Origin of the sequence: Acinetobacter pittii ANC 4050, from assembly GCF_000399685.1 — a bacterium.
Lineage (GTDB): Bacteria > Pseudomonadota > Gammaproteobacteria > Pseudomonadales > Moraxellaceae > Acinetobacter > Acinetobacter pittii_E.
On sequence record NZ_KB976987.1, the window covers coordinates 3139614 to 3254956 of the forward strand.

General features: G+C 39.6%; 102 protein-coding genes, 1 pseudogene and 1 riboswitch (1 of these 104 only partly in view). Of the genes and pseudogenes, 63 read left to right on the forward strand and 40 right to left on the reverse strand.

Annotated features, from left to right (window positions below; all coding sequences use genetic code 11):
- The 3 genes from F931_RS18490 to zigA all read left to right on the forward strand — a co-directional run.
- Positions 1–2: a 2-nt sliver of an amino acid permease gene (locus F931_RS18490; protein WP_016142689.1), read on the forward strand. It extends 1387 nt beyond the left edge of the window; just 2 of its 1389 coding nucleotides fall inside the window; its start codon lies beyond the left edge, outside the window; the stop codon is cut by the window's left edge — 2 of its three bases fall inside, at positions 1–2.
- A gap of 165 nt (positions 3–167) precedes the next feature.
- Positions 168–848, forward strand: coding sequence for a D-Ala-D-Ala carboxypeptidase ZrlA (locus F931_RS18495; protein WP_016142690.1), 681 nt, complete (start codon positions 168–170; stop codon positions 846–848).
- A gap of 148 nt (positions 849–996) precedes the next feature.
- Complete coding sequence (zigA, locus tag F931_RS18500) at positions 997–2262, forward strand: zinc metallochaperone GTPase ZigA (protein ID WP_025470414.1); 1266 nt, start codon at positions 997–999, stop codon at positions 2260–2262.
- Positions 2263–2297: 35 nt separating this feature from the next.
- Here zigA and F931_RS18505 read toward each other — a convergent pair whose 3' ends face one another.
- Positions 2298–3410, reverse strand: coding sequence for an acyltransferase family protein (locus F931_RS18505; protein ID WP_016142692.1), 1113 nt, complete (start codon positions 3408–3410; stop codon positions 2298–2300).
- 353 nt (positions 3411–3763) lie between these two features.
- Between F931_RS18505 and hutC the strand changes: the two genes are divergently transcribed.
- From hutC to F931_RS18555, 10 genes and pseudogenes are all read left to right on the forward strand, one after another.
- Complete coding sequence (hutC, locus tag F931_RS18510; protein WP_016142693.1) at positions 3764–4516, forward strand: histidine utilization repressor; 753 nt, start codon at positions 3764–3766, stop codon at positions 4514–4516.
- Positions 4513–5088, forward strand: a complete 576-nt coding sequence (locus tag F931_RS18515; RefSeq protein ID WP_016142694.1) for a HutD/Ves family protein — start codon at positions 4513–4515, stop codon at positions 5086–5088. The genes hutC and F931_RS18515 overlap by 4 nt, the downstream gene beginning before the upstream one ends.
- 261 nt (positions 5089–5349) lie before the next feature.
- Positions 5350–7017 (forward strand): urocanate hydratase, encoded by a 1668-nt coding sequence (gene hutU, locus F931_RS18520; protein WP_080648612.1) that lies wholly within the window; start codon positions 5350–5352, stop codon positions 7015–7017.
- Between the two features lie 87 nt (positions 7018–7104).
- The gene (gene hutH, locus F931_RS18525) at positions 7105–8643 is read left to right on the forward strand and encodes a histidine ammonia-lyase (RefSeq protein ID WP_000421598.1); all 1539 of its coding nucleotides are present in this window, start codon (positions 7105–7107) and stop codon (positions 8641–8643) included.
- A gap of 64 nt (positions 8644–8707) precedes the next feature.
- Positions 8708–10120 (forward strand): amino acid permease, encoded by a 1413-nt coding sequence (gene proY, locus F931_RS18530; protein ID WP_016142696.1) that lies wholly within the window; start codon positions 8708–8710, stop codon positions 10118–10120.
- 51 nt (positions 10121–10171) lie between these two features.
- Positions 10172–11377, forward strand: coding sequence for an imidazolonepropionase (gene hutI / locus F931_RS18535; RefSeq protein WP_016142697.1), 1206 nt, complete (start codon positions 10172–10174; stop codon positions 11375–11377).
- A 10-nt stretch (positions 11378–11387) separates the two neighbouring features.
- A complete protein-coding gene (hutG, locus tag F931_RS18540) occupies positions 11388–12308 on the forward strand; it encodes a formimidoylglutamase (protein WP_025470415.1) in 921 nt (306 codons plus the stop codon).
- 252 nt (positions 12309–12560) lie between these two features.
- On the forward strand, positions 12561–14387 hold the full coding sequence (locus F931_RS18545; protein ID WP_016142699.1) for a DUF885 domain-containing protein: 1827 nt from the start codon (positions 12561–12563) through the stop codon (positions 14385–14387).
- Positions 14388–14502: 115 nt separating this feature from the next.
- Positions 14503–15303 (forward strand): glutamate racemase, encoded by an 801-nt coding sequence (gene murI, locus F931_RS18550; protein ID WP_016142700.1) that lies wholly within the window; start codon positions 14503–14505, stop codon positions 15301–15303.
- Positions 15304–16020: 717 nt separating this feature from the next.
- Positions 16021–16315: pseudogene (locus F931_RS18555) on the forward strand (hypothetical protein).
- A 236-nt stretch (positions 16316–16551) separates the two neighbouring features.
- Here the strand turns inward: F931_RS18555 and glmS are convergent.
- The 8 genes from glmS to F931_RS18595 form a co-directional block, all read right to left on the reverse strand.
- Entirely contained in the window at positions 16552–18390 is a 1839-nt protein-coding gene (gene glmS, locus F931_RS18560) for a glutamine--fructose-6-phosphate transaminase (isomerizing) (RefSeq protein WP_016142702.1), read from the reverse strand.
- A 12-nt stretch (positions 18391–18402) separates the two neighbouring features.
- A complete protein-coding gene (gene glmU, locus F931_RS18565) occupies positions 18403–19767 on the reverse strand; it encodes a bifunctional UDP-N-acetylglucosamine diphosphorylase/glucosamine-1-phosphate N-acetyltransferase GlmU (protein ID WP_016142703.1) in 1365 nt (454 codons plus the stop codon).
- A 16-nt stretch (positions 19768–19783) separates the two neighbouring features.
- A complete protein-coding gene (gene pgpA / locus F931_RS18570; protein WP_016142704.1) occupies positions 19784–20299 on the reverse strand; it encodes a phosphatidylglycerophosphatase A family protein in 516 nt (171 codons plus the stop codon).
- A complete protein-coding gene (gene thiL, locus F931_RS18575) occupies positions 20277–21194 on the reverse strand; it encodes a thiamine-phosphate kinase (RefSeq protein ID WP_016142705.1) in 918 nt (305 codons plus the stop codon). The genes pgpA and thiL overlap by 23 nt, the downstream gene beginning before the upstream one ends.
- 16 nt (positions 21195–21210) lie before the next feature.
- A complete protein-coding gene (gene nusB, locus F931_RS18580; RefSeq protein ID WP_016142706.1) occupies positions 21211–21660 on the reverse strand; it encodes a transcription antitermination factor NusB in 450 nt (149 codons plus the stop codon).
- Between the two features lie 3 nt (positions 21661–21663).
- Positions 21664–22134 carry a 6,7-dimethyl-8-ribityllumazine synthase gene (gene ribE / locus F931_RS18585; protein WP_002119264.1) on the reverse strand — a complete coding sequence of 157 codons (471 nt, stop codon included), beginning with the start codon at positions 22132–22134 and terminating at the stop codon, positions 21664–21666.
- A gap of 11 nt (positions 22135–22145) precedes the next feature.
- Positions 22146–23267, reverse strand: a complete 1122-nt coding sequence (ribBA, locus tag F931_RS18590; protein ID WP_016142707.1) for a bifunctional 3,4-dihydroxy-2-butanone-4-phosphate synthase/GTP cyclohydrolase II — start codon at positions 23265–23267, stop codon at positions 22146–22148.
- A gap of 241 nt (positions 23268–23508) precedes the next feature.
- Complete coding sequence (locus F931_RS18595) at positions 23509–24816, reverse strand: hypothetical protein (protein ID WP_080649539.1); 1308 nt, start codon at positions 24814–24816, stop codon at positions 23509–23511.
- 59 nt (positions 24817–24875) lie between these two features.
- On the opposite strand from F931_RS18595, the gene serB reads away from it, so the two are divergent.
- From serB to F931_RS18610, 3 genes are all read left to right on the forward strand, one after another.
- Entirely contained in the window at positions 24876–26099 is a 1224-nt protein-coding gene (serB, locus tag F931_RS18600) for a phosphoserine phosphatase SerB (RefSeq protein WP_016142709.1), read from the forward strand.
- Between the two features lie 409 nt (positions 26100–26508).
- A complete protein-coding gene (aciT, locus tag F931_RS18605) occupies positions 26509–26844 on the forward strand; it encodes a ciprofloxacin tolerance protein AciT (RefSeq protein WP_002119105.1) in 336 nt (111 codons plus the stop codon).
- A 252-nt stretch (positions 26845–27096) separates the two neighbouring features.
- Positions 27097–27576: an SCP-2 sterol transfer family protein gene (locus F931_RS18610; RefSeq protein WP_025470417.1), complete on the forward strand. Its 480-nt coding sequence runs from the start codon at positions 27097–27099 to the stop codon at positions 27574–27576.
- 45 nt (positions 27577–27621) lie between these two features.
- On the opposite strand, the gene dtd is transcribed toward F931_RS18610, so the two are convergent.
- A complete protein-coding gene (gene dtd / locus F931_RS18615) occupies positions 27622–28065 on the reverse strand; it encodes a D-aminoacyl-tRNA deacylase (protein WP_016142711.1) in 444 nt (147 codons plus the stop codon).
- Positions 28066–28233: 168 nt separating this feature from the next.
- Between dtd and pncB the strand changes: the two genes are divergently transcribed.
- From pncB to F931_RS18635, 4 genes are all read left to right on the forward strand, one after another.
- Positions 28234–29448 carry a nicotinate phosphoribosyltransferase gene (pncB, locus tag F931_RS18620; protein WP_016142712.1) on the forward strand — a complete coding sequence of 405 codons (1215 nt, stop codon included), beginning with the start codon at positions 28234–28236 and terminating at the stop codon, positions 29446–29448.
- A 147-nt stretch (positions 29449–29595) separates the two neighbouring features.
- Entirely contained in the window at positions 29596–30444 is an 849-nt protein-coding gene (gene rhdA, locus F931_RS18625; RefSeq protein ID WP_025470418.1) for a sulfurtransferase, read from the forward strand.
- Positions 30441–31292, forward strand: coding sequence for an archaetidylserine decarboxylase (gene asd / locus F931_RS18630; RefSeq protein WP_016142714.1), 852 nt, complete (start codon positions 30441–30443; stop codon positions 31290–31292). Before rhdA ends, asd begins: the two co-directional genes overlap by 4 nt.
- Positions 31293–31679: 387 nt before the next feature.
- A complete protein-coding gene (locus F931_RS18635) occupies positions 31680–32900 on the forward strand; it encodes an acetamidase/formamidase family protein (RefSeq protein ID WP_025470419.1) in 1221 nt (406 codons plus the stop codon).
- A 30-nt stretch (positions 32901–32930) separates the two neighbouring features.
- Here F931_RS18635 and F931_RS18640 read toward each other — a convergent pair whose 3' ends face one another.
- Positions 32931–33692, reverse strand: coding sequence for an AcfC family putative adhesin (locus tag F931_RS18640; RefSeq protein ID WP_016142716.1), 762 nt, complete (start codon positions 33690–33692; stop codon positions 32931–32933).
- Between the two features lie 237 nt (positions 33693–33929).
- On the opposite strand from F931_RS18640, the gene F931_RS18645 reads away from it, so the two are divergent.
- Positions 33930–35126 (forward strand): alpha/beta fold hydrolase, encoded by a 1197-nt coding sequence (locus tag F931_RS18645; RefSeq protein WP_025470420.1) that lies wholly within the window; start codon positions 33930–33932, stop codon positions 35124–35126.
- Between the two features lie 67 nt (positions 35127–35193).
- On the opposite strand, the gene phoR is transcribed toward F931_RS18645, so the two are convergent.
- The 3 genes from phoR to F931_RS18660 all read right to left on the reverse strand — a co-directional run bounded on the left by phoR (position 35194) and on the right by F931_RS18660 (position 38198).
- Entirely contained in the window at positions 35194–36552 is a 1359-nt protein-coding gene (gene phoR, locus F931_RS18650) for a phosphate regulon sensor histidine kinase PhoR (protein ID WP_005300516.1), read from the reverse strand.
- A gap of 9 nt (positions 36553–36561) precedes the next feature.
- Positions 36562–37272, reverse strand: a complete 711-nt coding sequence (phoB, locus tag F931_RS18655) for a phosphate regulon transcriptional regulator PhoB (protein WP_000650776.1) — start codon at positions 37270–37272, stop codon at positions 36562–36564.
- Positions 37273–37526: 254 nt separating this feature from the next.
- On the reverse strand, positions 37527–38198 hold the full coding sequence (locus F931_RS18660; RefSeq protein WP_016142718.1) for a TetR/AcrR family transcriptional regulator: 672 nt from the start codon (positions 38196–38198) through the stop codon (positions 37527–37529).
- A gap of 197 nt (positions 38199–38395) precedes the next feature.
- On the opposite strand from F931_RS18660, the gene F931_RS18665 reads away from it, so the two are divergent.
- Positions 38396–39229: an SDR family NAD(P)-dependent oxidoreductase gene (locus F931_RS18665; RefSeq protein ID WP_016142719.1), complete on the forward strand. Its 834-nt coding sequence runs from the start codon at positions 38396–38398 to the stop codon at positions 39227–39229.
- A gap of 55 nt (positions 39230–39284) precedes the next feature.
- On the opposite strand, the gene ypnP is transcribed toward F931_RS18665, so the two are convergent.
- The 5 genes from ypnP to F931_RS18690 all read right to left on the reverse strand — a co-directional run bounded on the left by ypnP (position 39285) and on the right by F931_RS18690 (position 44427).
- Positions 39285–40652 carry an MATE family efflux transporter gene (ypnP, locus tag F931_RS18670; RefSeq protein ID WP_016142720.1) on the reverse strand — a complete coding sequence of 456 codons (1368 nt, stop codon included), beginning with the start codon at positions 40650–40652 and terminating at the stop codon, positions 39285–39287.
- A gap of 106 nt (positions 40653–40758) precedes the next feature.
- Positions 40759–41913 carry a pyridoxal phosphate-dependent aminotransferase gene (ybdL, locus tag F931_RS18675; RefSeq protein WP_016142721.1) on the reverse strand — a complete coding sequence of 385 codons (1155 nt, stop codon included), beginning with the start codon at positions 41911–41913 and terminating at the stop codon, positions 40759–40761.
- Between the two features lie 28 nt (positions 41914–41941).
- On the reverse strand, positions 41942–43252 hold the full coding sequence (locus tag F931_RS18680; RefSeq protein WP_016142722.1) for a DUF445 domain-containing protein: 1311 nt from the start codon (positions 43250–43252) through the stop codon (positions 41942–41944).
- Between the two features lie 13 nt (positions 43253–43265).
- Positions 43266–43829 (reverse strand): CC0125/CC1285 family lipoprotein, encoded by a 564-nt coding sequence (locus F931_RS18685; protein WP_016142723.1) that lies wholly within the window; start codon positions 43827–43829, stop codon positions 43266–43268.
- A 58-nt stretch (positions 43830–43887) separates the two neighbouring features.
- Positions 43888–44427 (reverse strand): DUF924 family protein, encoded by a 540-nt coding sequence (locus tag F931_RS18690; RefSeq protein ID WP_002121850.1) that lies wholly within the window; start codon positions 44425–44427, stop codon positions 43888–43890.
- 168 nt (positions 44428–44595) lie between these two features.
- Between F931_RS18690 and gshA the strand changes: the two genes are divergently transcribed.
- From gshA to F931_RS18720, 6 genes are all read left to right on the forward strand, one after another.
- A complete protein-coding gene (gene gshA / locus F931_RS18695) occupies positions 44596–46173 on the forward strand; it encodes a glutamate--cysteine ligase (RefSeq protein WP_016142724.1) in 1578 nt (525 codons plus the stop codon).
- A 16-nt stretch (positions 46174–46189) separates the two neighbouring features.
- Positions 46190–46705, forward strand: coding sequence for a disulfide bond formation protein B (locus tag F931_RS18700; RefSeq protein WP_016142725.1), 516 nt, complete (start codon positions 46190–46192; stop codon positions 46703–46705).
- A gap of 152 nt (positions 46706–46857) precedes the next feature.
- A complete protein-coding gene (locus F931_RS18705) occupies positions 46858–50172 on the forward strand; it encodes a type VI secretion system Vgr family protein (protein ID WP_016142726.1) in 3315 nt (1104 codons plus the stop codon).
- Positions 50165–50728, forward strand: coding sequence for a hypothetical protein (locus tag F931_RS18710; protein WP_016142727.1), 564 nt, complete (start codon positions 50165–50167; stop codon positions 50726–50728). The genes F931_RS18705 and F931_RS18710 overlap by 8 nt, the downstream gene beginning before the upstream one ends.
- Positions 50728–52674 (forward strand): LysM peptidoglycan-binding domain-containing protein, encoded by a 1947-nt coding sequence (locus F931_RS18715; RefSeq protein ID WP_016142728.1) that lies wholly within the window; start codon positions 50728–50730, stop codon positions 52672–52674. Before F931_RS18710 ends, F931_RS18715 begins: the two co-directional genes overlap by 1 nt.
- A complete protein-coding gene (locus tag F931_RS18720) occupies positions 52671–53393 on the forward strand; it encodes an SH3 domain-containing protein (RefSeq protein ID WP_016142729.1) in 723 nt (240 codons plus the stop codon). The genes F931_RS18715 and F931_RS18720 overlap by 4 nt, the downstream gene beginning before the upstream one ends.
- A gap of 64 nt (positions 53394–53457) precedes the next feature.
- Here the strand turns inward: F931_RS18720 and F931_RS18725 are convergent, their stop codons facing one another.
- Positions 53458–54801 (reverse strand): PGAP1-like alpha/beta domain-containing protein, encoded by a 1344-nt coding sequence (locus F931_RS18725; protein ID WP_016142730.1) that lies wholly within the window; start codon positions 54799–54801, stop codon positions 53458–53460.
- A 210-nt stretch (positions 54802–55011) separates the two neighbouring features.
- Between F931_RS18725 and F931_RS18730 the strand changes: the two genes are divergently transcribed.
- The 3 genes from F931_RS18730 to F931_RS18740 all read left to right on the forward strand — a co-directional run bounded on the left by F931_RS18730 (position 55012) and on the right by F931_RS18740 (position 58745).
- Positions 55012–55593 (forward strand): YqiA/YcfP family alpha/beta fold hydrolase, encoded by a 582-nt coding sequence (locus F931_RS18730; RefSeq protein WP_016142731.1) that lies wholly within the window; start codon positions 55012–55014, stop codon positions 55591–55593.
- Between the two features lie 14 nt (positions 55594–55607).
- Positions 55608–57491, forward strand: a complete 1884-nt coding sequence (parE, locus tag F931_RS18735) for a DNA topoisomerase IV subunit B (protein WP_016142732.1) — start codon at positions 55608–55610, stop codon at positions 57489–57491.
- 459 nt (positions 57492–57950) lie between these two features.
- Entirely contained in the window at positions 57951–58745 is a 795-nt protein-coding gene (locus tag F931_RS18740) for an SDR family NAD(P)-dependent oxidoreductase (RefSeq protein WP_016142733.1), read from the forward strand.
- A 103-nt stretch (positions 58746–58848) separates the two neighbouring features.
- On the opposite strand, the gene allA is transcribed toward F931_RS18740, so the two are convergent.
- Positions 58849–59370, reverse strand: a complete 522-nt coding sequence (allA, locus tag F931_RS18745) for an ureidoglycolate lyase (protein WP_025470421.1) — start codon at positions 59368–59370, stop codon at positions 58849–58851.
- Positions 59346–60356: an allantoicase gene (alc, locus tag F931_RS18750; protein WP_016142735.1), complete on the reverse strand. Its 1011-nt coding sequence runs from the start codon at positions 60354–60356 to the stop codon at positions 59346–59348. The genes allA and alc overlap by 25 nt, the downstream gene beginning before the upstream one ends.
- Positions 60357–60555: 199 nt before the next feature.
- On the opposite strand from alc, the gene hpxO reads away from it, so the two are divergent.
- Positions 60556–61713 carry an FAD-dependent urate hydroxylase HpxO gene (gene hpxO / locus F931_RS18755; protein WP_016142736.1) on the forward strand — a complete coding sequence of 386 codons (1158 nt, stop codon included), beginning with the start codon at positions 60556–60558 and terminating at the stop codon, positions 61711–61713.
- A 55-nt stretch (positions 61714–61768) separates the two neighbouring features.
- On the opposite strand, the gene tsx is transcribed toward hpxO, so the two are convergent.
- The 5 genes from tsx to puuE form a co-directional block, all read right to left on the reverse strand.
- Positions 61769–62494: an outer membrane protein OmpK gene (gene tsx, locus F931_RS18760; protein WP_016142737.1), complete on the reverse strand. Its 726-nt coding sequence runs from the start codon at positions 62492–62494 to the stop codon at positions 61769–61771.
- A gap of 121 nt (positions 62495–62615) precedes the next feature.
- A complete protein-coding gene (locus F931_RS18765) occupies positions 62616–63983 on the reverse strand; it encodes a nucleobase:cation symporter-2 family protein (RefSeq protein ID WP_016142738.1) in 1368 nt (455 codons plus the stop codon).
- Positions 63984–64007: 24 nt separating this feature from the next.
- Complete coding sequence (gene uraH, locus F931_RS18770; protein ID WP_016142739.1) at positions 64008–64331, reverse strand: hydroxyisourate hydrolase; 324 nt, start codon at positions 64329–64331, stop codon at positions 64008–64010.
- Entirely contained in the window at positions 64328–64831 is a 504-nt protein-coding gene (gene uraD / locus F931_RS18775; RefSeq protein ID WP_016142740.1) for a 2-oxo-4-hydroxy-4-carboxy-5-ureidoimidazoline decarboxylase, read from the reverse strand. The genes uraH and uraD overlap by 4 nt, the downstream gene beginning before the upstream one ends.
- A gap of 99 nt (positions 64832–64930) precedes the next feature.
- Positions 64931–65896 (reverse strand): allantoinase PuuE, encoded by a 966-nt coding sequence (gene puuE, locus F931_RS18780; RefSeq protein WP_016142741.1) that lies wholly within the window; start codon positions 65894–65896, stop codon positions 64931–64933.
- Positions 65897–66148: 252 nt separating this feature from the next.
- Between puuE and F931_RS18785 the strand changes: the two genes are divergently transcribed.
- The 4 genes from F931_RS18785 to dsbD all read left to right on the forward strand — a co-directional run bounded on the left by F931_RS18785 (position 66149) and on the right by dsbD (position 69823).
- Positions 66149–66499, forward strand: coding sequence for an HPF/RaiA family ribosome-associated protein (locus tag F931_RS18785; RefSeq protein WP_001019316.1), 351 nt, complete (start codon positions 66149–66151; stop codon positions 66497–66499).
- Positions 66500–66652: 153 nt separating this feature from the next.
- On the forward strand, positions 66653–67198 hold the full coding sequence (locus F931_RS18790; RefSeq protein ID WP_016142742.1) for an ankyrin repeat domain-containing protein: 546 nt from the start codon (positions 66653–66655) through the stop codon (positions 67196–67198).
- A 12-nt stretch (positions 67199–67210) separates the two neighbouring features.
- Positions 67211–67978 carry a transporter gene (locus F931_RS18795; protein WP_016142743.1) on the forward strand — a complete coding sequence of 256 codons (768 nt, stop codon included), beginning with the start codon at positions 67211–67213 and terminating at the stop codon, positions 67976–67978.
- An 18-nt stretch (positions 67979–67996) separates the two neighbouring features.
- Positions 67997–69823 (forward strand): protein-disulfide reductase DsbD, encoded by a 1827-nt coding sequence (dsbD, locus tag F931_RS18800; protein ID WP_016142744.1) that lies wholly within the window; start codon positions 67997–67999, stop codon positions 69821–69823.
- Here dsbD and F931_RS18805 read toward each other — a convergent pair.
- Together F931_RS18805 and est are read right to left on the reverse strand one after the other, a co-directional pair.
- Positions 69818–71011, reverse strand: coding sequence for a GGDEF domain-containing protein (locus tag F931_RS18805; protein ID WP_016142745.1), 1194 nt, complete (start codon positions 71009–71011; stop codon positions 69818–69820). The two genes, dsbD and F931_RS18805, sit on opposite strands and share 6 nt — an antisense overlap.
- A 174-nt stretch (positions 71012–71185) precedes the next feature.
- A complete protein-coding gene (gene est / locus F931_RS18810; RefSeq protein ID WP_016142746.1) occupies positions 71186–72097 on the reverse strand; it encodes an alpha/beta hydrolase in 912 nt (303 codons plus the stop codon).
- Between the two features lie 152 nt (positions 72098–72249).
- Here est and F931_RS18815 point away from each other — a divergent pair, with 152 nt between their 5' ends.
- Positions 72250–72687, forward strand: a complete 438-nt coding sequence (locus tag F931_RS18815) for a DUF2147 domain-containing protein (protein WP_002121971.1) — start codon at positions 72250–72252, stop codon at positions 72685–72687.
- Positions 72688–72724: 37 nt separating this feature from the next.
- Here F931_RS18815 and yffB read toward each other — a convergent pair whose 3' ends face one another.
- Together yffB and crc are read right to left on the reverse strand one after the other, a co-directional pair.
- On the reverse strand, positions 72725–73075 hold the full coding sequence (yffB, locus tag F931_RS18820) for an arsenate reductase (RefSeq protein WP_016142747.1): 351 nt from the start codon (positions 73073–73075) through the stop codon (positions 72725–72727).
- Between the two features lie 454 nt (positions 73076–73529).
- The gene (gene crc / locus F931_RS18825; protein ID WP_016142748.1) at positions 73530–74354 is read right to left on the reverse strand and encodes an exodeoxyribonuclease III; all 825 of its coding nucleotides are present in this window, start codon (positions 74352–74354) and stop codon (positions 73530–73532) included.
- 38 nt (positions 74355–74392) lie between these two features.
- Between crc and pyrE the strand changes: the two genes are divergently transcribed.
- The gene (gene pyrE / locus F931_RS18830) at positions 74393–75043 is read left to right on the forward strand and encodes an orotate phosphoribosyltransferase (protein WP_005300604.1); all 651 of its coding nucleotides are present in this window, start codon (positions 74393–74395) and stop codon (positions 75041–75043) included.
- A gap of 50 nt (positions 75044–75093) precedes the next feature.
- Here the strand turns inward: pyrE and F931_RS18835 are convergent, their stop codons facing one another.
- Together F931_RS18835 and F931_RS18840 are read right to left on the reverse strand one after the other, a co-directional pair.
- Complete coding sequence (locus F931_RS18835; RefSeq protein WP_016142749.1) at positions 75094–77280, reverse strand: TonB-dependent receptor; 2187 nt, start codon at positions 77278–77280, stop codon at positions 75094–75096.
- Positions 77281–77510: 230 nt separating this feature from the next.
- On the reverse strand, positions 77511–77723 hold the full coding sequence (locus F931_RS18840) for a DUF1737 domain-containing protein (protein WP_002122004.1): 213 nt from the start codon (positions 77721–77723) through the stop codon (positions 77511–77513).
- Between the two features lie 160 nt (positions 77724–77883).
- On the opposite strand from F931_RS18840, the gene gshB reads away from it, so the two are divergent.
- The 8 genes from gshB (at position 77884) to lpxC (ending at position 87120) form a co-directional block, all read left to right on the forward strand.
- Positions 77884–78828, forward strand: a complete 945-nt coding sequence (gshB, locus tag F931_RS18845) for a glutathione synthase (RefSeq protein ID WP_016142750.1) — start codon at positions 77884–77886, stop codon at positions 78826–78828.
- 237 nt (positions 78829–79065) lie between these two features.
- A complete protein-coding gene (gene murG, locus F931_RS18850) occupies positions 79066–80163 on the forward strand; it encodes an undecaprenyldiphospho-muramoylpentapeptide beta-N-acetylglucosaminyltransferase (protein WP_016142751.1) in 1098 nt (365 codons plus the stop codon).
- Between the two features lie 11 nt (positions 80164–80174).
- Complete coding sequence (murC, locus tag F931_RS18855; protein WP_016142752.1) at positions 80175–81623, forward strand: UDP-N-acetylmuramate--L-alanine ligase; 1449 nt, start codon at positions 80175–80177, stop codon at positions 81621–81623.
- Between the two features lie 37 nt (positions 81624–81660).
- On the forward strand, positions 81661–82587 hold the full coding sequence (gene ddlB / locus F931_RS18860; RefSeq protein WP_002121862.1) for a D-alanine--D-alanine ligase: 927 nt from the start codon (positions 81661–81663) through the stop codon (positions 82585–82587).
- Between the two features lie 2 nt (positions 82588–82589).
- Complete coding sequence (ftsQ, locus tag F931_RS18865) at positions 82590–83444, forward strand: cell division protein FtsQ/DivIB (protein ID WP_016142753.1); 855 nt, start codon at positions 82590–82592, stop codon at positions 83442–83444.
- A gap of 60 nt (positions 83445–83504) precedes the next feature.
- A complete protein-coding gene (gene ftsA / locus F931_RS18870) occupies positions 83505–84767 on the forward strand; it encodes a cell division protein FtsA (RefSeq protein ID WP_002122057.1) in 1263 nt (420 codons plus the stop codon).
- Positions 84768–84931: 164 nt separating this feature from the next.
- A complete protein-coding gene (gene ftsZ / locus F931_RS18875; RefSeq protein WP_016142754.1) occupies positions 84932–86107 on the forward strand; it encodes a cell division protein FtsZ in 1176 nt (391 codons plus the stop codon).
- Between the two features lie 110 nt (positions 86108–86217).
- Positions 86218–87120, forward strand: coding sequence for a UDP-3-O-acyl-N-acetylglucosamine deacetylase (lpxC, locus tag F931_RS18880; RefSeq protein WP_016142755.1), 903 nt, complete (start codon positions 86218–86220; stop codon positions 87118–87120).
- Positions 87121–87217: 97 nt separating this feature from the next.
- Here the strand turns inward: lpxC and F931_RS18885 are convergent, their stop codons facing one another.
- A complete protein-coding gene (locus F931_RS18885) occupies positions 87218–87664 on the reverse strand; it encodes a DciA family protein (protein ID WP_079284272.1) in 447 nt (148 codons plus the stop codon).
- Between the two features lie 100 nt (positions 87665–87764).
- On the opposite strand from F931_RS18885, the gene F931_RS18890 reads away from it, so the two are divergent.
- The 5 genes from F931_RS18890 (at position 87765) to F931_RS18910 (ending at position 94644) form a co-directional block, all read left to right on the forward strand.
- On the forward strand, positions 87765–88457 hold the full coding sequence (locus F931_RS18890; protein WP_016142757.1) for a M23 family metallopeptidase: 693 nt from the start codon (positions 87765–87767) through the stop codon (positions 88455–88457).
- A gap of 249 nt (positions 88458–88706) precedes the next feature.
- The gene (gene aceE / locus F931_RS18895) at positions 88707–91424 is read left to right on the forward strand and encodes a pyruvate dehydrogenase (acetyl-transferring), homodimeric type (RefSeq protein ID WP_016142758.1); all 2718 of its coding nucleotides are present in this window, start codon (positions 88707–88709) and stop codon (positions 91422–91424) included.
- Positions 91425–91426: 2 nt separating this feature from the next.
- Positions 91427–93412 carry a 2-oxo acid dehydrogenase subunit E2 gene (gene aceF, locus F931_RS18900; RefSeq protein ID WP_016142759.1) on the forward strand — a complete coding sequence of 662 codons (1986 nt, stop codon included), beginning with the start codon at positions 91427–91429 and terminating at the stop codon, positions 93410–93412.
- A gap of 148 nt (positions 93413–93560) precedes the next feature.
- Positions 93561–93839 carry a hypothetical protein gene (locus F931_RS18905; protein WP_016142760.1) on the forward strand — a complete coding sequence of 93 codons (279 nt, stop codon included), beginning with the start codon at positions 93561–93563 and terminating at the stop codon, positions 93837–93839.
- Between the two features lie 28 nt (positions 93840–93867).
- Positions 93868–94053: riboswitch (yybP-ykoY riboswitch) on the forward strand.
- Between the two features lie 15 nt (positions 94054–94068).
- Positions 94069–94644: a TMEM165/GDT1 family protein gene (locus F931_RS18910; RefSeq protein WP_025470424.1), complete on the forward strand. Its 576-nt coding sequence runs from the start codon at positions 94069–94071 to the stop codon at positions 94642–94644.
- A gap of 59 nt (positions 94645–94703) precedes the next feature.
- On the opposite strand, the gene F931_RS18915 is transcribed toward F931_RS18910, so the two are convergent.
- Positions 94704–96836 carry a TonB-dependent siderophore receptor gene (locus F931_RS18915; RefSeq protein ID WP_016142762.1) on the reverse strand — a complete coding sequence of 711 codons (2133 nt, stop codon included), beginning with the start codon at positions 96834–96836 and terminating at the stop codon, positions 94704–94706.
- A 227-nt stretch (positions 96837–97063) separates the two neighbouring features.
- Between F931_RS18915 and F931_RS18920 the strand changes: the two genes are divergently transcribed.
- The 6 genes from F931_RS18920 to recJ all read left to right on the forward strand — a co-directional run bounded on the left by F931_RS18920 (position 97064) and on the right by recJ (position 103773).
- Positions 97064–97861 (forward strand): oxygen-binding di-iron domain-containing protein, encoded by a 798-nt coding sequence (locus F931_RS18920; RefSeq protein ID WP_016142763.1) that lies wholly within the window; start codon positions 97064–97066, stop codon positions 97859–97861.
- 90 nt (positions 97862–97951) lie between these two features.
- A complete protein-coding gene (locus F931_RS0103985) occupies positions 97952–98317 on the forward strand; it encodes a YkgJ family cysteine cluster protein (RefSeq protein ID WP_025470425.1) in 366 nt (121 codons plus the stop codon).
- A 135-nt stretch (positions 98318–98452) separates the two neighbouring features.
- Positions 98453–99919, forward strand: a complete 1467-nt coding sequence (gene guaB / locus F931_RS18925; RefSeq protein WP_016142765.1) for an IMP dehydrogenase — start codon at positions 98453–98455, stop codon at positions 99917–99919.
- A gap of 149 nt (positions 99920–100068) precedes the next feature.
- A complete protein-coding gene (glmM, locus tag F931_RS18930) occupies positions 100069–101406 on the forward strand; it encodes a phosphoglucosamine mutase (RefSeq protein ID WP_016142766.1) in 1338 nt (445 codons plus the stop codon).
- Between the two features lie 9 nt (positions 101407–101415).
- Entirely contained in the window at positions 101416–102072 is a 657-nt protein-coding gene (pdxH, locus tag F931_RS18935) for a pyridoxamine 5'-phosphate oxidase (protein ID WP_016142767.1), read from the forward strand.
- Positions 102073–103773, forward strand: a complete 1701-nt coding sequence (gene recJ, locus F931_RS18940; RefSeq protein ID WP_016142768.1) for a single-stranded-DNA-specific exonuclease RecJ — start codon at positions 102073–102075, stop codon at positions 103771–103773.
- A 45-nt stretch (positions 103774–103818) separates the two neighbouring features.
- Here recJ and F931_RS18945 read toward each other — a convergent pair whose 3' ends face one another.
- Together F931_RS18945 and F931_RS18950 are read right to left on the reverse strand one after the other, a co-directional pair.
- Positions 103819–104586 (reverse strand): putative porin, encoded by a 768-nt coding sequence (locus tag F931_RS18945; RefSeq protein WP_016142769.1) that lies wholly within the window; start codon positions 104584–104586, stop codon positions 103819–103821.
- A gap of 334 nt (positions 104587–104920) precedes the next feature.
- Positions 104921–105778, reverse strand: a complete 858-nt coding sequence (locus F931_RS18950; protein ID WP_016142770.1) for a putative porin — start codon at positions 105776–105778, stop codon at positions 104921–104923.
- A 208-nt stretch (positions 105779–105986) separates the two neighbouring features.
- On the opposite strand from F931_RS18950, the gene prfB reads away from it, so the two are divergent.
- The 5 genes from prfB (at position 105987) to F931_RS18975 (ending at position 110848) form a co-directional block, all read left to right on the forward strand.
- Positions 105987–107082 (forward strand): peptide chain release factor 2 gene (prfB, locus tag F931_RS18955; RefSeq protein WP_155237660.1). Its coding sequence is split into 2 segments (ribosomal slippage): positions 105987–106058 and positions 106060–107082, totalling 1095 coding nucleotides; the frame shifts between segments, so codons are not numbered across the junction.
- Positions 107083–107303: 221 nt separating this feature from the next.
- On the forward strand, positions 107304–107606 hold the full coding sequence (locus tag F931_RS18960; RefSeq protein ID WP_016142772.1) for an ArsR/SmtB family transcription factor: 303 nt from the start codon (positions 107304–107306) through the stop codon (positions 107604–107606).
- Between the two features lie 28 nt (positions 107607–107634).
- Positions 107635–108693, forward strand: coding sequence for an alkene reductase (gene nemA / locus F931_RS18965; protein WP_016142773.1), 1059 nt, complete (start codon positions 107635–107637; stop codon positions 108691–108693).
- 158 nt (positions 108694–108851) lie between these two features.
- On the forward strand, positions 108852–110144 hold the full coding sequence (gene kdtA, locus F931_RS18970; protein WP_016142774.1) for a 3-deoxy-D-manno-octulosonic acid transferase: 1293 nt from the start codon (positions 108852–108854) through the stop codon (positions 110142–110144).
- Positions 110141–110848: a 16S rRNA (uracil(1498)-N(3))-methyltransferase gene (locus F931_RS18975; protein WP_016142775.1), complete on the forward strand. Its 708-nt coding sequence runs from the start codon at positions 110141–110143 to the stop codon at positions 110846–110848. Before kdtA ends, F931_RS18975 begins: the two co-directional genes overlap by 4 nt.
- Here the strand turns inward: F931_RS18975 and F931_RS18980 are convergent.
- Complete coding sequence (locus F931_RS18980) at positions 110837–111808, reverse strand: mechanosensitive ion channel family protein (protein ID WP_016142776.1); 972 nt, start codon at positions 111806–111808, stop codon at positions 110837–110839. The two genes, F931_RS18975 and F931_RS18980, sit on opposite strands and share 12 nt — an antisense overlap.
- Before the next feature lie 113 nt (positions 111809–111921).
- Complete coding sequence (locus tag F931_RS18985) at positions 111922–112497, reverse strand: DUF805 domain-containing protein (protein ID WP_016142777.1); 576 nt, start codon at positions 112495–112497, stop codon at positions 111922–111924.
- 294 nt (positions 112498–112791) lie between these two features.
- Here F931_RS18985 and acs point away from each other — a divergent pair, with 294 nt between their 5' ends.
- Entirely contained in the window at positions 112792–114741 is a 1950-nt protein-coding gene (gene acs / locus F931_RS18990) for an acetate--CoA ligase (RefSeq protein ID WP_016142778.1), read from the forward strand.
- A 47-nt stretch (positions 114742–114788) separates the two neighbouring features.
- Here acs and ywoC read toward each other — a convergent pair whose 3' ends face one another.
- Positions 114789–115331 (reverse strand): cysteine hydrolase family protein, encoded by a 543-nt coding sequence (gene ywoC, locus F931_RS18995; RefSeq protein ID WP_016142779.1) that lies wholly within the window; start codon positions 115329–115331, stop codon positions 114789–114791.
- Positions 115332–115343: the final 12 nt, after the last annotated feature.

Genomic DNA, 115343 nt, shown 5'->3' on the forward strand with positions numbered 1-115343 from the left:
AATAAATTATTGAGTTGTATTTAAAAAAAGGACGTTCGAGAGACGTCCTTTTTTATTTTTAAAATTTAGCAACAGAAATTAAAGGATTTTATTATTGTTATAATATAACATTTCGTTAATTTAATGTTGAGCAATTTTCCCATTTTTGGTGAAGATAGAGCATATTTATGAAGCGTTATTTAGGTTTACTTTTTTTATCTCTCACAGCGTGTAGTACTCAAACTCCCAAGCCAACAATTCCTCTGCACACCCAGACCTCTTTACCTCAACCTACAAAACCAGTGATCAGAATAAAGCCTCAACCCGAAGATTATGTTGCTTGGATCGCAACTGCAGATCATGGACAGTCTGTACAAGCTTATAAGCAATTTCTTAAGCAAAAGGGTCTTGCCGATTTAGTTCCAGATCATGAGTTATTACGTTCAGCTCGAGACTGGCAAAAATGTGGAGTTGAACCGTATGCGGTGCCGCCACGCGAGATTTGGTCCAATATTGTTCCGACACTTAGCATTTTAAAAGCATTGGTTGATGATGGCGTGATTAATGATTTTGAAGTAACTTCGGTCTACCGTGCTTTATCTTTAAACCGCTGTGCAGGTGGTGCGGATGCTTCCCGACATGTCTTTAATGCAGCACTTGATTTTAGAATTGGCCCAGAACAGCCGAGTGATTTAGACCAGTTTAATATTCAACAAACCAAAACCAAACTGTGTCAGTTCTGGGAAACAAAGGGCCAAGCTTTTAATATGGGTCTGGGTGTTTATGCTTCAGGACAAATTCATATTGATAGCCAAGGGTTCCGTTCATGGGGACCTGACCATCACTATAGAACCTCAATTTGTCAGTAACTATAAAAGCAATTTTTTCAAATACTAAGAGTGTTAGCTTAAATAAAATTGGAATAAAAACTTGATCAATAGTTATGTTATAACATAACATTAATGTGGTTTAGAAATAGATTACGCCTGTGATCTGGTCATACTTAAATGGCCAGCCATGATCAGTTTAAAGATTATTCAAAGAGATCAAGCCATGCACACTGCAATCGCCAACTCATTTGCCAAGCTTCCAGTCACTGTTTTGTCAGGCTTTTTGGGTGCAGGAAAGACCACATTACTCAACCATATTTTAAATAATCGCGAAGGCCGCCGTATTGCCGTGATTGTCAATGATATGTCTGAGGTAAATATTGATGCGGCATTAGTACGCGAAGGTGGAGCAGAGCTTTCAAGAACAGATGAAAAACTGGTTGAAATGAGTAATGGCTGTATCTGTTGTACGTTACGCGAAGATTTATTGGTTGAGGTTAAACGCTTAGCCGATGAAGGACGCTTTGACCAATTAGTAATTGAGTCTACTGGCATTTCTGAACCTTTACCTGTGGCAGAAACCTTTACCTTTGAAGATGAAGACGGAAACTCTCTAAATGAATTCGCTCGACTCGACACCATGGTCACGGTAGTCGATGCTTTTAACTTTCTTAAAGATTACAGTTCAATCGACTCCCTGCAACAACGTGGTGAATCATTAGGCGAGCAAGATGAGCGAACTGTGGTCGACTTGCTTATTGATCAGATTGAGTTTTGTGATGTAATTGTGCTGAATAAAATTGACCTGATTGACCAAGCTCAGCAAGACCAACTCATCGCAATTTTAAAAACTCTCAATCCGCGTGCCCGAATTGAAATTGCTCAATTTGGAAAGATTGCCTTAAATAAAATTTTAAATACACAGCTATTTGATTTTGATGAAGCCGCACAAGCAGCGGGCTGGCTAAAAGAGTTACGCGGCGAGCATACGCCAGAGACTGAAGAGTATGGAATCAGTAGCTTTGTTTACCGTGCCCGCCGACCTTTTCACCCAGAACGTTTTTATGATTTAGTACAGTCTGAATGGCCGGGTGTCGTCCGTTCTAAAGGCTTTTTCTGGTTGGCTGCTGAACCGACATTAGCTTATTCATGGTCACAAGCGGGAGCAATGGCTCGCCACGGCTTAGCAGGTTACTGGTGGGCGGCCGTTGCAGAAGAAGACTGGCCGAGTGACCTAGCCAGTATTGAAGAAATTAAGAAAAACTGGGATGCCCGCACAGGTGATGCACGTCAGGAACTGGTTTTAATTGGTATGCAAATGGATGAGCAAGCCTTAATACAACGTTTAGATCGTTGCTTGTTAAATGATGAAGAAATGGCTTTAGGACCACAAGCTTGGCAGAGCTGGTCTAATCCTTTTAAGCAAGATGATGAAACGATGTTGATCGCTTAATAAAATAAAGCCCCTATTTTAAAGGGGCTTTATTTTTATGATTTATCTTTAATAAAAACCTTTCGAATATAGCTGTTAAGTGGGGTGGAATAGTATTTTTCAATTGCTGCGCTAATGATAAAAGTCAGAACTAAATAGCCAATTAAAAGCATAATTTTAATGCTAGAGTCGGTTTGGGCTGGAATAAAAGCAACCTTCATAAGGCCCAGCACAACCAGATGAAACAAATAAGTTTCATAACTCCTTTGCCCCAACCAGACCATGACTTTGGTAAATAGACTATGTGCTTGTGTTTCGGAAGGATATTGGAAACACAGAATGAGTAAACCTGTGGCAAGAGCAAATAAGCTAATACCCCATGTACTGACTTCTTTAATGGGCGCATATAAATATAGAGCGGTCATACTCAAAATAATTAGCCATGAAAGAGGTTTTTTATAGGTCCAGTTTGGCTGATATTTATGAGAAAAAATCGCCGTTAAACAGCCCACCGCTATACCATCAAAACTTGAAAAATAATGATATAAATAAGCGCCGCTTTCTTCTCCAAAATGGAGAGACCTAAAATAAGGCCCATATAAAATTACACCAACAAGTACAGCAACAAAGACCTTATTACTACGCGTAAGTAGACATAATAATGGAAAAACAAAGTAAAAAACTTCTTCTACAGAGAGCGACCACAACACGCCTAAAGCATAGTTTACCCAACCAAATTTAATAATCAGGATATTCATCCAGAAGGTTAAAGCTGCAAAAATTGTTAATGGATAAGAGACCTCAATACCATTCGGGGCTTGGTTCATAAAGGGTTTTAAATCAAATGACCCAAGTAGACTTACCCCTAAAATGAGTAATACCAGACACGGTAAAATACGTGCTGCCCGCCGGATATAAAAATGCTTGAGGTTAATTGCGGAAAATTGTTTATCTCTTTTTAAAGTGTGATGGGTAATTAAAAAACCCGAAATCACAAAAAACATGGTGACGCCATAATTTCCATTTCTTGCGATGACTGTGCTAAATGCTTCACCTAAGAAATCAAAACCTAACCATGTGTCTTTAAGTTTATAGGGAATATTAAAATGATGTAAAAGAACCAAAAGGATAGAAATTCCTCGGAGAATATCTATTTTATAATTACGCATTCGATGTGCTTCCAGTTTTATTAATATACTGTGTGGCAGAAGAATACTATCGATCAGTTATTTTAAATAAAAATTTTAAGCAGCGTTTCGTAAATTAGAAAAGATGATACTTTTTACATCCTTGAATTGAGCATAGTCTTAGCAGAAATAACTATTAAATAAATATTGATAAAAGCCTAATATATTTGAATTTCTCTACATAAAACTTTAAATTAGCTCTTATTGAGCTATGTTTATTTTTTAAACTTTTTAAAAGCTATTTAATTCATCAATTAACATGTTGTATGTAGTTGTATATACATAGCATGTCAACTAAAATACTTTTTTGCCTGCCGCCTTTTTGAGTATTTGTTATGCCCAGAACATCAAAACAAGAACATGCTGAGCTTTCGATTGAAGCTGATAGTCCAGTTCCTTTATATCAACGCGTCAAACAGCTAATTTCACAAAAAATTTATGAAGGCTCGTGGGCTGTAAATAAAAAAATTCCTTCGGAAAGTGAACTCGTTAATCAACTCGGCTGTAGCCGTATGACGGTAAACCGTGCGCTACGTGAGTTAACCACTGAGGGCTTGCTTGTGCGAATTCAGGGCGTTGGTTCTTTCGTAGCCGAAGGACAGGGCCGTACTGCACTTTTTCAGATTAATAATATCGCCGATGAGATTATTGCACGAAACCATAAGCACCACGCTGAAGTTTTAGTCTTAGAACAAATTTATGCAAATGCAGAGCAAAGCGTGTTAATGCAGACTCGCGAAGGGCAAAGATTATTTCACTCGATTATTGTGCATTATGAAAATGATGTACCTGTTCAGGTCGAAGATCGTTTAGTTGATGCAGCACTGATTCCAGATTATTTAGAACAAGATTTTAAAACGATTACGCCTAATGCTTACCTCATGGCAAAAGCGCCTGTGACAGAAGGCGAGCATATTGTCGAGGCCGTTTTAGCATCTGCTCAAGAGTGCAAGTGGTTGAAGATCACCAAAGCTGAACCATGTTTACTCATCCGTCGCCGTACATGGTCAAATAAACAACTCATTTCAAGTGCACGTTTGATCTATCCGGGCAGCCGCTATTATCTCGAAGGGAAATTTAATCCATGATTGAATTGATCAGGGCCGATCAATATACAAAAATGCTTTGGAAAAATGGTGCGGGTTTCACTTTAGAAATTGCCAGAAGCCAAGGTGAGGCTGACTTCGATTGGCGCATTTCAATGGCAGATGTAACTACTTCCGGGCCATTTTCGCTATTTCCAAATAAGCAGCGCATTATTAGCGTACTCGATGGACAGGGTATGATTTTGCATGTCGATGATTTACCTGCCAAAAAGCTGAACCAAGGTGATACTTTTGCTTTTCATGGTGAGAGTCAGATCCAAAGTGAACTGGTAGACGGTGCAATTCGAGATTTAAATTTAATTTATGATCCAGCAAAGTTTTATGCTCGTTTTCAGTGGTTGAATGAGGCAGCGGAGCAGACATTTATTAGCTCGGCAGATCTAATTTTTATCTTTAATCAGGGTGGTGAGACACAAGTGAACGTTGATGAGCATTCCTTTGAAATTGCTGCCCATGAGACTTTAAAAATTGAAAAAAATACTGGGGTAACATCGGTTCATTTTACTCAAATTCAGGCAAAAAGTTGTTATGTTATTGAGCTAATTCAACGTTAAAACTTAAATAATTTGCTTATTCAAAAGCACATGTCTAGTGAAAAGGCATGTGCTTTTTTTATGCCAGTTATAAAAATAAATTAATTTAATTCATAAGTTTATTCAATTTTTTTAAAAAAATATGAGTAACCCTCTTCACGCCGAAAAATATTTGTGTAGTATATGGATGTATATACAAGTTAATACATTACTATACAAATGCAGAAACAAGTGATGTTCTGCTGATGTAAGCTCAAAGGAAGGAGTCCGCCTGTGACAACAATGACAACAAAATTTCGTGATGTAGAAATTCGTGCGCCACGCGGCACTGAATTGACGGCTAAAAGTTGGTTAACTGAAGCTCCATTACGTATGTTGATGAATAACCTTGATCCGGACGTTGCAGAAAACCCGAAAGAGTTGGTTGTATACGGTGGTATTGGCCGTGCAGCACGAAACTGGGAATGTTTCGACAAAATTGTAGATACTTTAAAAAATCTTGAAACTGATGAAACTTTATTAGTTCAATCAGGCAAACCAGTAGGTGTATTTAAAACTCATAAAGATGCACCTCGTGTTTTAATTGCAAACTCAAACCTTGTACCGCACTGGGCAAACTGGGAACACTTCAACGAGTTAGACGCAAAAGCACTTGCAATGTACGGTCAAATGACAGCAGGTTCATGGATCTACATCGGTAGCCAAGGCATTGTACAAGGTACTTATGAAACTTTCGTTGAAGCAGGCCGCCAACACTACAACGGTGACTTAAAAGGCCGTTGGGTACTTACTGCCGGTTTAGGTGGTATGGGTGGTGCTCAGCCTTTAGCTGCAACACTTGCAGGTGCATGTTCTTTAAACATTGAATGCCAACAAGCAAGTATCGATTTCCGTTTACGTACCCGTTATGTAGACGAACAAGCAACTGATTTAGATGACGCTTTAGCGCGTATTGACCGCTATACAAAAGAAGGCAAAGCAATTTCAATTGCGCTTCATGGTAACGCTGCTGAAATTTTACCTGAGCTTGTTCGCCGTGGTGTACGTCCAGACATGGTGACTGACCAAACAAGTGCACACGATCCACTCAATGGCTATTTACCAGTAGGTTGGACTTGGGATGAATACCGTGAACGTGCAAAAACTGAACCAGAAGCTGTTGTAAAAGCTGCAAAACAGTCGATGGCGAAGCACGTACAAGCGATGCTCGATTTCCAAAAAATGGGTGTTCCAACATTTGACTACGGCAACAACATCCGCCAAATGGCAAAAGATGAAGGTGTAGCAAACGCTTTTGATTTCCCTGGTTTCGTACCTGCATACATCCGTCCATTGTTCTGTCGCGGTATTGGTCCATTCCGCTGGGCAGCGTTGTCTGGTGACCCAGAAGATATTTATAAAACAGATGCCAAAGTTAAAGAATTAATTCCTGATGATGAACATTTACATCACTGGTTAGACATGGCTCGTGAACGCATTAGCTTCCAAGGCTTACCAGCGCGTATTTGTTGGGTTGGTCTAGGCTTACGTGCAAAACTTGGTTTGGCATTTAACGAAATGGTTCGTAGCGGTGAATTATCAGCTCCAGTTGTGATTGGTCGTGACCATTTAGACTCAGGTTCGGTTGCAAGTCCAAACCGTGAAACTGAAGCAATGCAAGACGGATCTGATGCAGTATCAGACTGGCCTTTATTAAACGCATTGTTAAATACAGCGGGCGGCGCAACTTGGGTGTCTTTACATCACGGTGGCGGTGTAGGTATGGGCTTCTCTCAACACTCAGGCGTTGTGATTGTGTGTGATGGTACAGATGAAGCTGCTGCACGTATTGCGCGCGTACTGACCAATGACCCTGCAACAGGTGTTATGCGTCATGCCGATGCAGGTTATGAAATTGCGATTAACTGTGCGAAAGAGCAAGGCCTACACTTGCCAATGATCACGCAATAAAAATACACGGAAGAACTGGCGGTGCTTTTTGCAATTGTGAAAAGCACCGTCTCAGCAGAATATAGTGCAAAAAATTAGGAAGCCAACATGGAATTATTGATCCAACCGGGAAAACTGACCTTAGCCGATTTACGTCAAGCGTACCTCAATCCGATCAAAGTTAAATTAGATGAAAGTGCTTCATCTGCAATTAATGCAAGCGTGGCTTGCGTTGAGAAAATTGTAAATGAAGGACGTACAGCTTACGGTATTAACACGGGCTTTGGCTTACTTGCTTCAACCAAAATTGCTCCTGAAGATTTAGAAAAGTTACAACGTTCATTGGTTCTTTCGCATGCCGCAGGTGTTGGTGAAGCACTTGATGATGCAATGGTTCGTCTAATTATTCTATTAAAAGCAAATAGTTTGGCGCGTGGTTTCTCTGGTATTCGTCGTAAAGTGATTGATGCTTTGTTGGCTTTAATTAATGCCGAAGTTTACCCACACATTCCACTAAAAGGTTCAGTAGGGGCTTCAGGTGACTTGGCACCACTTGCACACATGTCTTTAGTGTTACTTGGTGAAGGTAAAGCGCGTTATAAGGGTGAATGGTTACCAGCAGTTGAAGCTTTAAAAGTTGCAGGTTTAGAACCGATTTCTTTAGCAGCTAAAGAAGGTTTAGCACTTTTAAACGGTACACAAGTTTCAACCGCTTATGCTTTACGTGGTTTATTTGAAGCTGAAGATTTATTTGCAGCTGCAACGGTTTGTGGTGGCTTAAGCGTTGAAGCAATGCTAGGTTCACGTGCACCATTCGATGCGCGCATTCACGAAGTACGTGGTCAACGTGGTCAAATTGATGTGGCTGCGGCTTATCGTGATCTATTGACTGATTCGAGTGAAATTGCACATTCACACGAAGACTGTAGCAAAGTTCAAGACCCATACTCTTTACGTTGCCAACCACAGGTAATGGGCGCTTGTTTAACCCAAATCCGTCAGGCTGCTGAAGTTTTAGAAATTGAAGCGAATGCTGTATCGGATAACCCGCTTGTTTTTGCTGAACAAGGTGATGTGATTTCTGGTGGTAACTTCCATGCAGAACCTGTAGCAATGGCAGCAGATAATTTAGCATTGGCCATTGCAGAAATTGGTTCACTGTCTGAACGTCGTATTTCAATGATGATGGACCGCCACATGTCACAGCTTCCACCGTTCTTGGTGGCAAATGGTGGTGTGAACTCAGGCTTTATGATTGCTCAAGTGACCGCTGCTGCGCTTGCGAGTGACAACAAGGCACTTGCACATCCTGCAAGTGTTGATAGCTTGCCAACTTCAGCGAATCAGGAAGACCATGTATCAATGGCTCCGAATGCGGGTAAACGTCTTTGGTATATGGCTGACAACGTCCGTGGCATTTTAGCTGTTGAATGGTTAGGCGCTTGTCAGGGTCTAGACTTCCGTGAAGGCTTAAAAAGCTCGCCTAAACTTGAACAAGCTCGTAAAATCTTGCGCGCTCAAGTGCCTTACTACAGTGAAGACCGTTTCTTTGCTCCTGATATTGAGCAAGCAAGTGAATTACTCTCAAGCGGCTGCCTAAACGAGTTAATTATTCCAAAACTACTCCCTAGTTTATCTGAAGTGTGATTGATAAAACGGTCACATGGAGTGGCCGAATCTAACTAAATATCCTCAAGGATTGGAGATTATAATGTCACAAAACTCCACACTACAGCGGGGTTTAAACACCCGCCATATTCGTTTCTTGGCATTGGGCTCAGCAATTGGAACTGGGCTTTTCTATGGTTCGGCAACTGCCATTAAAATGGCAGGGCCTTCAGTTTTACTTGCGTATATCGTTGCAGGGATTGCAATTTATATCGTTATGCGCGCATTGGGTGAAATGGCTGTCCATAATCCCGTCTCTGGCTCATTCAGCCACTATGCATCACAGTACATTGGTCCTTTGGCTGGCTTTACGACAGGCTGGACTTATGTCTTTGAAATGGTGATTGTTGCAATTGCCGATGTGACTGCTTTTGGTATTTATATGGGGTTTTGGTATCCCGATGTACCACGGTGGATCTGGATTTTATCCCTGATTATGTTCTTGGGTGCAATTAACCTGATTCACGTTAAAGTCTTTGGTGAACTCGAGTTTTGGCTTTCTATTGTCAAGGTGAGTGCGATTGTTGCCATGATTTTAGGTGGAATAGGCTTAATGTTCTACGGCTTCCATGCTGACCATAGCAGTGTAGTTCCGGGGATTCAAAACTTGTGGATTTATGATGGCTTTATGCCGCATGGGATTGCAGGTTTGGTTGCATGTTTATCTGTGGTGGTATTTGCTTTCGGTGGTATCGAAATTATTGGTATTACAGCAGGTGAATCACAAGACCCGAAAACAACTTTGCCAAAAGCGATTAATGCTGTTCCAGTACGTATTTTACTTTTCTATGTATTGACCATTTTTGTTTTGATGTCGATTTTCCCATGGAATCAAATTGGTAGCCAAGGTAGTCCATTTGTACAAATTTTTGAAAATCTAGGAATTCCATCTGCTGCGCATATTTTAAATATGGTGGTGGTAACAGCTGCGATCTCTGCAATTAATAGTGATGTGTTTGGTGCTGGCCGTATGCTTTATGGCATGGCAAACCGTGGTCAAGCGCCTCGAGTTTTTCAGAAATTATCACGTAATGGCGTGCCATGGATGACCGTAGTGGTTATGGCAGGTGTGCTATTAATTGGTGTCGTACTGAATTACCTGATTCCTGAAAATGTATTTATGATCATTGCGTCGATTGCAACTTTCGCAACCGTTTGGGTGTGGCTCATGATTTTACTTTCGCAAGTCGCAATGCGCCGTAAGTTGTCTACTGCTGAAATTAAGGCACTGGATTTCCCTGTATGGGGTTGGCCATATGCACCTGCATTTGCGATTGGTTTTATGGCGTTCATTTTAGTCATGATGGGGTATTTCCCAGATTCACGTCCTGCAATTTATGTAGGAATCACTTGGCTTGCTCTGTTAACAATTGCTTATCGCATTTGGGTAAAGCCAGAGCAAAGCTTGGGAAAGGAAAGTAATCCTATCCAGCAAAATGTTGAGATAGAAAGCTAACAAATGAACTGCCCAATGGTTGAACTATTGGGCAGTTTTGAGGAAGGGCTAATGAAAAAACTTTGGCAAAATTGCCACATTGCGACCATGCAAAATGGGCAATATTCATACATTGAAGATGCTGCAATTGTCACAGAAGGGCATCTCATTCACTGGATTGGAAAACAACAACAACTTCCTACCGACACATATTCCGAAACAGTTGATTTAAAAGGTGCTTGGGTAACCCCAGGGTTTATCGACTGCCATACGCATAGTGTATTTGGTGGCAACCGTAGTGTTGAGTTTGAAAAGCGCTTACAAGGCGTGAGCTATGCTGAAATTGCAGCAAGCGGTGGCGGTATTGCCAGTACTGTTCGTGCAACGCGTGAAGCAAGCGAAGAACAACTATTAAAATCAGCACTTAAACGTATTCGCTGTATGCAGCAAGATGGTGTAACCACCATTGAGATTAAGTCTGGTTACGGACTCAACTACGAAAACGAGCGCAAAATGTTGAGTGTGATCCGTCAAATTGGTGAAAAATTACCAATGACGGTGAAAAGCACGTGTTTAGCTGCTCATGCTCTGCCCCCAGAATACAAAGATCAAAGCGATGCTTATATCGAGCATATTTGTACAGAAATGCTGCCTAAACTGCATGCTGAAGGTTTAGTCGATGCAGTTGATGCATTCTGCGAGCATTTAGCCTTTTCACCAGCTCAGGTTGAACGTGTTTTTAAAACGGCACAATCATTGGGTCTACCCGTTAAGCTTCATGCTGAGCAGCTCTCATCGCTAGGTGGCTCAAGCTTGGCAGCACGTTATCATGCTTTGTCGGCTGACCATTTAGAGTACATGACCGAAGATGATGTCAAAGCGATGGCAGAGTCGGGTACGGTTGCTGTGTTATTGCCGGGTGCCTTCTATTTATTACGTGAAACACAATATCCACCGATTGAAAGCCTCATTAAACATGGCGTGCGTATTGCGCTGTCGAGTGATTTAAATCCGGGCACATCTCCAGCACTTTCTGTACGTTTAATGCTCAATATGGGAAGTACGCTATTCCGTTTAACGCCAGAGCAAGCATTAGCAGGTGTCACCATTCATGCCGCACAAGCACTCGGTTTAGAGCAAACGCACGGCAGTCTGGAGCAGGGTAAAGTCGCTGACTTTGTGGCTTGGGACATTGAGCATCCATCTGAAATTGTTTACTGGCTTGGCGGAGATTTGCCGAAGCGAGTCGTTCAGCATGGACAAGAAGTTATTTTTTAAACGGTGTCACATGAATCACACATTTAAATGGCAAGGTCGCCATGATGGCGAGGGTGAAGCACACCAACGTATTCACCATATTATGAATAAAACTCAACATGCCGAATTTGCTCTGATTGGTTTTAGCTCTGATGAAGGCGTGAAACGTAACAAAGGCCGAGTCGGTGCTGCCGATGCACCAGATGCAATTCGCACACAACTTGCCAATTTACCTATTCATCGTCCAGTCAGTATGGTCGATTTGGGTACAGTGACCTGTGAATATGGCAATTTAGAGCAAGCCCAAACAGAGTTGGCTGAGCAAGTCGCAAATAGCTTAAAAAATGGTTTAAAACCGATTGTATTAGGCGGTGGACATGAGGTTGCATTTGGCAGCTTTAGCGGCCTGTTCCAATATGTACAAGCTCACGCGCCAGATAAAAAAATAGGTATTATTAATTTCGATGCCCATTTTGATTTGCGTGAAGCAGAGCATGCCACCTCTGGGACACCTTTTTTACAAGCAGCTCGACTTTCAGAACAGCATCAAAAACAATTTAATTATTTATGTATTGGGGTTGCTAACCATGCCAATACTAAAGTTTTGTTTAATACAGCCGATGCACTAAATTGCTCATATTTAAGAGATCATGAGGTTAATATTTTTAACTTGCCAAAAGTGCTTGCGGCAGTTGATGCTTTTATTGAAAAAGTTGACTGTTTATATATCACGATCGACCTTGATGTATTTACTGCCGCGGTTGCACCCGGAGTAAGTGCACCTGCTGTAAAAGGAATTGATTTAGCTACTTTTGAAGCAATTTTTAAGCATATTCAGGAGACTGGAAAAATCAAACTTCTAGATATTGCCGAGTGCAATCCAAAATTTGATTTAGACAACCGAACAGCAAAACTGGCTGCGTATATTGTTTATCAATATTTGTTTTCTTGAGAAACAATTTTTAATGTAGAAATAAAAAAGTGCACTGAGATCGCTCATGTGCTCTTTTTTTGACTTTCTGATAAATTAAAGTCAGATTCGGAATAAAGATAGCAACTATAAATAATTTAATTAAAAAGAAAATTAATTTATAAAATCATTGAGTTAAAAAATACTCGATTTTTACACCATTTTATATGCTGCTTGGCACGTAATTTGTTTTGTCTTTATTTTAAACTTCGTTAAATATTTCTGGATAATTAAATGAAAAACAGAACCTTACATTTTGCTTGTATCAGTGTTTTATTTTGGATGTCTCATTCTTCTGGTGCTGCAACCCCCGAAATAAATACAAATACCATCGAAAAATCACAATCTAAACAAAACAGTGATGTCTCTGTTCGGGTGAACGCTTTAAACCAGCTTTTACAAGAGCAGTGGGAATATACTTTGAAAAATAATCCTGAAACTGCAACGACTTTAGGAGATTTACGCTACAACAATCGATGGACCGAATTTTCAAAAAATCAGATTGAGAAAGATAAAAAAACTACTCAAAATTTTTTAAAACGTGTTGAAGCAATTGATAGCACAGGATTTTCAGCAACTGATCAATTAAATAAAGATTTAATGATTTATCAGTTGAAAGAGACTCTTAAAAATTATGATTTGAAATTGTATGAGATGCCTTTTAATCAAATGTGGGGGCTACATTTACAGTTTCCGGGATTTATTAGTTCGATTCCATTTAATAATGCGAAGCAATATCAAGACTATATTGCTCGTTTAAAACAAATTCCTCTTATTCTTGATCAAGGGATTCAGTTAGCGAAGCAAGGACAAAAAGATGGCTTGATACCACCGAAATATTTAATTGAAAAAGTGGCAAAGCAGATTGATAGCATTGCAGCTCCCGCAGGGAAAGACAGTGTTTTTGCCTCACCATTAAAGCAATTTCCAAACAACATTTCGAAGGCAGAACAAGAGCGTTTAAGTCGTGAAATTCTACAGGCCATAGACCAGAATGTTCGGCCTGCTTATCAAAAACTCGGCGCGTTTATTCAGAAAGATTACTTACCCTATGGACGACAACACGAGGGTATATGGAGCTTGCCAAACGGTGACGAGCTCTATCGTTTTTATGTAGAAAACAATACGACAACCTCGGAAAGCCCTGAAACTATTCATCAATTGGGATTAAAAGAAGTTGCTCGTATTGAAGCGGAAATGCTGAAAATTGCCAAAGCACAAGGTTTCAATGACTTAAAAAGTTTCCAACAATCTTTAAAAACAAATCCAGCCGTTTTCCCAAAATCTCGTGAAGAAATTTTAGAGATTTATCGCGGGTATATTGCCCAAATGCAACCAGAGTTGCCGAAGCTGTTTGGTTTATTACCCAAAAATAAAGTCGAAGTTTTACCTGTAGAGCAATATCGAGAAAAAGAAGCGGCAGGAGCGGAGTATCACCAAGGCACACCTGATGGTTCACGTCCCGGACAGGTGTATGTAAATACTGGTGACTTCTCTGAACGTTCCAAAATATCAATGGAAGCGACTGCTTACCATGAAGCAATTCCCGGCCACCATATGCAGATTGATATTGCCCAAAACTTACCAAATTTGCCGATGTTCCGAAAGCAACCCAACCACACCGCCTACATTGAAGGATGGGCACTTTACGCAGAGCAATTGGGTAAGGATGTGGGTTTTTATAAAGACCCGCTTTCAGATTATGGAAGGCTCTCGAGTGAGTTGTTCCGTGCTTGTCGCTTAGTGGTGGACACTGGTGTGCATTATAAAAAATGGACCCGTCAGCAAATGATTGATTTCATGAGAGAACACTCAGCTTTAGATGAGCCTGATATTCAGGCAGAGACAGACCGCTATATTGCTATTCCTGCACAAGCATTAGCTTACAAGATGGGCCAATTAAAAATCTTAGAGCTACGCGAGCTAGCCAAACAGGAGCTTGGAGACCGTTTTGATATCAAAGCGTTCCATGACATGGTTTTAAATGCAGGCACATTACCTTTAAATATATTGGATGCACGTATTAAAAATTGGATTAAGGAACAAAAAGCGGCAGCTTAAAGCAAAATTTGAAATTTAGGTCAGGTCCTCGTTGGGCCTGATTTAAAAACGGATAGAAAACATAATATAATAATGAAAAATATAGTTTCTTTTAGAATTTTAAATTGGAAAAATAATGAACCAGAAGAATAACCCGATTGGAATGATTGATTCTGGTTTAGGTGGGCTGTCTCTGTTTAAGCATATTCGGCAGGCCCTTCCGAATGAAGATATTATCTATTTCGCAGACTCAAAATATGTCCCTTATGGAGATAAGGATAGCGACTGGATTGTTTCACGAACCACGCATTTAATTTCAAACCTCGTTAATCAAGGCAAATGCAAAGCGATCGTGATTGCTTGTAACACCATGACGGCTGTAGCGATTGAAACCATTAGAGCGCAAATTAATGTGCCACTGATTGCGATAGAACCAGCGGTAAAACCAGCAGTGGCAATCACACAAAGTAAGCACATTGCTGTTTTGGCAACAGCCACTACGGTGAAGGGTAAAAACTTAAAAAGTTTAATTGAAACGTATGCGCAAGATATTAAAGTCTCTTTAGTGCCGTGCATTGGCTTAGCCGAAAAAATTGAAACGGGTAAAGCGCATACAGCGGAAGTTAAAGATTATTTAAAAAATATTTTAGCGCCGTTGGTCGAGCAAAAAGTCGATACGATTATTTTAGGATGCACACATTATCCGTTTGTTTCAGATACGATTCAGGAAATTGTTGGTCGTGATATCCAAATTATTGAGCCTTCGGAAGCAGTTACCGCACATTTAATGCGCCAATTAAATAGATTTGATTTAAGTTCTGAAAGTCCAAATGAGGGAAATCATATTATTTGGACCAGTTCAGACCCGTTGGAAGTTGCAGACGTTACTTTTTCACTGTTAGGTAAGCATTTACCCGTAAAAGCTATAGAAAAGTAAATTCTAGAAAAGATGATAAGAGGTATATGCTTATCATCTTATGTTTTTATATAAACTATTAAATTATAATTAACGATTAATCTATTTTGTTAACTAAATATATATAACCCAATTTTATATTTTAAATTTAATTAAAAACTGTAAATATAAAAATAAGGATAATATTATTTAAACATTAATTAAATTATTATATTTAAACTTTTTCATTAAAATAAATTGACGTTCTTTATTATACCGATTAATATTTCGTTGCTGGCCTACATTGCCAGTCGGTTTTAGCAGACCGTATCCTAGCGAATGGGTTATACTTTCTGAGTATTTCCCATGTGGAACCTTTGTGCCCCCTTTTTCTCTATGGTAGGGCGGAAGGGGGACGCGTTCGCGCGTGCTGGTCGCTAGGTCAGTCTGCTAACCCTCTTTCGTTCTACCACCATAAATTATTTCGCGGTAATTTGGTGGTAGGACTCCATTTTTAAGGAGTTGGCCATGCCATTATTCAAACTCATTTTCTCTCTCATTTAACTATTTTATTTATTTAAAATTTGGGTTTTTACTACCTGATTTTTTAAATTTATAAATTATCTTTATTTTAAAATCTTAATTATTTTATTTTCCTGTTTGTATGGGAGGATTAATTATTATTTAAAAAATTATTTTAATATTTATTTGAATAATATTTTTGTTTTATTTAAAGATATAAATAATCATGAGAATAATATGAAACTTCATAAATTTATATTGTTTTTAAACCTTGTGGTCGGTGCTTACGGTATTACAAATGATGACACCAATGCTCAGCAGGAATTTAAAAGAATTTGTTTGTCAGGTGAACACATGCAAGCCAGTTGCGATTGTATTTGCCAACAGCTAGAACAGGTGTATTCACCTCAAACCGTACAACGTTTAAAACACACCAGTTTGCAAAGTCCTGATCTCCCACAGGACTTTGCCACTAACATGCTCAGCATCATTCGACGCTGTGACAAAAATGAAATGGGCTAAGTTCGCTTAGCTCCTTTATCTCTGTGTCGCAATCATCTCTCAAACTTTAAATCAGCGCAAAAGTAAAAGTCCATTGTGACATAGGGTCCTAGAGGGGCTTTGCTATCAAACTGGTTTTTCTTTCGTGGGAAAGCTTCTGTGTAGCGGTATGAAGGCAATAAAAAAGCCCGATATGCAGTTATACATATCGGGCTTAATCAATCAGTTATTAAAGCAAAAGATGCCTTAATAATGATCTTTTTTGAATTACTCTACAGTTACTGACTTCGCCAAGTTACGTGGCTGGTCAACGTCTGTACCACGTAAAACAGCAACGTGATAAGACAACAACTGAACTGGTACGCTATAAACGATTGGTGCAAGCCATTCGTTTACTGCTGGAATATGCACAACGTGTTGACGGTCTTTTCCACTGATTCCGCTATTTTCGTCAGCGAAAACAAATAACTCACCACCACGTGCCTGAACTTCTTCCATATTTGATTTTAGCTTATCAAGCATTTCATCATTTGGAGCAAGAATTACGATCGGCATTTCATTATCAACAAGTGCTAATGGGCCGTGTTTTAACTCACCAGCTGCATAGCCTTCTGCATGAATATATGAAATTTCTTTTAGCTTTAATGCGCCTTCCAATGCGATTGGATAATTCGTACCACGGCCTAAGAATAAGCAGTGATTTTTTTCAACGAATAATTCAGACAAACGCAAAATTTCTGGATCATGTTTAAGCGTATCAAGAATAACTTTCGGGCTGTGCCATAACTCACGTGTAATTTCTTCAAGCAGAGCAGGGCTAATACGTTGTTTCACTTGACCAATTTTCAAGATTAACAACATAAGCGCAGCGAGCTGAGTCGTGAACGCTTTAGTTGAAGCAACACCAATTTCAGGACCAGCAAGAGTCAATAAGTGATGATCAGTTTCACGAACCATTGAAGACGTTGCAACGTTACAGATAGTCAAAGTCTGAATATCGATATTGTTTGCTTTCGCACGCTTTTGAGTTTCACGTAGTGCCGCTAAAGTATCGGCAGTTTCACCTGACTGTGAAATACAAATATAAAGTGTATTTTCAACAATTACAGGGGTGCGATAGCGGAATTCACTCGCAATTTCAACTTGGCAAGGCACGCCAATGAGTTGTTCAAACCAATATTTCGCAATCATTCCTGAATGGTAACTTGTACCACATGCAATAATTTGTACGCTTTGAATTTTATTGAAATCTGCATCAGCATTTTTCAAGAAATCATCACGTAAGCTATTGCCATCAAGCGCTTGAGAAATCGTTTGCTTGATTGCTTCTGGTTGCTCATAAATTTCTTTGAGCATGTAGTGTTTGTATTCACCTTTTGATGCACTACTTACGGTTGCATCAAGCTCTCGCACTGGACGTTCAACGCGCTCGCCATTTGCAAATACTTCAATTGAAGTACGAGTAAGACGTGCAATATCACCTTCTTCTAGGTACATAAAGCGGTTAGTCACTGGTAAAAGGGCTAATTGGTCTGAACTAATAAAGTTTTCACCAATACCTACACCAATCACTAAAGGTGAACCTTCACGTACAGTAATCAGTTCATCTGGATAGTCGCTATGGATAATACCTAACGCATAGGCACCTTTAAGCTGCGGTACAACAGTTTCGACAGCTTCTAAAAGGCTATCTGTGCTTTTTAGTGCTTCAGCAACTAAGTGGGCAACAACTTCAGTATCTGTTTGAGAAGTAAAAACATAACCTAAAGCTTGAAGGTCATCTTTTAATTCTTGATAGTTTTCAATAATACCGTTATGTACAACAGCAACCTTACCAGACATATGCGGGTGAGCATTATTTTCAGTTGGTTTACCGTGCGTTGCCCAACGTGTATGTGCAATCCCGATCGCCCCTGTAAGCTGGTGTTCAGCAACAGCATCTGCAAGGTTGATGACTTTACCTACACGGCGCTCACGTAAAATTTGTTGATTATTTAATAAAGCAACACCCGCAGAATCATAACCACGGTATTCAAGACGTTTTAAACCTTCAATTAAAATCTCGGTTACACAACGTTCTGCAACGCCTCCGACGATACCACACATACTTCAATCCTCTTATTTTTTAACCTTTTGGGGACGTTGATAATTTGCTTTTGAAATTTGTTGCGCACGTTCAAAGGAGAGACTTTGTTCGGCTACATCTTTCGTAATCACAGAACCCGCACCAACTGTAGCGCCATTCCCAATGGTCACCGGAGCAACCAGCGAGCTATTAGAACCGATAAAAACGGCATCGCCAATAGTGGTTTTGTGTTTATTTGCACCGTCATAATTACAAGTAATCGTACCTGCCCCAATGTTTGATTCAGCACCGATTTCTGCATCACCTAAATAGGTGAAATGGTTAGCTTTACTACCCAATCCAATTGTTGTGTTTTTAACTTCCACAAAATTGCCAATATGTACTTCATTTGCCAATTTAGCGCCTGGGCGTAAGCGTGCAAATGGTCCAATTTGAGCATTTTCACCGACAACCGCACTATCAAAAATGCTATAAGCCTGAACTTTAGTGCCTGCTGCAATTTTGGTGTTCTTTAAAATACAACCAGCGCCGATTTCGACAAAATCACCAAGCTCGCAGTCGCCTTCAATAACCACATTGACGTCAATACGAACGTCATGTCCAACTTTCACAGTACCGCGTAAGTCAAAACGTGCAGGGTCGGCAAAAGTTACGCCTTGTTGCATAAGCTCTTTTGCTTGCTGTTGTTGAAACTCACGTTCAAGTGCAGCCAGTTGCAAACGGTCATTGACACCTTCAACTTCAAATGCGAGTTCTGGTTGAATAGATGCGATTTCTAGTCCATCTGCAACAGCCATTGCCACGATATCGGTTAGGTAATATTCGCCTTGCGCATTTTCATTTGAAAGTTTAGGCAACCACTCATGAAGTTTTGCATTGCTAACACAGTAAATACCTGTGTTGATTTCTTGAATCTGGCGCTGAGCTTCTGTTGCATCTTTATGCTCAACAATCGCTTGAATCTTGCCTTCTTGACGAACAATACGACCATAGCCTGTTGGGTTGTCGACATGTAAAGTAATCATGCCAATACCCGTTTTACTTGATACTTCAACAAGTTGCTCGAGCGTTGTTTGACGTACTAAAGGCACATCACCATAAAGAATTAATGAAATACCGTCTTTAGGAAGTACGGGTAAGGTCATTTGTACGGCATGACCTGTACCTAATTGTTCTGCTTGTTCAACCCATTCAATATTTTCTTGTGAAAAAGTTTGTTTGACGTGGTCACCACCATGCCCATAAATCGTAATAATATTTTCTGCGAATATTTTTTTTGCTGTTTGAATGACATGTCCTAAGAGTGGGCGACCCGCTAAAGGTTGTAGCACTTTAGGAAGCTGAGAACGCATACGCGTTCCTTTGCCTGCAGCAAGAATAATGACGGTAGTTGACATGAATAACTCTAATGATTTAACTCAAATGGATAATAATTAGTGTACAAAGAGCAGCCCATACACCGGCAATAATATCGTCAAGCATAATACCAAAACCACCATGCACTTGACGATCAATAACGCGTATAGGCCAAGGTTTCCAAACATCGAAAATCCGAAATAATATAAATCCCCCAATCACCCACATCCAATTCATTTGTTGTAAATAAAGCAGAGGAAGAAAGGTAATAGATTGACCTGCAAATTCGTCCCACACAATTCGACCATCATCGTGTACGTCTATCACTTTTGCAGTTTGACCACAGATATAAATCCCGACCAATGACATGATGAGGATAGCGATCAAGCTTAAGTGAAAGCCAAGCGATAACCAGATTGGAACGAAGAGTAGGGCAAAGGCAGAGCCAAAAGTACCGGGAGCTTTAGGTGCGAGACCAGATCCGAAACCAACTCCACAGAAAACGATGCAGCGGTTGAACCAAGACATGTCCTTAAAATGAATCGGTGGCTTATGCAAAGTGTTGGTATCCATGAATTTGCAATGGGTAATCTGAACCCAAATGCTCAAAAGTTAGTTGTGTTTTTTCAACGATCTCTCCGATCATTGTAATCTTAATGTCTAGTTGTTTTTGCAAAAGTTTTTCATAATTTTGCGGTGTTATTGTAAAACATAATTCGTAGTCATCGCCACCAGCGAGTGCATATTGCCAACGCTGCTGTTCCGGTAGTTCTTGTAGTGTTGAATCAATCGGTAATTTTTCTAAAAATAATCGGGCACCGACCTTTGACGCTTTTAAAATATGACCTAAATCTTGGGCTAATCCATCCGAAATATCAATCATACTTGAAGCTAATCCCTTCAACTGCTGTCCAAGCTGACAGCGTGGAGTTGGGTAGTCCAATCTTTTTTGTAATGGATGACCTAGGTGCTGTAAACCATACGCGGCATCACCCACTTGACCGCTCACACAAACATAGTCACCGACTTTGGCACCGGAACGTAACACAGCTTGTCCAGTTTCAACCCAGCCCATGGCTGTGACGGTAATGGTGAGATGAGGACCTTGCGTCGTATCTCCACCAATAAGAGCAACCCCAAATTGATTACAGCAGTCATAAATTCCCTGACTGAATCCTTCAAGCCATTCATGGTCAATAGTAGGAAGACTTAACGCTAGTAAAATACTATGCGGTTTTGCCCCCATTGCTGCAATATCTGAAAGATTGACAGCCACACTTTTCCAGCCAATCGCATGGGCAGAAGTATCAAGAGGGAAGTGACGTCCAGCAACGAGTGTATCTGCACAGATCACCAATTGTTGGTTTGCGGGAGGGGTAATTAAGGCTGAGTCATCTCCAATACCTAAGGTGACATCTGTATAAGAGTGTCTGTTAAAGTACTGGTCAATAATAGAAAACTCAGCCATATCAACTTCAAACCTGTTAGTTTGCTTGTTGTTTTTCAGCACTACGTAGTGTTGAACTTAAACGATCTAGAACGCCATTAATATATTTATGGCTATCTGCTCCACCAAAGTGTTTAGCGAGTTCAATAGCTTCATCTAGAACGACACGATAAGGTACTTCTAAATGATCACGTAACTCGTAAGCACCTAAGCGTAATGTCGCTAGCTCTACACCATCAAGTGCACTAAGTTCACGGTCAAGAACCGGAACAAGTAATGCATCAAGTTCTTCGTGCTGTGCAATCACTTGTGTTAGCAGTTCGTGATAGTAGTTTAAGTCTACCTTGTGCATTGCATTTTCCGCACGGGTACGTGCTTCGATTTCATGTACAGGGTTGTGACTCATTTGCCACTCATAAATACCTTGTACAGCAAAACGACGTGCTTTACGCTTTGCTGCATAAGCGGCTTGCAGTGTTTGAGACATGCTTTAAATTGCCTTTAATAAATTAACCATTTCAATAGCAGTTAACGCAGCTTCGCTACCTTTGTTTCCTGCTTTTGTACCTGAACGTTCGATGGCTTGCTCGATGCTATCAGTAGTTAATACACCATTGATGACAGGCAAGCTGCTTTCTAACGCGACTACACCTAAACCTTTTGCACATTCACCAGCAACGAAGTCAAAGTGTGGTGTGCTACCACGAATCACTGCGCCAAGTGCGATGATTGCATCAAACTGGTTTGATGTAGCTAATTTTTTAGCAACAATCGGGAGTTCCCATGCGCCAGGAGCATGAATAACAGTAATGTTATCTTCATTTACACCATGACGTTTTAATGTGTCGATTGCACCATCCAATAAGTGTTCAACAACAAAGCTGTTGAAACGACCCACTAAAATCGCATAACGACCTTCGCTTGCGAGATGTAATAAACCTTCAATACGGCGAATTGCCATAGCAACCTCGATTATTTCGTTGTGATTTGATCAGCAGTGACATATTCCACTACTTCTAAATTAAAGCCAGATAAAGCATTGAAACGTAATGGTGAGCTAAGAAGCTTCATTTTTTCAACACCTAAATCACGCAAAATTTGAGCACCGACACCAATAGTTTGATATTGATGTGAAAGTGCTGCATTGGATTTCACCGGTTTTGGCTTATTTAAATCATCCAACGCTGGTCCCAAGTCTTGCAAATGATCTTGTCCGATCCAGACTAAAACACCGCGATCACTCGCTGCAATCGTCTGTAGTGCACGGTCTAGATTCCACGCAGGTTCACCATCAGCTTTATTCAGCTTAAGTAAATCGCGAATTGGACTGAAACCATGTACACGTACTGTTGTAACACCTTCTTTTGGCTCGCCTTTGACTAAAGCCAAATGAATGTCCGGGTTACCAATCTCACGATAACGATAGAGTTCAAATGAACCATATTCTGTTTGAATGGTCTTTTGATCCAGACGTTCAACCGTTTGCTCATTGGTCATGCGGTAGTGAATCAAGTCCGCAATTGTACCAATTTTTAAGCCATGCTTCTCAGCAAAAATTTCTAAATCTGCACGGCGAGCCATTGTGCCATCTTCATTAATGATTTCACAAATGACAGAAGCCGGTTCAAGACCTGCTAAACGCGTTAAATCACAACCTGCTTCGGTATGACCTGCACGATGTAAAACACCGCCTGGTTGTGCCATTAATGGGAAAATATGGCCCGGTTGTACGATATCAGTTGGTTTTGCATGCGCTGCGACAGCAGTTTGAATTGTATGTGCACGCTCTGCTGCTGAAATACCTGTTGTAATACCTTCAGCGGCTTCGATTGATAACGTAAAGTTAGTGCTGTGTTGGGCACCGTTTTGGTCAACCATCAAAGGAAGGTTTAACTGTTTACAGCGCTCACGACTTAACGTTAGACAAACTAGACCACGTGCATGAGTAATCATGAAGTTAATATCTTCAGGACGAACATGCGTTGCTGCAATGACAAGATCACCTTCATTTTCGCGATCTTCGTCATCCATCAAGATAACCATTTTGCCTGCACGAATATCGGCGACAAGATCTTCAACACGACTCAGCGGCATTCGCTTTCACCTTTTTTTTGTCGTAAGACAATTTCTATTTAATAAATTTTGCATAGTTTACGCTGTTTAGATAATTTTGCCTATGATTCTGATTTATCCAAATTTGTGACACTTAAGAATAGATCGAGATTTATTTATACAAATAAATCATAAGAAAAAGGAGGGGTTTTAAATAAAAGCTATGAATTTAAATAAAAAAAACCTAGCCAAAAGGCTAGGTTCCGATGCGCTTAGTTACTTTTTATGAAGCTGCACTGCTTGGACTGTCATTTTGTGGGATTGATTTTTTACCCATTAAAATTTCAGTCCGGATATTTTGAGCAAGTTCAGCACACTCTGCATTCATACCATTGATCATAAATGCATGACGTGTCATCACATTACTTGGGTTTGGCATTGCAACAAGTTGATAGCTGTCTTGAATCGCCTTGAGCTGTTCATTCTCAAGATATAAAGCCGACTCTTTGGCATGAAGATGCTGTGCTAAACGTTGAGCAGCTTCTTTTGCATCAATTTGCATGGCTTCTACAGCGTTACACATTGCACTACGAGTTTGCAGCGCAAAGCGTTTATCTTCGCGGTAACGTTTATATAAAACGTCAGAGAGTAGTTGGAAGACAGTTCCAATCATGAGCAGACACTCTACGGCATGCGTATGCGACGTTGAAATCGCAAGCGTCGCACCGTCGGCATTAAACTCGTCTACCACTTCAATATCGGTTAGCTTCAATTGGTAATGCTTAATGCACAACTCAATACTCTTGTTTAAAAAGAGCTGACAAAGTTTAAAGTACGGTACAGAAACAGATTGGTTAACACTGCTTAATAACTGTTTAGGGTCATAAAACTGGATATTGAGTGCCAAAGTATGTTGATCAACTGAATCTGAAGTTTTTTCAGTTTGTGGGCGAACCTTTGGTTTAGCTTTTGCCTGTTGCTGTGCTTGTGCAACCAAGGTTACCGTATTTTGCTTTTCTAGAGCCAATGCTTGAGTTAACTGCTGAATTTCATGTTTCAAGCGGTTTTCTTCATTAATACGTGCCAAATATTCGCTACGGGTTGGACGAGCAATCGCGCGATAGGCAAGCCATAATAAAACATGCAAAAATAGTGAAGCTAAAATTGCAAGCCATTGTGTGCGAAGAATTTCTCCAATACTTGGCTGGATCAACGTAACTTCGATAGACCCTACTTTCTTTTCATTTTGAAGGGCATCACGAGCAAAAATCTCGCCTTGGCGGGTTTTTGAAATTCCGCTCGTTGCTAGAACCTGTTTGTTAGCATCAAGAATGCGAATAGACGCAACACTTGGATTGGTCGCATAGCGATTGGCAATCAGAGCTAAAGACACCGTATTGGCAGGTTCAAGCTCAGATAAGCTGTCTGCAACGAGCTGACTGGTCATGAGCTGACCTTGACTCGCACGGTTTTCATTAAGCTGGTGTGTCGTTGCAATGACCAATAAAAAGGTATGCAATGCAAAACTAACGATCAGTAGGCTAGCAAATAGCCCTTGTCTAGGCGCAATCAAGTTAAACTTCCAAGGCAATTATATTGAAATTCGATTATGATTCTTACAATAGTTGTCACTCAGACTAGAGTCAATTCATGCGAGAAATCATTCTTATATCCTTTTTAGGACCGGACCAACCAAACCAGTTTACCCGATTAATGCAAGTACTATCCGTACATTCATTGCAAATACTGGATGTAGGTCAGGCTGTTATTCATAATCAACTTACATTAGGCATTGTGGTCGCTTCTGATAATGAAACTGCGACCGCATTGGCAATGAAAGAGATTCTGATTTTAGCACATGATATTGGCTTAACAGTGCGCTTTAAACCAATCACGGGCGCAGAATACGATCAATGGGTAAGCGAAGGCGGCCGTACTCGTTATATCGTCACGGCTTTAGCCCCAGAACTCACTGCTGCACATTTACAAGCGGTTACACAAATTGTGTCTAGCCAAGGCTTTAATATCGAAACGGTAACGCGTTTATCAGGTCGTGTCGACTTTGAAAAGGATAACGCATTCCCACGCCGTGCATGTGTACAGTTTGGTTTAAGTAGCGGCCCAACTTTAGATGCACAAGCTATGCGTGCTGCATGTTTACTTCTTTCAAGCGAATTAAATATTGATGTTGCTGTTCAAGAAGACAACGCTTATCGACGCAATCGCCGTTTAGTGTGTTTCGATATGGACTCAACCTTAATTGAGCAAGAAGTGATTGATGAGTTGGCGATTGAAGCAGGGGTAGGCGCTCAAGTTGCTGAAATTACTGAAAGAGCGATGCAAGGTGAGCTTGATTTTCAGCAAAGTTTCCGCGCACGTGTCGCATTATTAAAAGGTCTTGATGCCGCTGTTTTACCTAAAATTGCAGAGCGTTTAACCATTACCGAAGGTGCAGAACGCCTGATCTCGACTTTAAAAGCACTTGGGTATAAAACGGCAATTTTATCAGGTGGATTCCAGTATTTTGCTGAATATTTACAAGGCAAACTGGGTATTGATGAAGTTCATGCCAATATCTTAGATGTGCAAGACGGTTTCGTAACAGGTGAAGTGAAAGGTGCGATTGTTGATGGTGCCCGTAAAGCTGAGCTATTACGCGAGCTTGCGAATAAAATGGGTATTTCTCTAGAGCAAGCGATGGCAGTAGGCGATGGCGCAAACGACTTGCCAATGCTTGCTATTGCGGGCCTAGGCGTTGCTTATCGTGCAAAACCATTAGTACGTCAAAATGCAAATCAAGCGATCTCAAGTGTTGGTTTAGATGGTGTTCTTTATTTACTCGGTATGCATGACAAAGATTTAAATCGTGCTTAACCTATATGGATAAGCTTTAAGCGCTACTTCAGAGTAGCGCTTTTTTTATGCAGAATAGTCATAAAAACAAGCAAGTTATGACAGAATTTTGCACAGAAAAAAGGCAATAAAAAAAACTGAAAAAAACTTATTTTGATCCTTAAAAACAGCATATTTTTTTGTAATGACACGCCAGAATTGATGCCATATAGGGAATCGAACTTTTTGAATTTTACAAAAATGTAATGACAAAAGAATGTTGCGACAAAATATGTCGCATTAAGAAAAAACGGGTCTTTTTTTCTAAAAAAAAACATACATAATGCATCCTAAGCTTCAACACAAATCATGAATTAAAGTTGTTTTTGGAATGAGGTCGGGTATTAAAGACCGAATGTTTTTAGACGTTTTCATTAAGACGGAGGTTTCTATGGTAACAGCGAATTTTGCCGCTATCGCCGGATTCAGCTTAATTGCTGTCGCGCTTGTTGCTGTTTTCTTTTCTCCTTACCGTCGTTGGCTTGGTTTTATGCTTGCAGGGATGTTCTTTTGGGGGCTATTGGAAGTGGTCCGTTTTGGAGTTCAAGTCACTTTTGAGATGCCAGTCACATATAGTTATTTAACTGCACTAAGTCTAGCGATGGTAATGGTTACATTTATTTTGTTACGTGAGGATAAACAAGCACAAAAGGCTTTGGCAAATCGCCAATATATAGAACACACGCCAGTATATGAAGATGATCAGCAGCAATGTTCTAGCCGATAATTAAATTGTTATCTAAAGGTAAAAAGGCATGCACAGCATGCCTTTTTCATTTACGAAACGTGATTTTTATTATACAAAGCATTTATTAAAAAATAGCCAGTTATGCTACGATAGATGTGTCTGTTGACGTTTCATCTAGATTGCGTTGCCAGCTAAAAAATTATCAATTGAGGCATAAAACATAAGCAATGGTATGGCCTTGCTAAGTTTTGCTCTAAAGTTTTCATAAAAATACAATAGGCGTGAATGTTCATGAAACTTTCTTCTATACCTGTAGTCAAGTTACCTCTCGTTGATGTCAGTACAGACCCGTTAGATTTATTGGTAGCAGGTTTAGTGCTGCGTATGAAGCAGTTGGCGCGTACTAGCCCTAAGTTTATTGAACTGATTCATGACCGTGCTTTCCGTATTCAGATCGGTACAGATTTAGGTGTTGCACGTCAGATCATTATTAATAATGGCCAGATCGACACGGTTGCAGGTGCACCTGAAAAAGCTGATTTTATTTTGCAATTTGCAGACAGTGAGCAAGGTGTAAAAACTTTGATCAAAGGTGACCCAACAGCATTTATGACGGGTATGCAAGAAGGCAGTATTAAAATGGAAGGTGACTTCAGCTTATTGGTATGGTTTAACCAAGTTGCTAAGCTCATTCCACCTAAGTTACCAAAACCAGTAAAAGATAAAGTACGTCAGGCGCGTGCTTTCATTAAAGAAAAAACTGGTCGCTAATATCCAGCTATAAAAAAACTCCCGTTTTGGGGAGTTTTTTTATATTTATGCTTCAACTTCCAGATTGAATGTCACTGGACCATCATTTATTAAATGTACTTTCATGTCAGCAGCAAATATTCCAGTTTGAACTTTTTCAAATTGAGAATGCGCATATTCAACCAATTGCTCATATAACGCTTTTGCGTCGCTAGGTGGCATTGCTGGGCCAAAGTCTGGACGTAAACCCTTTTGTGTTTGTGCCATCAAGGTAAATTGTGACACGAGCAGGATTCCACCATTTGCTTGAGATACATTCCAGCCCATTTTGCCTTGCTCATCATCAAAGATTCGATATTTCAAAATCTTATCAATAAGCTTTTGGCCAACAGCCAAAGTATCATCTCGGCCAATGCCTAAAAACACCAGTAGGCCGTGTTGTATTTCGCCTGTAGTTTCACCGTCTACGACCACTTTGGCTTCAAGAACTCGTTGTATTAAAGCGCGCATAGTTAAAGCAAATTTCTATAATTAATTGAATTAATGTAGTTTAGCAGAATTTAAATTAAATGATTTTTAAAAGGAAATTTCATGGAACTGCAACAATGGTATAAAACCTCGCAATTCATCCATAAAAATATGCTTTAATGCTAAGAAGCAAGCGAATAATCATTGACTATGTCTCCAATTATCCATTCTTTACTAGATACAGACTTGTACAAATTTACGATGCTACAAGTGGTTTTGCATAAATTCCCGCAAACACATAGTGTCTATCATTTTCGTTGCAGAAACTTAGAAGATACAGTCTATCCGTTAGTGGATATTTTGGATGACTTAAACGAGCAACTCGACCATTTATGTAATCTCAAATATAAAGAAGACGAGCTACAATATTTACGAAAATTACGATTTATTAAAAGCGACTTTGTCGATTATTTAGAATTATTCCAACTCAAACGACGTTTTATTCAGGCAAGTATTGACGCCGAAGGCCGATTAGATATTCATATTGAAGGACCAATGGTCCAAGCCATGATGTTCGAGATTTTCGTTCTGGCCATTGTAAACGAATTATATTTTAGCCGTATCAAAACAGATCAAGTTTGGGCGGAAGGCGAACGCCGTTTACAAGCAAAACTCGAATTGATTCAGCAATATGAAAAGTCTCAACAGCCGAATGACCCACCGTTTTTAGTTTCTGATTTTGGTACGCGTCGTCGTTATAGCTTTGCATGGCAAAAACATGTCGTGGCAGCTTTTCATAAAACTGTACCAAATGTGTTTCGTGGTACAAGTAATGTATTACTGGCTAAAGAGCTTAACATTACCCCAATTGGGACCATGGCTCATGAATTCCTACAAGCGTTTCAGGCGCTTGATGTCCGCTTACGTGATTTCCAAAAAGCTGCTTTAGAAACATGGGTACAAGAGTATCGTGGAGATTTAGGAATTGCCCTAACTGATGTGGTGGGGATGGACGCCTTTTTACGTGATTTTGACCTGTATTTTGCAAAGCTATTTGATGGTTTACGTCATGACAGTGGTGACCCATATGAATGGGGTGATAAAGCTTATGCGCACTACCGTAAATTAAAAATTGATACCAAAACCAAAATGCTGACCTTTAGTGATGGTCTTAATTTGCCAAAGGCATGGGAACTGCATCAATACTTTAAAGATCGTTTTCAGGTGAGTTTCGGTATCGGAACTAACCTAACCAATGATATGGGACAAAAGCCGCTCAATATTGTGTTGAAACTTGTTGAATGTAATGGTCAGTCGGTTGCGAAAATCTCTGATAGTCCGGGTAAGACCATGACTGATAATGATACGTTCTTAGCCTATTTACGTCAGGTTTTTGAAATCGAAGAACTTGAAGAAGTGGTTTAAGTAAAAAGTAGTCTCGCTATTTTTTATTTTTAAAAGTGAGAATGCTGATATCTGATTTTCTGCTAAAGCGTAGCAGAAAATCAGAGTTTGTTAGATATATGCTTATGCTAATATGAAATTAAGCTGGTATAAAAAGAAACCATGACGATGACCCTCCCTGATTTTAAACTCGATTTATTAATAGAAGCAGAAGAGTTAGTGCCTTATTTAGGCAATGAATTTATTCGCGTTGTAGATTTGAGCCGTGCATCGGTTTATGAACAACTTCATGTTCCACATGCCATTCACTTACAACCAAAATGGTTGGTAGCTCAACATGAAGAAGCTACTGGTGTTTTGCCGGATGAAGCGGGCTTACAAGCACTGATTGAAAAATTGAATATTTCACCTCATCATCATGTTGTGGTCTATGACGATGAAGGCGGAGCATGGGCTGGGCGTTTAATCTGGAATTTGCATTGCTTAGGATTCACCCGTACCAGTTTAATTAATGGCGGTATCCATGCATGGTTAGGAGCAGGACTACCAACCACAGCAGAAGTCGAAAAAGTTTCTCCTGTTGCAGACTTAATTCAGATTGATTTATCGCATGCTGCTCAGTTCCGAGTGAACTATGAAGAGCTGCGCAAACAAGTTGAGCAAGAAAATGTGCAATTGTGGGATTGCCGCACGAGTGATGAATATAGTGGTGTCCGTTTAGCAGCGCGACGCGGCGGTCACATTCCAAATGCTCTCCATTTTGAATGGAGTACTGCACTTAATCGTGAAAATCATCTAAAATTGCATCCGCTTGAACGCACGCGGCAGCGCCTTGAACAACTGGGGTTTGATTTACATCAACCTGTAGTTGTGTACTGCCAGTCACATCACCGTTCCGGTTTGGCCTATATTCTGGCTAGACTCTTGGGCTGGGAAGCAAAAGCCTATGATGGTGCGTGGAGTGAATGGGGCAATCGCCTCGATAGTCCTATTATTACTGGAGAATCACCGTCGTGAGTTTCACATCTCGATTAAAAAAAGAATTATTTATTAAGGCACAAAATCTTGTACCACAGCATCAATTGAGCCGTGTGGTAGGTAAAGTGGCGGCGAGTGAAAATCCAGTTGTGAAAGCCGCTGTTATTCATGCATTTAAAACCAAATATGGGATTGATTTATCAATCGCTGAACAAGGCAATGCATTGAAATATAAATCTTTTAATGACTTTTTTACCCGCGCATTAAAAGAAGGTGTACGTTTAGTTGATGAAAATGCAGATAGTATTGTGTCTCCAGCGGATGGCGCAATTTCCCAAATTGGTAAGATCACTGCGGGTGAAGTATTTCAAGCGAAAGGCCAAAGTTTCTCTGTAGAGAAACTCATTGGTGATCCACAGCTTGCTCAACCATTCCAAGATGGTGAGTTCGCAACAGTTTATTTATCGCCGCGTGATTATCATCGTGTGCATATGCCGTTTGCAGGTACATTAACAGAAACGTTATATGTACCCGGCGAGCTATTTTCGGTAAATCAGGTCACTGCGGAAAATGTACCGGGTTTATTTGCTCGTAATGAACGTATGGTATGTTTGTTTGATACTGAGCTTGGCCGTATGGCGGTTGTTTTAGTGGGTGCAATGATTGTTGCCGGTATTGAAACTGTGGCAACAGGTAAAGTGAAACCTTCAGGTCGTATCGAATTACAGCATCATCAGTTAAAGCTAGAAAAAGGTGCTGAGCTTGGACGTTTTTATTTAGGTTCTACTGCGGTTATTTTATTTGAAAAAGATAAGATCGAATGGGAACAACGTTTTAAAGCTGAATCTGTAGTGGTAATGGGCGAGCGCATGGGACATACAGTTTAATCACTTTTATAGCCTGTATAATACAAATAAGCCCTGAATTTAATTATTCAGGGTTTATTTTTATTTATATTATATGGAAATATAATTATTATTAAGTGATCTAAATGAGTACGTTATATAAGCTAGTCTATAAATATGTATCTGAAGAGAGCAAAAATATTAATATAATTAAAAATTAATAAAGAAGAATATAGAGAAATATTTAAGTTAGACTTAAGTCGTAATTTTAATTTTATTTAAAGATAAGTGATTAAATATAAAAAATTATTTAATTTTTATAAACTCAAAAAACCTTGTTAGATATTGCGCATCTTTAGCTTTGGCACAATGCTTGCTAATTATTCAGGACCTTATAGTAATTTTCATATTTTTTTAGGTTCTGAAATCATGTTAAAAGTTAAACGTCTGACAGCTTCGGTTTTATCTGTACTTTGTATTTCACTCACTCATGCCAATGATTTTAAAGTTTTAAATCAAATTTCAAAACAACCTATTCAACTTCAAAGTGGCGAATATAAAGGGAATTATTATGTTCCATCTACTTTAAACACCATCACATGGGGCTATTTACCAAATCGAGATGCAAAACCCGTGCTTACTGTTCCGTCGGGTAGTGTTGTGACATTTGATACGGTTTCTCATGAAGGTTTGCTTGAAGACCAAGGGCGTAATGCTGAAAAGTTCTTTCAATCGAAGGGTGTAAAATCTAATGAAATCTTGGAAGATGCAAAAACAATTACGCAATCAAATTTAAAGCATGATTTTCATAAAGATGGGCCACATATTGTGACAGGTCCTGTTGCAATTGAAGGCGCACAGCCCGGTGATATTTTGAAAGTTGAAGTACTTAAAGTTGAGCCACGTGTACCTTACGGTGTTATTTCAAATCGACATGGTAAAGGTGCTTTAGTGGGGGAATTTCCAAAAAAAGCAAAGCAAGAAAATGCATCGGCTGAGTACCCTGAACGCTATGGAAATGTCTCAATTTTCACACCAATTGAAAAAAATGCTAAAGGTGAGTACGAAGGTGTATTAAAAACAGAATCGGGTAAATCAATACGTTTCCCGCTGTATCCTTTTATGGGAATCATGGGGGTAGCAGCCAATACTTCTGAACCTGTTCACTCTGTACCCCCTGCAATGTACGGTGGAAATATTGATATTAATGAATTAGGTGCAGGTTCAACAGCCTATTATCCTGTTCAGGTCAAAGGCGCATTATTCTATACGGGTGATAGCCATTTCGCGCAAGGGGATGGTGAAGTCGCATTAACTGCACTCGAAGCTTCAGCCCGAGCCACGCTGAAATTTACCTTACTCAAAGCCGGTAAGGACAAAATACCAGGCAAAGAGCTAAAACAACCTTTAGCTGAAAATGCTGAGTTTTGGATTACGCCGGGTCTTGATGAAGATTTAGATGAAGCGATGAAAAAGTCTACACGTGAAGCCATTCGTTTCTTAAACCAAGAATACGGTATTGATGAAGCAACGGCTTATGCGTATTTAAGTGCCGCAACTGATTTTGAAGTTTCACAAGTTGTAGATAAAACCAAAGGCATTCATGCAAAAATCAGAAAAGCTGATTTTAAAGAATTTGAAAGTAAATAGTTAAAAAAGGGAGCTAGGCTCCCTTTTAAGTTATTTAGTCCAACCATATTTTTTGAAAATAATATTACCTTGCTGAGACGATAAGAACTCTACAAAACGTTTCGCTTCAGCATCTTTTAAACTATGTTTTGTTAATGCTACACCTGTATCGCGATAGACAACCAGCTCTGGCTCGATAGGGATAATTTGCCCTACGTCTGGGTTACTAATTCCCCAAATATTAAAGACTAGCCAAGCATCGTAGCTGCTATTTTCTTCCCAATTTTTCTTGGCAATACCTGTGTTGGCAGCGTAGGTGACAATATTTTTTCGAAAAGATTTTGTTAATTGAATATTTCTGGTTCTACCCGCAATATCCTCCCACATACCGACTTGACCTGCACCATGCGTAACTAAAACTTTAACACCGGGTTTAGCGAGATCCTTAAATCCTTTAATATTTTTAGGATTTCCTTTTCTCACTAAAATCGCTGCGGGACGTAAATATAAAGGTTCTACCGAGTCTTTTATAATTTGTTCAGAAAAAGCATTTTCAAAATCAGACATCATCGCTTCGGAACCACTATAGATAACATCGGCATCTAATTTCGCTTTATCAGACCATTGAGAAGTTGGGCCAGAAGTCACATGGACTGCTATCCCCGTTTTTTTGGAGAATTGTTTGGCAGCTTCTTTCATTGCTGGGGCTGGCCCACCAGGACCATAGACTTGTATGTCTGCAAAGCTATGGATAGGTAGAGAACCGAGAATAAGACAAATCAGGTACGGTATAAATTTATATTGTTTTGACATTTTAATCACTATCGTAATTAAGAAAATATCAGCATATATTTTTTATTATTTAAATGGGATTAATTTTTTGCAACTATATTTATACTAGATATTCTTAAAAGATTTTCTATCAAATTTCAGCAATGATATTCAAAGTGTTTAGTGATTGAATATAAATATAGATAATTTTATGGTAATTTATATTTTATAAATTAATCATTTAAATAGATGTAATATTAATAATAGAGGAGTAATCCCTTGATTAGAAAAAGTAATTCCTTTCTTAAAATTTTATTTAGCAGTGTTTGTTTAATGTCTGGCTCTGCTATGGCAGCTCCAATTACAAATTTAAGTAAGCAAATTGTGAGTGAAAAGCCGGGTTCAATACTCTCTATAGAACAACAAAAAGTGACGGATTTATTTCCTCATGCCGATCAACGTTTGTTAGTCAATTATCGTAGTCGAGGTATTCAGAACGAACCCATCGTGGCATCGGCTTTTATTTTATTACCGAAAGGCACACCTCCAAAAAATGGCTGGCCTATACTTGCTTGGGCACATGGCACGACAGGAGTTGCTGATACCTGTGCACCTTCGGGTGATTATGTTGGTGGACCAGTTCATGCATATCAAGAAATTGCTTCAAAAGCTTTAGATAGTTGGTTGGCACGTGGTTATGCAGTTGTCGCACCTGATTATCAAGGCTTAGGTACTTTAGGTGCACATCCTTATATGAATGCAAAGAGCCAGCTACATACGGTGGTCGATGCTGTGCGGGCATTACATGTGCTTAAGCCTAAAGATTTTAATAAACAGTGGTTGGTGATGGGGCATAGTCAAGGTGGAGCTGCGGCAATTACAGTGGCGGCTTATGGTCAGAAAGATGCTCCCGAATTAGATTTAAAAGGAGCGATTGCACTTGCTCCGGGTGGTTATCAATATGAAGGCATTGCAGAATATGTGCTGAGTCATCCAAACCCAGAACCTAGTGTAGCCGCATTTTTCCCGATTGTATTGTTGGGAGCGCAAGCAGCGGAGCCAAGTATTGTTCCTGAAAATTTAGTTAGCCCAGAAATGAACACGGTGCTGACTCAAGCACGTAGCCGCTGTTTATCTGAACTCCAATCTGATTTGAAGAAATCGCCTTCGAGCATATTTCGACCTGATGCAGACTTAAAACCTCTTTTGACTTATCTAAAACAACAGTCCATTGAAAATATGGTGCCTACTGTACCGTTAATGATTGTTCAAGGTTCTAAAGATCATTTAGTCGACCCTAGAGGGACATCAGCTTATTACCAACAGTTATGTAAATTAAAAAAACCAACTATCTATCAAACAATTGATGGCGGAGATCACCGCGATGCATTACGTCAGAGCAATACGTTTGCCACTCACTTTTTAAATGTAATAGAAAAAAATCAGACGAAATCTTATTGTTCGAATTTTAAGTAACTTAGCTTAAATACTACAAAAAAGCCGACTTTTCATCAGTCGGCTTTTTATATATGCGGGGGCAACTTTAGGTCATGTTATAGAGTCTTTCTTTTGGAAAAACTGCGGTAAAGGTTGACCCTTCGTTTTCTTTAGACTGCACGTCTAAATACGCGCCGTGTTGCATTAATACGTGTTTTACAATCGCAAGGCCTAAACCAGTTCCACCTGTTTGACGACTACGATCGCTGTCTACGCGGTAGAAGCGCTCAGTCAGACGTGGCAAATGCTTAGGGTTAATACCAATACCTGTGTCTTGTACACTAAAGTATGCATGTTCACCATCGTCGTGCCAGCCAATGGTAATGGTTCCACCTTTAGGTGTGTACTTGATAGCATTGGTAATTAAGTTACTAAATGCACTAGCAATTTCCATGTCAGAACCAATCAAGTCGCAGTGGCTATCAATATGTAAATTGAGCGTGTGTCCATAATCGGCATTGTAGGCCTGAGCATCGTCAAAGAGTTGACTCATTAAACTCGGCATTTCAATAATCTGATTCTTTGCAATTTTTTTATTATTTTCTAAATTCGATAATAGTAGTAAGTCATTCACCAAAGCATTCATACGCTTGGTTTGTGACTGCATCTGATCAAACGCACGTTTCCAGCGCGGACTAATATCTTCCTGATCGGTAAATGTCTCGATATAACCACTCAGTACAGTTAATGGTGTACGAAGTTCATGAGAAATATTATCGACGAAGTCTTTACGCATTTGTTCAAGGTTGTGCATACGAGTCACATCGTAAGCCACCAATAAGCGACTTTCTCCACCAAATCTTGTGAGTTTAACCTGTACATATCGGTCATCATCAAAATTTGAGTGAAGCTTAATCCCATCGGGTGCCTGATCAATATTGTTAAAATATTCAATAAAGGTCGGCTGACGTAAGATCGTTAATAGATTTCGGCCGCGGTCGAGAGGACTGATTCCTAACAAACGTTCCGCAGCAGGGTTCCACCATTCGATTTGATGTTGGTCATCAATGAGTACAACCGCTTCAGCAAGCGCAACTAATGAAGACTGTGCTCGGTCAATTAAACCAACCATTTCGGCCTGAACAATTCGTTCTTGGCGCTGAGCACGGTAGACGTTAAATAATAATGCCCCCCAAATCCCATTAAGATTTGGAGGAACGTCATAAGGTTTATTCGCAATCCAGTCATTGACCAGATATAAAGAACGCAACTGGAGTGTAAAAAACACCACGAAGGCGATAAAAATACAACTCCAGAAATACCCGACGCCTAAACCGACTAAACCGGCAATGATTAGAAAAAATAATAAAAGCCGTAAATCTTGTTTGGCAAACGTCCATAAACTACTGTAGCGAGAAAGCTTTTGTTCACGTACCTGTTCAGGGACGGGGTAGGGTTCATACATAAATCTTGGTTAACCTGCGGCTAAATCTGCACGTGTAGAGAAACGGTAGCCAGTTCCACGTACGGTCTGAACAAATCGGTCAACACCAAAAGGTTCTAGTACTTTACGCAAACGACGGATATGCACATCGATAGTGCGGTCTTCAATATATACATTACCGCCCCATACCTGATCGAGCAACTGGGCACGCGTATATGCACGCTCCGGATGGGTCATAAAAAATGCAAGTAAGCGATATTCAGTTGGACCCATATCTAAAATACTGTTACCAAAGCTAACACGCTGGCTTACAGGATCAAGAATTAAACCATTGGCATCAATTGTTTTTTCACCACTTAATGCATTAGCACGACGCAGGACTGCCTTAATACGTGAAACCAGTTCACGTGTTGAAAAAGGCTTAGTCATGTAGTCATCTGCACCCGCGTCAAGACCTTGTACTTTGTGGTCTTCTTCTCCGCGAGCGGTGAGCATAATCACTGGAATTTCTGCTAAGTTCTCATCGCGTTTTAAGCGGCGACATAAATCGACACCGCTTACGCCTCCAGGTAACATCCAATCAAGCAAGATAAGCGCCGGACGTTGGTCGACGATAATTTGATGAGCTTGTTTGGCATCTTCTGCCTGTAAACATTGAAAGCCTGCCATGTCCAAAGAAGTATGGATCATTTCGCGAATAGGAAGCTCATCATCGACAATTAAAATGTAGTCATCTTTCACAACGCAATATCCTATAGATTTAACGGTGAACCGTTTTGTAGTTATGACAGGCTTATTACAAAGATTAATTATGACAATTTCATTGCAGAAAAGTCTATAAAATTGAATTTAGCAATAATTTGTGACAAAACCAAGGCAAAGGTATGACCAAATTATGACATATAATTTAGAGAATTCTTAAAATCATTCAATAAGTTACTATATTAAAGGTTTAACTGGTTTGTCCCATTTATAGCTGTCAAAAAACTTTAATATTATTTTGAAACTTGAGCTAATAAAGATAAGAAAACGATACGGCATGCGGTCAAAACCTGCTCAAGGGACTGCTCAAACCCTCCCATGACCCATCGAATCGCAATTTGAGTGACATATCCATTCAAACCAGTTGCGATTAAAGAAAGCTCATTTTCATGGTGTTGAATTTGGGGCATAGTCAGCATAACGAAGGCCTGAATCATGCGATCAAATTGCGCAAGTGTTTCTTGAATGGTGGCTTGATTATGTAATTCTTGTACCAGAACTGCATCGACATAGACGATGCGAGCTAATCTTGGGTCATCTTTTAAGGTAGTCAGCAGTGCTCTTAAACCTGCATCAACCATTTTTTCTGGATCGGGTGCAGCTTTAATCACGGCTTGCATCAGATTTTGCTGTAATTCTTCAATCATTTTTAAAAAGATGGTTTGGAATAAATCTTCACTCTTCTTAAATGATTCATAAAAATAACGTTCTGTGAGTTTTGCCTCTTGGCAGACATCTTTTACCGTCACTGAAAAAAAACCGAGCGTTCCGTAGGTCGCAATGCCTGCTTCAATCAGTTTTTCTCGGCGTGCCTCTTTACGTTCAGATAGAGATAATCCTTTGAACTGACGTTCTTTACTCACACTTTTTGTTTTCTTTTTACTGGTTGAGTCGTTAGTCGTCATAAATAAGTCGTTTCCTAATTTATAGGTTTTGGCCAAATATGCTCACTATGATAAAGCGCTCAGAAGAATTGTGCCATTCTATCTGAAATTACAGTGTACTATATTGACAATGTGTATTGTCAAAATTATATTGAAGATGTCTGAACTGCACATGCAATGAACCGGTTGTGCAAATATCGAAAAACAAAGGATGGACAATGAAAAATTTTAAAAACAAAGTCGCTGCAATTACGGGCGCAGGTTCTGGCATTGGGCAACAGCTAGCAATTCTTTTGGCAAAACAGGGCTGCCATCTTTCGTTGAGTGATATTAATGAAAAAGGATTACAACAAACTGTCGAGCTTTTAAAACCGTACAGTGATATTACTGTTACCACCAAAAAACTTGATGTGTCTGATCGCGAAGCGGTAAAGCAGTGGGCACAAGAAACTGTACAAGATCACGGTTCTGTTAACCTGATTTTTAACAATGCTGGTGTCGCGTTAGGTTCTACTGTTGAGGGTGCGACCTACGAAGATTTAGAGTGGATTGTTGGAATTAACTTCTGGGGTGTGGTTTACGGGACTAAAGAATTTTTACCGTTCATTAAGCAGACTCAAGATGGCCATATTATTAACATCTCAAGCTTATTTGGTCTGACTGCTCAACCGACTCAATCTGGTTATAACGCAACTAAATTTGCTGTACGTGGTTTTACCGAATCATTACGCCAAGAGCTAGATATCGAAAAAAGTGGCGTGAGCTCTTTGTGCGTACATCCGGGGGGAATTCGCACCAATATTGCTAAAGCGGCAAAAATGAGTGATAGCTTGAGTAGTTTGGGTATGGACCCGACGAAATCAATTCAAAACTTTGACAAGTTACTACGTACTCCACCAGAAGAAGCTGCATGTCAAATCTTGGATGCCGTTTTGAAAAATAAACGCCGTTTATTGATTGGTAGTGACGCAAAAATTCTTGATGCTTTTCAGCGTTTGTTCCCAACAGGATATCAACGTGCTTCAACCATTGTGACCAAATGGATGAAATAAGATTTAAATTAAAAAAGCCATCAATTGATGGCTTTTTTATATGGTTTAGATCGTTCTAAATAAGAACTTTGATCTTCTTTTTCTTCCAGATAAATTGGTAATACAGGCCTTGGATAATACATAAACTGACAAATGCCAAGGCATAGGCAACCCAGATGCCTTTAAGGCCCCATATTGAGCTAAACCAATAAGCACATGGAATTTCAATAAATAAAATAGCCGAGATATTGATTAGCATTGGGACAGTCACAGTTCCACTGGCACGCATGATCGATGCAAAAATGGCACCCGCACCAAAGAATAGAATTGCCCAAAGTACAATAAATAAAAGTTGTTGCCCTAACACCACCACAGTTGGGTCGGTAATAAACAAAGCCATTAAATATTTTGAAAATAGATAGCCAAGTGCAATTAAAGCACCTGTAAATAAAAAGTTCATTCCCAAAGCTGTGCGGGTTACTCGTGCTAACAGATCTGATTTGCCGGCCCCAATCGCTTGTGCTGCAAAAATTGAAGCCGCAATTGAGATGGATAAGGCAGGAAACTGAATATAGTTGAGTACCTGATTCACTGCACCATACGCTGCTGTAGCATGTGATCCATAACGGTTGACCAGTCCAACAATAACCAAACCTGCCATTGAGGTGGTAATCATTTGAATACCGGTTGGGACACCTAAGCGCAAAATGATTTTGCTCAGTTCTGGATTATGACGGATATGTTGCAGAAGCTGACGATTCGGGCGAAGTGGATGATTTTTCTTATTTAGATAAATCGCAAGAAAAATTAATATGGCGATATAACTAATAATTGAGGCTATAGCAGGTGCAATAATCCCTAGAGCAGGAAAGCCAAAATAACCTTTAAGTAGAATGGGTGTAATAATTACGCCGATCACGCTGGTTAAAGCAAGAGCCAGCAAAGGGGTGGTACTGTCGCCGACACCACGTAAAATTGAGGTATAGATAATATATACAAACAGAAGCGGGCTACCCGCCAGCATCCATTGTACATAAGGTAAAGCGAGATGCATCACCTTTGGATCTGTACCTAATAACTCTAAAATATCATGGGCAAAAAACACACCGATAATCGCGGTAATTACCCCACCAATCAGTGTCATAAACAGAGTAGAGCCAACCACACTTTGGACTTTTTCTATATTTTGCGCGCCCCACGCTTGTCCCACTAAAACAGTAGTACCCGTTGATATCCCGATAATAAAAGCAAGGAGCAAGAATAAAATAGGAAAATATACAGAAACTGCCGCAATTGCATCTACTCCCATCATTTGACCAACAAAGATGGTGTTAATCGTTCCCGACAAGTTCTGCAAAATATTGGTTGCAATGAGGGGCAATAAGAAAACAAAAAATGCTTTCCATAGATTTTGCTGATGAATTAAAGACTGTCTTGGTGGCATGTATTCTCCATCGCCCATCTCTTTGATGAGCGGGGCGGATATTCAACTTAGCATAGTTGGAGCGAATGACTTGTAGTATTTTTACAGTGCTAAGTGGCTAAATTTATTAACATTCATTCAAGATTTCTCCTGCTTTTTGCAGAGTTTCATCATTTTTTGCAAAGCAGAATCGAATCAAACGTAAAGACTCAGGCGCTTGCTGATAGAAAACCGAAACTGGAATAGCCACGATCTTATGTTGCTCAGCTAAAAATTGGCACATTTCCACATCGTTTAAGTCGGGTCTAATTTGACTGTAATCGAGATTTTGAAAATAAGTACCTTGAGATGGTTTTAGTAAAAAACGACTATTGTGAATCGCCTGATTAAACCGATCTCGCTTAGTTTGATAAAACTGCGAAAGCTCTTGAATATGTTCTGGATGTTGTTCCATGTATTGCGCTAGAGCAATTTGACAAGGTGTCGTGCCACAGAAATTTGCATATTGGTAAATCTGGCGGAATAAACGCATTAACTCAGGTGAGGCGACGCAATAACCTGTTTTCCAGCCCGTCACATGAAAGGTTTTTCCAAAAGACCCAATCACAAAACTACGCTCTCTGAGTTCTGGAAAATGCAATGCACTAAAGTGTTGCTGACCATCAAAAACTAGGTGTTCATAGACCTCATCGGATAAAACTACAATATTTTTATCTCGAATCAGTTCAATAAGCTCTAACCAATCTTGTTTCGCCCAGATAGTCCCTGTTGGATTATGAGGAGTATTCACCACAATCATTCGGGTTTTGTCATTAATCAGATCTTTAACTTGTTGCCAGTTCACCCTAAAGTCAGGGGCTTGCAGAGCAATATGAATTGCTTTACCGCCTGCTAACTCGACAGAAGGGCCGTAGCTGTCATAACTTGGGTCGAAAATAATGACTTCATCACCTGCAGTGATGCAGGCTTGTATGGCACAAAAAATTGCAATGGTTGCGCCGGGCGTAATCGTGATTTGAGTTACAGGGTCAAGTTGAAGCTGATCGCGCTGTTGAAATTGTAAAGCGAGTTGCTCCCGTAAACCGAAAATACCGTCACCAGGTGGATATTGATTATGTCCAGCTAAAGTTGCCTGAGATAGAGCTTCCAGCAGGGCCTGTGGTGCCGGAAAATCTGGAAAACCTTGTGACAGGTTGAGTGCACCTAGACGATGTGCCAGTGCCGTCATGGTACTAAAAATAGTTACGCCTTGAGTGGCCAATTTTGACTTTAGCTGTAGCATATTGTTCTCTTTTTTAAAATATTTAAAGTTATAAAATTGATTCAATCACTGCCCGAATTACACCGAGTGTCAAACCAATAAATGCACCGACTACAACGCCATTCACTCGGATCATGTGTAAGTCGCCACCGACTTCATTTTCAATTTTCCCAATCATTTCGCGCGAATCCCATTCATGAATGCGCTCACTCACATAGCGTATGATTTTATGGCTATATTGATCCGTAAAATTCATAGCAAGTCCTGTCATTTCTTTGTTGAGAACTTCACGTACTTTTACATTCTGAACAAGGTTTTCACCCAGTTGCTGGATAGCCGCTCTTAAGTTCATTGCAATGCCAGAGTCTTCTTTCATTAAATCTTCTTTAATGGCATCACACAGAATCGTGACAGCACCACTAATAAAATTTAGAACTTGCGGACTGTCTAGCAGCGCATCCTTACCGCTGTTAAGGCGCTGACTCGCAACGCTTTCTGGTTTCGCCAGCTCAAGCATAAGTGAATGAGCAATGGTTTCAATTTCTTGTCGCCATGGGTGTTCATGGTCTGCCAGCATCGATTCTACTTTTTCAACCAAGGAGTCGATGGTGCGTTGTTGAACGTCAATACCAATCCAGCTTGCACCTCTTGCAAGAGACCATACGCCTAACGCTTTAAACATTTTTCTGGTTAATTCACGAGTTTTATCCGGATTTTGTACTACCCACTCATGAGCGATATCCAGACCTCGCTGCAATACATCTTGGTGGAAATCATTTTCCAATACTGCACGCAGCATTTCACTTGCGAGTTTATTAACTTGAGTATTACGTACCCATTGCACGCTGTTATTTTGCACAAAATTAGCAATTTGTTCTTGGCTAACAAATTCAAAAATTTTCGGCACAGTTTGCTGAATGAGCTCTACCACTTGTGTATTGTTTTGTGGACTTGCTAACCATTGACCAATTGCGAGGCTTAAGTCAGTTTTTTCTAAGCTACGTTCGACTACTTGAGGTGAAAGAAAATTTTCTTGTACAAAACGGCCCATTGACTCTGCAATACGTGCCTTGTTGCGTGGAATAATCTCGGTGTGGTCACGTAAAAACTTAGGAATTGGCAGCTTACCAAATGGGTTACGAAACAGAACGGTAATCGCGTACCAGTCGGCTAAACCACCGACTACACCTGCTTCAGCGCCCAGCATTAAAATATGAATAAAATCTGTGTACTCTGGCAGAAACCGGTCGGCAACCATCAGTGCGACCCATAGCACAACGACGATAATTAGCGCTAGAGTGGCAAAATATTTGCTACGTTTAAGACTGGGCACGTGGTGGACTTCTTCTACCATGCTCATACATTTATCCTATTCATTTTTGTTTTACTGGCGGCTCAGGCGGTGGCAACAGCGCTCCTGTCGGACTCAATCCATATTTTTGACCGATTGATTTCAAGATCAAGGTTGCATCAAAAGCGTCCTGAGGAGCCTGTTTTTGATCCCGATAACATTCAATAGTATACGACACTTGAACAGGATCGATATTGACCACTTGTGGGTAATCATAGAACGGATCATGCCAGAAACCTGGATAGCGTCGACCATAGCCATAAGGATAAAAACTTGGAGCAGATGGATAAATCACAGCCTGACGTGGTGGTTTTTGACTCTGATTACTTGGGTCATTGAGTACTTTAAAAAAGCGGAAACCTTTTTGTACGGTCGTTTGTGCAGATTTTACCAAGGTGATTTCTTCAGCTCTGCCATAACTCATGTTTGAATCGGCTTGAAAACTAATACGAAACGTTTGGGCATTTAAAGGATATGCTGAAAACTGGCCAAGCTGATCAAAGGTTCTTGGTTTACTTGGCGTGGTTGCACATGCAGTTAAGGTTAAGGCAGTGCCTAAAGCTAAACAAAGAGAGAGATATTTCATGATGAACTCCCGACTGAGCATTAAAAAATAATGACTCAGCATTAAAAATTAAGAAACTTTAAAAACTACTGTTTGGTTCTAATAAAAATTCGGTTTCCTCTGGAGTAGAAACACGTCCGAGAATAGTATTGCGATGAGGATAGCGTCCAAAACGGTCAATAATGACTTTATGCTTTTTCTCAAAGCTTAAATTAATTTCATTGCCGAGGCGTTGAAATAATTTTAAGGCAAACTCATGAATCAATTTTGATTCACTATGCATAAACGGCATATATAAAAAAGAGCGTTGCTCTGGATTAAGTTGTGCATCGAGTTGCAAACTAATTGCCTCTTGTGCCAACGCTAATGCCAAGCTGTCATAGGCAAAAGATTGAGGCTGATCACGATAGATGTTGCGAGAAAATTGGTCTAGTACAATAATCTCTGCTAAACGGCCTTCTGCTGTTTTTCGCCAAGACCAGAGTTCTGCTTGAGTTGCCTGTCGATGAACATCAGAAAAATTTTCACGGATTTTTTTGTCAAAATCATCACTTTTCGCAAACCAAAGTGAACGGTGTTCAGGAGAAAACCAGAAATTTAAAATGTCTTGTTCGTTCATGATATTGACAACTCTTTAGCAATTATTCTTCAATAAAATCACAATTCTTTCGTGTCTTAAATAACAAGATTGTGATAAAAATTGCCAAACTGGAATGATGTGATTATATAAATAGCCGTATCATCTCACGATTTTGTATATAGTGATCTTTAATAAGCGAGCAAATGCATGAGTCAACCCACTACACCATCTCAATCAGTTATTCCTGCTTGGGTGGATTCGTCGCTACTACAAGGCATGTTACGTGGAATAGAGCGTGAAAGCCTACGTATGCAAAGTAATGGGTTCTTATCACAAGAGTTACATCCGAAGGCATTAGGTTCAGCTTTAACACATCCACAAATTACGACTGATTATTCAGAAGCGTTGATGGAGTTTATTACTTCACCTAAGCCAACGATTGAAGAAGCTTTGCATGAGCTCACCGATATTCACGCGGTTGTACACCGTCATTTAGAAAATGGCGAAAAACTCTGGCCGCTTTCGATGCCATGTATGTTAGATGACAATGAAGAACGGATTCGTCTAGCACAATACGGCACCTCTAATATTGGTCGTTTTAAAACACTCTATCGCCGTGGGTTAGGAATTCGATATGGCCGTCGTATGCAGACCATTTCAGGAGTGCATTACAACTTATCTTTCCCAGATACACTTTTTGCTGAGCTACAAGCTCACGAAACTGACGAACAATTAAAATCATTAAGTTTGCAGGATTATCGTAGCCATCGTTATTTTGGGCTTATTCGTAACTTCATTCGTTTAACACCATTAGTGATGTTCTTGGTGGGCGCAAGTCCAACAGTATGTCGCTGTTTCTTGACCGGACATAAACATCATTTGTTGCCTTTAATCAAAGGTTCATACTATTTACCGTATGCTACTGCACTCCGTATGGGACGATTGGGTTATCAAAACTCGGCTCAAAAAAGCTTAGGTATTCATTACAACAATTTGACTGGCTATCTAGATGGTTTACAAAAAGCCGTTCATTCTCCTTACCCGCCATTTAGCCGTTTAGGGTTAAATGATGCCTCTGGTGAGCCGTTGCAAATTAATGATCATGTTTTACAGATCGAGAATGAATATTACAGTCTAGTACGTCCAAAACAGGTGCCTCAAGCAGGTGAAACACCGTCTCAAGCTTTGAAAAATCGAGGCGTGGGTTATGTTGAATTACGTGCTGTTGATGTAAATCCCTATTCGGCAATTGGCGTTGATGAAACGACAGCAGGCTTCCTTGAAGTGTTAGCACTTTATTGTTTGCTAAGTGATAGCCCAGATTTGTTAGGTCCAGAGCAAGACTTGGTTGAGAAAAATCAGACAGAAGTGGTGAACCGAGGCCGAGCGCCGAACGCAACCATTACAGATTTAACTGGGTCATATCACATCGAAGATTGGGCACGTCTGTATATTGCAAAAATGCAAGATTGTGCGCAGTTACTCGATCAGACCTACGCAACGGACTTGTATAGTTCAGCTTTAGCGGTCATGCAAGCACGAATTGATGAAGTTGATGAGACTTTGTCTGCACATGTTATTGACGATACGTTAAAGCATGGTGGAACTTGGAGTTTTGGTAGCCACATGGCTCAGTTACATGCGGAAAGTTATGAACAGCATGAGCTTAGTGTGGACACTTTGAAACATTTTGAACAATTGGCTGCACAATCTTTACAGCAGCAAGAACAACTTGAACAAGATACTCAGGTCAGTTTTGATCAATATCTTGAACAATATCGATAATAAAACGAGGTTTTACATGCGATTAAGTTACCGTTTGGTGAGTGGACTACTTGTTTTAGCAAGTATTGTCGGCATGTCTTTTGCGTTGTATTTGGAGCATGTAAAAGGTTTAGAGCCATGTCCGCTCTGTATTTTTCAACGTGTTGGCTTAATGGCGATGGGCCTTGTAGCACTAATTGCCTTTTTACATAACCCAGTTTCCAACGCGGTGAAACGTTTTTATGCATTTTTAGCAGGCATCGCAATTTTATGGTCAGTAGGTGTGGCAGGACGTCATGTCTGGTTGCAACATTTACCACCTGATCAAGTACCAAGTTGTGGTCCGGGATTAAATTACCTCATTGATGCTTTACCAATGAAAATGGTTTTACAAGAAGTATTGTCAGGTTCAGGTGAATGTGCAGCAATTGATTGGACCTTTTTAGGTCAATCTTTACCAGTTTGGTCATTTGTTTATTTTCTTTTGATATTACTGGTTTGTTTATGGCAATTGTTCCGTTTTTATCCAGTATTTAAGACTGCTAAAAAGTAAGTTTAAAGTGGTTAAAGAAAAGCTCAATATAAGTTGGGCTTTTTTATTACTTTCGAATAAGTGAAAATATAAAAATAACGCATAATTTTGTAGACAGATAGTTCTGTTTTTTATAAAGTGCAGCCGTTTTATATCCTTATGATTATAAAAAAATGCTTTTCAATATATTTAATGTTTTGGAAAAAATAGGGTTAAGTGCGCAGAAACGTGCCATCCATGTGCAATTTTCTAATGAGCTACTCAATAGCCAAGTTTTTTTACAGCGTATCGAAGGCCAACATCAGCTAAATGGGGGATTGGAAGCTGAGTTGATCTGTCTTTCAACGAATGCCCAAATTGCATTAAAGCAGTTTATAGGGGTACAAGTTGCTGTTGATCAGGTCACTGATTCAGGACAATTATTTCGAATTACAGGAATTGTGACAGAAGCCAGTTTTGGTCAAAGTGATGGTGCTTTAACACTTTATAAACTCACATTAAAAGACGCGACAAACTTATGGCACAAGCGCCGTAATAGTCGTGTTTTCATGAATAAAAGTATTATTGAAGTCACGGAAGTATTATTTAAAGAGTGGCAAGAAAAAAGTCAGCTTTTTGCGACAAGTTTAAGTCTTGATCTTAGTGGGTTAAGTCAGAATTATGATATTCGCCCATTTATTATGCAGCACAATGAATCTGACTATGACTTTCTTACGCGCTTATGGCGAAGTGAAGGCGTTAGCTGGTTAATTGATGAAGCCGAACTTTTTGTACCTCATTTCACTGCGCCAATACAGACTCAAAAACTGAGACTTATTGATGATAATAATCAGTACCAAGCTTTAGCACGTCGCAGCATTCGCTATCACAGAAGTAGTGCAACAGAATATCAAGATAGTATTACAGGTTTTGTTGCGGTGCGGACTTTGCAGCCGACTGCGGTACATGTGCAGCGTTGGCAACCTGATGCACTGGCACATGAAGAAGGTGTAGGATCAGTGATCACTACACACATACATTCAGAGCAATTTGATTCAGCGAGTTTGAGCCTTGAACAAGCATGGCACATGAGCCCAGCTTGGATGCAAGATTTAAAAGGGGAAGATCAAGCCACTGCTTCAAGTAGTAATCAGCTAGAGAAATTAAATCAGCAATTTACTAATATGTACGCGAGTCAGGCTAAATATTTTAAGGCCTATAGTAGCGTTCGTGACAGCCAAGTTGGTTGTTGGTTTAACCTACAGGAACACCCTGAAATTGATCAGCATGAAGGGGCTGATCAAGAGTTCTTAATTATTGCTAAAAACTTCTATAACCAAAATAACTTACCTAAAGATTTACATCAGCAAGTTAGCCAGTTATTAACTCAAAGTCGTTGGGATCAACATGGTTACGATGATATTGAGCGCCAAGGTAATGAGTTGACATTAATACGCCGTCAAATCAAAACTGCACCTGAATATAATCCGGAGCAGCATCGACCAATGGCCTATCCACAAAGAGCGAAAGTCGTGGGACCAGAGGGAGAAACCATTCATGTTGATGAATGGGGGCGCATTAAGGTGCGTTTTCTATTTACCCGTAGTGATGATCATGGGCATGACGGTGGTGCAGGCAGCAATGACAATGATACCGACTCGGCTTGGGTAGATGTACTGACTCCTTGGGCAGGCGAAGGTTATGGAGCACGCTTCTTACCACGTATTGGTGAAGTGGTAGTCATTGACTTCTTTGATGGCAATATTGACCGTCCATTTGTGACCGGGCGCATCCACGAGGCACAGCGTTCACCAACCAAGTTCGATGTAAAAGGGCAGCTTCCTGATACTAAAAAGCTAAGTGGTATACGCAGTCAAGAAGTTAATGGTAGTGGCTTTAACCAATTACGCTTTGATGATACAACAGGGCAAATCAGTACCCAACTCCAAAGTAGCCATGCAGCAACACAGTTGAATTTAGGTAACTTGAGCCATCCGAAAGAACAAGCGACGAGCCAAGGCCGTGGTGAAGGCTTTGAGCTTAGAACAGATGCTTGGGGAGCTGTGCGTGCAGGTAAAGGTATGCTCATTAGTACCTATGCGCAAGAGCAAGCGATTGCAGACCATTTAGAGGCTGCACAAGCACAATCCTTACTTTCACAAGGTTATGACAGCATGAAAATGCTCAGTGAGATTGCGGCCAAGCAACAAACTGATGCTTTGAATGTGATTAATCGCTTACCCAAATTCATCCAGTCACTTGAGCTAAAAACTACAGGACAGGCATTAGATAGTACGGTAAATCTATTTAAAGAAGGTATTAATAACGATCCTATTCACGCCTTAAAAGACTGTGGTGGCTTTATTCAAGATATTGGCGCGCTAGGGGGAAATGCAAAAGGCGTTGTAGACGAATTTAATTCTTTCTTTAGTGATGCCAAAGATGCGGTGGAAAACTTAAAAGCATTTATTGAAAATGTTGAAGAGCATGGTGCCGACATCGTTAAAGGAAAACTGGCCAGTATTAAAGACCGCATTCATAAAAATCCATTTGAAAGTATTCAAGAGGTTGGAAAAGTCTTAGCCAACGTCGAGACCAAAGACTTTGACATGATGAGTGTATGTGGAACGTTTAGTAAAGGCAGTAAATTAGAAGTATCACCTTCTAAAGCATTAAGTTCTTTGCAAGGCTTTATGGAAGGTTATACCCAAGGTTTAGAAAGCAGTTCCGATACTAAACAGCAAGAGCAAGGCAAGATCTTTAGACAAGCTCTTATGTTATTGGCATCGCCAAATGGTATTGCTTTGACGACGCCTGAAAATATTATTCTACAAGCTTCGCAAGATATTGCTGAAAGTGCCAACGGTTCAATTAATTTAAGCGCACAGAAAAATATTATTGGACATGCACAAGACAAAATCAGTTTGTTTGCCGCACAAAAGGGTTTAAGTGCGTTTGCCGCTAAAGGACCAATCAAAGTACAAGCGCAAACAGAGGGTATTGAAATGCTCTCAAGAAAAAATATTAAAATTCTGTCTGTTGAAGATAAGATTGAAATAATTGGACAGAAAGAAATTGTATTAAATGCTGGCGGTAGTCAATTAACAATTTCAGATAAAGGAGTTTTTATTAATACACCTAGATTATTTCATGCTAAAGCTGGTCAGCATAAATTTGATGCAGGTGCTATTGTAAATTATTCTTTCCCAAATTTACCAAGTATGTATTATGGTAATTTTAATGTTAAGGATAAAAATAATAATCCTATAAGTGGTCAAAAATATAAGATGACTTTACCAAGTGGAAAAGAAATTCTAGGATTTACTGATGAAAATGGTAGTACAGTTACTGGATATTCTAGCGAAGATAATCAAAGGCTAAAATTAGAAATTATCGAGGATTTACATCAAGATATCTGGTATCAACCGAAGTCTACATATGAATATGAAACAATTGATGATTTAGAAATACCTGTAAATTTTGATGAAGAGGTTGATGAAAATGAATAAAATATATATGAGTTTATCGATGATTTTTATTTTTAATATAAGTGGTTGTGCTACAGTAGCTCAAAGTGCTCCTATATATGAGAAATATGAATCTCAAAATTTAAAATGTGGTGAAGCTAATATTAAAGTAATCTCTTATTGTTATGATCCTGAAAAAGGGCTTGAAGATAGAGGTAGTGGTGGTATTGTCAGAGAGTGTAAAAATAGTGTAATTAATATAAATAATAAAAAAGAAATAAATATACCAGTAATGGCAGAAAGCCAAAAAAAATTATTAAAAAAACAAGGGTATGATTTTTTAGGAAATCTTGAAGAAGGAAAATGGAGCTTGGTTAGTTTTGCATGTATTGAAAATAATAAAAGTTCTTTTGTTTTATTAAATCAAGCAACTTCTAATAATATAAATATGATGGATCATAGTAAAGGATCATTGTGGGATAACCCAGTGCTATTAGATCTTAAAGGTAATATAATTAAAAATGGAAATAAGGAAATACTAAAAAATAGTAAAAAAGGAAAAGCAATTTCAGCTAATGCAGTTTATGGGAATGAATAATGGGTGATATTTATCAATTACTAAAGCCAAAAAAGGGATATGCATATACTAAGGAGCAAATAATTGACGCCTCATTAGTAAATTTACCTATACCTACAGGGAAAAAGTTAAAAGGTAATTCTAGAATCATTGGTGATGTAGATGAGGAAACCTTCAAAATTATCGTTGATACAATTATTTCTTTATGTTCTAGATTCAATTTAGAATACCAAGAAATAGCTTATACACTATTAATTTGTTTAGCTGAATCTGGTTTCAATCCAGATGCGGCTGCTGGAACCACAAGTGCATCAGGTCTTGCTCAATATACAAGATCAACAGCAGATGCTTTTAAATCAAGATCAAAATCAATACTAGGTTTTGAAATAGACATGAGCGGAACAAATGTCTTTGATGCAAATATAGGTTGTCATGGTGTTTTAGTCGCTTTTTTATTTAATAAAAATTTAGCTCTAAAATGGGGTTTTAAACCTGATGATGATAAATATTGGCAATTGATTTATATGCTTCATCATGATGGTCCTGGTTATTATGAAGATGACCGAGGAAAAGAAAGAGCATTGAGATTTAAATGGCGAAAAGATGCTGTAGATACTTATGAGAGAGTTTTTAAGAAAAATTTACTTTTATTAACGACTTTATTAAAACAAAAAGTTGAAACAAAGTTAAAACTTACTGACCATGAGGGTAAAGCAATTGAAAATAAAAATTATGTTATAGCTACAGTTAAAAGCTCTGATAGAAAAAAACCTACGCATTTGTCAATGAATAGAAATGAAAAGAAAGAGGTAAATGTAGTATTTGGAAAAACCAATTCCAATGGTGAGTCATCTCCAGTTCATTCGAGAATTGGAGATGAGATTATTACTCTTTTATTACCTGATAATTTTAAGAATTTAATTAATACAAAATCAGCTAGAAATTATGTAGTTAAAAAGGGCGATACTCTAGAAAAGATTGCAAAAAGAAATGGTACTAGTGTCGAGCAGCTTGCCAAGGATAATAATTTAAAAGATAAAAATAAAATATCTATTGGGCAACAACTTAAAGTAAACTCTGATGTAAAATATATAGTAAAGCAAGGAGATACTTTAGAAAGTATTGCAAAAAGAAATGGTACTACTGTTGAGCAGCTTGCCAAAGATAATAATTTAAAAAATATTAATAGAATAGCCATTGGACAAGAACTTAGAGTACATAAATTCCTAAGACATAAACCATCTAATAGTGCTTTAAAGGATATTTTTGGTTCTTTAGGATTAGATAATATAAATTTAGATTTAATAACATTTTCCAAAAATCATACAGCTAAGCCTAAAGGCAGTTCTAGTAATACAACTAGTAAAAGTAAATCAAATTTAATAGAGTTGAGAACACCGGTAAGTGCTGAAGCTGTAAAGCCAAAAAAACAAACTAAACCTGTTATAGAACAAAATAAAACGCAATCAAACGGGAATAATAAGACTGTAAAAGTAGATGTAACAGATGGCATGGCTGTTATTTATACATTTCAAGATACTGAATATGGACCACATGATGCACCAAAGGTCGGTTATACAGTTTTTTATGATCACTTAGGTAATAAATTATACAGTTTTAAAACTGGTAGTAGAGTATCAAGTAAATCTAAAAAAAATGCAGATGGCCCTTTTAGTGGTTTCTATACATATATTGCTGGAGGAAAGCGAAATAGTAAGTTGGGAGCTGCCTATGGAACTACAAAAATTATGACCACAGATAGCCGTGCAAGATGGGTACATGGTGGGGGAAGCGGTTTAAGTGATCCATATGCTGAGAAACAAGGTTGGAGAGTCACTATGGGTTGCACAAGAGCACAAAATATAGATGTTGAAAATTTGGCAAAAAAAATTACAGAATTTAAAAATCAATATCCTAAAATAAAGATCAAATATATTCGAGATAGTAAAGGAACTTATCCTAAATGAAGAAACAACTTAAGTTTATAATTTTTACTTTTCTAATGATTGGTCCAGCAGCTTCATATGCTGACTTTGGTTTTATTCAAGATAAGGATGGGTACGTTAATGTACGAGGAAATTCAAGTTTAAATTCTAAAGTTACGTCCAAATTAAATAATAATGAAATTGTTTCTTGTGTGATGGATGAAGGGACAAATAATTTTTGTTTAGTTAATGCAAGCAATGGTGTAACTGGATTTGTCTATAAAAATAGAATAAATAATTTTAGCGGTTACACTTCTATTAAGCTATCTCAATATTCTAGAGAAAAAGCTGTTTATAATGATAAAAATATAATAGTAGAAGTGTATGCAAAAAAAGCTATTTTAGATCCTAAACTTTATAAAAATTTTAAAGGTGAATATAAGTATTTTAATGATAAAAAATTCTTTGGTACTGATGGTAGTTTACCTAATAATGATTTTTTACAGCTTGATAAAATTATAATTAAGGATAAAGATAAGAAAATCGAAATTGGGAAAAATGATATAGAGCAATACTTTTTTCCTAAAAATGGTATAGATGGTGACAAGAACGAGCTTGCTGATTTTAAAATATATTATTTAAATAATAATATTTATATTTTAAATACTTTTAATAATGGTGGTGCAGCAGCTTACAATATTGTTTTAAATATAAAAAATGGAAAAGTCATTTCCAATAAAGCTTGGAAGGTTGAAATTTAAAAATATTTTCTTTCTTCTACAAAAGCTAATTAATTAAAAAAGCCCAACTTAAGTTGGGCTTTTTTTACGTCTCTACAATTCCTTCTAAATCTTCGAGCGTATAGTTCGGCATATCAATAATATGGGTTTGAATACCTTCTTGCACATAATCATTAATATGAGGATATAGCCAGCGCGTAATTTGTTCTGCGACACTTGAGTGATACTGAATTTCAAAGTGATTTAAGCCATAAAACACGGCTTTATGAGAGTCTGGAACTTTGAGCTGAAAACGTGGATTTGGGTGTTCACCTAGGGCGCTTTTTACACTTACCAAATAGTCACCAATCACAGTAAGTGCTTTGTTACGTACTTTTTCAAACTCGAGGGTGCCTGCCACTAAAAAGGTATTGATATGGGAAGGTAGCGGAGCTGGGGCACGATTATCATCCATCATGCCAATTCGGGCATCCATATATTCCCAGTCGTCATCACGAACGCTACCGTGGCGTAAGTCTAAAATGCCATTACTACGTATATTAACCAGTTGACCAAGTAAACCTACGAAGGGGAAAGCCCCAAGTTTGTCTTGTATGGTAAAGCCAAAGCGTTCTAAGACTGCGCCATGATGTGGTGAACCAATGCAGACTAGATTCTCGACCATATGAATCCATTGATACATATTTTGTTTACCATAAAACAAGGCACTACGAGAAACCAATCCGCCCATACTATGGCCAATGATATCAATACTGGTAATTCTTGGATTACGTTGTACCAAATCTTCTAATAAATTTGAAAAACTGCGTCCATTGGCTGAAATACGTCGACCTGTATTGTAATTTAAATACAGCATGGTGTTATGGTCACGCTGGGCTAATAGGCGCTCCCCAATACCGCCATAATGCGCATTTGACCAAGTAAGATGGTTCATACACAAACCATGAGCCAAAATCACGATACGACCTGCGAGTTCCCCTTGCTGAATTGCACCGTAGTGATCGTATAGCACCATGGGTAAGGCGAGGGGGCTGTGCTGTTTGAGTAGATAATCCCCAAAAATCCCATTCAAAATTCCAACCAAAAAATGTAGGCTTGGGGTGAGTGGTTTTTCGTGAAGTGTAGGATATTTTTCAATAATATGACGTAAGCTTGGCGCTAAAAAACAGCTACCGTATTTTTGTAAAGCGCCATAAGAAAGCTGATATGCCTTTTGCACAAATGGTCGTTTTTGAAAGTTTTTAGCATTTTGTGTGCTCACACCAAAAGCATTTTTTAATACTTCAATATTAATAACTTGAATTAATTCATGTACACCATTTAAGCTGGTACTGAACAGTTGAGCTAAACCTTCTAATACGTCTGCCTGACTAGGTGGCGTACGATCCCATTTACAATAAGTTTCATGTAGTGGTGTTAAGCTCGGCATATCTTTTCCCCATGTACGTTATAACCGACGTTTTAAGCTGTACTTTTTATCAACGGCAGTAAACGTTTCCATCTTAGTAGTTTAAATAACACATGTTTTTAAAATACTGATGAATGGTTAGTTGAGTAGTTTTTCTTGTCTGACAATAGTGTTTTTATATACAAACTGAGAACAAAAATGTGATTTTATTCTCAATTTAGAGGGAAATATATGAATATTATCTACCTCCATGGCTTTAATAGTAGCTCTCTTTCAATTAAGGGGCTAAGCCTTAAGCAGTATTGTAGCGAATTGGGCATAAATGTGCATTTACCAGACCTAAATAGATCTCCCGATCTAGTGGTAGAGCAAGTTTCAACACTTATTGAATCTTTACAAGACGTGGCTTTAGTCGGTAGTAGCCTCGGCGGGTTTTTTGCGACATATTTTGTCGCGAAATATAATATTCCGGCTGTACTGATTAATCCTGCTATGCAACCATGGAAGCTGTTTGATGAGTTATTTCAAGTTGAAAGCATGCCCTATGTGGTGAATGATCAATGGTCAATTGACCATATTCAGTTACGACAGTTACAACAACTTGAACTGAAACAACCTGAAAATGCTGACAAAATACTCGTCTTGTTGCAACAAGGCGACGAAATTTTGGATTATCGTCAAGCACAACGCTATTATAGTGCTGCAACGCCATCCTCATTGATTTTGACGGATGCTCATGGCAATCATGCTATGGAAGATTTTGAAGAAAAATTACCGTTAGTGATCGAATTCTTTGCGCACACCATCAAATAAGGAAAACGTACAACGTGACACAATATACGGCTCAATCGCTTGAAGTCCTTTCTGGTTTAGACCCTGTTCGTCGTCGTCCAGGGATGTATACCGATACGACTCGACCTAACCATTTAGCCCAAGAAGTGATTGATAATGCTGTTGATGAAGCATTAGCTGGTCATGCCGACAAAATCTGTGTCACGGTTTATAAAGATGGTTCATTGTCAGTTGAAGATAATGGTCGTGGTATGCCGGTCGATATTCACCCTGAATATGGCCAAAGTGGTATCGAAATCATTTTGACCAAGCTGCATGCCGGTGGTAAATTCAGTACCGATAATTACCAATTTTCAGGTGGTTTACATGGGGTGGGAATTTCAGTTGTAAACGCTTTATCAACACGTGTTGAGGTCGAAGTTCAACGTCAGGGTAACCTATACCAAATGGCTTTTGAACAAGGTGAACCAGTAGCGCCTTTAGCCGTTCTCGAAGGTAAAGCACCAAAACGCGCGACAGGAACAACGGTACATTTTTGGCCAGAAGCGAAATATTTTGATAGTCCAAAATTTGCTTTAAAAGCCCTTAAACACAATTTAAAAGCCAAAGCTGTGTTAGCGGCTGGCTTAAAAATTATCTATATCGATCAAATTAACGATGAAAAAATCGAATGGCAATTTGAAAATGGCCTCGTCGATTATTTGATGGATGAGTTGCAAGATCGCGAAATCTTGCCAAATCCTGCTTTTGTGAGCAGCGGTCAAGCAGATCGTGCGGCATGTGAATTTGCAATTTGTTGGAATGTAGAAGGCGGTGAGCAGGTTCAAGAAAGTTATGTCAACCTGATTCCAACCGCGCAAGGCGGTACTCATGTGAACGGTTTACGCTCAGGTGTAACTGAGGCGTTACGTGAGTTCTGTGAGCTGCGCAACCTGTTGCCACGAAACCTTAAACTTTCGGCAGAAGATGTTTGGGATGGCGTGAACTATATTTTATCGCTCAAGTTCCAAGAGCCGCAGTTTTCAGGTCAAACCAAAGAGCGTCTTTCTAGTCGAGAAGCATCCAATATTGTTTTAAATATTGCTAAAGACGCGTTTGCGCTCTGGTTAAACCAACATGCTGAAATTGCCATGCAACTGGCAGAAATGGCGATTTCTAAAGCAGGCCGTCGTTTAAAAGCAGCAAAGAAAGTCGAGCGTAAAAAGATTGTTTCTGGCCCTGCTTTACCGGGTAAATTGGCGGACTGTGTCGGTCAAACGCGTGAGGACAGTGAACTGTTTATTGTCGAGGGTGACTCTGCGGGCGGTAGTGCCAAGCAAGCCCGTGATAAAAACTTTCAGGCCATCATGCCAATTCGTGGAAAAATCTTAAATACGTGGGAAGTTTCTTCAGATGAAGTCTTGGCTTCTCAAGAAGTTCACGATATTGCAATTGCGATTGGTGTAGATCCGGGCAGTGATGATTTATCTGAACTACGTTACGGCAAAATCTGTATTTTGGCCGATGCGGACTCGGACGGCTTACACATTGCGACTTTGCTTTGCGCTTTATTTGTTAAACACTTTCCAGCATTGGTTGAAGAAGGACATTTGTATGTGGCAATGCCACCATTGTTCCGTATCGACATTGGCAAAGATGTCCATTACGCGCTTGATGATGATGAACTTGAAACTATTTTGAAAAATATTAAAGGTAATCGTAATCCGCAAATTACCCGATTCAAAGGATTGGGTGAGATGAACGCGATTCAACTACGTGAAACCACGATGGATCCTAATACACGCCGCTTGGTTCAATTAGATCTTGATGATGCCCATTTTACAGCAGGTTTACTCGACAAATTACTTGCGAAAAAACGTTCGGCAGATCGTAAGCAGTGGCTTGAGCAGAAGGGTAACTTGGCTGATATCACTGTTTAATTAAAGGGTGCAGGATAATTTTTTATAAAATTATCCTGCACCTGACAACTCATATAATTTATTTCAAATAACTAATTTATAAGTAGTTTTTCTGATTTTAGGCATATCCTTTATCTTTTGATGGCCATACTTCTAAAAAAGCTGTCTGATTCTGTTCTTTAAAGAACAAATGTTTTCCTTTGACGGTTGTTTATCCCCTCTGCTGCTAACCATACACTTCATATAAATCATCGTTATGGTGTTTCAGTCATCTCAGTTTTTCCATGAATTTATGTAATTAATTTGCAAAACGTATTGGAACAGGATGAAAGGGAATTTAGTAATACTTTAGCTCTCTTTACATCTTATGTGGTGACTCATCGCTAATAGGTCCTTGATCAGAAATTGGCTAAATCTGGTATAGCCAAAGAATGATTAAAGCGCCTGCACACCATCTTTAAATATGAAAAGGAAAAAGCTATGGATCTCCAACTGAAAGGTAAAACAGCTATTGTAACTGCGGCAACAGCAGGCATCGGTCTAGCAATTGCCAAAACTCTAGTTAAAGAAGGAACTGATGTCATCATTACGGGCCGTACCCAAGACAAATTGGCGGCAGCGATAGCCGAGATAGAAGCAAATGCTCCCTTGGGCAAAGTACATGGGTTTTTAGCTGATCTTAGTACATCAGAGGGAGTTGAGACATTAATTTCACAACATCCTTACACCGATATTTTGGTAAATAACTTAGGATATTATGAAGCTAAACCATTTACTGAGATTACAGACGAAGACTGGTGGCATATGCTTAATGTGAATGTTATGTCAGGTGTGCGCTTATCTCGTCACTACTTTCCAAAAATGTTAGAAAATAATTGGGGAAGAGTGATTTTTATGTCGAGTGAGGTAGGAGCATTCACACCACCAGATATGGTGCATTATGGCGTAAGTAAATCTGCTCTATTGGCTGTATCACGTGGAATGGCCGAGTTAACAAAAGGCACAGGAGTTACGGTGAACAGCGTACTCCCTTCTGCAACACGTTCCGAAGGTATCATGGACTATTTGCGTCAAACTGCTCCTCGTCCCGACATGACAGATCAACAAATTGAAGCACATTTTTTTGAGACATATCGTCCAAGCTCATTGATTGCAAGAATGATTGAAGCTGATGAAATTGCATCCATGGTTGCGTTATTAGCAAGTCCTTTGGGATCAGCATCTAATGGGGCAGCAGTTCGTGTTGAAGGCGGGACCTTCCGTTCTATTCTGTAATACTCAAAGCTTAGGTTGGCGTTTGAAGTGCACGACTCTGTTCTTACGCGACCATTGGCATTTTGATCACTAAATTAAAATAGACAGATTTGTCTATTTTAATTTAGACAGTAATTTTTATAGCTTCTGGAAATTGAAAAACATCACAATTTGCGCCGTTACCAATTCGGTCTACCACTGCAAAATCACTTGGTGCCTCAAAGGTAAGCAAAGGATGATGCCATGTGCCTGCCCGATAATTGATACTTTGCTTACCGTCTGAGATAAAAGCACATAGCTTTGAAATATCGGGAGTATTTTCGTCTAAAGCGGGTGCCACAATAATTAAAAAATTTTGTTGTTGTAATGGGATAAATGCTTGAGAGCCTTTCGGATGACGCTCCAACATTGAAATTTCCAGAGGTAGTACACTGGCTTTAATATTACGGAAAATACTAATTCCTACTTTTGCTGCTCCCTCAATTTCAGTTTCAACGAGCGCATGGTAGCGCTCGGTGTGGGCATCATTAATATGAAAAAAGTCATGCCCATCACAACAAATAACTTCTCCGAAGGGCTGAAAATTTTCAATTGTTAAAGGCTGAATTTGAATATTATTCATCATGACTTGGCAATTTTTCCCCATAAACGAACACGGCTAATACCACCATCGGGAATCATGTTAATACGAATATGCGAGATTTTTTCATGTTGTAAAATCTCATTCACATATTCATGAATATGATCCATTTGCATCGGTTGGGCTTCTAGTAAGTAAGACCAGAACATACTTTGAGGAATTAACTGTGCATCGGTTGCATTTTCAAGGTAAACCGCTTGAATAGACACCTCAGCAGGGAAGTTCCCTTTAAAGTGAGCCGTATCAATTTCAAGTTTCTCAATTTTTCCGCTTTTACCGAGGGCAAGAATACACCAGTCATAACCCGGTGCTCGGCGGCGTTTGGTTTCCCATCCATCCCCCATGTTGACGCCACGGCCTGGGTTAATCAAATTACATGGATGTCCAAAATGCGCATCGCTATAGGCAACTACACGACCACCATTTTCGAGAGCCAATAAATCGAGAGTTTGTTCGCTGTCAGTCGCTTGAATATGAACATCACCATAGACACGTAAACGAGCAATACCGCCATCCGGGAAAATATTGAGGCGTATATGAGTGAAAAGTGCATCATTATTGACCATGAAAATATGATGCTGGCTTGGGCCGAGTTCAGTATTTGTTAAAACACTTTCCCATTTTGCCCCTGTCAGGTCCCCATTTGGTGCATAGCATGCTTCTAATGATGCAGAAGCTGGATAATTTCCTGTAAAAAAGCTGGTATCGATATCAAGAGCAGTGATTTTTCCACTCACCCCTAGTTTTACAATACACCAGTCATAGCCCGCATGACGCTTACGGCGGGTTTCCCAGCCGTCCATCCATTTGCCGTTGTCATCAAATTTATCTTCAACAAAAATGGGTGCTTCAAATTGCAGCATACGCTTTGCTTCTGCAAAGAAATCGTCTGAACACTCAATGACTTGTGCCCCAATTCGGGCATCGGCCAAATTAGTTTTAGTATTCAAAATTTCAGGAAGTTCAAAAGCTGGGGCGTGCAATGTTGCCATAGGGGAGTATCCGTATTTCTTGTTAAAAACATGATTTTTCATTTAAAACTGCGCTGACACTGAGCGTGCCGAGACTAGTTTTGTACTTAAATATATAAGCATGGTGCATGCCAGTTTTTTGGAAAAGCTAAATAATTTTTGAACGATGGCATGTTTTTAGCATAAGCACCCTATAGGTGAATATCTATAGGAGCGTGTTATGAATGTGGTGATTATTGGTGCGGGAATGGGAGGTCTAACCACAGGCATTGCATTAAAAAAATTTGGTCACCAAGTACGCATTTTCGAACAAACTGAAAAAATCCTTCCTGTCGGTGCAGCAATTTCGCTATGGTCGAATGGTGTGAAATGTCTGAACTATCTGGGATTAACCGAGAAAATCGCCAAACTTGGCGGACAAATGGATGACTTGGCCTATGTAGATGGTTTAACTGGCGATGTGATGACACAATTCAGTTTATTGCCATTAATTGAAGAAGTAGGACAACGACCTTATCCAGTTGCACGTGCTGATTTACAAAATATGCTTATGGATGAGTTTGGCCGAGATCAGATTTATTTAGGCAAAAAAATGGTCAGCCTTGAAGATAAAGCTGATTATGTCGAGGTTCATTTTGCAGATGGCAGTTCAACACAGGCTGATCTATTAATTGGGGCGGATGGTACTCACTCACTGACTCGTGCATATGTGCTGGGTCAGCAAGTACAGCGCCGTTATGCGGGTTATGTGAACTGGAATGGTTTGGTTGAAATCTCTGAAGATTTAGCACCAGCCGAGCAATGGACGACTTATGTGGGGGAAGGCAAGCGTGCGTCTCTGATGCCGGTTGCGGATGGTAAGTTTTATTTCTTTTTAGATGTGCCTTTGCCAGCAGGTTTAGACAATAATCGAGATGACTATAGAAAACTTTTAAAACAATATTTTGCTGATTGGTGTTTGCCAGTACAGCAACTCATTGAGCGCTTAGACCCGCAAAAGACCAATCGGGTAGAAATCCATGATATTGAACCGTTCACTCAATTTTATAAAGGTCGCGTGGTGATTTTAGGGGATGCTGCACACAGCACGACACCTGATATTGGCCAAGGCGGTTGCCAAGCGATGGAAGACGCAATTTATTTAGCGCGTTCTCTGCAAATTAATACTTTGGGGCTAGAGGATGCTTTGCGACGCTATCAAAATAAACGTAATGAACGTGCCAATGAATTGGTACTTCGTGCACGCAAACGTTGTGATGTGACCCATATGAAAGATGAAGCTGTTACCCAAGCTTGGTATGCGGAGTTACGCCGTGAACAAGGCGGACATATTATGCAGGGGATTATTAGCAATATTGTGGGTAATCCACTCGATTAAAAACAAAAACAGCAAGGATTCTTCCTTGCTGTTTTTATGCTTCTAAATAAAAATTTTAGAAGTGGTATTTAACCAATGCACTAACATTATTTTCGTCGGCACCTTTAATACCAAATTTGTTATTCCACACTGAGTGCTCGATACCTAGGTATAAACGTGTATCAGGAGAAATGTGTTTACCTACATTCCATTTCCATTGAGTTGTCCAGTTCAACTCGCTTGCATGGTCATCTTCAGCGGTTGACCAGTCAAGGAAACCATCTACCAAGAAATCTTCAGATCCTAATTTTAATGGAATGCCGTAAACGAATGTCATTTGATAATCGTCGTCAGTTTTCTCATTATTCGCACGGTAGAAGTTTAAATTCGCATATTGGAAATATGGGATATCTAAATCAACTGCAAAACCATAAAGGAAGTTGTCGAAGTTGTTGCCGTTTTGAGAGTTACTCTCCCAAGTGGTACTAATCAACACATCTTTTACTGGGCCATATGCCAGTTTTTTACCAGACACTTCACCTAAGCTTAAACGCGGTGATAACTCAAAATAAGTGCTTTTATAGTCATCTTCGCCACGCATGCGGTCTAAGAAGAAAAATACGTCAGCATATTTAACTTTCGCTGCATATTCCAAAGTAATCGTGGTTTCTTTCTCATCTACAACTTCATAGTTTTCACCATAAAGTCCAGTCACGCTAAAATCTTGCCAAATTGGTTTCGCCTGAACCATGGCTGTTGCAGATAACAAGGCACAAGTCGCCGCAAGTTGCTTTAATTGCATTTAAATGATCTCCCCCCAAATAAAGCACGCTAAGGATACAGGGTCTTAAGCAAAAATGAAGCCAAATTTGATCAACGGTTAAAAAAAAGCCCACCGAAGTGGGGCGCTAAAAAGTAAATCTTTAATGAGTATTTCTTGTGTTTATTGTTTGGCTTAAATGCGGAGTACGCGAGCTGCGAAATGAAGGTAAATGATTAAATAATAAATTCAATAAGATAGCAAAAATACATGTTGAGCTAATACCTGAGTGAAATAATGTTTGTACCCAAACTGGGAAATGAGCATAAAACTCATGGTTAATAATTGGGATCATCCCTGCTGATAAAGCAGTTGCCACAATAATCAAATTTTTCTGATCGTTATAATCTATTATTGCCAAAGTGCGAATTCCACTCGCTGCAACCGACCCAAACAAGACCAAACCTGCACCACCAAGTACAGGCATTGGAATCGCGGCAATCAAACGACCCATAATAGGGAGTAGGCCCAAAATAATCAGAATCACACCACCTGCTGCGACTACAAAGCGGCTTTTGATGCCTGTAATCGCAACCAGTCCAACATTTTGGGCAAAAGCACTTTGCATGAATGAACCAAAGATAGGCGCAAAAGCACTCGAAAACATATCTGCACGAACGCCATTGGCGATCCGTTTCGAATCGACTTCAGTTCCTACAATATCTCCGACAGCAATAATATCTGCTGTGGTTTCAGTCATAATCACTAAGGTAACGATCAACATCGATAAGATTGCACTGAGCTCGAAAGTTGGTAAACCAAATGCAAATAAGTGTGGAAATTGCAGCCATGCCCCTGAACTCACCTGACTAAAATCACCAAAACCCATAAAGTAGGCAAGGGTAGTACCAACAACAATAGCCAACAAAATTGATAAACGACGAATGCTTGCTTGCGGCAGCATATTTAAAACAATCACAATGCCTAAGGTCAGCAGGGCCAAAGAGATATTTTCTACGCTACCCCAGTCAGGCGCCTTGTTGTTGCCACCCATCATCCAGCGAATTGCAACAGGTAGCAAAGACAATCCAATAATCGTGATGACGCATCCAGTTACCACGGGTGGAAAAAAACGAATAATTTTTGAGAAGTAAGGCGCAAGGCATAGTCCAATCAGAGATGCAGCAATGACCGCGCCGTAGACAGCAGGCAAACCACCGCCTGTGGTGATAATGGCAACCATGGTGGCTACACCTGCAAAAGACACACCCTGTACCAGAGGTAATTTTGCGCCTAAATATTTGGTTCCGATTGTTTGGATTAGGGTTGCCAATCCACCTACAAATAGAGCCGCTGCAATGAGCATTCCGATTTGTGCTGAGCTTAAGCCAGCTGCCGTTCCAATAATCAAGGGCGGGGCTACAATGCCACCATACATGGTCAGCACATGCTGTAAGCCGTAAGCAAAACTTTTGGAAATTCCTAAATATTCATGCTCTGGAGAAATCGCATTTTTTTGCTGATGGTTCATATTTTTCTCCTATTTATATTTGAATTAACTACCGCGATAAGTGGAGTAAGCAAATGGGCTGATCAGTAATGGAATGTGATAATGCTGATTGACGTCTTCTATAAAAAATTGGATACAAACACGTGGGAAAAAAGTTTTGACTTGTTGTGATGAAAAATAAGGTGCAATTTCAAATTCAAGTTGATAAGCGCCTTCACCTAAGTCTTTTATTCCAAAATTACTCACTCGACCGTCTTGATTGGTAATTGCAGTCGCTATCAGCTCATGAGTTTCTGCATGAAACAACTTCACTTCTACCTGTGCAGCTGGTTTACCTAAATTCGTATCTAAAATATGTGTGCTGATCATGCTTGTATTTCCTGAGATAGGCGTAATAGAGCAATCGCTGCGAGTTGCCCATGTACAATTGTTTTTTCAATAGCCAAGTCATTTTGTAGACGTTCATGTAGTTTTTTTAAAATTTCATCACTACTGAGGCCTGCCGCTTTAATTAAAAAAATAAAGCCAAACTTTTGTTCATAATCAAGGTTGCCTTGTAGCAGAGCTTGTTGTGTTTGTTCATCTAAAGAAATGCCAGCTTGTTCCTGATTTGAAAAATGCTGCTCTTTTGCATTGAGTTGTTTTTTAGCTTGGCGTTCACCAATTTTTGGATGGGTTGCTAAAGCAGTTTCAATGTCTTGCCATGACCACATTTGACTTAAATTTTCTGCATATTCCAAAAGAGATGCTTTTGTTGAATAGGGGCGTTCTGAAATAATTTTTTCGGCCCATGCAGGAATATGGACGCAGTTGTTTAACAGAGTCTTGAGTTGTTCTGGTGAGGCTTGATTAAACTCGACTAAAAACACTGTTATTCCTAAACTCGTTAATGTGATATAGAGTTTTAGCAATAACAGTGCCAAGAGTGATTTATGATTTGCTTAAGAATTTGGAAAACTAAAAATCAATTATTGAGTTATGTGATTTTTATACCAATGCTGTGCAATATCCTGACGACGACATATCCAAACACGATCATGCATTTGAATATAGTCGAGGAACCTTTGTAGCGCTTTAAAACGGCCTGGTCGCCCTAAAATACGGCAATGCATTCCAATTGACATCATTTTTGGTGCAGTTTCTCCTTCTGCATACAACACATCAAAACTATCTTTTAAATATTGAAAAAACTGTTCTGAGCTATTAAATCCACCCGGCGAGCAGAACTTCATGTCGTTACATTCCAAAGTATAAGGAATAATGAGATGAGGGCGTGATGCACCAGCTGTATCGGTGAGAGTCGTCCAAAAGGGCAGGTCATCGCCATAATAATCAGAGTCATATTGAATTTGCGGAAATTCTGCAAGTAACTGACGTGTATTCGGGCTGTCACGTCCGGTGTACCAACCTGTCACTTTATTTCCAAACAAGTTTTCCAATACAGATAAAGCCTGTTCGATATGCTGCTTTTCAACTTCCATATCGGTATCTTGATAGTGAAGCCAGCGGTAGCCATGAGAAACCACATCATAATCAGCTTGCTTAATCGCCTCTACAATATAGAGGTTACGGGCAAGCGCCATAGCCACTCCGAAAATGGTCATTGGGAGTTTGCGCTTTTGGAACTCATTATGAATGCGCCAAAAACCAGCACGTGAACCATATTCGTACATAGAGTCCATCGACATATGTTTCGCCGGGTAACTTGCAGCGCCAATAATCTCCGATAAAAACTGTTCTGAGCCATCATCGCCATGCTCAATATGTTTTTCGCCACCTTCTTCATAATTAAGCACAAATTGCACTGCAACCTTGGCATTGTTAGGCCATTTAACCTGTGGAGGTTGCCCGTGATAACCGATCAAATCACGTGAATAAGGAGACTTTTGAATTTGCTCAATGAGCTCGGCTCCAGATAGGTAAAATTTGGACACGATTGCTCTCCTTTTGTTCAATTTTTCATAAAAATTTAAAAAATCAGCTTGCATATTTTTATAGATGGACTGATATTGAAGATATGAAGATCTTCAAAATAAATTAAAAGCAGTACGTTTAAGTCAGGAGATAACAAACCATTACACCATCAAAATGTACAATTGAAGTCAGTTCATGCATGCTTAAAACATGCCAACATAAAAAAGTTTTGCATAGAAAAGATCCACAGTAAGAAAGAGAGGATGGTATTTATGAATATTGAAATCCGCACAGATAAAAACATCCATAACAGTGAACGTTTAATTACTTATGTACGTGCAGAACTTACTCAAGAATTCCAACGTCATAGCGAACGTATTACGCATTTCTCGGTTCATTTTAGTGATGAAAATGGGGACAAAGGTGGTGACAAAGATATCCACTGTATGATTGAAGCGCGTCCTTCAGGTTTAAAACCGGTTGCAGTGCACCATAAAGCAGGAAATATTGATGCCTCAATTCATGGTGCGATTGAAAAATTAAAACGTAGCCTTGAACATACTTTTGAGAAAAAAGAACACCCGAGAGGTGGACAACCAGAATTCATTGATGATGAAGTCTAATTGAAAACGTTAAAAAGCCCTTCGGGGCTTTTTTTATATTTGATGAAAATAAAACTATTCACAACATTAGGTTTGCAATGCGATGCAATCAACCTCTAAAATCTTCATATGAGATTAGGCATAATAGCCCTAATATATTTTTGAGAGATGGTCATGTTAACCACCGAGCAGCAAGCTTTAATTAAAGCCATAGAAGAATTAGAACTCGCGCAAGTGCAAAAATTACTTGCTGACGGGCTTGATCCGAACTTTATTGATCCGGAACAAGGACCACCTGTATCAATCATTTGTGACGGAATTTTCAAATGGTGGGAAGAGGTATCAGAAGCCTATGAAGCGGGTAAACCTTTATCAAAAGAAGAAAAGCAAAAAAGATTACAAGTTTACCTCGATATTCTTGAAGCTTTAATTCAAGCCAAAGCCAACGTACACCTTTGGGATGCAGAGGAGTTTTATGGTCCTTTATGGGATGCAGCAAGCTCGGCATGTGCTCCAGCCGTTCAACGTTTACTCGATGAAAAAGTTGACCCAAACACACGTGATGAAGAGGGTCTCACTATTTTATCTTCAATCAGTCAGTTGTTCTTTGATTGTGACTTTGATGAAATAGATTGGTCAGAAGCGCTTCAAGAAGAGCGTGAAACACTCGAGTTATTGCGCCAACATGGGGCAAAAATGTCAAAAGAACTAACTACTTGATTGGATAATAGAATGAGAACATTTCAAATTTTAACTTTTGCTCTGACCACTGTTGCTGCAGGAAGTACTTTTGCCGCAGAGTTCTCGTTTGACCGTCCAGGTGCTGGAATGGGAACGGGAATTACTCCTGTAGGTAATTTGGCGTGGGAGCAAGGTTTACCAAGCGTAACCTATACTGAGTCGACTGTTGACGGTGTTAAAGAAAAGACCGTAACCTTAAATCAGGATATGTTATTCCGTACAGGTTTAGCGCGTGATTTAGAATTACAATTAGGATGGCAAGGTCCAGCATGGACCCAAACTAAACGTGCTGGCAAAAAAAATGATACTTCAGGTTTTGGTGATATAAGTATTGGTTTAAAAAAAGCTATTGATTTAAAAGACGATAGATTGTCTATGGCAGTGTTGGCAGAAGCTATCATTGCAACGGGAAATGATAAATTTACAGCCCATGACGACATTTATAGTCTTAGCTCTGCGGTAGCTTACCAATATAGTGATTTAGTGGGCACCTCAATTACCATGCGCTACGAAGTGCAAAATAGTGATTGGGCAGTGACAGCAGTACCGACGATTGACTATAAAATCGCAGGTAAGCTATCAGGTTATTCTGAGTTCATTTACCGTAAAGCTGAAAGCCAAGACTATGAGTATGGTTTAGGTACAGGTTTAGTCTACGCCGTAAATAATCGTACACAACTCGATGCAAGTATCGGGGTTGATTTGAATGGTCAAGACAAGAGCTACAACGGTGGCTTAGGCGTGGCGTTCTTGTTCTAAATAAAGCAATTTAAATTTATGTTAATGAAAAAGCTTATTCATCAGGGAATTCTTTATTTTCTAGCAGTTGCTGTTTGTGTGTTTAGCCAGTTGGTTTCTGCGCAAGATAAGCTACTTTCACCCGAACAAGCTTTTTCATTTTCGGTTGAATCTTCTGAGCCGCATACTGCGAGTTTATCTTGGCAGATTCAGCCAAATTACTATCTTTATCAGCATAAATTTTCCGTACAACAAGGTACTCAACCTTTAGCTTTAAAGTTACCGAAAGCGATTGCCCAATATGATGAAAATTATGGGCAAAGTCAGGTTTATTACCATCAAGTTAATTTCCAAATTAAGACTAAGCCTTCAGAGCACTATAGTGTGACTTGGCAGGGCTGTGCCAAAGACCGTATTTGTTATCCACCACAAACCATTGAGTTTCAAACTGATGCAGATGGCCTAGTTGGTGTACAGAACCAAGCAGGAACAGCACCAAAACGATTGCTAGATTTAGCAAATACACAATCTGACACTTCCAAGGGTTCAGAATCTGTAGAAAAAGAGCAAAATACAGAGTCAGCAGTTACTATAACCACACCACAAATTGCGCAAGATCAGATCTGGTCTGCTAAGTTAATTGAGAACTCGCTGTGGTATGGCGTTTTATTATTTTTAGGTTTAGGCATGTTGCTCGCATTTACACCATGCTCTTTACCGATGCTGCCCATTTTAACTTCACTCATCATTCGAGATCATAAAGGTCTAAAAGCTTGGACCATTGCGCTTACTTTTGTGTGTAGCATGGCATTGGTTTACGCTGGCTTAGGTTTAATTGCTTCTTCGGCAGGTCTAAATTTCCAGCGTTGGTTACAACAGCCAGCAACCTTAATTGCTTTTAGTTTACTGTTTATTGTCTTTGCTTTGAATTTATTCGGTCTGTTTGAGCTTCGTTTACCTCAGACATGGTTAAACCGACTTGATCGTATTCAGTCGATGCAACAAGGTGGCACTTTAGTGGGTGCTGGAGTCATGGGTGTGGTTTCTGCACTCTTGGTGGGTCCTTGTATGACCGCACCCCTCGCTGGAACTTTATTATTTATTTCTCAAACACAAAACCAGTGGCAAGGGGCTTTGCTTTTATTCTGTCTAGGTTTTGGAATGGGAATTCCGCTATTACTGGCAAGTATTTTAGGGGCGAAATTTCTGCCTAAAGCTGGTGACTGGATGCATCAGATTAAAGTTATTTTTGCTTTTCTGATGTTAGGTTTAAGTCTTTATTTTATTCGTCCTTTATTGCCAGATTGGGGCATGCAAGTTCTTAGTCTCGTATTAGGTCTCGCTTTTATAATTTATGCGCTTTATCAGTTTTTCTGGAAAAAAGGGCAGCTCCAATGGCTCTACGCGATTTTATTATTAATCGTTACACCTTTTGTAGCCTATAACCAATACCAACACATTCAAAATCGAACTTTGCAAAGTTCTAATCATATGGCCGAGTGGCATATTGCAACTACAGCAGCGGACTTTAAGAAAATTTTAGCAGCAGCGCCTACAGATCGAGCTATTGTCGTTGATGTCTATGCAGACTGGTGTGTTGCCTGCCAACCGATTGAGCATCGTATTTTAAAATCACCTGAGGTTCAGGCTGCTCTTGCACCATATTATTTAATTAAGCTTGATTTGAGTCATTATGACCAGTCACATGAAGCGCTACTCAAACAATGGAATATTTTAGGTCCACCGACCTATCTATTTTTAAGCCCAGAGCAAAAAGAAATTCGCGCATTGCGTTTAACTGGTGCTTTTAGTCAGCAAGAGCTTTTGCAACAACTTGCGAGCTTGGCAAAACTAAAAGATTCATAAGGTATTCATCGTTTCAATCTGATGAAATGTACGTACTTGATTGCGTCCTGAAGCTTTTACCGCGTAGAGGGCTTGATCAGCCTGTCGAATAACAAGATAAGGGTCTTCTGCAAAAGCTGAACTGCTGATTCCAAAACTTGCACTAATATGAATAGGATTGTTTTGAGCGCTACAAACGGGCAGTTCTTGCAAAGCAAGACGACAACGCTCAGCAATTTTCTCTGCTTGAATAATATCGGTATGAGGGAGTAATAAAATAAACTCCTCTCCACCAAAACGTCCAATAATATCCTCGTTACGCAAGTTCTCAGAAAGACATTGAGCGATTTCAATTAAGACTTGATCACCTTGGTGATGCCCGTATATATCATTAATTTTTTTAAAATGATCGATATCGAGAAGTACTACTGCATAATCAAATTGCTGTTGGTGTAGCGACTCTAAATGCGTGTTTAAACTACGTCTATTTAATACATTAGTTAAGGGATCAAGTTGGCTTAGGCGTTGAATATAAGTTTCACGTTGCCGCCATTGAGTGAGCAATATTTCAAATAAAATAAAGCAAGCCAATAAGATGGGCATAATAAAAAAAGCCATGCTCGCTAACCAAAAGGGGTTAGTTTGAGCATGTTCCATAGCCTTAAAATTAAATAGAGGGGCATAAGGCACAGTACCGCTCATACTTAAATATGTACATACCGTTAAAATAATCGTTGCAGGTACAAGGGCGCTATAAACAATTTTACGGTCAAATAACACCAGACCGACACCAATCGTGCCCACATAACCGACCATAGTGGCTGGGCTAATACTGCCAATTAAATATCCATCATGGCATAGCATGAGTGCAAAGAACTGCACACTAATGAAAGGAATGACTCTTTGAGCCCACTCAACATTTTTGTATCGATAGCAGGGGATAATCAAAAGGCCCAATAAAAATAAGGTCAATAAATTAAGCCAGATTTGTGACTCAACCAAAGGCAGATTTGCCCATTGCCAGACGCTTGGCGTAATTAAAATATAACCTTTCCATAAGATCCAACTAAAGTTCATGGCGCAGGCAAGTGTGAGCATCAGTGCGCTTTTTTGTAGTGGTGTCCAGTTGATGATGTGATTGTTATGGATGAAATCGATTATCACCTGTTTTGTTCTATGTATGGGATAAGTGATTAAACGATTTTTCATAGTACGTAAGGGCTCCTAAATTTAGATGCCTCTTTGTTAGACCATTCTAATATTGGATTGTTTAAATTAATTTATATTTTAAACATAGCATGATTTTCATTTTATACATGATGCCTTTTATAAGGAAAATGATGTGAAAAGTTTTTAGAGCTATTCACATCATTGATAGGTAAATTAAGTTTTATCAAGCTCATGGGCAAATTCAGCAATATCTGCCAATGCTTGTTTTGCTTCATCAAACCACGCATTGAACATCTGGAAGTTATGCCACATGCCCGTATAAAGTTTGAATTGAACTTTAACGCCAGCCTCTTCAGCTTTTTCTCTAAAACGCTTGGCATCGTCTAATAAGATTTCTTTAGATCCTACTTGAACCAAAGTTGGCGGTAGGTCATGTAAGTCATCGAAAATAGGTGAAACGCGTGGATCATCAGCTGCGATATGATTGCCTATATAGTACTGAGTTCCTGTTTGTAGGGCTTCAATAGATAATAACGCATCATGTTTTTTGTTAAATCTGAGAGACTCACTCGTGAGCGTTAAATCCAAAAATGGAGATAACAAAATCAGGCCACTCGGCATAAGCTCAGGTTGTTCTTTTAAACGTAAGCAAAGTGCTAGTGCTAAATTTGCTCCGCATGAATCACCCGATAAAATAATATCTTTAGGCTGAACGCCTTGTACCAATAAAGATTGATAGATGTCATATAGAGCTTCAGTCGCCTCAGGGTAGGGATGTTCAGGCGCAAGTGGATAATCCACATGAATAATCTGCATTTGGGTGCGGGCAGCTAAATCGGTCATAAAAGCATGGTGAGTTTTGACACTCCCAAGGAAAAAAGCGCCACCGTGAATGTGAAAAATCAGTTGAGTTGCAGAATCTTGCGGTTTGATTTCTTCACCTTTAATGCCTGCTAACCGAATTGGGCGCACAGAAACATTTTTTTGTCGTGGAAAAGCACGACACATCTGATCTAGAACGGGACGTAAAGCAGTAGCCGGCAAATTTAGCTGGCTTGGCTTGCGAATTGTTGTTTTAAGAAAAGTTTCTGTAAAGTAATATTTCCAAACATTTGATATATTCATATAGCATCCATTTTTATGCTAGTTTCTTGTTTTCTTGTAAATTTTATTTTGCAAGATTACAAGGTTACACGAAACAGTCACATTCAAAAATTGCAATATCTTTGCGACTTCTGAATACTGAAAATCTTGAAAGACCCAAGGATATTACAAAAATGAAAAAGATTGCTTTAGCTTTAGGACTCATTGGTATGGCTGCATTTGCCAATGCGGCTGATTCACTCAATGGAACGGTATGGAAAACGATTGATGATCAGACCAACAAGCCAAAAGCCGTAGTGAAATTTACGGAACAGAAGGACGGAACCTTAACTGCAACCATTCAAAACATTTTGACACCGGGCGAAGAAAACGCTTGTACAAAATGTGAAGGTCCGTATAAAAACAAACCACTTAAAGGTGTCACCATTGTACATAATTTAAAAAATGTAGGTGGTAACAGTTATGAAAACGGTACGATTTTAGACCCAAAATCTGGTAAAACTTACAAATTGAAAGGTGAGTTAACCGATGGCGGTAAAAAGCTTAAACTGCGTGGTTATATTGGCGTTTCTGCACTTGGTCGTAACCAAACATGGATTCGCGCGAACTAAAAGTTTTAATAAAAAAACGAGCCGTATGGCTCGTTTTTTATGCTTGGATATTTTGATAAGTGGTTTCATCGAAACCTACAATGAAACCTTGAGCGGTTTGTAAAACAGGTCTTTTAATCAAACTTGGTTGAGCAATGAGTGCTTCAATAAGGTGATCTTCATTGCTTAAAGCACGATTTTGTTCTTCTTCTGAAAGCTTACGCCAAGTTGTGCCTTTTTTGTTGAGAACAGTATCTTGTCCAATTTCTTTTAACCAGATTTTTAGAGTATCTGCATCAATGCCTTGTTTTTTATAATCATGAAAATCGTAGCTAAGCCCTTTGGCTTGCAAAGCATCAAAAGCTTTTTTCATTGAGTTACAGTTTTTAATTCCATAAATTTTTAACATTTTATTGGACCATGTCAAAAAGAGAGAACACACAGCCTAACCCAAAAAGCTTTTAAGCACTACTTTATACCGATACTTTTAAAACAAATGAAAATTAATGATTAATTGAAAGCGAAATGTCATGTTATTGTCATAAGACAAGGCAATAATGAGCTTAATAAGAAGAAGTTAAAACTAAAAGAACTTAGCGCAAAAATAAGAGACTAAAAAAGAGAAAACCCGCATTTAATCATCCTGATCATGCGGGTCTCATTTCAACGTCCATTGTCACATCCTTGCAAATAAACTTATCATAAGTTTATTTTATCTTCCTACGGCGTCCTATCCTTTTGCGTCATCCTGACTGCTTCCCTGTGCCGTGGGGCTATAATGCCGTTAAAGCTGTGTAAGAAAAATACTCAAAAACGACATATGCTGTAAGCGAAAACGACAATGTAAGTGAACAGTTGTTCACTTATTCTTGAATTTTGTAGTCGATAATGACAGGTGCGTGATCACTAAACCATTGATCTTTATAAACCCAAGCATTAATTGTGCGGGCTTTCCAGTCTGGTGAGCAAGCATGATAGTCAATACGCCACCCTACATTTTTTGCACGGGCTTGACCGCGATTTGACCACCATGAATAAAGTTCTGCTTCTGCGCGAACCACACGGAAGGTATCGACATAACCCAGTTCGTCATAAATATGATCAAGCCATGCACGTTCATGTGGTAAACAGCCAGATGATTTTTGATTACCTGACCAGTTTTTGATATCAATTCGTTTATGAACAATGTTGTAGTCACCACAAATGATGACTGACTTATTTTCATCACGCCATTGTTTCAAGATTTTTGCGTATTCACCTAAAAATAAATCTTTACGTGCTTGCGCTTCTTCACCACTTGAGCCTGAAGGTAAGTATAATGATGCAATATGTACCGGATGTGACAAACCTAAATCGAATTCCGCAGAAATAAAGCGGCCTTGACTGTCAGCTAGCTCAAACCCTAAACCATCTTTAACAGAGACAAAGGGTAAGCGGCTATATATCGCAGTTCCCGCATAACCTGCACGCTCTGCTGGAAAGAGATGGGTATGCCATCCTTCGGGTCTAAATTTTTCAGTCCATTGTTCATGGGTAATGCGGCTTTCCTGCATGCATACGACATCGGCATCTGATTGTTCTAACCATTCAAGTAAGCCTTTCGTTACTGAAGAACGTAAGCCATTTACGTTAATGGAAACGACTCGAAGAATTTTTACATCACTTGGATACTGATCCTTTGGTATCATGCGAAAATTTAACCTCAATTGTGAATTTGGAGCACCTCATGACAACGCCTGTGTCATTTCACCCGCAAGCATTTATCGAACTCGCATTATCACGCGGTGTGCTTAAATTTGGTGAGTTTACTTTAAAATCTGGACGCGTGAGTCCTTATTTTTTTAATGCAGGCCTACTCAACGATGGTGAAGCTTTATCTCTTTTAGCGCAAGGCTATGCTGATAAATTAACACAATGCCAAAATGTTGATGTGATTTTTGGACCAGCTTACAAAGGTATCCCATTTGTAGCAGCGACTGCTGTAGCTTTGTCGCAAGTACATAACAAAAGTGTGCCATGGGGCTTTAACCGTAAAGAAGCGAAAGATCATGGCGAAGGCGGTGTTTTAGTTGGTGCTGCGGTTGAAGGTAAAAAAGTCTGGATTATTGATGACGTGATTACCGCGGGTACAGCGATTCGTGAAGTTGTAACGATTTTGAAAAATGCTGGCGCAACTATTGCGGGCGTTTTGGTGGCATTAGATCGTCAAGAACGCGGTCAAGGTGAGCTTTCTGCAATTCAAGAAGTTCAAAAAGAATTAGAAATTCCTGTGCACGCCCTAATTACCATGAAAGATTTGATGGATTATTTAGAAGCGAAAGGCGAAAAAGAAGCGCTAGCTAATATGCAAGCTTATCGTGAAAAATACGGCATCTAAAAATAAAAAGGCATACCTCTAAATAGGGGTATGCCTTTTTTAATATTTACTTAAAATTGATAATTTAAACGCAATAACACATTACGTGGTGTGCCTGGCATGCTATCTGAGCGCCAGTACTCTTTATTGGTTAAGTTATTTACCGCAAGTGTGACATTCCATGGATCAGCACTATAGCCAATCGCCGCATCGACACGGTTAAAGCCTTCCATTTTTACTTGATTATTAATATTTGGATAATAAGACCCGACATAGGTTACCCCCACCTCTGTATACCACTGCTCGGTTGGTAAATAACGAACAAATAAATTACCCGTATTTTTAGATGTGTTGGCTAAATAATTGCCTTCTTGTTCAGGCTTTTGTTTGTCTTCTTTTACTTTTGCATCTGTGTAGCCATAACCACCACGGACAAAGACATTATCAAGTACACGGCCAATAAAACTAAATTCAAGACCACGGGATTGATGCTGACCCGCAGTTGCCCATACTTCTGGTTCTTCATTAGGTTTTGGTTTATAGCGGATATTATTTTTACGAATATCAAAGACAGAAAGTTGAGTATTTAAACGATTATCTAACCATTCACTTTTTACCCCAACTTCGTATTGCTCGTTATATTGAGGTTCTTTATCCATTTTTGTGACATCGGTGCTTCCAGTGACTTGGTTAACACCCATTTGTCCGCCAAATGGTGCAAAGCTCTTAGAATAAGACGTGTAAAAGCTATATTCAGGAAGCGGTTGCCATACCAAACCAACATTAGGGCTAAAGCTACCATCTTTTACATTACGGTGTTCATTCGTTAACTTGTTGGTGGTTGAAAAATCGAAGTAATCGTAGCGGACACCCATCATCAGTTTAAGTTGGTCATTTAGACCAATTAAATCTTGAATAAATACGCCGTAAGTGGTGCCTTCATTATAGTTATGCTGACTAATTTTTAATGGGCCATTGCCACGACTATATTCACGTTCACCAGTGATTGGATTAACGTAACCATAAATGGCTGACCCATTTTGAGTTTTATTGGCTAGACGTGGTTCTCGTTGTTCATAAGTCCAGTCTGTACCCACCATAATTTGATGTTCAAGCTGGCCTGTTTTGAACTTGCCCTTAATATCAAATGTATTGGTGGTGGTCTTATTGCTGGTTTGTTGCCAGTAGTAAATTTGGTCGATGTAACCTTTTTTAGTACAAGACTCATTCTTTGAGTTTTTTCCATCTAACCCACAATAAGTTCCAAAATAAAAGTGGTCAAAGTTCTGTTCTGCTTGTCGGTAACTTGCTGCCCAGTGGAAGTTCCAATCAGGCGCATATTGATAATTCACATCGCTACGGACCACTTGCAAAATATCATCAACATAATCGCCGTCTTGGGCAAATCCTGTTTTGATTGTAGTTCCCGCAGGCAGAATGTCATGTGATGGTCCGCGATCAGGTACACGCCCTAATTTGTCATAAGTATATTGCGTGGTCCAAGTGAGTGTTCCATCGTCATTTTTATAAGTGAAACTTGGTGAAAACATTTCAATCTTATTTTCAATACCAGAGCGGAAGCTGCCTGTCTCGCCATATTCTCCCGTTAAACGGACTGCTAAATTGTCATTAATGACTTGGTTGATGTCAGCGGTTGTTCCGTAGTTATCATATGAACCCGCATATGCGCCAACTGAACTTTTAGAGTCAAAATTGGCAAACTTACTCACCATATTCACCACCCCACCACCAGCGCTACGACCATATAAAACAGAAGCGGGGCCTTTTAAAATTTCTATACGCTCGATATTGGCTGTACTACGGCGTACTTGTCCGCTTTCACGTATACCATCACGGTAAATATCGCCTGTATCAGCACCAAAACCACGAATCGTAATGCCATCACCGCGCATATCGTAACTGGTTGATACGCCTGGCGTACCTTGCAGCATCACACTTAAATCATTCGATCCATAAATTTTATATTTCTGTACATCAATGGTATCAACGGTTTGAGGAATATCTTTTTTGTCTAAACCATTACGTGTGACATTGGCCTTGTCATAATCGATATAACTTTTAATCGGGTCGAGCTCACTCATGGCTTCAATTTTTATGGTGGGCATGGTAGCTGCAACTTTTGATGAGTCAGTTACATCTTCTGCATAGGCACCTTGACTATTTAAGATCATTAAACTGAGTAAGCTGAGCGGGAATGAACCCTTAATTTGGGGAGATGATAAAGAAATTCTTAACATAAAAATAAAATCAATTAACAAAAATAAAAGTATAAATGATAATTATAATCATTTAATTGTTTAGAATAAAAGAAATATTGCCTTAAAAAATGACATATTTATTGTTTAGTAACTGTTTTTTAGAAAGATGATTGGGGAATTAAACGGATAATATGAGTTAACTCATTAGTTTTTCTTGTTAATTGATTTTTGAAAGGGGAGCTTTTTACCGATTAAAGCTCCCCTTAGAATTACGCATTATTTTTGAGAACATCTAAAATATCCATTTCTGGATCATAATTTTCATCAATCGTTTTACAAATTGCTTGTCCAACAATCACATGCGTGCCATTAAAGGTCATAGTTGGCGCTTCATATAATTCCCAACCATGATTCAGTGCTTTAGTGACTCGTGCACAAAAAGCAGAGTCATCTGGGCCTGTTAAATAGCGATAAAGTTTCATCTTTAGCCTTTAAAAATAATATTTTATGAATATAGTTTAACCGAATTTACCTTTGCTCAAGATAAAGAAATAACCGATAAGGTTTTACTGAAATTAAGAAAAACCAGTGAAAAATCTCAGTTATACTCATGCTAATTTAAATTTTAAGAAGAGCTTGAGCATGCGTGTACTTGTCGTCATGGATCCGATTGAAACCGTAAACCTTAAAAAGGATTCAACCATGGCAATGTTGTGGGCGGCGAGCCGTCGTGGCCATGAATTAGGTTATGCATTACAGCAAGATTTATATATTGATCAGGGTAAGGCGTACGGCCTAATCTCACCGTTAAAAGTTTTTGAAGACTACAATCATTACTATGAGCTAGGCGAAAAGAAAAAAGAGTCTATCGCAGCTTATGATGTTGTGCTCATGCGTAAAGATCCACCGTTTGACATGAATTTTGTCTATACAACTTATGTGCTTGAGCAAGCTGAGCGCGAAGGTTCATGGATTATTAATAAGCCTCAGTCACTGCGTGATTGCAACGAAAAATTGTTTGCAACGCAATTTCCAGAACTACAAGTACCTACACTTGTAACATCGCAACAAAGTTTAATCCGTGAATTTATTAAAGAGCATGGCGATGTCATTGTTAAGCCACTTGATGGTATGGGTGGTATGGGTATTTTCCGTTTATACCAAGACGGTGTAAATATTGGTTCTACCTTGGAAATGCTGACAGAGCTAGGTACACGCCCAATTATGGCACAGCGTTATATTCCTGAAATTGTAGAAGGGGATAAGCGTATTTTAATGGTAAACGGTGAGCCTATTCCTTATTGTTTGGCTCGTATACCACAAAATGGTGAAGTACGCGGTAACTTGGCGGCAGGTGGTTTAGGCCAAGCGCGTCCCCTTACTGAAAACGATAAGTTGATCGCAGCTAAAATTGGTCCTTTCTTACGCGAAAAAGGTTTGGTTTTTGTTGGTTTAGATGTAATTGGTAATTATGTCACTGAAATTAATGTTACTAGCCCAACCTGTATTCGTGAAATTGATGCTCAATTTGGTACATCAATTGCAGACAATTTATTTGATGTATTAGAAGCTGGTCGTTCAGCTTAACTCGTTATTTCAGGTGGTTTTCTAAGGTATTTATGGGAAATCACCTGAAAATATATGAATTAATAAAATAACAATACTAAATACACCACAGCTTTGTAGGCATATTTTCAAAAAAGCACATCTTTCTGTTATAAACGAGTGAAATTCGCTTTTCGTTAATGAAGCTTTAGGATTAAAATAAACGGCTACAAAAATAGATGACAATTTCCATTGTTTTTTGAGTTGAAGAATTAGACCGTGACCGATTCACAGCAAAGCAAACCCAAACATGTCATGATGATGGCTGCCGGTACAGGTGGACATGTTTTTCCAGCCCTCGCCGTAGCCAAGCAACTTCAACAACAAGGTTGTCAGGTTTCATGGTTAGCCACGCCAACAGGTATGGAAAATCGGTTGTTAAAAGATCAAAATATTCCAATATATCAAATTGATATTCAAGGGGTTCGTGGTAATGGATTAGTCCGTAAAATTGCTGCACCTTTTAAAATTTTAAAAGCCACTTTGAGCGCAATGCGCTATATGAAACAGCTTAAAGTTGATGCAGTTGCAGGCTTTGGTGGTTATGTGGCGGGGCCGGGTGGTTTAGCCGCACGTTTGTTAGGTATTCCTGTACTTATTCATGAGCAAAATGCAGTTGCAGGTTTTACCAATGCGCAGTTATCTCGCGTTGCTAAAGTGGTGTGCGAAGCATTTCCAAATACCTTTCCTGCTGGTGGAAAAGTCGTAACCACAGGAAATCCTGTGCGTCGTGAAATCACGGATATTTTAAGCCCAAAGTGGCGCTATGATGAGCGTGAGCAAGCGGGTAAACCTCTAAATATTCTAATTGTTGGCGGTTCTTTAGGTGCTAAAGCACTCAACGAACGCTTACCTCCAGCATTAAAACAATTACAAGTTCCACTCAATATTTTTCACCAGTGTGGCCAGCAACAAGTTGAGGCAACTCAAGCACTTTATGCAGATGCACCAGCTCATTTAACTGTTCAAGTTTTGCCTTTTATTGAAGATATGGCAAAGGCTTATAGTGAGGCGGATTTAATTATTTGCCGAGCTGGAGCACTCACGGTGACAGAAGTTGCAACAGCAGGTGTGGCCGCAGTTTTTGTACCACTTCCTATCGCGGTTGATGACCACCAAACTGCAAATGCCAAATTTCTGGCTGATGTCGGCGCTGCGAAAATTTGCCAGCAATCGACCATGACACCAGATATTTTAAATGAATTGTTCACTTCGCTGATGAACCGCCAATTACTTACCGAAATGGCAGTGAAAGCGCGTCAACATGCCCAACCAAATGCGACTCAGCATGTGGTTGATCTTATCCAAAAAATGTAATCGGATTTACTATGTCTCCATCAACAGCTGCGAACCAAGCAAAAAAACTGATTAAAGTGCCTGAAATGCGCCGTATCAAACACATTCATTTTGTGGGGATCGGTGGCGCTGGGATGTGTGGCATTGCAGAGGTTTTGGGTAACCAAGGCTATAAAATTTCCGGTTCAGACATTAAAGCGTCTAAAACTACAGAACAATTAGAGAATAATGGCATCAAGGTTTATATTGGCCATCAACCGGAAAATATTAAAAATGCCAATGTGCTTGTAGTTTCTACAGCAATTGATCCGGAAAATCCGGAAATTAAAGCTGCGATTGAACAGCGTATTCCAATTGTACGTCGTGCAGAGATGCTAGGCGAACTTATGCGTTATCGTCATGGTATTGCTGTAGCAGGTACACATGGTAAAACCACAACTACAAGTCTTTTGACGACGATGTTGGCTGAAGAAAACCTTGATCCCACTTACGTTATTGGTGGTTTACTTAACAGTACAGGCGTAAATGCAGCATTAGGTGAAAGTCGTTTCATCGTAGCTGAAGCTGATGAGTCAGACGCATCTTTCCTTTATTTGCAACCAATGGCAGCGATTGTAACGAACATTGATGCTGACCATATGGATACCTATGAAGGTAGCTTTGATAAATTAAAAGATACATTTGTACAGTTCCTTCATAACTTACCATTTTATGGTTTAGCTGTAGTATGTGGTGATGATGCCAATATTCGTGAGATTTTGCCGCGTGTAGGCCGTCCGGTCATTACTTATGGTTTTAATGAAGATAACGACATTCGTGCAATTGATATTGAACAAGATGGTATGCGCTCGCACTTTACTGTGTTGCGTAAAGGCCGTGAACCATTACGTCTAACGATTAATCAACCGGGTTTGCATAATATTTTAAATGCCTTGGCAGCAATTGGTGTTGCAACGGATGAAGGTGTTTCTGATGATGCAATTAGCCGTGCATTAGAAGGATTTAGTGGTGTAGGTCGCCGCTTCCAAGTACAAGGTGAGTTTGAACTTGCTGATGGCAACGTTAAGTTGGTTGATGACTATGGACACCATCCGAAAGAAGTAGAAGCAACCATTAAAGCTGCTCGTCAAAGCCATCCGGATCGTCGTTTGGTTATGTTGTTCCAGCCACATCGTTACTCTCGTACTCGCGATTGTTTTGATGACTTCATTGAAGTGCTCTCTCAAGTCGATCAATTATTATTATTGGAAGTTTATCCTGCTGGTGAAAAACCTATTGTGGGTGCAGATAGCCGTACTTTGGCGCGTAGTATTCGTTTACGTGGACAAGTAGAGCCGATTTTGGTCGATCCGGTTGAAGGTAATTTGCAAAACATCATGCAAAATGTGTTACAACCAAATGACTTGTTATTAACGCAAGGTGCGGGTAACGTGGGAGCAATTTCAGTAGAACTTGCACAACACCATTTGTATGTGAAATAAACAAAAAGTATTGAATTATCGGGTTAAGGATTTAAACGTGTCAAATGCTACAAAATTCGGCAAAGTTGCCGTGTTATTTGGTGGGAAATCGGCTGAGCGTGCTGTGTCTTTAGATAGTGGTCAGGCAGTTTTGGACGCTTTGTTACGTTCAGGTGTTCAGGCTGAAGCATTTGATCCGCAAGACCGCAGTGTGACTGAACTTGTAAATTATGATCGTGCATTTATTGTATTGCATGGTCGCGGCGGTGAAGATGGCCAGATTCAAGGTGTTCTTGAATGGTTAAATCTGCCTTATACAGGAACCGGTGTACAAGGTTCTGCTATTGGCATGGATAAAGTTAAAACCAAGCAAATCTGGCAAGGTAGTGATTTACCTACAGCGCCATATCGCATTATTACGAAAGAAACAGATTTAGATGCGGTGATTGCTGAGTTGGGCTTACCTGTCATTATCAAACCTGTACATGAAGGTTCAAGTGTGGGCATGAGTAAGGTTGAGAAAGCAGAAGACTTTGCTGCTGCAATTGAAAAAGCGACTCAGCACGATGCTGTGGTGATGGCCGAAAAATGGATCACTGGTCGTGAATTCACAATTTCTTTCCTAAATGGACAGCCATTGCCGGTTATTCGTTTGCAGCCACCAGCAGATGTTGCTTTCTACGACTATGAAGCGAAATATCAACGTAATGATGTCGAGTATGGGATCCCTTGTGGTCTCAGTGAGACTGAAGAGAAAAACCTACAAGCATTGTGTTTACGTGCTTTTCAGGCTGTTGGTGCAGAAGGCTGGGGTCGTATTGATGCAATGCAGGATGAGCAAGGTAATTTCTGGCTTTTAGAAGTAAATACTGTACCAGGTATGACCAGCCACTCTTTAGTTCCAAAAGCTGCTAAGGCTGTTGGTTATAGCTTTGATGAATTGTGTGTGGCAATTCTTGAGCAAACATTGGAAGGTACGGCTTAAATATGGCACAACTTCCGGCTTCCATGCGCCGTAAACGTGCGGCCATCACCTCTATTCATGATAAACCACCTACACGTAAGCAGAAACTTGCGAATGCTGGTGGATGGGTGCTGTTGGTTATTGCTTTTGTAGTGCTGGCAGTCGGAGTTTATGGGTTATATAAAGTTATTACAGATGCAAAAGTTGCAAAACTAGAAGTTGTTGGTTCAGCCTCATCGGTTGAAACACAACAAGTGATGCAACATGTTGCTCCAATTATAAAAGCAAATTATTTCACATCTGATTTAGAGCAGGTTCGTGACAAAACATTAGAAATTTCATGGGTAGACCGAGTTGTTGTATCTCGTGCTTGGCCCAATGGTATTCGTGTTCGTGTCATGCCTCGACATGCTATCGCCCGTTGGGGAACAGGTCGCTTGTTAAGCGATGGAGGCGATGTGTTTAGTGAGGCGGAGCCAACAATTCATCCTGAACTTCCATTGCTTCATGGGCCGGTAAGTCAGTCAAAAATGATGATGCGACGCTATAATGAAATTAATCAATTATTCCATCCTGTCAATTTACGCTTAAAAGAGTTATATCTGACTGAGCGAATGACTTGGTTTATGCAGTTTGACTCTGGTTTACGCATTATTGTTGACCAAGATCAAACAATGAATAAGTTGCAACGTTTAAGTCATTTGGCACAATCTGACTTAAAACAGGTGTGGCCGAAAATCTCAGCCATTGATTTGCGATATCGTAATGGATTATCTATTCAATGGAAGAACGCAACACCACCTAAAATTGTGAATGGTCAGTTTGTTGTAACGATTGATGACACAAGCATTGCAGGTGGAACAAAAGCAAAGCCATAATACGTGGCTTTAAAATAGGCAATTTGCCTGGTATTAAACAACAAAGAAATGGTATGAGTGATGAGTGAAGCTGTTCCCTCAGTTGTTGCGATTGACATTGGGACGCATAAAGTTTCAGTTTTGATTGGAAAAATTCATGCGCCGGATAACATTCAAGTTATCGGTATGGCAACTGCTCGCAATCGAGGCATGAATAAAGGAAAAATTGTAAGCCTCGATAAAGTCATTGCTGCGATTAAAAATGCTGTTGCGGAAGCGGAAAATATGGCCGAATGTCGCATTCATAGCGCATGGGTATCTATTCCGAGTACCGAGTTGCAAAGTTTTTATGCCTCTGGTCGCACACCAGTATCTAATCCAGCACATGTGATTACAACAAATGAAGTTGTGCGCGCGTTAGAATTGGCAAAAGCAAGTCATGTGACTTCTGATTACTATTTAGCAAGTGCAGTACCGCTAGGCTTTGAATTAGGTGATTCTGCTGAATGGGTTCAGAATCCAATTAATATGACTGCCCATAGTATGACTGGACATTATCAGTTAATGATGATGCCTATAGCGACTATGCAAAACCTTGATCGTGCGATGAAAGGCGCAAATATCGGGGTTGAAAAAATGGTGGTGTCTTGTCTGGCAACCGCTGAGGCAAGCTTGCTGAAAGATGAAAAAGAGTACGGTGTTTGTCTCGTTGATATTGGCGCAGGCATTACCAATCTTGCAGTTTATCTTGATGGACGTTTAGCGTTAGCGCGTACATTGCAACGTGGTGGTGAGCATGTCACACGTGATATTGCCGCTGTACTGCAAACTACGACAGAAGAAGCTGAACGAATTAAAATTCTACATGGTTGTGTCGATTTAAGTGCTGTTAAGCCAGATCACATGATTCAAGTAGAAGGGATTGATGGCCCTCAAACTATTAGCCGGATTGAGTTGTCAGAAATTATTATTGCTCGTTATGAAGAGATCTTTAGCCAGATTCGCGATGAACTCGAACAAAGCGGTGCAATTCATGGTTTATACCATGGTGTAGTATTGACAGGGGATGCTTGTCAAATAGAAGGTATGGTGAGTTTAGCTCGTCGTATGTTGGGTGTATCCGCACATTTGGGTAATCCACCGTTACAGGTTTATGCTGATGATCAACATCAAGCAGCCTTACGTCGTTCTATGTATGCAACAGCAGCTGGTTTACTCATGTTTAGCCAAAGTGAGTTGCAAGATGCTGTTGAAGAGCCTGAAGAGGCAAATGACCGTTCGGTATGGGAACGAATGGTAAATGGCTGGAATGCGTTTAATAGCAAGTTAAAAGCCATTTTTTAGGATGTATGTATTTATTGGTAGAATTGTTAGGAAGTTGTAAGAGAAAACCGCTGTACTTGACAAGGTTGGTATTGCACAGCATTCTTAAAATTAGTTATTTTTGAAAATCAAGGCAGTATACGGGCTGAAGTGACTGCCATAATGTATTAGGAACCCTAAAGGTCATGGCCTCATTTGAATTTATAGAAGATGAACTAAACGATGGCAACGGTCAAGCCCGTTTCACTGTATTTGGTGTAGGTGGTGGTGGCGGTAATGCCGTTCAACATATGGTGCAGTCTGATATTCAAGGTGTTAAATTCGTTTGTGCCAATACAGACAAACAAGCACTGGACTGTATGAATGCACCTTTTAAAATTCAGTTAGGCGAGCAAAGTACACGTGGTCTAGGTGCTGGTGCTAACCCTGAAGTAGGGCAAGTTGCAGCAGAAGAAAGCCGTGAAATTATTCGTCATCACCTTGAAGGTACCGATATGGTTTTCGTTACCGCTGGTATGGGTGGTGGTACAGGTACTGGTGCAGCGCCTGTTGTGGCTGAAGTTGCCAAAGAAATGGGTATTTTGACTGTTGGTGTAGTTACAACTCCATTTAACTTTGAAGGCCGTCGCCGTTTAAAATCTGCTGAACGCGGTATTGAAGCACTTGAAGCACATGTCGATTCATTGATTATTATCCCTAACCAACGCTTATTGAGCGTATATGGCGATATTTCAATGAAAGATGCTTACAAAAAAGCTGATGATGTATTGTTAAACGCTGTACGTAGTATTTTTGACTTGGTTGTTAACCGGGGTCACATTAACCTTGACTTCGCCGATTTGAAAACTGCAATGAGTACGCGCGGTTACGCAATGATGGGTGCTGGTTTAGGTCGTGGTGAAGACCGTGCGCGTCAAGCTGCTGAACAAGCGATCCGTAGTCCATTACTTGATAATGTTAATATTATTAATGCCAAAGGCGTGTTAATTAACATTACGGGTGGTGATGATATTACGTTACGTGAAACAGAAATCATTACTGATGTGGTGAACCAGATTGTTGACCTTGATGAAGGCGAAATCTTCTACGGTACAGTATTTGACCCAGATGCACGTGATGAATTACGTGTAACAGTGATTGCAACTGGTTTAACTCGTAATGCAGCAGATGCTGAACCGAGAAAGCGTAATACGGTAAGCCATGCATCAACTCAATCAGCTCAATCTGTTGATGAAGATGATGTTCCTGCAATCAATAAACGTCAAAATGCTGATAATGAAGTCAGTAGCGCAGCAAGTTCTACTCCGCGTTCTTCTCCAATGAGTATTCAAGATTACTTGAAAAATCAGCAACGTAAGTAAATAATCGTTAGATTTAATGAAAGGCAGTGTTTAAACACTGCCTTTTTTTATTTTTGATCAATGACTAAATATGCTAACGTATAGCGGTTTTAAAAAAGAAGTTACAAAGCATGGTGAAACAACGTACTCTCAGTCGTGTGGTAAAAGCGAGTGGAATAGGTCTTCATAGCGGTCAAAAAGTGATGATCAATTTCATTCCACATACCGTGGATGGAGGTATTGTATTTCGCCGTATCGATTTGGATCCACCGGTTGATATCCCTGCCAATGCATTATTGATTCAAGAAGCTTTTATGTGCTCCAATTTAGTCACTGGAGATATAAAAGTGGGAACAATTGAGCATGTAATGAGCGCAATTGCAGGTTTAGGAATTGATAACCTGATTGTTGAAGTATCTGCGTCCGAAGTTCCGATTATGGACGGAAGTGCTGGTCCATTTATTTATCTTTTAATGCAAGGTGGATTGCGTGAACTGGATGCACCGAAAAAATTTATAAAAATATTAAAACCAGTTGAAGCACTCATCGATGATAAAAAAGCAATTTTTACCCCGCATAATGGTTTTCAATTAAATTTCACAATCGATTTTGACCATCCTGCATTTGCAAAAGAATATCAATCTGCAACGATCGACTTTTCGACAGAAACTTTTGTTTATGAAGTTAGTGAAGCACGTACGTTTGGTTTCATGAAAGACCTAGACTACCTGAAAGCAAACAATTTAGCGCTAGGCGCAAGTTTGGATAATGCAATTGGTGTAGATGATACAGGGGTCGTCAATGAAGAAGGCTTACGCTTCGCCGATGAATTTGTCAGACATAAGATTTTAGATGCAGTAGGTGATTTGTATTTGCTTGGTCATCAAATTATTGCCAAGTTTGATGGGTATAAATCAGGACATGCTTTAAATAATCAGCTGTTACGCAATGTTCAAAGTGATCCGAGTAATTATGAAATTGTAACATTTGATGACGAGAATCAGTGTCCAATTCCATATGTCAGCGTGACATAAGTCATTGTCTTTACTTGGCTACGTTATAATGTAACATTTAAAAGTGTGATTATAATCACATAACAAGAACGATTCTAATTAAGATATAGAAAGCTGATCATTTTTTATTGCTTGCCAAACGTAGTAAAGCTTGGCTAAGCTTAGGGTCGCTCACGAAGTCGGCTGCACTACGTAACATTTCTTGTGTTTCCGGGGGGATGGGTTTAGATGGCTCAGATGAGGGTGCATTGGGAATATTTTTATTTCTCAATCGAACCTGAATTCTTTGTAAGTCTTTTAACCCTTCAAGCTGAGATAATTTAGATACATATTGGTTCTGTAAGTAACTGAGTTGACTGATCATCGCTTGATTTTCACCAGTAATGATTAAAGAACCATTTTGATAACACACGACCTGCCATTGTTCCGGTTGGGGCAATAAGGGTTGGATAATTTTCGTAAGTCTTTGCCATTGCGCGACTTGCGTTGTTAGAAACGTAAGGTTTCCTGTTTTTATGTGTTTTCCGGTTTGTTGAAAAACGTTATCGGGTTTAGACATGTTCATTCTCGGATGGATTCTTGTCTTAATCTTAAGCGTTCATTTCAATCGATATCAAGGAAGAGATCATAAGGAACTTGAGTAAGAACAGTTTCAAGAGGTTTTTATGCACACGCGTCGTATTTTATTAGCGTTTTCACTTGCCGCTTCGGCAGCATCAGTTGCTTTTGCAGATTATCAAACAATTAACCAATCTACTGACTCAGATCGATTGGAACAGCTATCAAAAACATTATCTCAAGGTTCATATACTCATCCTGACGATTTAGATCTTCCGGCGAGTGCGAAAGTTTCAGTGACCTTACGCCAAAAAACAGTTGAACTCAACAATGAGTCGCTTGCAAAGAAGTACGGTAATGCGACTGCAAAGAATTCTTTTAATGCTTCTTCTTCAAATTCTTACTCTTGGTTAGTTTCTCATCCTCTTCCTGATACTGTACGAGTTTCTTCAAACTTTGGTGGTCGCACCATGGGTGGCCGTGCAGAACATCATGGTGGTTTAGATATGGCTGCTCCAAGTGGCACACCAATCTATGCGACAGGTCCAGGTATCGTGACTAAATCTGGTTGGGGCACTGGCTATGGTCAATATGTTGAAATTAACCATGGCAATGGTTACTTAACACGTTATGCTCATGCTTCACGTTTAATGGTTCGTGTAGGCGACCAAGTGTCAGCAGGCGAGCATATTGCTAATGTAGGTTGTACAGGTCGTTGTACTGGCCCACATTTACATTATGAAGTAGTAAAAGATGGACAACGTAAGAACCCAACAACTTACTTAGCGATGCTTCCATAAAAGCATAGTTAAAAAGGTAAGGTTATTAAATTTATGAATCTAAAACTAAGCTAAACCTTTTTTAACGTAAAGATTGTATAAAAAAACGCCATTATTGGCGTTTTTTTGTTATTTTGTTTAATGCTCGGTCAATGACTATTCATTCAGAAAATAATAGAGCCCCCTCACATTCACCCGAGGCAATAACTTGAAAGGGGTAAAACGTGGTAAAAATACAAAGTAGATTAGAGAACAAGGAACAGGTGAATTATGGCGTTTTACGGTGACTCCGACGCACAAGAAACCCAAGAATGGCAAGATGCATTCGATTCAGTTTTACAACATATGGGAACTGAACGAGCGGCATTCTTGTTGGAAAAACTTTACCAACAAGCAATTGCTAAGCATGTTCCAATTCAACGTCTCAATACACCTTACTTAAATACAATTTCTGTTGAAGAACAACCTGCAATGCCAGGCGACCAAGATATGGAACGCCGTATTCGTGCATTGATTCGTTGGAATGCCTTAGCAATGGTACTTCGTGCGAATAAAACAGGTGATGATTTAGGTGGACACTTGGCGAGCTTCGCATCAAGTGCAACATTATATGACGTAGGTTTTAACCATTTCTTCCGCGCAAACAGCAATAACTTTGGCGGAGATATGATTTATTACCAAGGACACTGTGCTCCTGGTATTTATGCACGTTCATTCCTTGAAGGACGTTTAACTGAAGAACAGTTAAGTAATTTCCGCCGTGAAGTTGGCGGTAACGGTTTACCAAGCTATCCACATCCATATTTAATGCCTGACTATTGGCAATTCCCAACCGTATCAATGGGTCTTGGTCCAATCATGTCGATTTATCAAGCCCACATTCAAAAATATTTGATGAACCGTGGCTTGATCAAAGAAGAAGACCGTAAAGTTTGGGCTTATCTTGGCGATGGTGAGATGGACGAGCCAGAAAGTACTGGTGCGATTTCGCTTGCTGGCCGTGAAAAGCTTGATAACCTTATTTGGGTTGTTAACTGTAACTTACAGCGTCTAGATGGTCCTGTACGTGGTAACGGTAAAATCATTCAAGAGTTAGAATCTTTATTCCGTGGTGCGGGCTGGCGTGTAATTAAAGTTGTATGGGGCCGTCATTGGGACCCACTTCTTGCAAAAGACACCTCAGGCGCTTTAAAAGCGGTAATGGAAGAAACAGTTGATGGTGAGTACCAACGCTACCAAGTAAAAGGTGGTGCATATACACGTGAGAAATTCTTTGGCAAGTACCCAGAAGCTGCGGAACTTGTAAAAGATTTAAGCGATGAAGACATCGATAATCTTAACCGTGGTGGTCACGACCCTTACAAAGTTTTTGCTGCATATGCAGAAGCAATGAAAGCCAAAGGTCAACCAACAGTTATTCTTGCGAAAACTGTTAAAGGTTACGGTTTGTCTGAAGAAATTGAAGCGGTGAACAAAACTCACCAAATCAAAAAAATGCAGATCGACTCTTTGAAATATGTGCGTGACCGTTTCAACCTTCCATTTACAGACGATAAGTTAGAAGAGCTTCCATTCTATCGCCCAAGTGAAAACTCTCCAGAAATGAAGTATATGAAGGCGCGTCGTGAAGCATTAGGTGGCTACCTACCTGCACGTCGTCGTGAGAGTGAAACTTTAGCGATTCCTGAATTATCTGTATTTGATGCTGTATTAAATGGTTCAGGTGGTAAAGAACAGTCTACTACTATGGTGATGGTTCGTTTAATTGCTTCTTTACTCAAAGAAAAAGCGATTAAAGACCGCGTAGTACCAATTGTTCCAGATGAAGCACGTACTTTCGGTCTAGAGGGTATGTTCCGTCAGCTCGGTATCTATGCCGCTCACGGTCAAAAATATACCCCAGAAGACCAAGAACAGTTAATGCATTACCGTGAAGCAAGTGACGGTCACATGCTTCAAGAAGGGATTAACGAAGCTGGTGCGATGAGTGCATGGGCTGCGTTGGCAACAAGTTATTCAACAAATAACTTGCCAATGATTCCAATGTACATGTATTACTCAATGTTTGGTTTCCAACGTATTGGTGACATTGCATGGGCAGCTGGTGATGCGCAAGCTCAAGGTTTCTTGTTAGGTGCGACTGCTGGTCGTACAACATTGAATGGTGAAGGTTTACAGCACCAAGATGGTCATTCGCATATCTTGGCGAACACGATTCCAAACTGTGTATCTTATGATCCATGTTTTGGTTATGAGTTGGCTGTAATCGTACATGACGGTTTAAAACGTATGTATGTGAACCAAGAGCGTGTGTTCTACTACTTAACTGTAATGAACGAAAACTACGAGCATCCTGCAATGCCTGAAGGCGCTGAGGAAGGCATTAAACGTGGTATGTACTTGTTCGAAAAAGATGAAAAAGCAACTGTCCAATTGCTTGGTTCAGGTGTGATTCTTCGTGAAGTAATCAAAGCTGCGAAAATCTTACGTGATGAATACCAAATCAATTCAAACGTTTGGAGTGTAACAAGCTTCAATGAGTTGTCACGTGATGGTATGGCATGTGAAGAATACAACCGTTTACACCCACTTTCTGAAGAAGTGAAAGAATCATGGGTATCTAAACAGTTACGTGGTACAGAAGGTATCGTTGTTTCAGCAACTGACCATATGCGTGCTTATAGCGAACAAATCCGTGCTTATCTTCCAGATGGTCGTCCATTTGTTGCATTAGGTACAGATGGATACGGTCGTTCAGATACACGTGCTAACTTACGTAGTTTCTTTGGTGTTGATGCTGCACATATCGTTGTTGCTACTTTGAAAAAATTAGCTGACGAAGGTGAAGTAGATGCACGTTTGGTTAAAGACGCAATTTCTAACTTTGAGTTAGATACTGATCGTCCTGTGGCATGGGCTCCTCAAGCGCATCCAGAAGTTCAGGCAGTTGCTGAATATCATGAAACGCAAACAGGTGAGGGGAACTAAGCATGCAAATTAAGACCCCTGATATTGGTGTAGATAAAGCAGTTGTCGCTGAAATTTTAGTAAAAGTTGGCGACAGCATTGCCGAAAATGACAGCCTTGTTTTGCTTGAGTCAGATAAAGCCTCTGTTGAAGTGCCTAGCACTTCAGCAGGTGTAGTAAAAAGCATCTTAATCAAAGAAGGTGATAGCGTAACTGAAGGTACGGTATTGCTTGAACTTGAAGCTGAGGGAGCTGCACCTGCAGCTCAAGCAGAAGACGCTCCAAAACCTGCACCAGCAGCTGAACAAACTGCAGCGCCAGCAGCGGCACAACAGTCTCCAAGTGCTGCTCAACCAGCAACTGCAACCACTAGCCAAGTGGTTGAAGTTCAAGTTCCCGATATTGGTGTTGAAAAAGCACTTGTTGGTGAAATTTTAGTAAAAGTTGGTGAGCAAATCGATGTTGAACAAAGCATCGTTGTGGTTGAGTCTGACAAAGCAACTGTAGAAGTACCAAGCAGTGTTGCGGGTACTGTAGAAAGCATTCAAGTTAAAGAAGGCGATACAGTTAAAGAAGGCGTGGTTCTCATTCAAGTGAAAACAACGTCTGCATCTAGTGCACCGGCTGAATCTGCTCCTACAACAGCAGCTCCGGCGGCTGCACCTGCACCGGCTCAGCAAGAAACTGTAGCATCGACTGCTACTCAATCTGGACCAGTTGATATTAATGTTCCTGATTTGGGTGTAGATAAAGCCGTTGTTGCTGAAATCTTGGTTCAGGTTGGTGACAAGGTTGATGTAGATCAAAGTCTTGTTGTTGTTGAGTCAGATAAAGCAACTGTGGAAGTTCCAAGTACTGTTGCGGGTATTGTGAAAGCAATTCACTTGCAAGCAGGCCAACAAGTTTCACAAGGTGTATTGCTCGCAACAATTGAAGCTGAAGGCCAAGCACCTGCTGCTGCACCAGCAGCAAAAGCAGAAGCAGCTCCAGTTCCACAGGCAGCAGCGCCTAAAGCGGCGGCTCCTGCTCCGACTCAAGCAGTATCTGCTCCAGCCTCTTCTGGTAATGATAAATTAACCAAAGAACAAGAAGCTGAAAACGCTAAAGTTTATGCAGGCCCTGCTGTGCGTAAGCTTGCTCGTGAGCTTGGTGTAGTTTTATCTCAAGTTAAAACTTCTGGTGAACATGGTCGTGTTGTTAAAGAAGATATCTTTGCGTATGTGAAGAGTCGTTTAACTGCGCCACAAGCTGCACCAGTTGCTGCGGCTGCCCCAGCGGTTTCGGGCTTACCAAAACTTCCTGACTTTACTGCGTTTGGTGGTGTAGAAGAAAAAGTACTGACGCGTTTGCAGCAAGTATCAATTCCGCAATTGTCGTTGAACAACTTTATTCCACAGGTAACTCAGTTTGACCTTGCTGATATTACTGAGTTAGAAGATTGGCGTAATGAGCTAAAAGGTAACTTCAAAAAAGAAGGTATCAGCCTGACGATTATGGCATTCATTATCAAAGCGGTTGCGCATTTGTTGAAAGAAGAGCGTGAGTTCGCAGGCCATCTATCTGATGACGGTAAATCAGTGCTCTTGCGCAATGAAATCCATATGGGAATTGCGGTAGCAACACCTGATGGTTTAACTGTGCCAGTACTTCGTAACCCAGACCAAAAATCAATTAAGCAAATTGCAGTTGAATTGGGTGTGTTAGGTCAAAAAGCACGTGATAAGAAATTAACACCAAAAGACTTACAAGGTGCGAATTTCACCATTTCAAGTTTGGGCGCAATAGGTGGTACAGCATTTACACCACTTGTGAACTGGCCACAAGTTGCAATTTTAGGTATTTCACCTGCAACAATGCAGCCTGTTTGGAATGGTAAAGACTTTGACCCACGCTTAATGTTGCCATTGTCGTTGTCTTATGACCACCGTGTGATTAATGGTGCAGATGCTGCTCGCTTTACTAATAAACTTACGAAACTGCTTAAAGATATTCGTACTTTATTGATCTAATATTTTGAAATGAATCATTAAAACCTCGCTTCGGCGGGGTTTTATTTTGATATTTAATTTAATTGATTTTAGGTTAATCTAAAGCCCAGTATTGAATGATCGAGAGAAAGGAGAAATTTCTCGTTATTAAGCAAAGGAGAAATACTAAATGACGGGTTTTTTAAAAATCATGGTACCCATCCTATTGATTGTATTTTTATTGATGGGGGTATGGGTGAGTGTTTTACACTTTCCTTGGGAATGGATGACCTATGTTGCCATGGGTTTGGAAGTGTTTGTGGCCATGCTTATTTTGCCATTTGAATTTCAATCACAGCACGTAACTGGTATTAATAATTTCGGATTTATTAACTTAAGTATTTGTTTAGCTTTGCTATTGGGTTTAGGTCGATTGTTGGTTTGGGCATGGATAAAATTTTTTATTTGAAAAATAGAATTGCTCGAATATAATGAGCACATACTTCATTGGGGAGTAGCCGCTATTCATTTCTGAATGAATAGGTGATGATCAACATAATTGTTCAACAGAACATGGTCATCATAGCTTAAACGTCTCATCGTTTCCGAGTTGGCAAGACCTTTGATTTACCACTCTGCAGATATTTGGCTAGCAGGAGGGGTAGGTCATGGGCATTTATGCTAGCCAGAGAAACGACATGCAAGAATTTCTGATTTCTACCTCAATTGTTGCCCTCGCTGAAATGGGCGATAAAACGCAACTATTGGCCCTTTTACTGTCTGCACGTTTTCGTAAGCCAATCCCTATTCTCATTGCGATTCTTTTAGCAACTCTAATCAACCATGGTATTTCTGCTGTACTTGGACAGTGGATTACAACCGTGCTGAGTCCCGAAATTTTAGTCTGGGTACTTGCAGCTGGCTTTATTGGTATGGCGTTCTGGATGCTTATTCCGGATGAGCTGGATGATGAAACAGCAAGTATTAATAAATGGCAAAAATTTGGTGTTTTTGGTGCAACCTTTATCCTGTTTTTCTTAGCTGAAATTGGTGATAAAACCCAAATTGCAACAGTGGCTTTGGCTGCTCGCTACGACAGCATTTTTTTGGTGATGTTGGGTACAACTTTAGGGATGATGATTGCCAATGCGCCAGCTGTGTTTATTGGTAATAAATTAGCGGAACGTTTATCTATTTCGCTAATTCATAAAATTGGGGCTGTTATTTTCTTAATTGTTGGTATCTCTACGTTGGTACAACATTATTTTTTCTAAGGAATTTTAAACTTGTATAAAAAACGCACTCAATTCGAGTGCGTTTTTTATGGACAATTTTAATAGTTAAATTTCACGGTGAAGTTAATTTGACGTGGATTGCCTAGAGTTACCATATTTTCATTTAAGGCACCTGCGTAATAATCTTTATCGAATAAATTACGGATTGCAAGTTGAGCACCCCAGTGTCCTGCATCGTAGCCAGCTTCTGTATCAAATACGGTATAACCAGGAATATGAACATCTAGCTTATCCATAGTTTTATATGTTTCGCCTCGGAATCCACCGCCAACATACCAACCAATTTTTGATGCAGGGTCGAACTTATAACGAGCAGACAGGCTGTAAGCATGCTCAGGAATGTTATCTAGTGCTTTGCCGACATTGCTTGAGTTCGCATCTTTACTAATTTCAGCATCTGCGGTGTAAGTATAGGTTGCCGTTAATTTTAAGCCATCTAATACATCTGCATTTAACTCAGTCTCAATACCACGAGTTAATTGTTCACCGCGCTGTATTTTGAAAGTAGTATCTGTAGGGTCGTTGACTAAAACATTTTGACGTTTTAAATCATACCAAGCAATGCTACCTTGTATTCGCTGATCAGGACTTTGCAGTTTCATCCCGATTTCGACCTGTTTACCTTTCTCAGGATCAAAGGTATTTCCGGCAGAGTCTGAGCCACTTGTTGGGAAGAAAGACGTTGCATAGCTTACATAAGGTGCAACTACATCATTAACTGTATATAACAATGAGGCATTACCCGTAAAAGCCTCTTCTGATTTTTTAGTATTGGTATTTTTAACTAAATCTACAGTTTGTGTTTGCGCCCAATCTTGGCGACCCGCAAGATTTAAAACGAGCTGGTCATTAATCTGAATACGATCACGTAAATATAACCCCATATACTTTAGGCGGTTAATATCATGGTTTGTGACTTTTTCCGGACAAGTGACTGTAGTTCCGTATTGCGGTGAATATAGATTTAAATTTGTGGCAGTACAGCGATTATTTAGATAATCATTTTTGTCTTGCAGACCATCTAAACCAATTGTTATTTGATGTGTCATATCTGCTATCTGAAAAGTCTTTTGGACATTATTGTCGATTGAGAAACTTAGATTACTGACATCCTGATAGCGAGCTTGACGTTTAAGTGTTGTATAGTTCTTATCGGTCCAACCGTTATAAAATACCGCAGGACCAATCATTTCTGTTTTTTGAATTGCAAAATTTTGCTTAAATTCCCAACCGTTATCAAAAGCGTGCCTAAAGTTATAACCTGTACGGAAGACATCGGCATCATAAGCGCCGTAACTCGGTTCACCAATAAATAAGTCTTTAGGCAAACTTCCATTCGGATTGTCTTTTAATGTCCCAATCACAGGCAAGCCTTGCTGACGAATATATTCGCGATGCTGATAACTTGCGATGACAGAGAGGTCAGTGTTATCTCCTAAGTCAAAGTTATAAGAAGGGGAGATATAGAAATTTTTAAAATAGACATAATCTGTCGGATCATCTTGATCAGAGATACGTCCATTTAAACGAAAAGCCCCTTTTTCACTATTATTAGGACTATAGTTTAAATCGAATGTCCCTTCTTTAAGATTGTAGCTGCCATAAGTCATACTGGCCCGAGCAAAGCTTTCAGCTTGAGGGCGTTTAGTCACTAAATTGACCATACCACCTGGTTGTACCAGTCCAAAATTAACTGAAGCGGGGCCTTTTAAAATTTGTACCTGATCCATGCCCGATATTTCTGCTGCAACAAAGGTGTTTTGTTGAGCTTGGCGTAAACCATCTATAAAAATTTGATCAGAAGAAGTTTGACCACGGATAATGAAATCATCCCAACCACGGCGACCAAGTTTCCCAGCACCCACACCTGCAACGCCTTCAATTGCATCTGCAAGTGTCTTTGCTTGCTTCTGGTCAAGCTGCTCGCGGGTCACTACTGAAACCGACTGAGCAGTTTTAAATAAGGGCGCATCTGATTTTAAAATAGAGTTAGCTTTCGTTGCGACATAAGGTGAAGAGCTTTCTTTTTGTGCTTGAACAGAAATTGTGGGTAGGACATTGGTTGAATTTCCTTGTTCTGTTATTTGTTCAGCGTGACTTGCTGTAATCGAAGTAAAAATAGCAACTGCTAACAATGTTTTTGAAGTCGAAAAACGGAAGGGTTGAGTCATGGGAGGCCTAAGCAGCACAAAAAGTAAATTTGATAATGAGAATTATTTTAATTTATTGCGAGTTAATTTTAAATAACATTATGATTCATTTCTAAAATAAGAAAATCCAAACCCATTTTAAAATATTATGAGAAAAATCAAATAATTCATTGCCAGAGTTATAGAATCCCATTATTTTATTATGGATATAAAAATATTTAATATTTAAAGCTTTTTTGGGGAATTGTATGGGGTTTGAAAAATCAACGTCGCAGATATTATTTGATAATGGCGTACATAAATGTATTAGTTTTACCAGTTTGGTCAAAGGGGAAGGTATCCAAGCCAATCAATTTTTAATTATTGACCATGAACGAGCTGCTGTAATCGACCCGGGTGGCGATTTGACCTATGTTCCATTAACGATGGAATTAAATAAATATACACGTTTGAAAAATTTGGACTATGTGATGGCTTCGCATCAGGATCCGGACATTATTACTTCAATGCCGCGCTGGTTAGTCTATACCGATGCTAAAGTCGTGGCGTCAAAATTATGGGCACGATTTTTACCGCATCTAAATTCCTCATTTATGAGTGAGCGTATGAAAGGTAATTGGGAGGACCGTCTTATTGAATTGCCTGACTGTGGCCAAGTGATTCAATTGGGCGAGTCAAAGCTTGTGGTGGTTCCTGCACATTTTCTACATTCGGTAGGTAATTTCCAGTTTTATGATCCAATCGCTAAAATTTTATTTTCGGGTGATATGGGAGCATCTATTGTTGAGGATGCTAATCAACCTTTAAAAGATTTCGATACACATATCATGAAAATGAAAGCCTTTCACCAACGTTATATGTGCTCCAATAAAGTTATACGTTTATGGGCCAATATGGTCCGGCAGATGGATATTGAAATGATTGTTCCACAGCATGGCAGCCCGTTTATTGGTAAACAAATGGTTAAGCAATTTTTAGACTGGATTGAAACATTACCTTGTGGTGTTGATTTAATGACGGAACAAATTTTTAGCTGTCCAACATAAAAATGATATTGGATATATTGAGTCTCATTTAAATTTTTTTTAGGATTTTGCGTCACAGAAAAATTTTTGATGACGAGAATTTGAATAAAAATGTTATCTCAAGTTGCGACTCCAGATGAGTGCCTGCGCTGTGGGGCGTGTTGTGCACATTTTCGGGTTTCATTTTATTGGGCTGAGGCCGAATCAATGGGCGAACATCTAGTTGAACCTTTGACACCTGTCTATTCATGTATGCGTGGAACCAATCAGGCTGAGCCACGATGTCAGGCTTTGACGGGGGAAATTGGTAAAGAGGTGGGTTGTTCTATTTATGCAGTGCGTAGTTCTACCTGTAGAGAAGTGCAGATTGCTGATGAGCAATGTAATAAGGCTCGTTTAGCGCATCAGCTTATTCCTCTTATTCAAGTTAGCCCGGCAGATTCAGAGAATGATCAAGACTATGATCAGGTGAGTTAAATATCAGCTAACTTGATAATAAGTGAGAAATATTTAGAGTAGGTGGATATCTATTGCTGAAAAAGGCAAAGATTATATGAAAATTGCATCGAAATTTGTTTATAATAGCTCACGGAATTTACCAGTGAGATTGTTATGCTGACCATCGTTCAAGAAGCGCTAACCTTCGATGATGTCTTATTACTTCCTGCCTACTCTACTGTTCTCCCAAAAGATGTCTCTTTAAAGACACGTTTAACTCGCGGCATTCATTTAAATATCCCATTAGTTTCAGCAGCAATGGATACAGTGACTGAGTCACGTATGGCGATTGCAATGTCACAAAATGGTGGTATCGGGATTTTGCACAAAAACATGGATATTGCTGCTCAAGCTGCAGAAGTACGCCGTGTTAAGAAATTCGAAGCGGGTATGGTGAAAGATCCTATCACTGTAACGCCTGAAACTACAGTACGTGAACTGATTGCAATTACCAATGCTAATAACATTAGCGGTGTACCTGTTGTGAAAGACGGTAAGGTTGTTGGTATTGTGACAGGCCGTGATACGCGTTTTGAAACTAATTTAGAACAGCCAGTTAGTAACATCATGACAGGTCAAGATCGCTTGGTTACTGTGCGTGAAGGCGAATCTAAAGAAAATATTCAAGCATTATTGCAAAAGCATCGCATTGAAAAAGTCTTGGTCGTTGGCGAAAACAACGAACTTAAAGGCCTAATTACAGTAACTGACTTCCGTAAAGCTGAGAGTTATCCAAACAGTTGTAAAGATGATCTTGGTCGTCTACGTGTTGGTGCTGCGGTAGGTACAGGCGTTGAGACTCCAAGTCGTGTGGAAGCATTAGTTGAAGCTGGTGTAGACGTTATTGTTGTTGATACAGCACACGGTCACTCAGCTGGTGTAATTGAACGTGTACGTTGGGTAAAACAAAACTTCCCTCAAGTACAAGTGATTGGCGGTAATATCGCAACTGGTGATGCCGCATTAGCATTATTAGATGCAGGCGCAGATGCTGTAAAAGTTGGTATTGGCCCTGGTTCTATCTGTACCACACGTATTGTGGCGGGTATTGGTATGCCACAGATTTCTGCGATTGACAGCGTTGCTAATGCACTAAAAGATCAAATTCCTTTAATTGCAGATGGCGGTATCCGCTTCTCTGGCGATATGGCAAAAGCGATCGGTGCGGGTGCAAGTACGATCATGGTGGGTTCACTTCTAGCGGGTACTGAAGAAGCACCTGGCGAGGTTGAGTTTTTCCAAGGCCGTTACTACAAAGCATATCGTGGTATGGGTTCATTAGGCGCAATGGCGGGAGCTACAGGTTCTGCTGACCGTTATTTCCAAGACTCAAAAGCGGGCGCTGAAAAATTAGTACCAGAAGGCATTGAGGGCCGTGTTCCATATAAAGGCCCAATGGGTAATATCGTTCATCAAATGATGGGTGGTTTACGTTCATCGATGGGTTATACAGGTTCATCGGTAATTGAAGATCTTCGTCAAAATGCGAAATTTGTGAAAATTACTTCAGCGGGTATGTCTGAGTCACATGTTCACGATGTAACGATTACTAAAGAAGCTCCAAACTATCGTGTTGGTTAGATTTTGGTAACCAAAACAATCAAGAAAGCCGTCATTACACTGACGGCTTTTTGTTTTTGGTGTAAAGTAAATCTGACGAAAAGAAATATGGCGGAATTGCCATATATGAAGTAAGCCACGGTTGAAGTGGCGTAAGAATGAGATAAGCTATGAGTTATTTTGGAACGGATGGTATTCGTGGAAAATTTGGGCAAATGCCTATTACTCCAGAGTTTGCTTTAAAACTCGGTTTTGCTGCAGGGAAGGTATTAAAACGAACGAGTCCGAAAAATAAGCCACTCGTTGTATTAGGAAAAGACACTCGTTTATCTGGTTATATTTTAGAGTCTGCTTTACAGGCAGGTTTGAACGCTGCTGGCGTGTATGTTCATTTACTTGGTCCATTACCAACACCAGCAATTGCACACCTTACCCGTGCTTTACATGCCCATGCAGGTATTGTTATCTCTGCATCGCATAACCCATATTTTGATAATGGTATTAAATTTTTCTCAAGCGAAGGCAAAAAATTACCAGATTCGTTGCAAGAAGAAATTAACCTTGAATTAGAAAAAGATTTATTAATTGAGGATACTGCAAACTTAGGTAAAAGTGTTCGCGTAACTGATGCAAACGGTCGTTATATCGAATTTTGTAAATCTACTTTTCCTTACCACTTTGACTTAAATAATTTAAAGATCGTATTGGACTGTGCTCATGGTGCTGCATATAGTGTTGGGCCTTCAGTTTTCCGTGAGTTAGGGGCAAAAGTTGTTGCTTTATATAATGAGCCAGATGGCCTAAATATTAATGAAGGTTGTGGCTCAACTCACCCTGAAAACCTACAAAAAGCAGTAGTTGAACATCAAGCAGATTTAGGGATTGCTTTTGATGGCGATGCTGACCGTGTCGTGATGGTCGATAAGTTTGGTAACTTAATTGATGGCGACCATATTTTATATATTTTAGCGACTCAAGCTCAGAAAAAACCAGCAGGTGTTGTTGGTACTGTCATGAGTAATATGGCACTTGAGGTTGCACTTGAAAAAGCGAATGTTGGCTTTGTGCGTGCTAAGGTTGGCGACCGATATGTATTACAAGCTTTAGAAGAAAACGGCTGGGTAACAGGTGGTGAGCCTTCTGGTCATATTCTAACTTTAGACAAGAGCACAACCGGTGATGCGATTATTGCAGCGCTTCAAGTTTTAACCGTAATGGTCGAACAAAATAAAGCTCTTCATGAGTTGGTTCAAGACTTTAAACTATTCCCGCAAATTCTTGTGAATGTACGTTTAGAACAAATGCTTGATCCGTATTCAATTCCGGCATTGGTTACTGAATTTGATAAAGCAGAAGAGCAGCTTAAAGGCCGTGGTCGTATTTTGATTCGTAAATCAGGAACTGAGCCTGTGATTCGTGTCATGGTTGAAGGTGATAACGAGCAAGAAGTGAATGCTTTGGCTGAGCACTTGGCAAATGCGGTACGTTCACAAGCACAAGTTGCGTAAGGTGATGACATGAGTGATGTCATTAAAGATTTAAGTGAATTACGCTTAAGTTATGAGCAAGGAGAGTTGCATGAGGGGCAGGTTGAATCTAATCCTCATCAGCAGTTTCTGGGTTGGTTTAACCATGCTTTAGCAGCGAATTTACATGAACCCTATGCAATGTCATTAGCAACAGCAGGCGCGAATGGCAGACCCCATGTGCGAACAGTTTTGTTACGTGGGGCCACAGAAGCTGGGTATGATTTTTATACTAACTATGACAGTCAAAAAGGTATAGATTTGGCAGAAAATCCATATGCCGAATTATTATTTTATTGGCCAAGTCTAGAGCGCCAGGTGAGAGTTGGTGGTCATGTAGTTAAAATTGCTGAGCAAGAATCTACAGATTATTATCTTAAACGACCACGTGATAGCCAGATTGCAGCACATATCAGTACTCCACAAAGTGGTAAAATCGAAAGCCGAGAGCTGTTACAGCAACGCTTTCAAGACTTACAACAGCAAGTCGAAAGTCGTGAAGTGCTTGATAAGCCAGAGTTCTGGGGAGGCTATCGTTTGCAACCAGATTATTATGAATTCTGGCAGGGAAGACCAAATCGTTTACATGACCGCTTAAGTTATGAAAAAATCGATGATCAATGGACGCTGCACCGACTGATGCCTTAAATGACAAAAATACAAATCAAACAAAGACCTTTATTAATACGCCCTGAACAGTTTCAGGGCGTGCCTCCGTTTATTGCTGAAATTTTAGCAAGACGTGGAGTGAAATCTGAACAGGAATTAGAGTTAAAACTTAAGAACTTATTAGCTCCACAGCTCAAGGGACTAGAAACCGCTGTGGCATTAATAGACCAAGCCATTGATGAGCAGAAAAAAATTGTTATTGTCGGTGATTATGATGCCGATGGTGCAACCAGCACAGCATTAATGGTATTGGTGCTTCGCGATATGGGAGCACAAGTCGACTATTTGGTTCCAGACCGATTTAAATACGGTTATGGACTTACCCCTGCAATTGCAGAACTTGCACATCGAACATATCAGCCTGACCTATTGATTACTGTTGATAATGGTATTTCCAGTCATACTGGTGTGGATGCAGCGCATGCGCTAGGCATGCAAGTTATTATTACCGATCATCATTTAACGACCAAAGAAACGCCTCTGGCAGAAGCAGTGGTAAATCCTAATCAGTTAGGTTGTGAGTTCCCAAGTAAAGCGCTTGCAGGTGTTGGAGTTGCATTTTATGTGCTGGCCAATTTAGCGAGTTTACGTAGTAAACAAGGTAAAAGTACGAGTAAAGTCACTCAATATTTAGATTTGGTTGCTTTGGGAACTTATGCCGATGTTGCTGTCCTAGATTATAACAACCGCATTTTGGTCGATGCAGGCGTGAAGCGCATTCAGCAACATCAATGCCGAGTTGGAATATTAGCATTGCTAGATATTGCTGGCCGTGAGGCTTCATCTTTGCGTGCACAAGATTTAGGTTTTGTTTTAGGTCCGCGTATTAACGCTGCTGGCCGTATGGAAAGCATGCGCATCGGGATCGAATGCTTGTTGGCAGACTCTATGGAAACTGCCTATCCGATCGCGAGACAATTAAATCAATTAAATATTGAGCGGCGTCAAATCGAAGGGGAGATGAAGCAACAAGCCTTATCTGCTTTAGATAGCTTGCAGCTTTCAAAGGAAGATATTCCTCCAGCTCTAGTACTCTTCGAAGAAAATTGGCATCAAGGTGTGATTGGAATTGTAGCAGGGCGTTTAAAAGAACAGTTTCATCGTCCCACTATTGTGTTTGCACCAGATGAAGATGGTATTCATATTAAGGGGTCTGCACGTTCAATTGATGGCGTGCATATTCGAGATACGATTGAACAGGTTGCGGAACAACATCCAGAACTGGTCAGCCATTTTGGCGGTCATGCAGCAGCGGCTGGTTTAACCATACGTAAAGAAAACTTTGAGGCTTTTAAAACAGCGTTTACCAATTGCATTGCAGAAATGGAAGAATCTTTGTTTCAAGCAACTCTCTGGACGGATGGAGAACTCCCTGCTTCTGCCTTACAACTCGATACTTTAGACTGGATAGAACAGCTAGGGCCGTGGGGACAAAAATTCCCTTTTCCGCAATTTGAAGGGTATTTTAAAGTTGTTGATTATCGTTGGCTTAAAGAAGCACATCTCAAACTTAGATTGGCACTAGATCAATATGTTTTTGATGCAATTGCTTTTAATGCCGCAGGCAAATTTGAATTTAACCCTATGCAAGATGAAGTTCATTTGGTCTATGAAATAGACCGAAATGCATTTAATGGTAATGTAAATTTGCAATTGCGCATCATACATTTGAACCAATAAAAAAATCCGCTCAATTGAGCGGATTTTTTATGACTTTAGGCTTGATTAGAAGCGGTATGCTGCACGAACACCATAAGTCTTGTCGTTATCACCGAATCCAACACGACCTTCAACACTTACTTGCTGATTTAAGAATTTTTTAGCATTGATACCAAATTCATCTTTATCAGTTAAGTCGTTGTTGTAGTAATCTGCACCAACACTTAAAGTTTTGTCGATGTAGTAGTCACCACGAACTTTATATTCGTCTAGGTCACCAAACGCGCCATAAGCTTCAAGATTTACGTCATGTTGACCTACTTGAGTTACGTATTTAGCACGTACTGTTGGATCAGCACCGTCTTTACCGTCTTTTTCGTCGTAACCTTTAACACCTAGAGCAAGTAATAAACCAGGAGCTGGTAAATAACCTACTTCAGCTGCATAAGTCGTTACTTTACGGTCAATATTAGTGTTATCAATTTCACGTTCAGTTCTACCTACATCACCGCTAAGGTAGAAATCTGAGTTAGGAACGTAATATTCAACACCTACGCCATATTGAGTATCTTTTGTACCGCTGTTATCGCCATAGTTGATAAGGGCGTTAACGTTACTTGCGCGGCTTAAGAATGCTGCTTCGGCAAGTGGAGCATTACGAGTTTGAACAGGATTAAAGTAATAAGTCCCGTCAACACCGAATTTACTTACGCTGCTACCGTTGTCTGGATCAAGATAATTGTAAGAACCACCAACTTCAGCTTGGTAAGCGTTTGCTGCGCCACTTACTGCAAGAGCAGATAAAAGAGCTGATGCAATTGCTAGTTTTTTCATGGAATCTCTCCCCTCTAAAAAGCGATTTTATAAATGTTTTGTTACAACTTTAAGTCTAGACGAAAAAGCTTGATCGTCAATCTTGCTCAAGTAACCGTACTGTAACCGTGTGCTATTTATGTAAAGTAATTTAATTTAACCAATTGATTTTAAAATATAAAAACATAATGTTTTATTTTATTAAAATTGAGGATATTTTGTGTAGATCATAAAAAATGCTGTAAAAATACCCAATTTTGTATGAGGATGTTACTAATTAAACTTAAAATAAAATGAAAAATGCTCAAGGAAAATTTCCTTGAGCATCATATTTTTAATAGTAAATACTTATGGATTAGAAACGGAATGTTCCATTAATACCAAAAGAGTCAGCATCATCAACAGTTGTGTAAGTTAAGCCTACTGCTACTTGAGGTGTAAAGAATTTCTGAGCGCGAACACTAAAGATTGTATCTGAATCTTCTGCTGTTGAATCTGCAAAAGATGCTCCAATACTTAAAGTAGGATCAAGATAGAGATCTGCACCTAAACGGTAAGTGGTTTCATCACCAATATAGGTTTGTCCTTCAAAATTAGTATAAAAACCCGAAATTTGAGTAACATACTTGGCGCGTAAAGTTACTGCGGTATCATCATCTTCACCAGTTACGGCTACGACATTTGAAAGCGAAGTAATAAAGCCATATTTAGCTGCTTGTAGTGGATCAAAACTTTCAGACAAGTCTGTTACACCAGCAGCCAATAACAAACCATTGGTTGGCAAGAAACCAAATTCTACAGCATAGCCGTTACCACTATCATCAACCGAACCAAAACCATTTGCAGTGACTTCAGTTTTTGTACGGTTAAATGCTCCTGATAAATAGAATGAGGTATTTGGAATAAAGTATTCACCCGTAATCCCTAAAGAACTAAATTCGAGTTTTCCAGAGTCTTCGTCATCTTCTAATTTGCTATAGGCATATCCAAGACCAATATTAGAAGCTTTATTTAAAAAAGCAGCTTCAGCTAAAGGGAAAGTTTTTGCTTCTACTGGATTAAAATAATATTTGCCATTAATTCCGAAGCTATTATTTTCTCCTTCATCCATATCTGTAAATTCATACATTGTACCAATTTCAGTTTGATAGGCATTTGCATTGAAAGCACATACAGCTGTGAAGAGTGCAAACAAAAATTTTGATTTTTTCATGGGTAAAACTCTAGAGTAATATATGTTATAAAGTTATTAAGACTTAAGTTATTAATTTTAATGTATTTTTAACAGATAAATCAATAATATTATATTTGTTTTTCATCAATAAGATAATAAAAATCAATGTGTTTGAGCCTTTTTGTTTGAGTATGGCAAGCTATGCTAAAATAATTGACTGTTTATCTGCTTTTATGGGAACACTCACGTGGAAATTAATCCTTATCTAAACCAATTGAAAGACTTAACTGATCGTAGCCAAACACTACGGGGGTATCTTTGACTACGATCTGAAAAAAGAACGTTTAGAAGAAGTTTTACGTGAGTTAGAAGATCCTGCGATCTGGAACGATCAAAGCCGTGCTCAGGCAATGGCGAAAGAAAAGGGCGAACTAGAAAACGTTATTAATGTATTGGATGGCTTATCTACACAGCTTGACGATGCAAAAGCGATGTTGGATTTGGCTGTAGAAGCTGACGATGAAAGCTTGCTTGAGGATGTTCAATCAGAGCTTGGTGCGGCTGAAGATGAACTGGCTAAACTTGAATTCCGTCGTATGTTTAGCAACCCTATGGATCCGAATCCTTGTTATGTAGAGATTCAATCAGGTTCAGGTGGTACCGAAGCACAAGATTGGGCATCTATGCTATTACGTATGTATATGCGTTGGATTGAACGTCATGGCTTTAAAGCAGAACTTATGGAAGTGTCTGATGGCGATGTCGCTGGTATTAAATCAGCAACGATTCGTGTTGAAGGTGAATATGCCTACGGTTGGTTACGCACAGAGTCAGGCGTACACCGTTTAGTCCGTAAATCACCATTTGATAGTGGTAACCGCCGTCATACTTCATTCTCTGCGGTATTTATTTCACCAGAAGTTGATGACAATATTGAAATTGATATTAATCCTTCTGATGTTCGTACTGATACGTACCGTGCATCGGGTGCAGGTGGTCAGCATATTAACAAAACCGACTCTGCTGTACGTTTGACTCACATTCCAACAGGTATTGTGGTGGCATGTCAGAACCAACGTTCGCAACATGCTAACCGTGACCACGCATGGAAACAGTTACGTGCGCGTTTGTATGAATTAGAAATGCAAAAACGTAATGAAGCGGCTCAAGCTCTAGAAGACTCAAAGTCTGATATTGGTTGGGGAAGCCAAATTCGTTCATATGTATTAGATGATTCTCGTATTAAAGATTTACGCACAGGTGTAGAAAACTCTAATACAGGTGCTGTTCTTGATGGTGACCTTGATCGTTTTATCGAAGCGAGTTTAAAGCAAGGTTTATAAGAGTCTGCTGAACTTTTGGTTTAAATACAGTTCATCTATGAATATGTAGAACTCTTGGATTTTTAGCGATTAAAACGGCAAAGCAGTTCAGTCTTCGAATGTTAATCGAAAAAATACGATATGAATATCGGAAAAAATAGATATGAATATCGAAAAAATGCGATATTATATTTTCGAAATGCTGAACAAAGCTTTGTTCGTTTAAAAGACGTGTTGAGCCTATGGATATTGATGCAATTAGCAAAGCCCTTTCCAATCCTCTTCGTCGGCAAATTTTGCAATGGTTAAAAGAACCTGATCATTATTTACCGATTGAAGAATGTGGTGGTAGTTTTGAGAAGGGTGTTTGCGCAGGTCATATTGAACGTTTGGGTAAAGTAGCTCAGTCTACGATGTCTAATCATTTGTCTGTATTACAACAGGCGGGGCTTATTCAGGTCCAAAAATATGGTCAATGGTCTTATTTTTCACGTAACGAAGCTTTGATTCAGCAATATATCGAACATTTAAAACAAACACTTTAAATTATTAAAAGTGTAAGTCGAGGCGATTATGGCTGAACTCAATACTCCTTTAACGATTGGTGATTTTGAAATCAAGAATCGATTGGTCATGGCTCCATTAACGCGTGCGCGTAGTGGTGAAAGCCGAGTACCTAATGATTTAATGGTTGAATACTATCAACAACGTGCAAATGCTGGTCTAATTTTGACTGAAGCAACAGTAATTGGTTCAAAAACTGTGGGTTATGCAGATACCCCGGGGTTATGGTCAGAAGAGCAAGCACAAGCTTGGAATAAAATTATTGAGGCAGTTCATGCTCAAGGTTCCAAAATTGTAGTTCAACTTTGGCATGTAGGCCGTATTTCGCATCCTGAGCTTTTAGATGGTGATATTCCTGTTGCACCAAGTGCGATTCAACCTGCGGGTGAAGTGAGCCTATTACGCCCTAAACGCCCGTATGTAAAACCGCGTGCGCTTTCATTAGAAGAAGTGAAAGAGGTGGTCGCTCAATATAAACATTCAGCAGAATTAGCTAAAGCAGCTGGTTTTGATGGTGTTGAGTTACACGCTGCAAATGGTTACTTAATTGACCAGTTCCTTCAAAGTAATACCAACCAACGTGATGACGAATACGGTGGTCCTGTTGAAAACCGTGCACGTTTATTATTAGAAGTGGTTGATGCATTTATTGAAGTGTGGGGCGCTGGCCGAGTAGGTGTACATATTGCACCACGTGGTGATTCACACGATATGGGTGATGAAAACCCGTTAGCAACGTTTGGCTATGTGGTTGAACAGCTTAACCAACGTAATGTAGCTTTCATTTTCTCTCGTGAATATGAAGCTGCTGACAGTATTAGTCCTAAACTCCGCGAAAAATTTAATGGTGTATGGATTGCCAATGAGAACCTAACACCAGAGTCAGCAAAACGTATCTTGCGTGAAGGTCAGGCAGATGCTGTATCTTTTGGTAAGGCATATATTGCTAACCCCGATCTTTTACAGCGTTTAGAACAAGGCTTACCATTAAACGAACTTCAACCAACAACTTTATATGCGAAAGGTGCTGAAGGTTATACAGACTATCCAACGCTAGAAGCTTCATAAGATTCTTTGAAATGTTGTTTTGCTGACTTCGTCCATTTCTGAATTCAGTAAATCACTTTTCTTGTAATGGTAGAGTTTAGGTATCGAAACTCTGCCATTTTTTCTATCTATGTTATATTTTCCCCAGTTTAAAACTTTGATGATTTGAGGCAAACCGCTTGGCGACCCCTTTTTGGTACAACACCGCACTCCATTTATTAAAACCTTTTTACCACTGGCGGATAAAAAAACGTGCAGAAAGCCAGGAACTATATCATCAGGAATGTCTGGAAAGATTTGGGCCGTTTGAAACTCCGAAAAATGTGAGAGCAATTTGGTTCCATGCTGTTTCGGTTGGAGAAACCAATGCTGCACAGCCTTTAATCGAGCATTATCTTAAACTTGGCCAGCCTGTATTAGTGACCAACACAACGAAAACAGGGCAGGCACGTGCCAAATCATTATTTTTGAAAGTGCCTTATTTAGATTTATTTCAAGCAGTTTATTTGCCCGTTGACCAAAAACATCTTTTAAAACAATTTTTTGAGTTGTATCAGCCAAAACTTTTAGCATTGGTTGAAACTGAGCTTTGGCCAAATTTAATTGATCAAGCCAAACTACAACAGGTTCCTTGTTTGTTATTAAATGCGCGATTGTCAGAAAAATCAGCTAAAGGTTATAGCCGCATTTCAGGTCTAACAGCAGGAATGCTGAAACAAATTGACTGGGTATTGGCACAAGATAATGCGACTCGCCAACGCTATGTCGAGCTTGGCTTAGATCAACAAAAAAGTCAGGTGGTTGGAAATATTAAATTTGATATTCATGCGCCCGAAGCTTTTATAAATCAGGCTGAGCAACTACAACAACAATGGTATTTGGGACAGCGTAAAGTCCTGACAATTGCCAGTACACATGCGCCCGAAGAACAACAAATTTTAGAAGCGCTTGCACCTTATTTAAAATCAGATCCAGATTTAGTTTGTATTGTCGTACCTCGACATCCTGAACGTTTCGATGAGGTCTTTGAAATTTCCAAAAACTTAGATCTAGTCACTCATCGTAGAAGTATGAATCATAGTATTCATGCCAGTACACAAGTTTATCTAGCGGATAGCATGGGTGAGCTTTGGTTATGGTACGCCTTAAGTCAGGCGTGTTTCGTGGGTGGATCGCTTAATGAACCGGGTGGCGGGCATAATATTTTAGAGCCTATGGTTTTAAATGTGCCGACCGTAATCGGGCCTCGTTACTTTAATTTCCAAACTATTGTTGATGAATTCATTGATGAAAATGGAGTGCTCATTGCCCAAGATGCTGAGCAAGTCGTAGCAATCTGGATGGCATGTTTAGCTGAACCTGATCAGACTCAACAAATGGTTGAGCAGGCGCATAAAGTCTTGCAGCGTAACCAAGGTTCATTACAGAAACATATTGGCGTAATTAATCGGTATTTGGCCGAAAAATCATGAATATCGTTTTGCTAGAACCTGAAGATGTTCAGTCAGAGTTATGGTCAATCCGTTCAAAGCGCCAATTACAGCATTTACGTGAACATCTTGAGATTACGGTTGGCCAAAATTTAAAAGTTGGTATTCGTAATGGTGCTCGTTATATCACTGAAATTGTTTCGATTAATGAGCATGAAGTTTGTATACGTCCTATTAATGCAGAAGCTATACCTGCAAAACTTCCGGTTCATTTAATCGTAGCTTTACCAAGGCCCAAAGTTTTACGCCGTTTAATTATGGACAGTGTGACTTTAGGGGTTGAAAGAATTAGTTTGATTCATAGCTATCGCGTAGATAAAAGCTATTGGCAAACACCATTTTTACAACAAATCGATAACTATGTAACTTTAGGCCTTGAGCAAGCAGGCGATACGATTGTTCCTGAAATTCAACTATACAAACGCTTTAAACCTTTTGTTGAAGATGTTTTGCCAAGCTTAATTTCAAAGGAAAGCCCCGCTTATGTGGCTCACCCTTATGCCGAGCAGAGCATGCCAGTGAATATTCCACATGCGTGTAGCGTAATCGTGGGACCTGAAGGTGGCTTTATTCCCTATGAAGTTGATTTGCTCACAAAAAACGGCTGCCAAGCTGTGAGCTTAGGCAACCGTATTTTAAGAACTGAAACGTCTATTTCTTATATTTTAGGTCGTCTATTTACTTGATGTTTCAGGATTTAATGGTGGCTGGTTTGAAGCCATTTTTAATTCCTGAATTGGGTAAGGAATATTAATGTCGTTGTCATTGAAAGCTTGTTTTACTTGAGCTTGAATTGTACTGATAGATGACGACATATCTGTTTCAGTGGTATCAACCCACCAACGTACAGTCAGGTTAACCGAGAAATCCGCCAAAGCTGTAACGTTAACCGAGAAAGCCGGTTGACTGAGTACATTTCGGTCATTATTAAGAATATCTAAAATGATCTGCTTGGCTTTTTGTTCGTCGTCATCATATCCAATTCCGACTACAAACTCGCAGCGTCGTTGTTGATAAGCTGTATTTACAGTTAATGCACTCGTATAAACAGTGGCGTTTGGAATAACGATACGGCGCCCATCTGGTGAGCGTAAGAATGTTGCACGAATTTGAATATCTTCAACAGTTCCTTCAAGTGAATTCACCACGATTGAATCGCCGATACGGAATGGTTCACTTAATAAAATCAAAATACCTGAGAGCAGGTTTTGAAAAATATCTTTAAATGCGAAACCAATTGCAACCGAACCAATCCCAAGTGCACTCATGAGTTGTCCCGGCGTAAACCCTGGAATCATGATGACGAGTGCAATTAAAAATCCAAAAAATAAAATTGTTGTGCTACCGACACGGTTTAAAACAAGAACCAGATTTTGGCGCGTGTAAGAGCGATTTTCTAAGGTTTTACGAACAAAGAATTTAAATAATTTGGTGAGTAGCCAAAAAATAACGAAGACGATAATCGCAATACAAATATAAGGCACACGCTCCCAGAAGCTATCCACGATTTTATCAATGGTGGTATAGGCATCATGATACTTTTCAGTATGGGCTAAAACCGTTTGTGTGGTTTTAGTACCTGCTTCTTGCAAAAGTTCGCCTGTATTTTTTGCAACATCCGTTAAGGAGTTTTGTTCATCAGCCACGACAAGTCTCTATTTAAAAAAATGATGAAAGCGATGATCGGCTTTCATTATAGTAGGAGATAAAATGTGCGCCTACTATAATGAGTTCATCTAAATAATAAAGTGTTTTTTAATTAAAAGTATTCCGTTCCTTTTTGTAAGATTTGTGACGGAGTTTCTATAGTATCGGTACCAGAGAAGTAGTAAAAAAAGCCTGCGGTAGAAATAAGGCTAATTAAAATAGCCAATAAAATAAACCAAGCCATAAGTTTTTCTATAAATGTAGATGGTCGAGCTGGACCATATTCGTTGGGACCCGCTGTACCTGATGCAAGCAGTAAATAAATCATAAAAAAGAACTGAACAACTGGAATGAATAATAGCAAACCCATCCAGCCACTTTTATTTAGATCGTGCAAACGTCGAACAACGAGAACAATATTTAAGTAAATCAGAAATATCCAAAAAGCCCAGACGATCAAGGCACTAACACCAGAAAGAGAGCTATAAAACTCAAAATTAAATAGATTGCTTGAAAGCTGAAAACTTCCAAGAAATGAAGCCAAAATGAAATAGCCCACGAGAGTGACTAAATAAATCAGCCCATAACCGCCTAAATAGCTCATGCGATTAAAGCGCCCATGAATTGAAAACGGACTATCTTTTAAAGGGAGTTGCGGTGGGCGTGAAGAGCTAGTTTGGGCAAACATATTATTTTATTCCTAGGTTGCATATGAGAGACAAAATAATCTTTGTTGATGATCAAAACCATCAAATCTTGAAAAAATTATAAAAGTAAAAGCTATAGACAAATGTTTTAAATCAACTTAATTTTATAAAAATGTTCATAATTTCGTATGCTTGAGTAAGTGGTTAATATGTGACCAAAGTCGCATTGTCTAGGCTTTGAAACAGTCATCATACTGAAAAGACATACAAATAAGATCCAGTAAAATAATAGCCACAGTCTCGAGATGGGATGCACAAGATCAAGGAAGTTGCGTATGAATGAGATCTATCCAGTACCAGAGGAATTTAAAAAGACAGCTCGTACTGTTGAAGCAGACTACTTTAAACGTTATCAACACTCTATCGAGAACCCAGATGAATTCTGGGCAGAGCAAGCTAAAATTGTCGATTGGATAAAGCCATTTACCCAAGTTAAAAATACGAGTTTTGACAAAGACAATTTCAAAATTGAATGGTTTGCTGATGGTGAGTTGAACGTATCAGCAAACTGCCTAGACAGGCATCTTAAAGAACATCCACATAAACCTGCAATTATTTGGGAAGGTGACCATCCTTCTCGTCATAAAATCGTTTCTTATAAAGAATTACACGACGAAGTCTGCCGCTTTGCTAACGTTTTGAAGAAATATGGCATTGGTAAAGGCGACCGTGTTGTACTGTATATGCCGATGGTCACTGAAGCTGCAATTGCCATGTTAGCCTGTGCCCGTATTGGTGCTGTTCACTGTGTCGTGTTTGGTGGTTTCTCGCCAGATTCTTTAGCAAGTCGGATTGAAGACAGCCAAGCTAAATTGGTGATTACTGCAGATTCAAGTCTACGTGCCGGTAAACTCTTACCACTTAAAGAAAACGTCGATTTGGCTTTAGCATTGCCGGGCACAGAGTGCGTTGAAAATGTAGTTGTGGTTTACCGTAATGCCAACCCGATCGAAATGAAGCCGGGTCGTGATTTGTGGTATCACCTTATTATTATGGAGGTTGATGCAAACTGTCCTCCAGAACCGATGAAGGCAGAAGACCCATTATTCATTCTTTATACCTCAGGTTCGACTGGTAAACCTAAAGGTGTTTTGCATACGACTGGTGGTTATTTAGTTTATGTAGCCAGTACCTTTAAAGAAGTCTTCGATTTAAAACAAGATGATGTGTATTGGTGTACAGCCGATGTAGGCTGGATTACAGGTCACAGTTATCTCATTTATGGACCACTGGCAAATGGTACTACAACCTTAATGTTTGAAGGGGTGCCTCAATACCCAACGTGGGCACGTCTTGGTCACGTAGTTGATAAGCACAAAGTCTCGATTTTATATACAGCGCCAACCGCAATTCGCGCAATGATGCGAGAAGGTGATTCGTTTGTACGTGAAAGTAACCGTAGCAGCTTGCGTTTACTCGGTTCAGTGGGTGAACCTATTAATCCTGAGGCTTGGAACTGGTATTACAATGTAGTTGGCGAAGGTCGCTGCCCGATTGTTGATACATGGTGGCAAACCGAAACAGGTGGTATTTTGATTGCGCCATTACCAGGTGCAACAGCCCTAAAACCGGGTTCTGCAACACGTCCTTTATTTGGAATTCAACCCGCCATTGTTGATGGTGAGGGTAATGAACTAGAAGGTGCGGTTGAAGGTAATCTGGTGATTAAAGATTCATGGCCGGGCCAGATGCGTACCATTTGGGGTGATCCGGACCGCTTTATTGAAGCTTACTTCTCGACCTTTAAAAACACTTACTTTACGGGTGATGGTGCTCGCCGTGATGAAGATGGCTATTACTGGATCACAGGTCGTGTTGACGATGTCTTAAACGTTTCGGGACATCGTTTAGGTACGGCTGAAATTGAAAGTGCTTTGGTATCACATGAAGCCGTGGCCGAAGCTGCGGTAGTAGGAATGCCACATGATATTAAAGGGCAGGGTATTTGTACTTTTGTGACTTTGCAAGCAGGCGTTCCAGAGTCGGAAGAACTACGTAAAGAGTTAATTAGCTGGGTCCGTAAAGTGCTTGGGCCAGTAGCTTCACCTGACGCATTACACTGGGCACCAGCATTACCTAAAACGCGTTCGGGTAAAATCATGCGCCGTATTTTAAGAAAAATTGCAGCGAATGAATTAGATAGTTTAGGTGATACTTCTACCTTGGCTGAACCTGCTGTGGTAGATCAGTTAATCGCCACGGTTTATCCCGATAGACAAAAATAACGTTTTAATAAAAAAGCCCCGATAGGGGCTTTTTTATTGGGCTTTATTTAAGACTTTCCTAAAAAGTCAGCAGTATTTTGTACATTTGCAAATGTACTCAGCGCAGTTAAAAAAGCGGTTTGTACGTCTTCAGCTTTTACAGTTTTTCCGTCATGGCTTAAATCGCGAGTTGCGGTTGCATCTGCAATTAAGATCGGTTGATAGCCAAGTTCTTTGGCTGCACGTGTACCTGAATCAATACACATGTGTGTCATCATGCCTGTAATAACGAGTTGCTCAATTTGATGTGCTTTTAAAAGTTCATTTAAATTGGTTTCTAAAAAACTGTTTGGATAATGCTTTGTCACGATCAATGACTCATCGTGAGCACTAAGTTCAGGGTGAAGTAAAACACCGTTAGTATTTTCTTGAAAGAAGCTCGCTTGTGGTGGATTAATATGTTGTACGTAAATGATGGGCAAGTTTTTCTCGCTAAAATATTGTTCAAGTTGTTTTATTTTTTCTAGCGCTTGCTCTGGCCCAACCAATTCCATTTTGCCATTTTTAAAATAATCATTTTGTACATCGATAACTAATAATGCTTGTTTCATGAGATTACTCTT

What these genes read in the sequence shown, in the direction of transcription:
- F931_RS18495 (WP_016142690.1), top strand. Translation starts at nt 168, where the DNA reads ATGAAGCGTTATTTAGGTTTACTTTTTTTATCTCTCACAGCGTGTAGT.
- zigA (WP_025470414.1), top strand. Translation starts at nt 997, where the DNA reads ATGATCAGTTTAAAGATTATTCAAAGAGATCAAGCCATGCACACTGCA.
- F931_RS18505 (WP_016142692.1), bottom strand. Translation starts at nt 3,410, where the DNA reads ATGCGTAATTATAAAATAGATATTCTCCGAGGAATTTCTATCCTTTTG.
- hutC (WP_016142693.1), top strand. Translation starts at nt 3,764, where the DNA reads ATGCCCAGAACATCAAAACAAGAACATGCTGAGCTTTCGATTGAAGCT.
- F931_RS18515 (WP_016142694.1), top strand. Translation starts at nt 4,513, where the DNA reads ATGATTGAATTGATCAGGGCCGATCAATATACAAAAATGCTTTGGAAA.
- hutU (WP_080648612.1), top strand. Translation starts at nt 5,350, where the DNA reads ATGACAACAAAATTTCGTGATGTAGAAATTCGTGCGCCACGCGGCACT.
- hutH (WP_000421598.1), top strand. Translation starts at nt 7,105, where the DNA reads ATGGAATTATTGATCCAACCGGGAAAACTGACCTTAGCCGATTTACGT.
- proY (WP_016142696.1), top strand. Translation starts at nt 8,708, where the DNA reads ATGTCACAAAACTCCACACTACAGCGGGGTTTAAACACCCGCCATATT.
- hutI (WP_016142697.1), top strand. Translation starts at nt 10,172, where the DNA reads ATGAAAAAACTTTGGCAAAATTGCCACATTGCGACCATGCAAAATGGG.
- hutG (WP_025470415.1), top strand. Translation starts at nt 11,388, where the DNA reads ATGAATCACACATTTAAATGGCAAGGTCGCCATGATGGCGAGGGTGAA.
- F931_RS18545 (WP_016142699.1), top strand. Translation starts at nt 12,561, where the DNA reads ATGAAAAACAGAACCTTACATTTTGCTTGTATCAGTGTTTTATTTTGG.
- murI (WP_016142700.1), top strand. Translation starts at nt 14,503, where the DNA reads ATGAACCAGAAGAATAACCCGATTGGAATGATTGATTCTGGTTTAGGT.
- glmS (WP_016142702.1), bottom strand. Translation starts at nt 18,390, where the DNA reads ATGTGTGGTATCGTCGGAGGCGTTGCAGAACGTTGTGTAACCGAGATT.
- glmU (WP_016142703.1), bottom strand. Translation starts at nt 19,767, where the DNA reads ATGTCAACTACCGTCATTATTCTTGCTGCAGGCAAAGGAACGCGTATG.
- pgpA (WP_016142704.1), bottom strand. Translation starts at nt 20,299, where the DNA reads ATGGATACCAACACTTTGCATAAGCCACCGATTCATTTTAAGGACATG.
- thiL (WP_016142705.1), bottom strand. Translation starts at nt 21,194, where the DNA reads ATGGCTGAGTTTTCTATTATTGACCAGTACTTTAACAGACACTCTTAT.
- nusB (WP_016142706.1), bottom strand. Translation starts at nt 21,660, where the DNA reads ATGTCTCAAACACTGCAAGCCGCTTATGCAGCAAAGCGTAAAGCACGT.
- ribE (WP_002119264.1), bottom strand. Translation starts at nt 22,134, where the DNA reads ATGGCAATTCGCCGTATTGAAGGTTTATTACATCTCGCAAGCGAAGGT.
- ribBA (WP_016142707.1), bottom strand. Translation starts at nt 23,267, where the DNA reads ATGCCGCTGAGTCGTGTTGAAGATCTTGTCGCCGATATTCGTGCAGGC.
- serB (WP_016142709.1), top strand. Translation starts at nt 24,876, where the DNA reads ATGCGAGAAATCATTCTTATATCCTTTTTAGGACCGGACCAACCAAAC.
- aciT (WP_002119105.1), top strand. Translation starts at nt 26,509, where the DNA reads ATGGTAACAGCGAATTTTGCCGCTATCGCCGGATTCAGCTTAATTGCT.
- F931_RS18610 (WP_025470417.1), top strand. Translation starts at nt 27,097, where the DNA reads ATGAAACTTTCTTCTATACCTGTAGTCAAGTTACCTCTCGTTGATGTC.
- dtd (WP_016142711.1), bottom strand. Translation starts at nt 28,065, where the DNA reads ATGCGCGCTTTAATACAACGAGTTCTTGAAGCCAAAGTGGTCGTAGAC.
- pncB (WP_016142712.1), top strand. Translation starts at nt 28,234, where the DNA reads ATGTCTCCAATTATCCATTCTTTACTAGATACAGACTTGTACAAATTT.
- rhdA (WP_025470418.1), top strand. Translation starts at nt 29,596, where the DNA reads ATGACCCTCCCTGATTTTAAACTCGATTTATTAATAGAAGCAGAAGAG.
- F931_RS18635 (WP_025470419.1), top strand. Translation starts at nt 31,680, where the DNA reads ATGTTAAAAGTTAAACGTCTGACAGCTTCGGTTTTATCTGTACTTTGT.
- F931_RS18640 (WP_016142716.1), bottom strand. Translation starts at nt 33,692, where the DNA reads ATGTCAAAACAATATAAATTTATACCGTACCTGATTTGTCTTATTCTC.
- phoR (WP_005300516.1), bottom strand. Translation starts at nt 36,552, where the DNA reads ATGTATGAACCCTACCCCGTCCCTGAACAGGTACGTGAACAAAAGCTT.
- F931_RS18660 (WP_016142718.1), bottom strand. Translation starts at nt 38,198, where the DNA reads ATGACGACTAACGACTCAACCAGTAAAAAGAAAACAAAAAGTGTGAGT.
- F931_RS18665 (WP_016142719.1), top strand. Translation starts at nt 38,396, where the DNA reads ATGAAAAATTTTAAAAACAAAGTCGCTGCAATTACGGGCGCAGGTTCT.
- ypnP (WP_016142720.1), bottom strand. Translation starts at nt 40,652, where the DNA reads ATGCCACCAAGACAGTCTTTAATTCATCAGCAAAATCTATGGAAAGCA.
- ybdL (WP_016142721.1), bottom strand. Translation starts at nt 41,913, where the DNA reads ATGCTACAGCTAAAGTCAAAATTGGCCACTCAAGGCGTAACTATTTTT.
- F931_RS18680 (WP_016142722.1), bottom strand. Translation starts at nt 43,252, where the DNA reads ATGAGCATGGTAGAAGAAGTCCACCACGTGCCCAGTCTTAAACGTAGC.
- F931_RS18685 (WP_016142723.1), bottom strand. Translation starts at nt 43,829, where the DNA reads ATGAAATATCTCTCTCTTTGTTTAGCTTTAGGCACTGCCTTAACCTTA.
- F931_RS18690 (WP_002121850.1), bottom strand. Translation starts at nt 44,427, where the DNA reads ATGAACGAACAAGACATTTTAAATTTCTGGTTTTCTCCTGAACACCGT.
- gshA (WP_016142724.1), top strand. Translation starts at nt 44,596, where the DNA reads ATGAGTCAACCCACTACACCATCTCAATCAGTTATTCCTGCTTGGGTG.
- F931_RS18700 (WP_016142725.1), top strand. Translation starts at nt 46,190, where the DNA reads ATGCGATTAAGTTACCGTTTGGTGAGTGGACTACTTGTTTTAGCAAGT.
- F931_RS18705 (WP_016142726.1), top strand. Translation starts at nt 46,858, where the DNA reads ATGCTTTTCAATATATTTAATGTTTTGGAAAAAATAGGGTTAAGTGCG.
- F931_RS18710 (WP_016142727.1), top strand. Translation starts at nt 50,165, where the DNA reads ATGAATAAAATATATATGAGTTTATCGATGATTTTTATTTTTAATATA.
- F931_RS18715 (WP_016142728.1), top strand. Translation starts at nt 50,728, where the DNA reads ATGGGTGATATTTATCAATTACTAAAGCCAAAAAAGGGATATGCATAT.
- F931_RS18720 (WP_016142729.1), top strand. Translation starts at nt 52,671, where the DNA reads ATGAAGAAACAACTTAAGTTTATAATTTTTACTTTTCTAATGATTGGT.
- F931_RS18725 (WP_016142730.1), bottom strand. Translation starts at nt 54,801, where the DNA reads ATGCCGAGCTTAACACCACTACATGAAACTTATTGTAAATGGGATCGT.
- F931_RS18730 (WP_016142731.1), top strand. Translation starts at nt 55,012, where the DNA reads ATGAATATTATCTACCTCCATGGCTTTAATAGTAGCTCTCTTTCAATT.
- F931_RS18740 (WP_016142733.1), top strand. Translation starts at nt 57,951, where the DNA reads ATGGATCTCCAACTGAAAGGTAAAACAGCTATTGTAACTGCGGCAACA.
- allA (WP_025470421.1), bottom strand. Translation starts at nt 59,370, where the DNA reads ATGGGGAAAAATTGCCAAGTCATGATGAATAATATTCAAATTCAGCCT.
- alc (WP_016142735.1), bottom strand. Translation starts at nt 60,356, where the DNA reads ATGGCAACATTGCACGCCCCAGCTTTTGAACTTCCTGAAATTTTGAAT.
- hpxO (WP_016142736.1), top strand. Translation starts at nt 60,556, where the DNA reads ATGAATGTGGTGATTATTGGTGCGGGAATGGGAGGTCTAACCACAGGC.
- tsx (WP_016142737.1), bottom strand. Translation starts at nt 62,494, where the DNA reads ATGCAATTAAAGCAACTTGCGGCGACTTGTGCCTTGTTATCTGCAACA.
- F931_RS18765 (WP_016142738.1), bottom strand. Translation starts at nt 63,983, where the DNA reads ATGAACCATCAGCAAAAAAATGCGATTTCTCCAGAGCATGAATATTTA.
- uraH (WP_016142739.1), bottom strand. Translation starts at nt 64,331, where the DNA reads ATGATCAGCACACATATTTTAGATACGAATTTAGGTAAACCAGCTGCA.
- F931_RS18785 (WP_001019316.1), top strand. Translation starts at nt 66,149, where the DNA reads ATGAATATTGAAATCCGCACAGATAAAAACATCCATAACAGTGAACGT.
- F931_RS18790 (WP_016142742.1), top strand. Translation starts at nt 66,653, where the DNA reads ATGTTAACCACCGAGCAGCAAGCTTTAATTAAAGCCATAGAAGAATTA.
- F931_RS18795 (WP_016142743.1), top strand. Translation starts at nt 67,211, where the DNA reads ATGAGAACATTTCAAATTTTAACTTTTGCTCTGACCACTGTTGCTGCA.
- dsbD (WP_016142744.1), top strand. Translation starts at nt 67,997, where the DNA reads ATGTTAATGAAAAAGCTTATTCATCAGGGAATTCTTTATTTTCTAGCA.
- F931_RS18805 (WP_016142745.1), bottom strand. Translation starts at nt 71,011, where the DNA reads ATGAAAAATCGTTTAATCACTTATCCCATACATAGAACAAAACAGGTG.
- est (WP_016142746.1), bottom strand. Translation starts at nt 72,097, where the DNA reads ATGAATATATCAAATGTTTGGAAATATTACTTTACAGAAACTTTTCTT.
- F931_RS18815 (WP_002121971.1), top strand. Translation starts at nt 72,250, where the DNA reads ATGAAAAAGATTGCTTTAGCTTTAGGACTCATTGGTATGGCTGCATTT.
- yffB (WP_016142747.1), bottom strand. Translation starts at nt 73,075, where the DNA reads ATGTTAAAAATTTATGGAATTAAAAACTGTAACTCAATGAAAAAAGCT.
- crc (WP_016142748.1), bottom strand. Translation starts at nt 74,354, where the DNA reads ATGATACCAAAGGATCAGTATCCAAGTGATGTAAAAATTCTTCGAGTC.
- pyrE (WP_005300604.1), top strand. Translation starts at nt 74,393, where the DNA reads ATGACAACGCCTGTGTCATTTCACCCGCAAGCATTTATCGAACTCGCA.
- F931_RS18835 (WP_016142749.1), bottom strand. Translation starts at nt 77,280, where the DNA reads ATGTTAAGAATTTCTTTATCATCTCCCCAAATTAAGGGTTCATTCCCG.
- F931_RS18840 (WP_002122004.1), bottom strand. Translation starts at nt 77,723, where the DNA reads ATGAAACTTTATCGCTATTTAACAGGCCCAGATGACTCTGCTTTTTGT.
- gshB (WP_016142750.1), top strand. Translation starts at nt 77,884, where the DNA reads ATGCGTGTACTTGTCGTCATGGATCCGATTGAAACCGTAAACCTTAAA.
- murC (WP_016142752.1), top strand. Translation starts at nt 80,175, where the DNA reads ATGTCTCCATCAACAGCTGCGAACCAAGCAAAAAAACTGATTAAAGTG.
- ftsQ (WP_016142753.1), top strand. Translation starts at nt 82,590, where the DNA reads ATGGCACAACTTCCGGCTTCCATGCGCCGTAAACGTGCGGCCATCACC.
- ftsA (WP_002122057.1), top strand. Translation starts at nt 83,505, where the DNA reads ATGAGTGAAGCTGTTCCCTCAGTTGTTGCGATTGACATTGGGACGCAT.
- ftsZ (WP_016142754.1), top strand. Translation starts at nt 84,932, where the DNA reads ATGGCCTCATTTGAATTTATAGAAGATGAACTAAACGATGGCAACGGT.
- lpxC (WP_016142755.1), top strand. Translation starts at nt 86,218, where the DNA reads ATGGTGAAACAACGTACTCTCAGTCGTGTGGTAAAAGCGAGTGGAATA.
- F931_RS18885 (WP_079284272.1), bottom strand. Translation starts at nt 87,664, where the DNA reads ATGAACATGTCTAAACCCGATAACGTTTTTCAACAAACCGGAAAACAC.
- F931_RS18890 (WP_016142757.1), top strand. Translation starts at nt 87,765, where the DNA reads ATGCACACGCGTCGTATTTTATTAGCGTTTTCACTTGCCGCTTCGGCA.
- aceE (WP_016142758.1), top strand. Translation starts at nt 88,707, where the DNA reads ATGGCGTTTTACGGTGACTCCGACGCACAAGAAACCCAAGAATGGCAA.
- aceF (WP_016142759.1), top strand. Translation starts at nt 91,427, where the DNA reads ATGCAAATTAAGACCCCTGATATTGGTGTAGATAAAGCAGTTGTCGCT.
- F931_RS18905 (WP_016142760.1), top strand. Translation starts at nt 93,561, where the DNA reads ATGACGGGTTTTTTAAAAATCATGGTACCCATCCTATTGATTGTATTT.
- F931_RS18910 (WP_025470424.1), top strand. Translation starts at nt 94,069, where the DNA reads ATGCAAGAATTTCTGATTTCTACCTCAATTGTTGCCCTCGCTGAAATG.
- F931_RS18915 (WP_016142762.1), bottom strand. Translation starts at nt 96,836, where the DNA reads ATGACTCAACCCTTCCGTTTTTCGACTTCAAAAACATTGTTAGCAGTT.
- F931_RS18920 (WP_016142763.1), top strand. Translation starts at nt 97,064, where the DNA reads ATGGGGTTTGAAAAATCAACGTCGCAGATATTATTTGATAATGGCGTA.
- F931_RS0103985 (WP_025470425.1), top strand. Translation starts at nt 97,952, where the DNA reads ATGTTATCTCAAGTTGCGACTCCAGATGAGTGCCTGCGCTGTGGGGCG.
- guaB (WP_016142765.1), top strand. Translation starts at nt 98,453, where the DNA reads ATGCTGACCATCGTTCAAGAAGCGCTAACCTTCGATGATGTCTTATTA.
- glmM (WP_016142766.1), top strand. Translation starts at nt 100,069, where the DNA reads ATGAGTTATTTTGGAACGGATGGTATTCGTGGAAAATTTGGGCAAATG.
- pdxH (WP_016142767.1), top strand. Translation starts at nt 101,416, where the DNA reads ATGAGTGATGTCATTAAAGATTTAAGTGAATTACGCTTAAGTTATGAG.
- recJ (WP_016142768.1), top strand. Translation starts at nt 102,073, where the DNA reads ATGACAAAAATACAAATCAAACAAAGACCTTTATTAATACGCCCTGAA.
- F931_RS18945 (WP_016142769.1), bottom strand. Translation starts at nt 104,586, where the DNA reads ATGAAAAAACTAGCAATTGCATCAGCTCTTTTATCTGCTCTTGCAGTA.
- F931_RS18950 (WP_016142770.1), bottom strand. Translation starts at nt 105,778, where the DNA reads ATGAAAAAATCAAAATTTTTGTTTGCACTCTTCACAGCTGTATGTGCT.
- F931_RS18960 (WP_016142772.1), top strand. Translation starts at nt 107,304, where the DNA reads ATGGATATTGATGCAATTAGCAAAGCCCTTTCCAATCCTCTTCGTCGG.
- nemA (WP_016142773.1), top strand. Translation starts at nt 107,635, where the DNA reads ATGGCTGAACTCAATACTCCTTTAACGATTGGTGATTTTGAAATCAAG.
- F931_RS18975 (WP_016142775.1), top strand. Translation starts at nt 110,141, where the DNA reads ATGAATATCGTTTTGCTAGAACCTGAAGATGTTCAGTCAGAGTTATGG.
- F931_RS18985 (WP_016142777.1), bottom strand. Translation starts at nt 112,497, where the DNA reads ATGTTTGCCCAAACTAGCTCTTCACGCCCACCGCAACTCCCTTTAAAA.
- acs (WP_016142778.1), top strand. Translation starts at nt 112,792, where the DNA reads ATGAATGAGATCTATCCAGTACCAGAGGAATTTAAAAAGACAGCTCGT.
- ywoC (WP_016142779.1), bottom strand. Translation starts at nt 115,331, where the DNA reads ATGAAACAAGCATTATTAGTTATCGATGTACAAAATGATTATTTTAAA.